This window comes from Armatimonadota bacterium (assembly GCA_031459855.1).
Lineage (GTDB): Bacteria > Sysuimicrobiota > Sysuimicrobiia > Sysuimicrobiales > Humicultoraceae > Fervidifonticultor > Fervidifonticultor primus.
In genome coordinates, this window is sequence record JAVKHP010000001.1 from 2315906 (window position 1) to 2431248 (window position 115343).

Sequence of the window (115343 nt, forward strand, 5' to 3'; positions counted from 1 at the left end):
CGCCGATTGTGATAAACATCACTGATGGAGAGGCAACGGACGGCGACCCGAGCGGGCCAGCCGACGCCATCAGAAAGCTCAGCAGCAATGACGGCGAGGTGCTGCTGTTCAACGTGCATCTGTCGTCCCAGCGCGCGACGCCCATAGAGTTTCCGGATACTGAGGCTGGCTTGCCCGATCAGTTCGCTCAACTATTGTTCCGTATGTCGAGTCCCCTGCCTGCCTATATGCGAAGCATCGCTCAGCAGGAGGGGTACAACGTCTCCGAAGGGGCCAGGGGCTTCGTCTTCAATGCAGACATCGTCGCCGTAATCCGCTTCCTCGACATCGGAACTCGGCCAAGTGACCTTCGATAGGCGGAGAGCAGGGTATGCACGTGTTCGCCCAGCCGTTTTGGGCAGCGAAACGGGGGAACGAAGACAGCGAATACGAGGATGCTTTCTGGCCGCGAAAGTCAATAGAACTCAGGGCGACTTGTTTTCGCTGCGCAGTAGCCGACGGTGCGACGGAGACTTCTTACTCCGGGATCTGGGCGAAGCAGCTTGTGCGCTATTGGTGCAAGAACTGTCCGGCTACGGCTTTCGATCCGAACGGGTTCCGCAATTTGCAAGAACGCTGGTCTACAATAGTCCGTAAGCGACCGTTGCCCTGGTATGCGGAGGAGAAAGTCCGGCTGGGCGCCTTTGCCGCCATTGTTGGCCTAGTGTTGGATGACGATGTGGACCGTGAAGGTCGCGGCGGCCACTGGCAGGCCGTAGCTGTGGGGGATAGCTGCTTGGTCCAAATGCGGGGTGAGGAAGTCCTCGTTCGGTTCCCGCTTGCTGATTCGGCGGCCTTTACCAATCGCCCCCGCCTGCTATCCAGTAGTCCTGCCTACACCCGCCCAGTCATTGACCATATTCGCATCATGGACGGGACTTGGCAGGCAGGGGATGCTTTTTATCTCATGACAGACGCCCTAGCCTGTTGGTTCATGCGCGAGACCGAACAGGGCCGAAGGCCTTGGTGTGTCCTCCGTGACCTCAACACTTCCGATGAGGTCAAGCCGTTCCGCGAATGGGTAGAGACCCTACGGACGGAAGGAGCGATGCGAAACGATGACGTGACCCTCTTGCGAGTCGACATAACGTGAGAGGGAGCGACCACGATGGCCTGGCCTACACCGCAGGATTACAACGAAGCTGTCCAGAACCCGAGGCTTGCGTTTGCCGATCCGGAGTTGCAGGTGGGCCGTCCCGAGCTCACACCACTGGGCCTGCCACGCGCTATCACCGGCGGCTTCGCCAGCGTTTACAAGTTGCAATGTCCCCAACGCACGTGGGCCGTAAGGTGCTTCCTGCGACAGTTCCACGATCATGAGCGAAGGTATGCTGCCATAAGCGAGCACCTAAACCGGTTTCGACTCCCCTATGCGGTCGGATTCACCTTTCTGCGCGATGGTATCAGAGTGCGTGGACAGTGGTACCCGATCTTAAAGATGGAATGGGTGCAAGGTGAGCCACTGAGCGCTTTCATTGAGAGGCATCTGGGGAACCGCAGCACCCTCCTCTTCCTTGCAAGGCGCTGGGTCGAGATGGTGAAGGCGCTCCAGCAAGCTTCTATCGCTCACGGAGATTTGCAACACGGTAATGTGCTCGTTGTTGACGGGCAGCTTCGACTTATCGACTATGACGGCATGTACGTCCCAGCCCTTCGGGGTGAGGGCAGCCACGAAGTAGGCCACCGCAATTACCAACATCCACTCAGGACGGAATCAGACTTCGGACCCTATCTGGACAATTTCTCAGCGTGGGTAGTCTATGTGTCTCTGATTGCACTCGCCGCCGACCCAGGACTTTGGAAGCAGTTCGGTGGTGGAGATGAAGCTCTGCTCTTCCGACGCAGAGACTTCGAGCAGCCTGAGGCATCCGATGTTCTTCGCGCCCTTGAGAGGCACCGCGAAGAACAGATACGGTCAGCTATCGCGCTCTTCAAGTCTCTTCTCTACCTCGGACCCCGGGATGTGCCGTCGCTGGATGGGCAGATAGCGCCGCCCAGCCTTTCGGGTAACCAAGTGTCTGGATCCAGCTCAAGCTGGATAGACGATCACGTCAAACCTGGCGGTGCCGTCGCGCCTGTGCAGGTCGCCCCCGAGCCTGCTGTCCCTCCCTCTCCCGATCCGTCATGGATTCTGGAATTTGTAGCACCGAGCCCCAGCGTAGCGGCAAGGGTACCGTTCAAGAACTCTCCGACCCCTGAACGGCTCGTGGTCACCGTTTCGGCCGCCATCATCGTTGCGTTCATCGTATGGATGCCCCCGTTGAGTCCTGTCGGCGCAGGCCCGTGGTTGCTGGGGATTCTCCCCCTCGTGCTGATCAATCTTGCCCTGTGGATCTACCGGTACCGTTCCGACGCCAGCGTGCGTGAGTTGGCACCGGTTAGCGCGAGATTGAGAGCCACCGACGATAAGATTTCGGCGACAGAGCACACCATTGCACTAGCGAACCGGGAGAAGACGAGGCTTCAGGAGCAAAAGGCAGCTGACGAGGCAAGACTCCGGAATGAACTGAAAGAAGCCGAGGCCAAGGAAAAGAAGGAAATCGATGCGTGCCAGGCGACTCTTCAATCCGCCTTGTCCTCCATAAAGGCGAGACGCCAAGCGTTGAACCAGCAAGAAGCGGACGCACTTCGGAAGATCCAAAACGACATCGGAGCCAAGGTGTCGACCTTAAACGGGCAGATCGCCGCGCTGGCCCAGGCCGAGTCTACTGAGCTCGCCAATACGCTTCGCGGTAGGCAGGAACAGCACATTGCTGCGTATCTCCGCCAGTTTAGTTTGCAGAGCGCCCCCATTTCCGGCGTTGGCCCCGCCCTCAGGGCTAGGCTGCTGGCTTCGGGCTTCCATACCGCCGCCGATGTTGATTTTTACGCCGTGCAACGCGTGCACGGGATCGGTCCAGTCCGTGCCAACGCTATAGTTGATTGGCGGAAGTCACTCGAGGCGCGCGCCCGTTCAACAATGCCATCGGCACTTTCCCAGAGCGAGGCAGCGGCGATACGGGCAAAGTATGAGGGGCAACGTCGGGCGCTGGAAGACCAGAGGGATCGGGAGCAAAGCCGTCAGAGAGACGAGGCGGAGAAGATTCGAGCCCAGTATCGGCCCTTGTCGGAGCGGCTAAACGAAGAGGAAAACGACGCCAACGCGAAGACTCAGGCGGCGATTAGCGAGATCCGGGCACGCTATGCCCAACAATACCGCGCTATTCGGGAAACTCTCTCGAAGCTTTCAGATGGCACTGCATCCAGACTCCGGGAGGTCGATGCGAGGATCGCCGAGGGTCGCAAGAAACTGTTCAGCTTGCACTGGGAGAAGGAGAAGCTAAAGCGGGAACTCAAGCCCTATGAGGGAATTCGGTTTTCGGAATACGTGAAGCAGGTGTTCTTTGGTTCGTAGGTGGCGTGAGGGGATTACTCGTGTGGCGATTTCGTAAGGTGTTCGGGCGCGGTCCATTGCGGTGGACACTGTCCAAACGCGGCATCGGGTGGAGCTGGGGAATCCTTGGCCTGCGATACGGAGTCTCGCCGAACGGGCAGCGGTACATTTCGTTCAGCATCCCAGGGACCGGTTTATACTGGATCAAGTACCTGAAGCAAAAGCCCGAATCACCACCTTCTGCTGGAGCTTCACCCACACCACCGTTTGCTGGTCCTACAAATCCGACATCACCGAGGGACGCGACCTCACGTAAGGCTCCGTGGTGGAAGCAGAAGGGGCTGTGACGCTATGGCGAGTGTGGCCAAGAAGACGGGTCGTGCAGGCGCGCTGGCAGCGCGCAGGCTTCTGCGGGGCGCAACAGATTCAGGATGACGCAAGGGGCGCCTAACAACAGCATCAGCGGACGGCGTTGGCGCGCCGCCGCTGAACCGGAGCGTTAGGCCACAACCCACAGGGTGATGAGTCAGGATGAGCATCTTCATTGATACCAATGTCTACTTGTCCTTTTACCACCTCTCCTGCGATGACTTGGAAGAGCTCAAGAAGCTAACTGTGCTTGTTCGCGAAAGTAAGGCCATCCTTCTCCTTACGGATCAAGTGATGGACGAATTTCACCGGAACAGACCGCCAAGATCGCTGACGCTCTGAAGCGCGTGCAAGAGCAACGTCGACCGCTTCAGTTGCCACAAATTGCCAAGCAGTATGATGAATATAAAAGGCTAAGAGATGCGCAGGCTGAACTTGACAAACAACTCGGCGCGTTAATAGAACGGGTAGAAGCAGACGTTGCTAACGGTAGCCTAGAAGCAGATGCTGTTATTGGAGAGCTATTCCAAGTGGCGCGCAGGATTTCGACGACAGACGAGGCACTCTCACGGGCCAAGCTAAGAGTAGAACTGGGAAGACCGCCTGGCAGGAAGGAGTCTCTGGGAGATGCTGTGAACTGGGAACTCATGCTGGCAACGGTTCCCCAAGGCGAAGATCTGTACTTTGTGAGCGACGATGCAGACTACACTTCTTCCCTCAACGAGGATCAGATTCACCCTTATCTTGAGGACGAATGGAATGAGGCAATAAAGTCCAACGTCCATTTCTACAGAAGGCTCTCTGCATTGTTCAGGGAGAAATTCCCGGATATTCGCCTAGCCTCTGAACTTGAGGAAGAGTTACTGATCCAGCAACTTGCAGAAAGGCCGAACTTTCTAACAACACATAGATCAGCTGCGGTTGCGTGCTCATGAACCTGCGCGTCGCCGCAGCCGCAGAAGGCTTGGATGTGCGGATCGAAGCCCTTCCCGACGCGGATGAGCCGGATCGGCTGGCCCGGATTTTCATTTTCTGTGACGCCGGGAGCGCCTGCCGAGGAGGCCTCACTCGTTTCATTCATCGAACAGCGGCGCACTTACCGCAAGCGCACTCTGCCCCGCAACGTGGAAGCCGCTGCCCTGAATCTGCTGATTGACGCAGCGGAACGCGAAGGCGCGTGGTTGCGGCCTCTCGCGACGGACAGCGCCCGGCACAGAGCCGCCGACCTGGTGGCCGAGGGGGACGCTGTGCAGTGGGCCAATCCGAGCTGGCGGCACGAGCTTGCCGTCTGGATGCATCCCCGACGCCGAGGGGACGGGTTGACCGTGCCTGCCCTTGCGGCGCCGCTTGCTCGGGTCGTTGTCCGCACGTTCGACATGGACGGTGGCGTGGGTGCCAAGGATCGGGATCTGGCCGAGGCCTCGCCGCTTCTCGCCGTGCTGGGCACGCACGGCGATCAGCCGCGTGACTGGCTGCTGGCAGGACAGGCATTGGAGCGCGTCCTGCTCGTTGCTTGTCAGAACGGACCTCAGGCGTCGTATCTCAATCAGCCCATCCAGGTAGCGTCGCTGCGGTCCAAGCTCCAGGTTCTGGTCGGCGCCGGCTTTCCGCAGATCCTGCTGCGCCTGGGTTATCCCGCCGAAGAGATTCCGGCCGCACCCCGACCCGCGGTCGAAGACGTGATCGCAGAGGGCGCCGTGCAACACGGCAGGCCGTGAGGTGATCGTGTTGAAGATCCTTATCATAGCCACCTCGGTAGTCATCGTTGCGGTGGCCGCTGCCGTGGCGTATGGCGCTCTCCGGTGGGAAGCCGGCACCCGGGAGTTGCGGGCGCGCCTTGAGGCGGCCCGAATACCCGTGAAGCCCGAGGTTGTCGATTTTCGCGAGCTCGAGGGGCTGCCGGCCCCGGTGCAGCGCTACTTCCGCGCCGTGCTCAAGGAAGGCCAGCCGATGGTGAGCGGCGTGCGCGTGCAGCACCGCGGCACCTTCAACATGAGTGAGACAAGCGAGCAGTGGAAGCCGTTTACCTCGGATCAACGGGTGATTGCCCGACGCCCGGGGTTTGATTGGGATGCTCGGGTTGCGATGATGCCCGGCCTGACGGTTCGGGTGCACGACGCTTACGTCGCCGGCGAAGGCATCCTGCATGCCGCCGTGCTTGGCTTGTTCTCCGTGGTCAACCTGCGTGGCACACGCGAGGTCACCGAAGGTGAGCTGATGCGCTTCTTTGCTGAAGCGGCCTGGTACCCGACCGCGTTGCTCCCCAGCCAGGGTGTTCGCTGGGAGGAAGGCGGTGCGCGATCCGCGCGGGCCACACTGGTCGATGGTTCAGTCTCCGTCACGATGCTATTCAGCTTCAATGAGGACGGTACGATTGAGACGGTAAGGGCCGAGGCGCGCGGCCGTACTGTCGGCGATCAAGTCATCCCAACGCCTTGGCGGGGACGTTTCTGGAACTACCAACGACGGGGAGGCATGCAGGTGCCACTCGACGGGGAAGTGGCTTGGCTGCTGCCCGAGGGCGCAAAGCCGTACTGGCGCGGTCGTATTACCGAAATCGTCTATGAGTTTGTCGAGTGACTGAGGAAATGACCAGACGGAGCACGGCTGTCTAACAACCTGTTGCAGCAGACGGTCCGCTGCGCGGCCCGCCGCGGCTGAGCGGGACCGTTACCACATCGCGTGCGGGGACGCTGACAATCGCCTGCGTGTTGTAGATGTCATACGGGAAGCCATCCCGAACACAGCCCGCGGCTCTGGAGTGCTCAGCCATGGCCGTTTTGGGGACCTTGGGAGTTTGGATGTGTTCCACGCGTGGCCCACGATTGGGAGATGGTGATGCCAGCGGCAACTGCCGGGCCTACGGCTCAGCGGCTTTCTGCCCCCTTGACTATCGAACATATGTTCGTATAATGGAGGCTGCCTGAACACCACGCGACAACGAGGTCCTGTGGCTTCGCTACCCCTGCATCTGGCAACCGCATGGCCGGAGGTCCGGCCAGCACGCGCGCATTGGGGACTCGCTGCGACCGCCGGCCGCCTGGTCGAGGTGACGGGCGCCGAGGACACCGCCGCGCTCACCATGGTCGTCCGGCTCCTCCTCGACGCGCAGCAGCAGGGCGAGCAGACGGCCTGGGTGGCCTGCACCGGCAGCCTGCCCTTTCCGCCCGACCTGCTCGAGAACGGTCTCGATCTGCAGGCGCTGGTCGTCGTGCGCGTGCCCGAGCTCCTGGCCGGTGCGCGGGCCGCCGACAGCCTGATCCGCTCCGGGGCGTTCGGCCTCGTGGTCGTAGATGCCGAGGGACCTCCGCGTCTTCCTACCCCGGTGCTGGCCCGGCTGGCATCGCTCGCGCAGCGCCATCACACCGCGCTGGTCTTCCTGACGCAGTACCGCGCGGCTTCCCACCTTGCGTCGGCTGGCGCCGACGGCACATCTCCCCTCGGGTCCCTGATCTCCCTGCGCGTGCGCGCCCGCCGGCAGCGCCTCGCCGCCGACCGGTTCCGCTGCTGGCTCGAGGTGCTCAAGGACAAGCGACGGGGGCCCACCTGGGGCGTCGACGAGGTGTGCCGTGGAGCGCCTGGCATGCGTTGACGTCCCGGCGCTGCCGCTGCAGCTGGCGCTGCGCGAACATCCCGACTGGCGACGGTCGCCGGTCGCCGTGGTCGAGGACGACCGGCCGCAGAGCCCGATCCTGTGGGTCAACGGGCGCGCCCGACGCGCCGGCGTCGCCCCGGGAATGAGCTATGCGTCGGCGCTGGCGCTCGCCCCGACCCTGCGCGCGGTCCCCCTGGCCTCCATGCCGATCGCTCACACGGTGGAGGCGATCGCCGCGCGGCTGCGGGCGTTCTCGCCCGAGGTCGAGCCCGCAGCCGAAGTCCCAGGGGTGTTCTGGGCAAGCCTGACCGGGCTCCACCGACTCTACGCTTCTCCCGCTGTCTGGGCCACGGCGGTGCGGGCCGACCTGGCCGACGCGGGGGTCGTGGCGGTCGTCGTCGTGGGGTTCACGCGCTTTGGCACCTATGCCACAGCGCACCTCACCCGTAGCGTGCGGATCTTCGTCGACCCGCGTGAGGAACGCGTGGCTGCCGGTCGAGTGCCGCTGTCGCGCCTGGGCGAGATCCCGCCGCGTGCGCTGGAGGCGCTGCACCAGCTCGGGGTCGCCTCGGTGGACGCTCTCGTGCGCCTGCCGGCGGCAGGAGTGCTGGAACGCTTCGGGCCCGAGGTGTACCGGCTGCACCGGCGAGCTACCGGCGACCTGTGGGACCCGTTGCACCCCCAGGTGCCGGCCGATCCGATCCGGCGCACGGTGCTCCTCGATGCGCCCGAGCGCGACGTCGAGGGGCTCCTCTTCCTGCTCAAGCGGCTGCTGCATCCGATGCTGGCCGCGCTCGCCACCCGGGGACAGGCGCTGGCCGTACTCGAGGTCCGCCTGCGGCCGGAGGGACACCCCTGGCAGGTCGAGCGGCTCCGCCCCGCGGCGCCCACGCTGGACGTGGTGCAGATCCTCGACCTCGTGCGCCTGCGGCTGGAGACCCTGGCGATGCCCGGCGGGGTCGTCGAGGTCCACCTGGAGGCCGAGGGCCAGCCTGCGCCGCCTGCTCAGCTCCACCTGTTTGCCGAACACCAGCAGCGCGACCTGGCCGCCGGCGCCCGGGCGCTGGCGCGGCTGCGCGCCCTGTTCGGCGACGACGCGGTGGTCCGGCCCGTAGTACGCCAGGGGCACCTGCCCGAAGCCCGCGTCGGCTGGGAGCCGGTCGATCGGTTGCAGCCCCCGCAGCCGCGCCCGCCCCGCGAACCTGCCCTCGTCCGGCGAGTGTGGGCACGCCCCCAGGCGCTGCCGGCCCCGCCGCGGCCAAGCCACGACGACGGCTGGCTCCTCTCGGGCGTAGGACGCGGGCCCGTAGTCGATCAGGCAGGGCCCTACGTCGTCTCGGGGGGCTGGTGGGTGCGCGAGGTCTGGCGCGACTACTACTTCGTCCAGACGCAGCGGGGCGAGGTGCTGTGGGTGTACTATGACCGCCGGCGGCGGCAGTGGTTTCTGCATGGGCGGGTGGAGTGAGTGTCGCGGGCGGGTGCCCTTGTCGCAGTCCCAGCATACCGCGTTCACCCGGTCCGGGCGGAGCCGCCCATGCCGTTCCGGCCCGTGGGAGCTGGCTTCCGCTTCGGACTGCCGGCGCCGTTGTGCTGCGAGGGGGCATGGTCGTCCGCCGGCGCGCACGCTCCGGGTACGCGGCCGGCGCCGTAGGCTGGTGAGGAGTCGTGACCTACGTTCCCCTGTGGTGCAAGTCTGCCTTTTCGTTCCACGAGGGGGCTTCGCACCCCGAGGAACTCGTCGAGGAAGCCCACCGGCTGGGCCTGCCCGCCCTCGCCCTCACCGACCGTGACGGGGTCTACGGGGTCGTCGAAGCGTACCTGAAGGCCCGCGAGCTGGGCGTGCATCTGATCGTCGGTGCGCAGGTCACGGTGACCGATGGCACCGAGATCGTCCTGCTGGCCCGCGACCGCGCCGGGTACGCCAACCTCTGTCGGTTGCTCACCGTCGGCCGGCTGCGCGCGCCCAAGGGGCACGGCGTTGTCACCTGGGACGAGGTCTGCGCCCATGCCCCGGGACTGCTCGCGCTGTGGGGCGGGGAGCGCAGCCGCCTGGTGGCGGAGGCCGACCCACCGGCCGGCCCAGACCTCGATACCGTCGCGGGGGCCCTGCGCGAGACCTTCGGGGACGCGCTCTACGCCATGGCCGCGCGGCACCGCTGCGACGCCGAGGTGCGCCAGGAGGCCCGGCTGCGCGCACGAGCAGCGCGCTACGGCCTGCCCGTCGTGGGCGCCATCGAAGTGCTCTACCACACCCCGGCCCGCCGGCCGGTGCAGGACGTGCTCACCTGCATCCGCCACGGCACGACCCTGGCCGCCGCCGGGCGGCTCCTGCGGCCCAACGCCGAGCACGCGTTGAAGACGCCCGCGGCGTTTGCGGCCCTCTTCGACGACGATGCGCGGGCCGTGGGGTTGACGCGCGAGATCGCCGCGCGCTGCGCGTTCTCCCTGGGCGAGTTGCGGTACCGCTACCCGGCCGAGCGCCTGCCGGAGGGCACGACCTCGTCGCAGTGGCTGCGCGAGCTGACCCTGGCCGGGGCGCGGGAGCGCTACGGCGGCCGGGTGCCGCCTGCGGTGGCCGCGCAGCTCGAGCGGGAACTGGCGCTCATCGAGGAGCTCGACTACGGCGGCTACTTCCTGACGATGCACGAGATCGTGCAGTTCTGCCGGTCGCAGGGCATCCTCTGCCAGGGCCGCGGCTCGGCCGCCAACTCGGCGGTGTGCTACTGCCTGGGCATCACCGCAGTCGACCCCGTGCGCATGGACCTGCTCTTCGAGCGGTTCCTCTCCCGCGAGCGCGCCGAGCCGCCCGACATCGACCTCGACATCGAGCACACCCGGCGAGAGGAGGTCATCCAGTGGGTCTACCGGCGCTACGGCCGTGACCGCGCCGCGATGGTCGCCAACGTCATCCGCTACCGGCCCCGCTCTGCCCTGCGCGACGTCGGCAAGGCCCTGGGGCTGTCGCCCACGGCGCTGGATCGTCTGGCCAAGTTGCACGGGTATACGGGCGACGTCTCTCCGGACGTGCTGCGCGAGGCCGGGCTCGATCCCGGCGTGCCCCTGCACCAGCACCTGGTCCGGGTGGCCAACGAGCTCCTCGACCTCCCCCGGCACCTGTCGATCCACCCCGGCGGCTTCCTCCTCGGCCACGAGCCCGTCTCGACCCTGGTGCCCATCGAGAACGCCACCATGCCCGACCGCACGGTCATCCAGTGGGACAAGGACAGCACCGAGGGGGTGGGGCTGTTCAAGGTGGACCTGTTGGGACTGGGGGCGCTCACCCAGCTGCACTTGGCCTTCGACCTCCTGCGGGCGCACCGCGGCCTCGACCTCTCCATGGCGACGCTTCCCCCCGACGACCCCGAGACGTTCGACGCCATCGGCCGCGCCGACACCGTGGGGGTCTTCCAGATCGAGAGCCGCGCGCAGATGGCGATGCTGCCGCGGCTACGGCCGCGGTCATACTACGACCTGGTGATCGAGATCAGCATCGTGCGCCCCGGGCCCATCGTGGGCGGCATGGTGCACCCCTACCTGCGCCGGCGGGCCGGCGAGGAGCCGGTCGTCTACCCGCACCCGTCGCTGGAGCCGGTGCTGGCCAAGACCCTGGGCGTGCCGCTGTTCCAGGAGCAGGTGATCCGCCTGGCCATGGTGGCGGCCGACTACACTCCTGGCGAGGCCGACCAGCTGCGCCGCGACATGGCGGCCTGGCGGCGGTCGGGGCGCATCGAGCGGCACCGCGAGCGCTTGCTGGCGCGCATGCAGGCCAAGGGCATCGCGCCGGAGTTCGCGGCGCGCATCTTCGACCAGATCCGCGGCTTTGGCGAGTACGGTTTCCCGGAATCCCACGCGGCCAGCTTCGCCCTGATCGCCTACGCGGCCGCCTACCTCAAGTGCCACTACCACGCCGAATTCACCTGTGCGCTGCTCAACGCCCAGCCCATGGGGTTCTACGCGCCCTCGACGCTCGTCGAGGACGCGAAGCGGCACGGGGTGGAGATCCGACCGGTGGACGTGCAGTGGAGCGCGTGGGACTGCACGCTGGAGGAGGCGCCTGCCAGCCGGTGGCGGTTCGCGGTGCGCATGGGCCTGCGCTACGTCAAGGGGCTGGGCGATGCCGACGGCCGGCGCATCACGGCAGCCCGCGCGCAGGCGCCGTTTGCGTCGCTGGAGGACTTCGTGCGCCGTACCGGGCTGGATGCGGGCGCGCTCGTGGCCCTGGCGCGGGCCGGCGCCTTCGCGGGGCTGGGTGCCGACCGGCGCCAGGCCCTGTGGGCGGTGCGCGCGCTGGTCGGCCGCCGCACCCTGACGCTGCCCGTGGAGATCACCGAGACCGTCCCGCCCTTCAAGGATCTCGACCGGCTCGAGACCATCGCCTGGGACTACGAGACGACGTGGCACAGCCCCCGGGGCCATCCTCTGGAGCCGCTGCGGCCGGTGCTGGCCGCGGCTGGCCTGCCCGATGCGCAGGCGGTCGCCAGCCTGCCCGACGGTGCCACGGTGCGCTACGCGGGCCTGGTGATCTGCCGGCAGACGCCCGGCACCGCGTCAGGGGTGACGTTCATGACCCTGGAGGACGAGACGGGGTTCGTCAACCTGGTGGTCTGGCCGCGGGTGTTCGCGCGTTACGCCCGTCTGGCGAAGACGGCGCCGCTGCTGGGGGTCACGGGCCGGCTGCAGAAGCAACAGGGGGTGGTGCACATCGTCGCGCGGGCGCTGTGGGTGCCCGCGCTCCCTGCCCGTCCGCCGGCGCTGGCCAGCCGCGACTTCCACTGACCTCACCGCGCCGGGCTCATGCCCCCAGCGCGCATGGTCCCGTGGTTCCACCGCAGGCGTCCGCACCGAGTCGTCCACCGCACGTCCCAGCGCGTGTGGCGCGGCGGCGCTGGCCCGCGCACCCCTCGCCCACTCGTCAGCCGCCGCCCCGCCAGCGCGCGTGGCGGCGTGTTCCACGGACGCACCATGGGCAATCTCTCGGCTCGCCCGCCCCAGCGCGCGTGGCAGCGTGGGCGATGCATGGAGGAGGGAGCCCCCTGCCGCTGCGAGAAACAGCGTGGCGGACGCGCCATCCCACGGGCGGTCCTGGCCGCGGGCGCGAGCGCCACGGGACAGCGTCCGGCCGACCGAGGCGTCCGCAACGAGCACGTCGGCCCGCGGCGGGCAGGTTGGCCTGTGATAAGCACGTTGGCCCGCGGTGGGCGCGCTGGCGCCGACAGGAAACGGAGGTGGGCTCCATGGGATCTGACCCCTCGCGCCGCGAGGTCGCCACGCTGGCAGGAGGATGTTTCTGGTGCCTGGAGGCTGTCTTCAGCGAGCTGCGCGGGGTCGAGCGTGTGGTCTCCGGCTACTCGGGGGGCCACGTGCCGCATCCGACCTACGAGCAGGTGTGCTCGGACACGACGGGCCACGCCGAGGCCGTGCAGATCACCTACGACCCCAGCGTCATCTCCTACCGCGACCTCCTCGACGTCTTCTTTGCCATCCACGACCCAACGACGCCAAACCGCCAGGGCCCGGACGTAGGATCGCAGTACCGGTCGGCCATCTTCTATCACACGCCGGAGCAGCAGGCGATCGCCCAGCAGGTGATCGCCGAACTGGAGGCCGCACGGCGCTACGCCGACCCCATCGTCACCCAGGTGGTGCCGTTCGAGGCCTTCTACCCGGCCGAAGACTACCACCAGAACTACTTCGCCACCCACCCAGACCAGCCGTACTGCGCGGCCGTCGTCGCGCCCAAGGTCGCCAAGTTCCGCAAGCAGTTCCTGGCGAAGCTCAAGCGGCCCGAAGGCGCGCGCGCGCACCCGTGACCGGCGCCGGCGATGCCAGCCGGCCGCGGGCGATCCAGGATACCTACCCCGACCAGGTCGCCCACTGCTACGGGTGCGGCCGGCTGAACCCGGACGGGCTGCACCTCAAGAGCTACTGGCAGGGGAGCGAAGCGACGGCGGTGTTCCGGCCGCGGCCCTACCACACCGCACTCCCGGGCTACGTCTACGGCGGCCTGCTGGCGTCCCTGGTGGACTGCCACGGCACCGGGACCGCGGCAGCCGCGGCAGCGCGCGCTGCCGGGCTGGACCCCGAGCGCGACCCACCCCCGCGCTTCGTGACGGCCGCCCTGCGGGTGGAGTACCTCAAGCCCACCCCGCTCGACGCCGAGTTGCACCTGCGCGGGCGCGTGCGGGAACACGCGGGTCGCAAGGTGGTCGTCGAGGTGACGGTGGAGGCACGAGGCGAGGTCACCGTCCGGGGCGAGGTGGTGGCCGTGCAGATGCCCGAGGCCATGGCACCGCCGGCCCCGTAGCAGTCTCGATGTCGTGGCACGGCCAGCGGGCTGGCACCGGATCGCCCGGGAGGCGCGCACGGGCCCATCACGGTCTCGACCGCGGTGGCTCGACCCCTGGAGGGTGAGAGGGGGCCTGACTGCTGCGGCGAATGCTGCCTGGCGGTGCGCCTGCGCATCCCGGTTCCCTCTCTCGTCGTCCTCTGCGGCCCTGCCGGCAGCGGCAAGAGCACGTTCGCGGCCCGTCACTTTCCGCCCACCGCCATCGTGTCGTCCGACCGCTGTCGCGCCATGCTGGGCGACGACGAGCGCAACCTGGCCGTCTCCCGCGACGCCTTCGAGCTGTTCCACTTCATCATCGCCCGGCGCCTAGCCCTGGGCCGGCTGGCCGTGGCGGACAGCACCGCGCTCAGGAAAGAGGCGCGTCGCGCCCTGCTGGAGATCGGCCGGCGGGCGGGTGTGCCGGTGTACCTCATCGTCTTCGATGTGGACGAGGACCGGTGCTACTACCACGACACGTTGCGCGACCGGCGGGTGGGACGTCCCGTCATTGGGCGTCAGGTGCAGGCGCTGCGGGAGGCGCTGAAGACCATTCCCCACGAGGGCTTCGATCACGTCATCATCCTGGACGACGCCCTGGCGCGCACGGTGTCAGTGGAGCTCGTCCCGATGCCTGTGGAGCACGGGGTGCGTCGCGAGGCTCCTGAGGCCGAGGCCGCCTACGATCAGCAGGAGAGTGCGCATTCAAGCTGAACTGAGCATTCCGGGAACTGGTGCAGGGGGCTGGTGGACGGGGGTCGGGATGCCACGCGAGCCGATCCGGCGGACGATCGACGGGCATGTCCTGACGCTGGTGCAGGGCGACATCACGCACCAGCGGGTGGACGCCATCGTCAACGCCGCCAACAGCCGGCTGGTCGGTGGCGGCGGCGTGGACGGTGCGATCCGTCGCGCCGGCGGCCCCGCCATCGAGGAGGAGTGCGCGCGGATCCGTGCGGCGCAGGGCGGGTGCCCGACGGGCTCGGCGGTGATCACCGGAGCCGGCCGGCTCCCCGCCCGGTACGTGATCCACGCAGTCGGTCCGGTCTGGTCTGGCGGTCGCCAGGGTGAAGCTGCGCTGCTGGCGTCGGCCTACCGCTCGAGTCTGGAGCTGGCGACCGCCCATGGCGTCCGGACGATCGCCTTCCCGTCCATCAGCACCGGCGTGTACGGGTACCCGGTGGCGCTGGCGGCCCAGGTGGCGCTTCGGACCGTGGTCGAGGTCGTGCAGGGCACGTCGATCGAGGAAGTACGGTTCGTGCTGTTTTCCGAGCAGGATTTCGACGCATACGCCGCAGCCCTGGAGGAGGTGTTGGGTGCCATGAAGCAGGAGCCATCGCTGCACGATCGGTCGGATCGGACGTCGCAGGGCGCCCTGGGCGAGGATCTGGTGCACGGCGCCGCGGGGACCGCGCCCGCGGAGCCGGCGGGGGCCACCGGCGGCGCAGGCCAGGATGGTGCCCCGGGGGGAGTGTCCGGCATAGGGGGCCCGGGGGCGCAGCCTCAGCAACCGCTGTGGCAGACGACGCCGCCGGGCGGTACGGAGGAGGCAGCAGAGGCCCCGGCGGCGCCGGCTGCTAAGGCTCGCCGCGCGCGGCCACAGGCGCGGCCCGCGCGCAAGCCGTCTCGGGCGGCGAGACGGCGCGGTGTGGCCAGGCGGCGAAGGGGCGCTGCAGCGGCCGGGCGTCGCGGGGGCGCCCGCCGACCCGCTGGCGCCGGGGCTCGCGGCGGTCCCAGACGGCGCCGGACGGCCGGGCGTCCGACGCGAACAGTGCGCCGGGGCGGCGGTCGGGCGGCGGGCGGTCGCCGTCAGGCGCGTACGGCCGCGGGAGCGCGACGCGGGCGGGCACGGAGAGGCGTGCGGCGTCGCCGGGCCTGACGGCGGAGGGGGCTCCAACCCCGGGAGGTGAGCGACAGTGGTCTCCGCGGTCGTGCTCTTGAAGGCCCATCCCGGTCAGGCGCGCAAGGCGGCCATCGCCCTGCGGAAGATCAAGGGCGTGCGCGAGGTGCACGTGGTGACCGGGCCCTACGACATCGTCTGCTTCACCGAGGCCGGTGACATGGCCGCGCTGGGCGACACGGTCATCTCACGCATTCAACGGACGCCCGGGGTCGCCGACACGCTGACCTGTCTCGTCGTGTGACGGGGTGACCTTGTAGGAGCCCTGTGGGCCCTGTGAGCCCAGGGTTGACAAGCCCTGGGTGCCTTCTATAATGAGTTGTGGCTCTGACACAGGGAGGGAGCGCTGCTGCAGAGGGTAACGGTGGTGACCGGGTAACCTCATAGGCGGTTGCACGATGAGCAGTCCCCGAGGGGATTTCGCTCATCCCCTCTTTTTTGTGCCATAGCCAGCAGCCTCAATGTTCCCCCGGCGTACCCGGTGGGATCCGCCGCGCGGCGGCGGGGCGCACCTTGACAAGTGCAAACGGAAGACGTCACTGCCCGCGGATCGAGCCGATCGGCGGGATGGTGATGTGTTGTCAGGCTCTGAACAGCTGCTCCTAGGGCGGGTCTCAAGCTACTACGGGCACACGGCGGATGCCTTGGCGCCAAGGGCTGATGAAGGACGCTGCCGGCGGCGAAAGGGTCGGGGAGGTGCCAAGCAACCTTCGATCCGGCCGTCTCCGAATGGGGCAACCCGGCGCGGGTCATGCCGCGTCATCCCGTGCTGAATCCATAGGCACGGGAGAGCCAGTCGGGGAACTGAAACATCTCAGTACCCGGAGGAACAGAAATCAACCGAGATTCCCTGAGTAGTGGCGAGCGAAAGGGGAGGAGCCCAAACCTCGGGCGTGCCAAGCTCGCGGGCGTTGCGCTCGAGGGGTTGCAGGACATCGTCGGACGGGACCGCGATCCCGTCGGGAAGTGACCAATCCGCACGCTAGCCGAACGGTCCTGGAACGGCCGGCCACAGCGGGTGACAGCCCCGTAGGCGAAAGCGTGTGGACTTCCTGGGCGGTGTTCCTGAGTACCACGGGACACGTGGAACCCCGTGGGAAGCCGGGAGGACCACCTTCCAAGGCTAAATACCCTTGGCGACCGATAGTGCACGAGTACCGTGAGGGAAAGGTGAAAAGAACCCCGGGAGGGGAGTGAAATAGAACCTGAAACCGTGTGCCTACAAACAGTCGGAGGGCTATGCCGGTCTTCGGACCGGAACGCCTGACGGCATGCCTATTGAAGAATGAGCCGGTGAGTTGCAACGTGTGGCGAGCTTAAGGGAGCGTATCCCGGAGGCGGAGGGAAACCGAGTCTGAACAGGGCGCCGTTCCCGGATGGGAAGCCGCACGCGCGGCAGTCGCACGTTGCAGACCCGAAACCGGGTGAGCTACCCATGGCCAGGGTGAAACGCGGCTAACCCCGCGTGGAGGCCCGAACCCGTTGGTGTTGAAAAACCATGGGATGAGCTGTGGGTAGGGGTGATATGCCAATCGAACCCGGAGATAGCTGGTTCTCCCCGAAATGCATTGAGGTGCAGCCCCGAGCGCAGCACGGCGGTGGTAGAGCACTGGATGGGCTAGGGCGGGAGGACCCGTGCCGAACCCAACCAAACTCCGAATGCCGTCGTGTGGTCGTCGGGAGTGAGACGGTGGGGGATAAGCTTCATCGTCAAGAGGGGAACAACCCAGACCGCCAGCTAAGGTCCCCAAGTGATGGCTAAGTGGGAAAGGAAGTGGCATCGCTAAGACAGCCAGGAGGTTGGCTTAGAAGCAGCCATCCTTTAAAGAGTGCGTAATAGCTCACTGGTCGAGTGGTGCTGCGCCGAAAATCCAACGGGGCTCAAGCCATCCACCGAAGCTGCGGATCCCGCGCGTGGTGTCGTCCTGCGCGGGGTGGTAGGGGAGCGTTCCGCAGTAGGCTGAAGGCGGACCGTGAGGACCGCTGGACGATGCGGAAGTGCGAATGCCGGCATGAGTAGCGAAAAGGCAGGTGAGAATCCTGCCCGCCGTAAGGCCAAGGGTTCTTACGGAAGGTTCGTCCGCGTAAGGTTAGGCGGGCCCTAAGGCGAGGCCGAAAGGCGTAGCCGATGGACAGCCGGTCGACATTCCGGCCCCGCGGCGCATCCGTGACGAGCCAAGGGGGGACGCAGAAGGGTAGGCCTACCGGGTGATGGTCGTCCCGGGCTAAGCAGGTAGGCGGAGGCGCCAGGCAAATCCGGTGCCTCGTACAACGCCGAGATGCGAACGCGAGCTCAAGGGCAACCGCGAGCGAAGTGGCTGAGCCCACGCTGCCAAGAAAAGCCTCGTGGCCAGGATGCCCGCGCCCGTACCGGAAACCGACACAGGTGGCCGGGCACGTAGAGTGCCAAGGCGCGCGAGAGAACCCTCGTCAAGGAACTCGGCAAGTTGACCCCGTAACCTCGGGAGAAGGGGTGCCTTCGAGCGTTGCCGGCCTGCGCCGGCTGCGCGAGGAGGCCGCAGTGAATCGGCTCAGCCGACTGTTTAACAAAAACACAGGTCTCTGCGAAGCCGCAAGGCGACGTATAGGGGCTGACGCCTGCCCAGTGCCGGAAGGTTAAGGGGACGGGTTAGCTGGGGTTCGCCCCGGCGACGCCCTGAACCGAAGCCCCGGTGAACGGCGGCCGTAACTATAACGGTCCTAAGGTAGCGAAATTCCTTGTCGGGTAAGTTCCGACCTGCACGAATGGCGTAACGAGCTGAGCGCTGTCTCGACGAGGGACTCGGCGAAGTTGTGAGACCCGTGAAGACACGGGTTACCCGCAGCTGGACGGAAAGACCCCGTGGAGCTTTACTGCAGCTTGCCATTGGATTTGGTCTTACCATGTAGAGGATAGGTGGGAGGCAGAGAAGCGGGGGCGCCAGCTCCCGTGGAGCCGCCCTTGGAATACCACCCTTGGCAAGATTAAGTCCTAACCGGCATCCTCAGCGGGTGTCGAGACAGTGGCAGGTGGGCAGTTTGACTGGGGCGGTCGCCTCCTAAACGGTAACGGAGGCGCCCAAAGGTCCCCTCAGCACGGTTGGAAACCGTGCGGCGAGTGCAAGGGCATAAGGGGGCTTGACTGTGAGGCCTACAAGCCGAGCAGGGGCGAAAGCCGGGCCTAGTGATCCTACGGCGGCAAGTGGAAGCGCCGTGGCTTAACGGATAAAAGCTACCCCGGGGATAACAGGCTGATCTCCCCCAAGAGTCCACATCGACGGGGAGGTTTGGCACCTCGATGTCGGCTCATCGCATCCTGGGGCTGTAGTAGGTCCCAAGGGTTGGGCTGTTCGCCCATTAAAGCGGTACGTGAGCTGGGTTCAGAACGTAGGACACACTGCGTCCCCTGGGAGCGATCCCAGGGTGCTCTCCGGCTGATATCGGTGGAACCCTCGCGTGGCCTCCGAACACCACGCAGGGCAATACCGAGGGAAGAGTCGGGAGCCAGATGAAGGACGCGTTGATCGGGATCGTCCTTGGTGATGGCCATTTGGAGGTGCACGGGCGCGGTGTGCGTCTCCAGGTAAACCACTCGGTACGCCTGCGAGCGTATGTGGAGTGGAAACACCGGGAGCTGAGAGCACTTCGGCCGTCGCCAGTGCATGGTCACGACAACGCGGGCTACCCGTTCTGGCGGTTTGTGACGCGGTGCCATCCATACCTAGCGGAGTTGCGGCGGTTGTTCTATCGACATGGCCGCAAGATCGTTCCGGCGACTATCGGGGAGCTGTTGGTCCACCCCAAGGCGCTGGCCGTCTGGTTCATGGACGATGGCACGTGCGATCGGCGGCAGGGCTCCATGCTGTTCGAGACACAATGCTTCGGCGCGGCTGATCTCGTGCGACTGGTGGCAACGCTAGCGCAGAATTTCGACCTGCGCGTGCGCATTCACCGCAGCGGGATCGGACGCGGGCTGCGCCTGTACGTGCCCGTGGCTGAGGCGACAAAGCTCGTCCGACTCATTGAGCCCTACGTGCTGCCGGAACTGCGGTACAAGCTCCCGATTCCCCGTAACGACTGAAGGCTACAAGGCCTGAGATGGGTGTCGTGCCGTGTGGCGAAACTGTGACACTCATCAGACGCCGGCTCCTTCGATCCTTCCGAAGGATGGAGCTATAGTCTGTGCCTCTGGAAACAGAGGGTGAACACGCGTGAGACAGTTCGGTCCCTATCCACTGTGGGCGCAGGTGACTTGAGGGGAGCTGCTCCTAGTACGAGAGGACCGGAGTGGACGGACCTCTGGTGTACCGGTTGTCCTGCCAAGGGCACGTGCCGGGTAGCCATGTCCGGACGGGATAAGCGCTGAAAGCATCTAAGCGCGAAGCCCACCCCAAGATGAGGTCACCCACCGGGTTAACCGGGTAAGTCCCCTGGGAGACTACCAGGTCGATAGGCCGCAGGTGTAAAGCCGTAAGGCGTAGCCTAGCGGTACTAATAGGACGAGGGCTTGTCCTGCTCTAGGGGCAGCTGTGCGGAGCCTGCAACGCGCCGGTATGGTGGATGTGTGGCCGGTCTGGGGGCTCGTCGATCGAGAGCCTACCCTGTGAGGGTGCAGTAGTCCGACTCTCAGACCGGTGCACAGCCAGCGGGCGGCCCACGGGGGTCGCCGTGCATTCCCGGTGGCTATGCCGGAGGGGCCACACCCGTTCCCATTCCGAACACGGTCGTTAAGCCCTCCAGGGCCGATGGTACTGCGCTGGCAACGGCGCGGGAGAGTAGGTCGCTGCCGGGAGTCAACGTCGAGGGGAGGCGCACGCCTCCCCTCGACGTCTTTCTGGCCGGGGACGCTGCCGCGTACGCAGGTAGCGGTCGCCCGAACACCGCCGGCGTCCTCGCGCTGCGGCCGACCGGGGACCCGTGCGGACGGCCCGGGGAGCGTGGGCTTCGGGCATCTCGTGAGGGATGAACCGGGCGTGCCGCCCTGGGGACCGTCGCAGCGTGCATGGCGTGCGGGGGGAGCGATTTGGCCGCCCGTCGGTTGCGGTGTCGGGTGCAGGCGTGCAGAGCGGCTGTCGTCGGATACGGCTGATCACAGCGGAGGGACGTCCCGATGCGGTACGCGGCGGTGGGCGACGCGCTGATCACCCGGCGGGTGACGCGCTGGGCCGGGGCAGGGTACGACGCCCTCCTGGCCGTGCTGCGTTCCGCCGATGCGCGCCTCGCCAACCTGGAGGTCTCGTTCGCCAACGGCGTGGGGGCGCCGGCCGCGGGCTGGAGCGGCACCTATCTCACGGCGCCCGCAGGCTGCCTGGACGACCTGGTGGCCATGGGCTTCAACCTGTTCGCCCGGGCCAACAACCACGCGGGCGACTGGGGACCGGACGGGGTGCTGGAGACCACCCGGGTGTGCGATGCCGCGGGCGTCTGCCACGCGGGCGCTGGCCGTGACCTGGCCGAGGCGCGCCTGCCCGCCTACCTCGACCTGCCGGCGGGCAAGGTGGCGCTGCTGGCGGTGGCGACGGCCACGCAGGGCGCCGGCTACCGGGCTGGCCTGCGACGCCATGACAGTCCCGGACGTCCCGGCGCCAACTGTCTGCGGTACGAGGAGTACACCGTGGTCCCACCCCGGACGATGGCGCAGCTGCGGGCCCTGGTGGCGCGCACCAAGGTCGACCAGGTCCGCCGCTACGAAGTCGCCCTGGGCTTTCGGGCGCCCGACCCCGAGGGCGTGCTCTCGATCGGGCCGGTGAAGTTCCGCGAGGGGCGCCGCGCCGGCGAGGCCTGGGAGGTCAACCAGCGGGACGTCGACGAGATCCTGCGGCACGTGCGCGACGCCCGCCGCCAGGCGGATGCCGTGCTGCTGTCGTTCCACGCGCACGAGATGGGCGGCGGCGATCCCGATGCGGTGCCGGCGTTCCACCGTGAGTTTTGTCGGCTGTGCATCGAGGCCGGCTGCGACGCGGTGATCGGGCACGGGCCACACCGGCTGCGCGGGATCGAGGTGTACCGGGGACGCCCGATCTTCTACAGTCTGGGCAACTTCATTTTTCAGAACGAGGAAGCTCAGGGGTTGCCCGCCGATTTCTACGAGCGTCTCGGCCTCGACCCGCTGCTGGCCACGCCGGCCGATGGCTTCGACCGGCGGAACAGTCGCGGGAAGGGCGGGTTCGCCGCCGACCGCGCGTACTGGGAGACCGTGATCGCCTGGTGGGAGGCGGAGGCCGGACGGCTGCGGGAGATTCGGCTCTACCCGGTTACGCTGGGGTTCGGGCAGCCGCGTCCACGCCGCGGCCGCCCCGTGCTCGCCCGCGGTCCGGCGGCGCGCGCCATCCTCGCGCGCATGGACCGTCTGTGTCGGCCCTTCGGGACGCGCGTGGTCTGGCACCGGGGCGGGTACGGTCTCGTGCGCTGGTCGGGCGATGCCTGATAGCACGAGGGCAGCGCACAGGACGGACGAGGGCTCCATCCCGGAGCGTCGTTGTCGCTCGTCGAGCCGGCTGAGGCCAGCGATCGTGCGTCCCGGGGCGGCCCCGTCAGCGGGAGAGCACCCGTGAGACCATCACGGTGCCAAACGGCTGTGAGGTCTGCCGCCGTGCCACTTCCTGTCCGTCCACCACAAGGCGCACGATCAACTCCCCCTCGGCGGTCGCCTTGGTGAACGTGGCCACCACCGCAACCGCCGACCGCATGTGGAACTGCGCGGGCACGTGGCCGCGAGCCGCTTGGGTGACCGCCGGCGTGCCGTACGAGCCTTCGAAGGGTAGCCCCGGCGTGCCGTCGACCACGATCACGATGGTGCGTTCCCGAAACCGCTCCGGCGGGACGTCAGGGCGCACGGGTGCCAGACCCAAGCAGCCGGTGGCGGTGGTTGCGGCGACGACCAGCACGCCGATGCGCAACACACGACGGCACGCGCCGGCGAGGGGAAGCCTGGCAGACCGGTGCAGGATCGCGCGTAAGGTCACGGGCGCCCTCCGGGCGGTACGTTGGAGGGGTCGTTCCGCGGTCCCCGCCAGCCTTCCTGTCGCGCCCGTCCTGGTGACGGTGCGCCTGGGCCGGGTAGTCCCGGACGTCGGGCCCCTGGCTGCCCGCAAGCCTTCTTATCGCGTCCGTCGTCGTGGCGAGCGTCCGCCCCGCTTTTCGGGTGGGCGCGTGCCACGGGTGGGCGTGGGCCATCGGCTCCTCGAGGCGCTGCAGCTGCTTGCTGTCTTCGCGCTGCCTTGAGCGCGGGGCGGTGGCCCGTGGGCGCAGCGTCGAAGACGGGCTGCGGGCGATATCGGCACCCCGTGTAACCTGCTAACATAGAACACGACCTGCTCACGGAGGCTGTGCGATGGCAATGGCGCGCTGTGTGGTACTGGGCGGCGGCTTTGGCGGACTGGCGGCGGTGCACCGGTTGCGTACGCGGCTCGGCGACGACGCCGAGGTCACGCTGATCGACCGCCGGAACACCTTCATGATGGGATTGCGTATCCTGACGGTGCTCGCCGGCAAGGGCACCCGGGCCGAGGGCACGCGGCCGCTGACACGGTTGGCCGCCAGAGGCATCCGGTACGTCCAGGACGAGGTGACCGCGATCGACCTCGAGCGCCGGACGGTCCGCACCCGCACGTCGGGAGCGTGGTCCTACGACGCCCTGGTGGTGGCGCTGGGTGCCGAGCTGCGGCCCGATCTGGTTCCCGGCTACGATCCGGCGGGCTCGAACCTGTACGACCCCGAGCAGGCCGAGGCGATCGCCGCGCGGATCGCCTCGCTGGAGGCGGGGCGCATTGGCATCGGCATCCTCGGGGTGCCGTACAAGTGCCCGCCCGCGCCCTACGAGGCGGCGTTCCTCATCGAAGAGGTGTTGCGGCGCCACGGGGTCCGCGGCCGCGTGGACCTCGAGGTCTTCACCCCGCAGCCCTCCTCGTTGCCGGTGGCAGGACCGGCAGCCTGCGCCGCGGTGGAAGGGCAGCTGGCGGCCAAGGGGATTGCCTTCCTGCCCGGGCGCCGTACGGCCGGCGTGGAGGGGCAGACGGTCGTCTTCGAGGGTGGCGAACGCCGGCAGTACGACGTGTTCATCGGCGTGCCCCCGCACCGCGGGCCGGCTGTGGTCAAGGCGGCGGGCCTCACCGCCGGCGACTGGATCCGTCCCGACCCGCGCACCTGCCGGCTGCCGGCCGATCGCGTCTTCGCCGTCGGTGACGTGGCCGAGTTCCCCCTGGCCAACGGCATGATGCTGCCCAAAGCCGGTGTTTTCGCCGAGGCGCAGGGCATCGTCGCCGCGGATGCGATCGCCGACGAGCTCGCCGGCGGCAGGCCCCAGGCTGCTTTCGACGGGCGGGGCTACTGCTTCATCGAGATGGGCGACGGGCTGGCCACGGCCGTGCGCGGCGACTTCTACGCCGCGCCCGAGCCGCGCATCGAGATCGCCGAGCCCAGTCCCCACACGGTGGACGAGAAGCGCGCGTTCGAGACCAGCCGGCTCGAGGCCTGGTTCTAGCCCGTGATCGGCGATGTCACCATCGACGCCGTGCGCGCTGCTGCCGCACGGATCGCTGACCGTGTGCACCGCACGCCGCTGTGGCGCTCTGAGACCCTGTCGCGGCTCGTGGGCGCGCCGGTCTGGCTGAAGGCGGAGAACCTCCAGAAAACGGGCTCGTTCAAGGCACGGGGCGCGACCAACGCGGTGCGTCGGCTGCCGCCCGACGCCCGGACGCGGGGCATCGTGACCATCTCCGCGGGTAACCACGCGCAGGCGGTGGCCTACGCCGCGCAGCCAGAGGGCCTGCGGTGCGTGGTGGTCATGCCTGCCGCCGCGGCCCAGAGCAAGGTGGCGGCGTGTCGGGAGTATGGCGCCGAGGTGGTCCTGCACGGGACGGTCGCCGACGCCTTCGCACGCTACGAGGCCCTCGTGCGGGACGAGGGCCTCGTCCCCGTGCACCCCTTCGATCATCCGGACGTGATCGCGGGCCAGGGCACCGTGGGGTTGGAGATCGTCGAGGATCTCCCGGACGCCCGCCTGGTGCTGGTGCCGGTGGGAGGCGGTGGGCTGATCAGCGGCATCGCCGTGGCCCTGCGCGGTGCCGGGGTGCGTGCGCGCCTCGTGGGCGTCGAGCCAGAGACGTCCAACGCCATGCGACTGGCCCTGGCCGCAGGTCGGCCTGTGGCGGTGACGCCCGCCTCCATCGCCGACGGGCTGGGCGCGCCTGCCGTGAGTGCCCGCACCCTGGAGATCGTGCGCCGCCTGGTCGACGAGGTGGTGGAGGTCCGCGACGACGAGATCGTGGCCGCGATGCGCCTGCTGCTGGAGCGCGCCAAGCTGCTCGTCGAGCCCGCGGGCGCCGCGGGGCTGGCGGCGTTGCTCACCGGACGGGTACGGATCGACGGCGGGCCCATCGTGGTCGTTCTCTCGGGCGGGAACGTGGACCTGGAGCGGGTGCGGGCCTGGCTCTGAGCTGCGCCCCGCGCCCGCGGCCGCCACGTGACGAGGGCAGCGCACGCGCAGCTGCGGCGTGCGGGAACGCGGTGGCAGCCTGCCCCCCTCGGCCGCAGCGAGACGGGCGCAGCCGCGCCAGCGGTGGGCCGCACGATCGAGCGCAGCCGCGATCCCTCGGGGGAGAGATCCGTGCCGCGCGGGGGCCGCGAGCGGTGATTGACGGTCGAATCGGGCCTGCTACAATCAGGGAGTGTTCGCCGGAGGTGAGTGGGAGTGATCAAGCCCTCGCTGGAGGAACTGCTGGAGCAGGTCGAGAGCAAGTACGCCCTGGTCATCGTCGCGGCGAAGCGTGCGATGCAGCTCCGGGAGGGCGCCCTGCCCCTCGTCGACATCGACTCCACCAACCCGGTCTCGATCGCCCTGGAGGAGATCGCCACCGGGAAGATCCGCTGCGATCTCTCGCAGCTCCAGACGGCCGGCCGCTAGGAGCTGGCCGGAGCCTGCGGGAAGACCTGCGCGTGGACGCTGAATCCCGGAAGCTGAACAGCGCACGCCTGGTGTGCAGGGCCAGGTAGCCCGGGATCCACGACGTCGTTCGGAATCCCGCCCCGTGAAGGCGGGATTCCGTGCTTCCATCTCATGAGGCGGGATTCGCGCTTCCACGGCGTGCGCGCTGTCGGGGAACGGTCACGCGGGAACCTGGAGGCGGTTGGCTGTCGTAGGAGGGGACAGGGGGGAGAGGAGAAGGGGAAGGCATGCCAGGGGCCGTGGTAGCGGTTGTCCTGACCATCCTGCTGGCGGCTACCCCCCCGGTGGCGGAGCGTGCCGTGGGGGATCTGCGCCTCCAGGTGACCGTGGGGAAGGAGATGTTCGTGCGGGGCGAGCCTGTGGGCATCGTCCTGCGCGTCGTCAACAGCGCCCCCACGCCGGTGACGCTGGTCTTCCCGAGCAGCCAGCAGTTCGATCTCGTCGTGCGCCAGCGAGGCGCGCTGATCTGGCAGTGGTCGCACGACAAAGCCTTCCTGCAGGTGATCCGCGAGGTCTCGTGGGCGCCCGGTGAGGTCCGAACGTTCGCGGGGCAGTGGGACCAGCGCGACCTGCAGGGGCGGCAGGTAGATCCCGGGGCCTACGACGTCTACGCCGCCTTCCTGGGCAGAGCGCGTGGTGAGACGCGGGGGACCGAGGTCGGACCGGTGCGCATCACCATTCGGAACTGACTCCGCTTTCCCGACGCGCACAGGTGAGGTGCCTTAGGGGACGGGCCCGATCGCTAGCCAGCCGGTACTGACGGTGGCGCCCGGCGGCGCGTCGTGTCCGTAGCGCCGCCGCCGGCCGCGTGGGCGCCGGGGGTGGTGCCGGCGGGGCACGTGGACGCCGCGCCGGCCCCGCGGCTATAATGGATCCGCTGTGGCGGCGTAGCTCAGCTGGTCAGAGCACGCGGCTCATACCCGCGGAGTCGGGAGTTCGAGTCTCCCCGCCGCCACCACGGAGGGCCAGCACTCCACGAGGAGCCGGTCCGCCCGCCCGACCGGGGATGCCTGACCGCGCGGTGGTGCATCGTGTCGCCCAGCGTGTGCGCGCCGCGCTGCGCGCCGGGCTGGTGGCTGGCCGTGAGACCGTGGTCGTCGGCGTCTCCGGCGGCCCGGACTCGATGGCGCTCCTCCACGTGCTCCGCCGCCTGGCACCGGAGTTCCACTTGCGGCTGCACGTCGCGCACGTCCACCACGGGCTGCACCGGCGCGCGGACGCCCATGCGGCGTTCGTGCGGCGGATGGCCCGCGTATGGGGTGTGCCGGTGTCGGTGGTGCGTGTCGACGTGCGGGGCCTGGCCCGCCGCCAGCGCCTGACCCTGGAGGAAGCGGCACGGACACTGCGGTACGCTGCCCTGGCGCGCATCGCCCGCCGGGTCGGCGCGCGCCGCCTGGCGGTGGCCCACACGGCGGACGACCAGGTCGAGACGGCGCTGTTGCGTCTCCTGCGCGGGGCCGCGGATCCGCTGGCGGGCATGCCCGTCCGGCGCCCGCACGACGGCCTCTGGGTGGTGCGGCCGTTGCTGGGCGTCTGGCGGGACGAGGTGCTGGCCTACCTGCAGGCCGAAGGGGTGCCCTGGCGGCGCGATCCGACCAATCGGTCGCGGATCGCGCTGCGCAACCGGATCCGGCACGACTTGCTACCCGTCCTCGCAGGGTATAACCCCGGCGTGAAAGCCGTGCTGTGGCGCCTGGCACAGCAGGCCGCCGACGACGCGCAGGTGCTCGACGCGCTGGCCGCCGGTGCCGCGCGCACGGCGGTGCGGCGACGGCGGGGGCGCGTGGCGATCGCGGCCGAGGCGTTGCGCGCGCTGCCCGCGGCGCTGCAGCGCCGGGTCGTCTACCAGGCGCTACGCGATGCGCGCGGGAACATCCGCGGCCTGGCGTTCGTCCATATCGAACGGGTGCGGGAGATGACGCTGGACGGCCGCCCGGGGGAGCGTGCCGATCTGCCGGGGCTCGTGGCTCTCCGCACCGCCCAGGCTGTGGTGCTCCAGCCCGTGCGGCGCCGACGCCGGACGGGAGCGGGGTAGATGCTATAATCGAAGTACAGCGCGCGACGGCGCGCGGGGGATCGGGGGCCTGTGACCAACCGGTATCTGCGCAACCTCATCGTGTGGGCCGTGATCCTGGCGGTGGCCTTTCCGTTTGCGCTGCAGCTGTGGCGGCGGGCCCCGCGGGAGGTGATGGACTACAGTGCCTTCGTCGAGCAGGTCCAGGCGGGGCAGGTGGTGCAGGTCGAGATCGGCGACGGCACCGTCAACGGGCGTCTGAGGAACGGCCAGCAGTTCACGACTTACATCCCCCCGGGGGACGCCTCGTACCTCGAGCTGCTCAAGGCCAAGGGCGTGGCCATCAAGGTCGAGCCCCGGTCCCGGACGAGCCTGTGGCCCAGCCTGCTCTCGACCCTGCTGCCCATCATGCTGCTGGTCGGCCTGTGGATGCTCATGCTCCGCCAGGCGCAGTCGGGGAGCAACCAGGCCATGGCGTTCGGCAAGAGCCGCGCCCGCCTCCACACCGACAGCAAGCCCAAGGTGACGTTCGCCGACGTGGCGGGCGTCGACGAGGCCAAAGAGGAGCTCCAGGAGGTCATCGAGTTCCTCAAGTACCCGAAGAAGTTCCAGGCGCTGGGCGCCAAGATCCCCCGGGGCGTGCTGCTGGTGGGACCGCCCGGCTCGGGCAAGACCCTCCTGGCCAAGGCCGTGGCGGGCGAAGCCGGGGTGCCGTTCTTCTCGATCTCGGGCTCCGAGTTCGTGGAGATGTTCGTCGGGGTGGGCGCGTCGCGCGTGCGGGACCTGTTCGACCAGGCCAAGAAGAGCGCGCCGTGCCTGGTCTTCATCGACGAGATCGATGCCGTCGGGCGGCAGCGCGGCGCCGGGCTGGGCGGCGGACACGACGAGCGCGAGCAGACCCTCAACCAGCTGCTGGTCGAGATGGACGGGTTCGACCCCAATGCGGGGATCATCGTGATCGCCGCCACCAACCGGCCGGACATCCTCGACCCGGCGCTGCTGCGGCCCGGGCGGTTCGACCGGCGCATCGTGGTGGACAACCCGGACACCAAGGGCCGCCGGGCGATCCTCGACGTGCACGTCCGCGGCAAGCCCCTGGCCGGCGACGTCGACCTCGACGCGCTGGCCAAGCGCACGCCGGGGTTCTCGGGGGCCGATCTGGCCAACATGGTCAACGAGGCCGCACTGCTGGCCGCGCGGCGCAACAAGAAGAAGATCACGGCCGCCGAGTTCGACGAGGCCATCGACCGGGTGATCGCCGGCCCGCAGCGGCGCAGCCGTATCCTCACGCCCAAGGAGCGGGAGCTCACCGCGTACCACGAGGCCGGCCACGCGCTGCTGGCCAAGGTCGTGCCCGGTGCCGACCCGCCCCACAAGGTGACGATCCTCCCGCGGGGACTGTCGCTGGGGTACGTGATGTTCGCGCCGCCCGAGGACAAGTACACCTACACGAAGCAGGAGATCCTGGCGCGGATCACCGTGGGGCTGGGCGGCCGGGTCGCCGAGGAGGTCGTCTTCGGCGAGGTGACCACCGGCGCCCAGAACGACTTCGAACAGGCGACGGAGCTGGCCCGCAAGATGGTCACCGAGTACGGCATGTCGACCAAGCTGGGCCCCCTGTCGCTGGGCAAGCGCCACGGGCCGGTGTTCCTGGGCCGCGACCTCGTCGAGAGCCGCAACTACAGCGAGGAGATCGCCTACGAGATCGACAAGGAGATTCGCCGGATCATCGACGAGTGCTACGAGCAGGCCCGCCAGCTCATCGTCAGGCACCGCGACGCGCTGGAGCGCATCGCCCGGGCGCTCGTCGAGCGCGAGAGCCTGGAAGCGGACGAGCTGGCCCGCCTGTTCGAGGGCAGGCCCCTGGAGCCGCCGGCCGCCGGGCCGCCGGCGGCGGAGCCCGCCCCCGAGCCTGCGGTCGAGCCGCGGGTCCGCCCCGAGGCGCCGCTGCCGCGGCTGCGGCCCAAGCCCGAAGCGTCGACCTAACCACAGCAGCAGGTGAGCGCGACCATGCCGCGGACCGTGGAGGTGCCCGAGTACGTCGTCCAGGACACCGTGACCGTATCCGCCGGGACGGCGGCGTTGGTCGTGGTGGACATGCAGAACGACTTCGTGTCGACGGGCGGGGCCCTGGTGGTGCCCGACGCCGCCCGCACCGTGCCGGTCATCGCCGGGCTGTTGGCCCGGGCCCGGAGCGCCGGTGCCCGGGTGTTCTACACGCAGGACACCCACGCGGAGGGGGATCCCGAGTTCCCCATCTGGGGCCCGCACTGCCTGGAAGGCAGCTGGGGCTGGCAGATCGTGGACGCCCTGGCCCCGCAGCCGGGGGACCGGGTGATTCGCAAACTGCGCTACGACGGGTTCTTCGGCACCCCGCTGGACCACGAGTTGCGGCTGGCCGGCGTCCAGACCGTGGTCGTGTGCGGCACCGTGGCCAACATCTGCGTGCTGCACACCGCCGGCAGCGCCGCGCTGCGCGGCTACCGGGTCGTCGTGCCGGTGGACGCCGTGTCGGCCCTCACCCCGTTCGACCTCGAGGCGGCCCTGCGGCAGGTGCACTTCCTCTACCGGGGGACGCTGGTGCGCGCCCCCGGACTGACGTTCGCCCCCTGAGGTCTCCGGGCGCCCCGCACGCCAGGGCCATGGCGCGGTCTGCCGGGCCAGCCCGGAGCACCGACGCGTGCGCCACGCGCACCGGCACGACGGGCAGGGGTGCTCCCCGGGCGGTGGAATAGTCTCTTGTCGACACGGGAGGTGGCAGGTGACGGGCGTGCGATCCAAGAGCCTGGCGCGCAAGACCGGGATCAACATCGTGCCCATCGCCGTGTACGTGGCGGTGGCGGTGCTGGTGACCGGCGGGATGTACGTGTGGGACTTGAGCTACCGCCGCCAGCAGGAGGCGCGGCGGCGGCCGCCCGAACCCGAGGTGCTGGCCAGGAACCTGGTGGAGAACATCGTCGGTGCCAATACGGTCCGTGCGGTGACCGTCGACCGGGAGAAGAAGACCGTGGCGGTGACGTTCACGTCGGTGCTCTTCAAGCCCGAGAAGCCCAAGAAGGAGCTGCGGGACCTGCTCGAGGCGGAAGCGACGCTGGCCACCCAGGCGATCTTGAGCCAGATGCGCGACTACGGGACGGTGACGGCGACCCTGGTCCACGACGGCACCACGCTGGCCACGGCGACGGCCACCCGGGGCGCCGCCACGGTGCGCATGACGTACGTGGACGCGCGCCTGAAAGACTGACCGCCGACCACGCGGAGGAGCCGATGTTCGCGTTGAACTTCTACTCGTCGCTGTTCGCCGAGGCGTTGCGCACGGGCCGCAAGACCGTGACCATCCGCCTGGGCAACAAGACGGACAAGTACCAGGACGGGCAGGTGGTGTGGGTCACGGTGGGCCGCCGGTTCGGCACGCGGCGCAAGATCTTCCCCGCCATCATCGACCGCGTGGAGGTGAAGCGCCTGGCGGAGGTCACGCCGCGGGAGATCGAGCGCGACAACCCCGAGCTCCGGCGGCACGAAGAGCTCATGGAGTTCCTCTCGAAGATCTACGGCCGCCCCGTGTCGCTGGACGACGAGGTGTCGGTGATCCACTTCTCCCGGATCGAAGAGGGGTCGGGCGTCGCCGGCGACGCTTGAGGCACGGCCGGCTGCCAACCGGTTCCGTCGGGCACCAGCAGGACGGTGGCGGGCAGCGCGCGGGTGAGGTAGAGCCCGGGGCCGGCGCGCCAGAAGACAGCACCGGCCTCGTGGGCCCGGCGCGCCCGCACGGCCACCACGACGACGGCCTCCGCGTGCCGGCGCGCCACGGCGGCCGCCTCGCCGGGGGTCGTCGCCAGGTGCACGTAGCGGCGCGTCCCCGGCCGCAGCCCTTCGCTGCGGATCGCCGGGAGGGCGTCCTGCGGCGCGCCGTAGTAGAGCCACTCGGGCGGGACCACCGGCTCGCCGGGGGCCTCGACCTGCACCGTGTGGCCGTAGCGCGCCCGGATGCGCCCGTCGCGCAGTTCGTACCGGCGGGGATCCGCAGCGGCCACCGCGGCCACGTCGGCCGCGGTGAGCGTCTCCCAGCCCGGTTGCGCCGCCAGTGCCCGAGCCAGTGCCTCGAGGCTGGTGAAGCCCTCGGGATCGAGCGTCAGCCCAACGTCCTCGGGCTTGTGGCGGAGCACCCGCGCGAGCAGCCGGCTCAGACGGAGCCGGCGCGATGCCGACCGGTCGGGACGTGCGCCGCGCGTCGCTGGCATGAGCGTTCCGGGAGGAGAGGTTGGCTGTGGCGTCATGGAGAACCTGCCACCGGCGATCCGCACGGCAGACTGGGGGAGCGTGAGCGCGTGCCCGGACGTGTGGTGGAGTGCGTGCCGAACGTCAGCGAGGGCCGGCGGCAGGACGTCGTCGACGCCATCGTGCGGGCCGTGCGCGCGGTGGAGGGAGTGCGGGTGCTTCACGTGCACTCCGACCCCAGCCACAACCGCAGCGTGGTCACCATGGTGGGGTCTGCCGACGCCGTCGGACAGGCGGCGCTGGCCCTGGCCCGGGCTGCGGTCGAGCACATCGACCTGCGTGTCCACCGCGGCGAGCACCCGCGGATCGGCGCCGTGGACGTCATCCCGTTCGTCCCGATCGGCGAGACGACCATGGAGGAGTGCGTGGCGCTGGCCCGCCGGGTGGGTCAGGAGATCTGGCAGGCGCTGCGCGTGCCCGTGTACTTCTACGCCGAGGCGGCGACCGCGCCGCACCGGGTCCGCCTGCCAGACATTCGCCGGGGCGAGTTCGAGGGGCTGGCCGAGAAGATGGCGCAGCCCGCCTGGCGCCCTGACGTCGGCGATCCCCGACCACACCCGACGGCCGGCGCGGTGGCCGTCGGCGCCCGGCGGCCGCTGGTGGCCTACAACATCACCCTGCACACGGCCGACGTGGGGATTGCCCGCGCCATCGCCCGCGCCGTGCGCGAGTCGAGCGGCGGGTTGGTGCACGTGCAGGCGATGGGCGTGCGGGCGGCGTCGGGGCAGGCCCAGGTGTCCATCAACGTGCTGGATGCGACCCGGACACCGCTGCACCGGGTGTTCGACCTGGTGCGTCTCGAGGCCGACCGGCGCGGGGTGGCTGTGGCGGAGAGCGAGATCGTCGGGCTGGTGCCGCTGGACGTCCTCGTCGACGTCGCGCGCGCCTACCTGCGCCTGTGGACGTTCGAGCGCACCCAGGTGCTCGAGCTCCGGCTGACGGAGTGAGGCGATGCACGCGGGGCTGCCGGATCCCGTGACGGGGCACGCACAGCGCCCTGCGCGCGGGCAGGAGGCCCACGGCGCGCCCGGCGGGGCGCGGACTGCTCGCGTGGTGTTGGGGCGCCCCCTGGTGCGCATCTGGGAGGTGACCTCCACCAACGACGTGGCCTGGGGACTGGCGCGCGCCGGCCTTCCTGAGGGCGCCGTCGTCGTGGCTTCACGGCAGACGCACGGGCGGGGGCGCCTGGGCCGCGCATGGGCCTCGCCGGACGGCGGCCTGTGGTGCTCGGTCCTGCTGCGTCCTCCGTCGCAGTCGCGCTGGCCGTTACTGAGCCTGGCCGCAGCCCTCGCCGTGGCAGAGGCCGTGGAGACGGTCGCCGGGGTGGCGGCGGGCGTGCGCTGGCCAAACGACGTGCTGGTAGCAGGGCGCAAGGTGGCAGGTATCCTGCTGGAGGCCAGCGGCGACGCGCTGGTGATCGGGGTCGGGATCAACGCCAACGTTGCGCTGGAGGCACTGCCCCTCGAGGTCCGCGCCACGGCCACGTCGCTGGCCGTCGCAGCGAGCCGTCCGGTGGACCTGGAGGTCCTGCGGCTGGCCCTCCTGGAGCGCCTGGCCGCCTGGTACGAGGCGTGGCAGAGGGGGACGGACCTGACCGGCGCATGGGCCCGGCGCGACGCCCTGGCGGGCCGACGGGTCACCGTCCGCACGCCGGAGACGATCGTCGAGGGCACCGGCGACGGCGTGGCGGCCGATGGCGCCCTGCGGGTGCGTCTCGCCGGGGGCGAGGTCCGCCACGTGCTGGTCGGCGACCTGGTGACCCTCAGCGCGGAGCGCGAGCCCAGCGCATGATCCCCGAGGCGGCCGGAACGCCCGCCTGCCAGACGCCCGCGACGCCACCTCCGGCAGCAGGCCCCGCCGACCGCCCGCGGCACGTGGTCAGCGCCAGCCTCGGCTCTCGCCGGGGCGATCATCGCGTCGAGACGACCCTGCTCGGCCAGCGCTTCATCATCGAACGCATCGGCACCGACGGCGACTACCGGGCCTGGTGTCGGTTGCTGCGCGCGCTCGACGGGCGGGTGGACGCGATCGGGCTCGGGGGGATCGACCTGGCCCTCGTGGCCGGCGCCCGGCGCTATCCCGTGCGGGACGCGGTCCGGGCGGTGGCTGGTCTGCGCACGCCCGTGGTCGACGGCTGGGGCATCAAGAACAGCTGGGAGCGGCACGTCGTCCAGGAGGTGCTGCCCCAGGCCCTGGGCACCCCGCTGCGCGGGCGACGCGTGCTGCTGGTCTCGTCAGTGGATCGGTACGGCATGGCCGAGGCGTTCACCGACGCCGGCGCCGACGTGATCTTCGGCGACTTCATGTTCGGGCTGGGCCTGCCGATCCCGCTGCGCGGGCTGCGCACGGTGCAGGTGCTGGCCGCCGTCCTCCTGCCGGTGCTCACGCGGGGGCCGTTCACGTGGCTCTACCCCACGGGGGCTCGCCAGCACCGCAGCACGCCCCGGTTCGGCGGCATATACCGGTGGGCCGAGATCATCGCCGGCGACTTCCACCTCATCAGGCGGTACATGCCCCCGTCGCTGCCGGGCAAGGTCGTCCTGACCAACACGGTGACCACAGCCGACGTGGAGGACCTGCGGCGGCGCGGGGTGGCGCTGCTGGTGACGACCACGCCGGAGATGGGCGGCCGGTCGTTTGGCACCAACGTGATCGAAGCCGTGCTGGTCGCGGCTGCGGGCCGCCGGCCGGAGGACCTGCGCCCGGAGGACTACCTGGCGTGGATGCGGCGCGTGGGCTTCCAGGCGCGCGTCGAGCGGCTGGCGCCGCTGCCCGGGGCTGGCGGCGCGTAGGCCGCGGGGGTGGACGAGGAGGCCGTGGCGCACCGGTCCGGGTTCGTGGCCCTGGTGGGTCGTCCCAACGTGGGGAAGTCCACCCTGCTCAACCGGGTGGTCGGCGCGCGGGTGGCCATCACCTCGCCGGTGCCGCAGACGACCCGCACGGTGCTGCGCGGCATCCTCACGCGTCCCGACGCCCAGGTGGTGTTCGTCGACACGCCGGGGATCCACGCGCCGCGCCACCGCCTGGGCGCCTGGATGGTCGAGCAGGCCCGCCGCGTCCTGACCGAGGTCGACCTGATCGCCTGGGTCGTCGACGCTGCGGCCGGCCTGCGCGACGACGATCGCGTCGTGGCCGCCCGGCTGCAGGGCGTCACGAGGCCGGTGGTGCTGGTGGTGAACAAGATCGACGCCGCAGCTCCGACGGCCGTCGACGCCGTGGCCGCCGAGGCCGGGGCCCTGGTGCCGGCGGTCGCGGTCTGCCCGCTGTCCGCGGAACAGGGGCTGGGCGTCGCGGAGTTCGTGGACACGATCGTGGCGCGCCTGCCCGAAGGCCCGCCCTACTATCCTGATGCCATGCTCACCGACCAGCCGGAGCAGTTCCTGGTCCGCGAGCTCATCCGCGAGCAGGTCATCCGGCACACCCGCGAGGAGGTGCCCCACGCGGTGGCCGTGGAGATCGAGGAGTTCGCCGAACGCGACCGCGAGACGGTCTACGTGCGGGCCACGGTCCACGTCGAGAAGCCGTCGCAGAAGAAGATCGTCGTGGGCCGCGGTGGCCAGATGCTCAAGGCGATCGGCACCGCGGCGCGACGCGAGATCGAAGCCCTGCTGGGCCGCAGGGTCTACCTGGACCTGTGGGTGACGGTCACGCCCGACTGGCGCGAGAAGCTGGCGGTGATCCGTCAGTTCTACCCCGAGTGAGGGTGGACGGATGCGGTGGGAGCTGCGGCATCGGCGCCCGGTACGTCACCCGCTGGCAAACCCAGCAGCGACAGCAGGAAAGTGTTTCGGAGCTACTGAGCCAGGACACCGGCTTGACGCCCCCTCACCCCGCTGGTATGCTGAGGCCAGCCGTCACCCGACCGCCGGGCGTGCGTCCGGCGGTCGAGTCCATTGTATCGGCGGGTTGCGGTGATGAAGAACCCGAAGCACGCCAGGGCCAACGACGCCGAGAAGGAGACGATCCTGACCCGCGAGGGGCTGCGCAAACTCGAGGAGGAACTCGAACGCCTCAAGGGCATCCGGCGCAAGGAAGTGGCCGAACGCATCAAGCAGGCCAAGGAGTTCGGCGACCTGGCGGAAAACGCCGAGTACGACGACGCCAAGAACGAGCAGGCGTTCATCGAAGGGCGCATCCTGCAGATCGAGCAGATGCTGCGCAGCGCCCGCGTCATCGACGACGCCGCCGTGGCGAGCGACGTGGTCTCGGTGGGGTCCACCGTGCGGCTCAAGGACGTGACCGCCGGCGGCGAGCTGACCTACACGATCGTGGGGTCCGCCGAGGCCGACCCGCTGGCGGACCGCATCAGCAACGAGTCGCCCGTAGGGCAGGCACTGCTGGGGCGGAAGAAGGGCGAGACCGTCACCATTCGGGTACCGGCTGGCACGCTGACGTACACGATCCTCGACATCGTGCGCTAGCGCCCGTCCCGACGGGACGGCCACACCCCACCCGGTCCCGCCGGCGGGCCGGTTGGGTACATTCACCAGTAGACGTCGCCCTCCGTGCCGGGCGCGCCCGGGAATGCCGCTGGAACGGGGCGCGTAGAGATGAAGTGAGGGAGGGACGGACGTCCCTGCCCGCATGGCGTGGAACCAAACAGGCAGGAGTGCCGTTGGAGCAGACAGAATCCGTGACAGGCGACAGGCGGGGTTCCTCTCACCCTCCCAAGAGAGGAGCGTGCAGTGCCGATGTTTGAACGGTTCACCGAACGCGCGCGCCGCGTGATCATCCTCGCGCAGGAAGAAGCCAAGCGCCTCAACCACAGCGCGGTGGGGACCGAGCACATCCTGCTGGGGATCATCCGGGAGGGTGAGGGGGTCGCCAGCAAGGTCCTCGAGAGCCTGAACATCAGCCCCGAGCGGGTGCGCGCCGAGATCGAGGGGGCCATCGGCCGCGGCGAGCGCTCGCCCCACGAGGAAGTGGCATTCACACCCCGGGCCAAGAAGGTGCTGGAGCTGGCCCTCGACGAGGCCCGGCGGCTCGGGCACAACTACATCGGTACCGAACACCTGCTGCTGGGCCTGATCCGGGAAGGTGAGGGCGTCGCGGCCCGGGTCCTGGAGGCCATGGGGGCGGACCTGGACCGCGTCCGCGCCCAGGTGGTCTACCTGCTGGGCGAGGAGGGGACCACGTCCTACGCCAAGCAGGCCAGCAAGACCCCCACCCTGGACGAGTTCGGCCGCGACCTGACCAAGCTGGCCCGCGAGGGGAAGCTCGACCCGGTGATCGGGCGGGAGCGCGAGATCGAGCGGGTCATCCAGGTGCTGTCGCGACGCACCAAGAACAACCCGGCCCTGATCGGCGAGCCCGGGGTGGGCAAGACCGCCATCACCGAGGGCCTGGCGCAGCGGATCGTCCGCGGCGACGTGCCGGAGGTCCTCCGCCACAAGCGCGTCGTCCAGCTGGACCTGGCGGCGCTGGTCGCCGGCACCAAGTACCGCGGCGAGTTCGAAGAGCGCATGAAGAAGGTCATGGAGGAGATCCGCAAGGCCCAGGGTGAGGTCATCCTCTTCGTCGACGAGCTCCACACGCTGGTGGGGGCGGGCGCCGCCGAAGGTGCCATCGACGCCAGCAACATCCTCAAGCCGGCGCTGGCCCGGGGCGAACTGCAGTGCATCGGCGCGACCACCCTGGACGAGTACCGCAAGTACGTCGAGCGCGATGCGGCCCTGGAGCGTCGCTTCCAGCCGATCCTGGTGGCCGAGCCCACCGTGGAACAGACCATCGAGATCCTCCGCGGCCTGCGCGACCGGTACGAGGCCCACCACGGCGTCACCATCAGCGACGAGGCCCTGGTGGCGGCGGCCACCCTGGCCGACAAGTACATCTCCGACCGGTTCCTGCCCGACAAGGCCATCGACCTGATGGACGAGGCGGCCAGCAAGATCCGGCTGCAGGCGTCGTTCCTGCCCCAGGAGGTGCGCCAGGCCATGGAGCGGGTGGAGCGCACCCGCCGCGAGAAGGAGGAGGCCAGCAAGGCCCAGGACTTCGAGCGCGCGGCGCAGCTCCGGGACCGCGAGCGCGTGCTGCGGCAGAAACTGGAAGAGCTGCAGGGCTCCCTCAAGCGCGAGAAGGGCCGTGAGCCCACCGTGGTGACGGCGGAGGACATCGCCGACATCGTCTCGTCGTGGACCGGGATTCCCGTGACGCGGCTGGTGGAGGAGGAGACGCAGAAGCTGCTGCGGATGGAGGAAGCCCTCCACGAGCGCATCGTGGGCCAGGACGAGGCGGTGCGGGCCGTGGCCAAGGCCGTGCGGCGCGCGCGGGCGGGGCTCAAGGATCCGCGGCGGCCCATCGGGTCGTTCATCTTCCTGGGCCCCACCGGCGTGGGCAAGACCGAGCTGGCCCGTGCCCTGGCGGAGTTCCTCTTCGGCGACGAAGGGGCCCTGGTCCGCATCGACATGTCCGAGTACAGCGAGCGGCACACGGTCTCGCGGCTCGTGGGCTCGCCGCCCGGCTACGTGGGCTACGAGGAGGGCGGGCAGCTCACCGAGGCCGTACGCCGCCGGCCGTTCTCGGTGGTGCTCTTCGACGAGATCGAGAAAGCGCACCCCGAGATCTTCAACGTGCTGCTCCAGATCCTGGACGATGGGCGGTTGACCGACGCCCAGGGCCGGACGGTGGACTTCAAGAACTGCGTCATCATCATGACGAGCAACGTCGGTGCCCCGCAGCTCGACAAGGAGGTCGGCATCGGCTTCCGGGCCGCCGGCTACGACGAGACCGTCGACCGCGAGCGACAGTACGAGCGGATGCGGGAGCAGGTCATGGAGGAGCTGCGTCGGACGTTCCGGCCCGAGTTCCTCAACCGGCTGGACGAGATCATCGTCTTCCGGCCGCTCACCCACGAGCAGATCAAGGCCATCGTGGGGATCCTGATGGAACGCGTGCGGCGCGAACTGCGGGGCCAGAACATGGACCTGGAGCTGACGCCGGCCGCGCAGGAAGTGCTGGCGCGCGAAGGCTACGATCCGAAGTTCGGCGCGCGGCCGCTGCGCCGGGCCATTCAGCGGCTCATCGAGGATCCCCTGTCCGACGAGTTGCTGCGCGGGCAGTTCCGGCGCGGCGACGTCGTGGTCGTCGACGCCCGCGACGAGACCATCGTCTTCGAGCGGAAGCGCGAGCCGGCCCTGGCCGAATAGCCGCCGGCCGGCCCCGACGCCGGTGGACCCGGGCCCGCGGGCCCGGGTTCGTGTTTCTGGTCGGGGCATACGACCGGCCACCGGCCGATGACCGGAGAGGGGGCCCACAGTGGAGCGCAGTCGCTACGTCTGCCAGGCGTGCGGGCACACCTCCGCCAAGTGGCTGGGGCGGTGTCCGGGGTGCGGGGAATGGAACACGCTCACCGAGGAGGTGGTGCGGGCCGCGCCCCGGGCGGGCCGATCGCCGGTCGCCGCCGCGGAGCCGGTGTCGGTGGCCGCGGGCGATCTTGCGCAGGAGACGCGCACGAGCACCGGCCTGGCCGAGGTCGACCGGGTGCTGGGCGGAGGGCTCGTGGCGGGCTCCGTGGTGCTGGTGGGCGGCGACCCCGGCGTCGGGAAGTCGACCCTGCTGACGCTCATCGCGCACCGGCTGGCCCAGACGGGCCGGCCGGTCCTCTACGTGACTGCCGAGGAGTCGGTGCGCCAGACCCGCCTGCGGGCCGAGCGGCTGGGCGCCCTGGCCCCGACGCTGCTGCTGCTGGCCGAGACCGACCTCGACGCCATCGCCGAGACGGTGCGGCGGGTACGGCCGGCGGCGCTCGTCGTGGATTCGATCCAGACCGTGTACCGCGGCGATGTGGCCTCGGCGCCGGGCAGCGTCGCCCAGGTCCGCGAGTGCGCGGCCCTCCTGGTGCGCCTCGCGAAGGACGAGGGCGTGGCGACCTTCCTCGTCGGGCACGTCACCAAGGAAGGTGCGCTGGCCGGCCCCCGGGTGCTGGAGCACCTGGTGGACACCGTGCTGTACGTGGAGGGCGACCGCCACCACACCTACCGGGTGCTGCGGGCCACGAAGAACCGGTTCGGTCCCACCAACGAGATCGGGGTCTTCGAGATGACCCCCGCGGGGCTCGTCGAGGTCCTCAACCCCTCTGCGGCGTTCCTGTCGGAGCGTCCGGCGGGCACGCCGGGCTCCGCCGTGGTGTGCGCCATGGAGGGCACACGACCCATCCTGGTGGAGGTGCAGGCCCTGGTGACCCCAACGCACTTCGGCATGCCCCGGCGGACGGCGTCGGGCGTCGACTACAACCGGGTGGTGCTGCTCCTGGCGGTGCTGGAGCGGCGCGCGGGGCTGCGGCTGGCGGACCAGGACGTCTACGTCAGCGCCGCCGCCGGCCTGACCGTCGAAGAACCGGCGGCCGACCTCGGCATTGCGCTGGCGGTCGCCAGCAGCCTGCGCGACCGCGCGGTGGACCCACGGACGGTGCTCGTCGGCGAGGTGGGCCTGGCGGGCGAGGTGCGCACCGTCCCGCAGCTCGCCCGGCGGGTCGCCGAGGCCGCCCGGCTGGGGTTTGCGCGCGTCGTCGTGCCCGCGCGGGCGGCGGCCGACCTCGCCGTCGGCCTCGAGGTGGTCGGCGTTCGCGACCTTGGCGAGGCGCTTGGGGTCCTGCTCTAGCTCAGGTCAGGTGGAAGATGCCCAGCGTGGCGACCCGTTCGTGCTCCTTGCGCAGGATGGCGTCGAGGTCGAGGTCGAGCAGGCTGGCGGTGGCCGCCAGGTAGAACAGCGTCGTGCCGATCTCGGTCTCCACGATCTCGCGGCAGCGCTCGCACAGGGCACCGTCGACGTGCGTCTGCACCACGGATCGGACTTCCGCCAGGCTCATCTCGGCGGGGAAGCGCTGCTTGCCGGCCTTGATGGAGATGCACCCGCAGGTGGTGACACACTTGGCGATGGCGCGGTTCACGCGGGCGACCGACTCGGTGAGCTTGCTCTGGACGTCGAGGATGCTGCGGTGGCGGATCAGGTATTCTGAGACGGTGTGCTGGAAGGAGCCTTGACCGATCTCAGCCATCGTTGCCGCTCCTCGCAAGACGATCGCGCATATCGAGATGATAGCGGCCCCATTATAGAGACGGCGTTGCGTCGCTGTCAAACACTTGCCGTCGGGAACGTACGCAGGACTGCGACGCTCTCGGCGCGTCCGGACGGCGAGCTATGCGCGCATAACGCATATTGCCATCCCGGCGTGCGCTTCTCGCGCGGCGAAACGGTGTGCTATACTCTGGGCCACGAGCGGGTGCCACGGGAGGGGCCAGCGCGGCGCGTGCACGACGGCCCGAGGGGTGGCTCATGCGGGACAGCGTGATGCGGGCGGTCGGTGCCCTGCTGGGGGGCGTGGTGGGCTACCAGATCGCCGTGGTGGCGGGCGAGTACTGGCCATCGGTGGCTGCTGCGGGGTTCCGCCCGCAGGCCCTGGGGGTGATCGTCGGCGGGCTGGTCGGCCTGCTGGCGGTGCCGCCGCTCTCGCGGGCGTTCGTCGCGGCCATGGCGTGGGTGTTGCGCCCGCTGGAAGGCCTCTCGCTGCACGACCTGCTCCTGGGCGGGCTGGGCCTGGGGGTGGGCCTGATGCTGGCGCTGTTCGTGGGCTACCTGCTGGAGGGCATGCCCCTCATCGGGCCGTACGTACGGCTGGTCGCCGGCCTCGTGCTGGGCTACGTGGGGCTGCACGTCGCTCTGCAGCGGCGCGACGAGCTGGCGGGCATCCTACGGCGGCAGGGTGAGCGACCCGCCGGGGAGCGTCGCCCGGCGCGTCCCAAGCTCCTGGACACCAGCGTCATCATCGACGGGCGCATCGCCGACATCTGTCGCGCAGGATTTCTGGAAGGTCCGCTGCTGGTGCCGCGCTCGGTGCTGACGGAGTTGCAGCGGATCGCGGACTCCGCCGACAGCGTGCGGCGCAACCGGGGCCGGCGGGGTCTGGACATCCTCAACCGCCTGCGGCGGGAGCTGGAGTCGGTGCAGGTGATCGAGGACGTGGGGGACGCGCTGGACGTCGACGCACAGCTGATCGCCCTGGCCCGGGCCCACGACGCCTGGCTGGTCACCAACGACTTCAACCTGAGCAAGGTGGCGGAGCTGCAGGGCGTGCGCGCCCTCAACGTCAACGAGCTGGCCCAGGCCGTGCGACCGGCGGTCCTGCCCGGTGAGGAACTGACGGTGCAGGTCATCCGCGACGGGAAGGAAGCGGGCCAGGGGGTGGCGTTCCTGGACGACGGCACGATGATCGTCGTGGAAGGCGGCAAGCGCCTCATCGGCGAGACCTCCGAGGTCGTGGTCACCAGCGTGCTGCAGACGTCGGCGGGGCGCATGATCTTCGCGCGCCCCAAGTCGAGCGAACCCACAGGGTCCTCGTCGCTGCCCCGGCGGTGAGGCTGGCCTCGTCGCGCGCCCGTGCGTGAAGAGACCGCCGGCGCGGTCGTCGTGGCTGCCGGCGAGGGGGTGCGGCTGGGGGGATCCGTCCCCAAGCCGTTCCTGCCTCTGGATGGCGCCAGCGTGCTGGACCACGCGCTGGCGGCGTTCGTGGCGTGCCCGCGGATCGGCCCGATCGTCGTGGTGGTGGCGGCGGGGGTCGTCGACGAGGTGCGCGCCCGTCTCGCCGGTCGTGTCGCGGCCGTCGTCGCCGGCGGTCCCACGCGCCGTGCATCGGTCGCCGCGGGACTCGCCGCCCTGGAGGACGTCGCGTGGGTCGTGGTCCACGACGGCGTGCGTCCCTTCGTGACGACGGACCTGATCGAGCGCGTCCTGGCCGCGGCTGCCGCGACCGGTGCGGCGACGCCCGGGCTGGCCCTGACCGACACGGTGAAAGCCGTGGCGGGCGAGTGGGTGCGCCAGACCGTCGATCGTAGTGGGCTCGTGGCGGTGCAGACGCCCCAGGCGTTCCGCACGGCGCTGCTGCGCCGGGCGCATGCGGAGGTGCCGCTGGACGCGCCCGTCACCGACGACGCCGGCCTGGTCGAGCGGCTGGGCGTGCCGGTGCGCGTCGTGCCCGGTGATCCCGCGAACCTCAAGATCACCACCCAGGCGGACTACGAGCTGGCCCGGCGCTACGCAGCACGCGATCCCGGGGGGATGCGCGTCGGGGTGGGGACGGACGTGCATCGTCTGGTGCCCGACCGGCCGCTCGTGCTGGGCGGCGTGCGTATTCCCCACCCGCGCGGGCTCGATGGCCACTCTGACGCCGACGTGCTGACCCACGCCATCATCGACGCGCTGCTGGGTGCTGCGGCGCTCCCGGACATCGGCCGGCAGTTTCCTCCCGACGATCCGCAGTTCCGGGGCGCCGATAGCCTCGGCTTGCTGGCCCGGGTGGTCGACCAGCTGGGGGCCGCCGGATGGACCGTCATCAACGTCGACGCGGTGGTCTGCGCGCAGGCGCCCAGGCTGGCGCCCTACGTGGAGGCCATGCGCGACCGGCTGGCCGAAACGCTAGGGATCGCCCCCGCCCGCGTGGGCATCAAGGCCACGACCTGGGAGGGCCTGGACGCCGCCGGGCGGGGCGACGGCATCACGGCCCAGGCCGTGGCCCTCCTGCAACGACGCGGATGAGTCGCCAGCCGCCGCGGGGAGCGTCTCTCACCAGACGCCGTCCAGGCGCCGGTGCTCCCTCGCGCCGCGACGGGCCGGCGGTAGACGTGATCTTCGTCGAGCGGACGGCGCTGGCCGAGCCGGTCGTGGTGGAGCTGGCGCCGGGCGCGGGGATGCGCCCCGCGGGGTTCTGGCGCGACCGCGAGTTCTACACCGTGGTGCGCACCATGGCCGTCCGCCGCGAGCACGAGGCCGTCTACTATCGGGTGGTCACCGATCGCGGGGCGTTCGAGCTGCGGCGGGTGCGCCGCATGCATCCCCTCACGCTCCGGACCCACCGGGCGTGGGAGCTGTGTGCCGAGCTGGAGATGGTGCCCGTTGCCCGCCTGCCCTGACGCCGGCGAGGACGCCGACGGCCTGTGAGGGTGCGTCACGCGGCCGGCCAGGAGGGTTCCGCGCCGCCGGCCGCCCGTGCGTCCCCTTGTGGGCGGCGCCGGACGCCGGGTAGACTGATCACGCGAGGTGGGCCATGCCGCTGTACGTCTACAACTCGCTGACCCGCCGCAAGGAACTGTTCACCACCCTCGAGCCCGGCCGCGTCCGCATGTACGTGTGCGGTCCCAACCTCTACGGCCCGGCCCACGTGGGGCATGCGCTGTCCTACACGGTCTTCGACGTCATCCGGCGGTACCTGGAGTATCGGGGCTATCAGGTGCGCCACGTCCAGAACTTCACCGACATCGAGGACCGGATCGTCGAACGCGCGCGGCAGGAGGGGCGGACCATCTTCGAGATCAGCCAGGAGTACCTGGAGCGCTTCCTGGCCGAGATGGACGCGCTCAACATCCAGCGCGCGCACCACTACCCCCGAGCCACGGCGGTCATTCCCACGATGATCGAGATCATCCAAGGGTTGATCGCCCGCGGCCATGCCTACACCGTCGATGGGGACGTGTACTTCCGGGTCACGTCGTTGCCGCAGTACGGGCAGCTGTCGGGCCGGACGCTGGAGCAGATGCAGGCCGGTGCCCGGGTGGACGTCGACGAGCGCAAGGAGCACCCCATGGACTTTGCGCTGTGGAAGGCCGCCAAGCCCGGCGAGCCGGCCTGGGACAGCCCGTGGGGGCCCGGGCGGCCGGGGTGGCACATCGAGTGCTCGGCCATGGCGATGCAGTTCCTGGGCGAGCAGCTCGACATCCACGGCGGCGGGGAGGATCTGCGCTTTCCGCACCACGAGAACGAGATCGCCCAGTCGGAGGCGTACACCGGGCGACGGCCGTTCGTCCGCTACTGGATCCACAACGCCCTGATGAAGCCGCCGGTGGGCGAGGAGATGCACCGGCACCTGGGCAACTTCGTGTCGATCCGCGACGCGCTGGCCCGGTACGACCCCAACGTGATCCGGCTGTTCATCCTGTCGGCGCACTACCGCACGCCGCTCCGCTGGCTCGACGAGGCCCTGGCCGCGGCGGGGCGCGGGCTGGAGCGCCTGCAGACGGCGCTGGCCAACGCGGCCACCGCGCTGGAGCGCACCCCCGGGGTGCCCTCCGCAGGCCCCCTGGCGGAGCGCGCCGAGGCGGCACGGGCGGCCTTCGAGGCGGCCATGGACGACGACTTCAACACGCCGCAGGCACTCGCGGCGCTGTTCGACCTGGCCGCCGACGTCAACCGCGGTGCCGCCGCCGCGCTCCAGGGCGATCCTGCCCTCGCGGGTGGACTGGCGGCGGCCGCGGAGACGTTGCGGCGGCTGGCCGGCGTGCTGGGGTTGCGTCTGGAGCCTGACCGCGTGCCGGAGGCGACCGCGGCCGCGCTGGCGCGACTGCTGGACGACCTGCGTGCGCGGGAGCCCGCGCTGTTCGGCGACGGGGCGCCGCCGGAGCGTCCGGAGGCGGTGGTGGCCGCGCTCCTGGCCGGGAGAGATCGCGCCCGTCAGGCGCGGCGCTACGACCTGGCCGACGACATCCGGCGGCGGATGCATGAGCTGGGGATCGTTGTCGAGGACCTCCCCGGAGGAGCACGGTGGCGGATCGCCGCGCGCCGGGAGCCGGCGTAGCCGCCCCGGCCCGTCGCGACGCCTCCGCCGGGCGGCCGGGGCGCCTGGCCGGTGCGGGAGGGCCGGATCCCGGGACCACGCAGCTCGAGGGGCGCCATCCGGTGCTCGAGGCGTTGCGCGCAGGACGGCCACTGCGCAAGCTCGTGGTCTCGCGCGCCGCGGCGGGGAGCGCCGCCCTGCGAGAGGTGATCGCCGAGGCGCGGCGCCGCGGGGTGCCGGTGCACGAAGTCTCCCCCGACGTGCTGGCCCGTCTGGCGAGGACCCGCACCCCACAAGGGGTGATCGCGTACGCCGCCGTGCGGGAAACCGTGGACGTGGACGCGCTCCTGGAGATCGCCCGCAGCCGCGGCGAGGCGCCGTTCGTCGTGGTCCTCGACGGCGTCGAGGACCCGGGCAATCTCGGAGCGATCCTCCGTGCGGCCGACGCCACCGGCGTACACGGGGTGGTGATCCCACGCTGGCGTGCGGTGGGGCTCACGCCAGCGGTCGCGGCGGCCTCGGCCGGCGCCGTCGAGTACGTGGCCGTGGCGGCGGCGGCCAGCCCGGCCCAGGTCGTCGAGCGGCTCAAGCGTGCCGGGCTGTGGGTGGTCGGGGCAGACCCGGCCGCCGCGCAGGTACTCTACGAGGCCCCGCTGCGGCCGCCCATCGCGGTGGTGATCGGAGGCGAGGGGCGGGGGCTGTCGCGCCTGGTGCGCGAGCGCTGTGACCTGCTGGTCCGGATCCCCATGTACGGGCGGGTGGCGTCGCTCAACGCCGCGGTCGCCGCGGCCCTGGTGCTCTACGAGGTCCGGCGGCAGATGCGGCAGGCGGCGCCGGCGCCCGCGGGAGGGTCGCTACCGGTGGGAGCGGGCGCGGGCACCACCGCGAGCGCCGCGGCACCGCGCGCTTGACGCACCAGGACGCGGTTTCTATAATGAGGGCCAGCGTGATGCGCGGTCGCAGCGGTTCGTCGGTACTCACGAAGCCCACGTCACCTGCTGGGTTCCACCGGAGGGGGTAGCCGGTGGCCCTCGCGCGACGGGAAAGCCCCAGCTACCAGGACCTCGCGGACGAAGATCTCGTAGACTACGCCAAGAGCGGCGACGACCGCGCCGCGGAGTTCCTGATCGGCAAGTACCGCAACTTCGTCCGCGTCAAGGCCAAGGCCTACTTCCTCATCGGCGCCGACCGCGAGGACATCATCCAGGAGGGGATGATCGGCCTCTACAAGGCGATCCGCGACTTCCGGCGCGACAAGCTGTCGTCGTTCCGGGCGTTCGCCGAGCTGTGCATCACCCGGCAGATCATCACGGCCATCAAGACCGCCACCCGGCAGAAGCACATCCCCCTGAACTCGTACATCTCGCTCAACAAGCCCATCTACGACGAGGACTCGGACCGCACGCTCCTGGACGTCATCAGCAGCATCAAGGTCTCGGATCCCGAGGAGCTGGTCATCAACCAGGAAGCCTCGGCCACCATGCGCGAGCGCATTCGCAAGAACCTCAGCGAGCTGGAGTGCAAGGTGCTGACGGCCTACCTGGAGGGGAAGTCCTACCAGGAGATGGCCAACGAGCTCAACCGGCACGTGAAGTCCATCGACAACGCCCTCCAGCGCGTCAAGCGCAAGCTCGAGCGCAACCTCGAGGGCGAGGAACCCTGACGTCTACCGCGTCGTCTGTCCCCGCTGCGCGCACGTCTTCCTGCTAGTCGTCCCGGACACAGACGACCAGGTGACCTGTCCGCGCTGCCACGCGCAGGTCGAGCCTGACGACATCGAGCTGCTGGATCCCGAAGACGACTAGGACCGGGGCGGCCGCCGCCTCCTCGGAGGTCAGCCGCCGATCTGGATCATGACGCGCTCCCGCGGGTACAGCCGCTCGGCCAGCGCGTGGCCGAACGGCCGCCGGTAGGCCGCCGCGGCGAAGAGCGCCTTCATCTCGTCCCGGGAGGCCCCCGCGCGCAGCGGCGTGAGCAGGTCAACCTCGGCGTCACGGAGCAGGCACAACCGCAACCGGCCGTCGGCGGTGAGGCGGATGCGGCCGCAGCTGGCGCAGAAGGGCTGGGTGACGGGGCTGATGAAGCCCAGGTCGCCCAGCGCCCCGCGCAGGCGGTAGGTCCGGGCAGGGCTCGTCCCCGACAGGTCCACCGGGTCCAGCGGCCCCAACGCCGCCTCGATGCGCGCCATCGTCTCCTCGGAGGTCACGATGCCGGCGTTGGCCACGTCGGCGACCTCCCCGAAGGGCATCACTTCGATGAAGCGCACCTCCCAGGCATGCTCCAGCGTCAGCGCCGCCAGCGCGACCACGTCGTCGTCGTTGAAGCCGCGCACCACCACGGCGTTGAGCTTGATCGGCCGCAGGCCGGCCGCCTCCGCCGCCGCGATGCCGGCCAGCACCCGGTCGACGTGTCCGCCCCGCGTGATGCGCCGGAACTTCTCGGGGTGCAAGGTGTCGAGGCTCACGTTGACCCGCGTCAACCCGGCCGCCGCCAGCGGGCGGGCCAGCGTCTCCAGCAGCACGCCGTTGGTGGTCATGGCGATGTCGACAAGGCCGGGGATGCGCGCGATGCGGGCCACCAGCGGCACGATCCCTGCGCGGACGGTCGGCTCGCCGCCGGTGAGCCGGACCTTGGAGACGCCCAGCTCCGCGGCCAGTTCGATCAGCAGGACCGCCTCGTCGTCCTGGAGGAGGTCGGCCGGCGGGCGGAAGACGATGCCCTCCTCCGGCATGCAGTAGACGCACCGCAGGTTGCAGCGGTCCGTCAGCGACACGCGGAGATCGGTCAGGGGCCGACCGTACTGGTCGCGCATGGTCGCTCCTATGGTACCACACAGGGCAGGCGCGGGGGACGGCGGTGCCGTCCCCCGCGCCTGTGCGGCCCGGCGTGCGCGCCTACCAGACGCACCGGCGTGCCCACGCCGTGCCTGCCGCCGGGCTCGCCGACGACGGTGCCGTCTCCGCACGCAGGGGCGGCCCGGTCTGCGCGCCTACCAGAGCGCGACCACTCGCGCCGGCCCACCCGACCCATCGGCGACCTTTGGGGCGCCCACGAAGACCGTGGCACCGGCCGGCGGGATCCTGGCCAGGTTGGCCAGGTTCTCCAGCCCCCAGCGGTTCGCCGGCAGCCAGGTGGTGTGGACCTTGAAGTCCTTCGAGGGGCCGTGGTCCAGGCTAAGCGTGTCCACGCCGATGCCCACCACGTCGCGCTCCGCCAGCAGAAACTCCACGGCGTCGGGGTGGAACCCCGGGAAGTGCATCACGCCCGAGGCGTCAGGGTTCCGGAAGGCCTGCGCGCTACCCACCCGGCTCTCCCAGCCGCTGTGCATGAACACCGCGGCGCCGCGGGGCAGCCGGCCGTAGCGGCGTTCCCAGCGCCGGATGTCGTCGGCCGTCACGCGCGTGTCGTGGTCCCGGGCCGCCCGCTCGTGGATGTGGATGACCGCCACGGGAGCGATCAGCGTGGCGGCGGGGAGCTCGTGCACCTTGAGGGCACGCTCGCCGAAGTGCGCCGGCGCGTCCATGTGGGTGCCGATGTGCTCGAAGTACGACACGTTGAGGGCGTAGTAGCCGTCCTTCTTCCACGAGACCGCCACGTCGGACTTGAAGACGGGCTGGCCGGAGAACGACGGGAACGTGGGCTTGAGCGTGTGCGTGAGGTCCTGCACGCGCGAGGCCCGCCGCATCGGCGCGGCGAGGACCTCGGGAGCGCCGACCAGGCGGGTGGCGGCGGCGGTGACGGCGGCAGTACCGGCCAGGCGGAGGAGATCACGGCGGCGGATCTCGCGGCGCACGGCCTCCATGACCACGGGCGCACACATCTTCCCTCACCTCCCAGGCGTGGGATGGACTTGCCGTGCTATTGGCAGGTGAGAACGGAAACCCTGCTGGGGTGGGGCCTGCGCCAGCGCCGGCGGCTGGCGATGTTGCCTTCGATCTGGGGTGCTGGGAGTTGGGACGATGCCGCGCCTCCGGGGTTCGCCCGGGACGGGGCGAGCATTTTCGTTGGCGAACGAGGGTTCTACTAGACATTCAACACACAGCATGCTAGCGTGTGTACATTTCTTGCCTGGCGTCACCGATCACCGGGGGGTGAGCAATGGTTCGCGAGCCTAGTGGAGCGCAGGGACGAACAGTATTCACGAGATCCACAGCGGTCTCTATCTGCGTGGGCATCATGCTGGCGGTGCTCTTGACCATGGTCGGCAGCCTGTCGTCAGCAGGAGCGCAGAGCACCCTGGCACCCGATGTCGTCACCAAACTCTCACAGGCTCGGGTGGCGACGGCCAAGTACGCCACCGATCTCGAGCGGGCCAAAGCCGACGGGTACATGATCATCACGCCGATGATCCCCAACATGGGATACCACTTCCTGAATCCGAAGATCGACGGGTTCGAGATCACGAAGCCCCCCATCCTGGTGTACGTGCGCAAGGGCGATGCCTGGCAGCTCGTCGCCATTGAATGGGCTTGGCCCAAGCGGCCCGCGACGCCGCCCCTCAAGGGCGCCCGATACGGATCCTTCGGCGCGGCCTGTCACTACAGAGACGGATCGTTCGTGGAAGCCAACGCCGAGGCCAAGTGCGCCAAGAGCCATCCCAAGACCGGTGCGGTGTTCACCCTGTGGCATCCAGCGCTTGTCACGCTCCACCTGTGGATCTGGTATCCGAACCCCAATGGCGTCTTCGGTGAGTTCAATCCGATGCTGACGCCCTTCAACAAGGATTGACCGGGCAACGGCGGGAGGACCGGAGCCGGTTCTCCTCTCTCCCCGCCGTGTCCCGGCTCAAGAAGCGCTCCACCCTACTGCTCGCCGTGGCTGCCGCGCTGGCGCTGCCCGTGCTCGCCGGCGCTCAGATCCCACGGCCGGCAGCCGTTGAGGTGGACATGGGCGAGTTCACCTTCCGCCCCAGCGTGATCCGCCTCCAGGCCGGCCGACCGGCTGCGCTGATCCTGCGCAACCGCGGCCAGATCGCCCACCAACTCGAGACGGACTACCTGCGCACGGTGGCCATCCGGCTCGTGAGCGCCGTGTTGGACGTAGAGATGCCCGGAGTCGACGTGGTCAGGCTGGAGCCGGGCGGATCAGCGCGCCTGGAGTTCCTCCCGCGCCAAAAGGGGCGCTTCGCTTTCGCGTGTACGATCGAGGGACACCGTGAGGCCGGGATGCACGGCGTGCTGGAGGTCCGGTAGCGGCCCGGGAGGCGTCACATCGACGAGGCTCGCCTGACGCCCCCGGCGCGGACCCAGTCGTCCGGCCGGGCCTTCCAGTCCGGCGTCTTTCGGACGGACTCAAGCCGGACGGGCACCGATGGCGGAAACCCGCGTCAGATCTGGGCTTGTGCCTGGAGCCGCCGACCGGAGTCGAACCGGTAACCCCCGCATTACAAGTGCGGTGCTCTGCCGGGTTGAGCTACGGCGGCCCGCCACCCGAGGAATTATACCACGCTGGCCTCAGTAGACGTTGTGGCGCGCGACGCGGAACTCGAGCAGGTCCTCGTTGGCCTTGAAGCCGCAGTAGAGCCACACGATGGGCGCCAGCAGGCCGCCGCTGACGAAGGCGATGGTCAGCAGGATCGTTGCATGGACCCACAGGCCCACCAGCAGGTACCAGACGGGGCCCAGGATCAGGGCCAGGACGTTCAGCTGCAGGCGCCGGGGGTAGGGACGGTAGTAGAGGTCGGCAGGGGACGTGCGCTGGGGGAGGGGAAGGCCGACCTCGATGTCGAGAATGCGATTGACCACGGCCATGACGCGATTCCACGTCGGCCGCGCGAAGTGACGGAAGGCGGCCAGGACCACCGCCACCGCGACGACGGTCACCAGCAGTGTCGTTGCAGGTGTCACACCCTCACCTCGTTCGGACGGACGCCAGCTCGCGCGTCCGTGGAGATCTTCGGCGCGCCGGCCCGGGCCCCTGCCGACCGCGGTCGGTGCCGTGAGGCCAGCCCACCTGGCGCCGTTGACGCTTGGAACGCGCCGTTCCTATAATCCTCATGGATGCTGTGGGCGGGTACCCAAGTGGACAAAGGGGGCTGACTGTAGATCAGCTGCGCGACGCGCTTCGGAGGTTCGAATCCTTCCCCGCCCACCAGCCTCGCGTTTCCTGCTCTGCGGGAGTAGCTCAATGGTAGAGCTCCAGCCTTCCAAGCTGGCGGTGCGGGTTCGATTCCCGTCTCCCGCTCCACGGTCCAGTTCGTGCACCAACCCCTCGCCCTGTCCGCGGGCCTGACGCGCTCTGGTCGCCGCACCCGAGGGCGGCGGACAGCACGCCACCCGGGGTGGGTGGGAGTGATAGGTGTCCCGGCGACGCAGCGCGCGTGGCGTGGGTGTGCGGGTGCGATGCTGGCCCGGCGTGGCCTCGCTCTCGCGCTGGCGTGCAATCTGTACGCCCTGGTGGTGTTTTCGGCCGCGCACGTGCACGGCCTGTCGGATTCCCACGACGGGCACCACGCGGGACACTATCTGCTCGAGCGGCAGGCGCACGCCGGATTTCTGGCGGCGCCGCTCATCTTCCTGGCGGTCACCGTTCTGGTGTACCGGCGGTGGCGGCCGACGCGTCGGATGTCGGCCCCTCCGTGCGCGCGTCACCCGTACGCGTGCCGCGCGCCACCGGTCGGAGAGACCCCTCCCAGGCAGCCAGGGTGGGCGATGCCGCCGGGCACGTAGGCGGCACGCAGTTCCACGCGCGCTGGCACCCATGCGCGACCGGCCGCGATCTGCCGGCTACAAGCCGCGGTCTGCCCAAGAGCCGGTTTGTCCGGCGGCGGCGGCCGGCCTCCAGGCTTGCGAGGGCCCTGACGGCCGCCACGTCTGCAGCGGCGGTCTGTGCGCCGGCGCAGGCCGGGCCAGCGGGCGCGGTATGGCACGAGATCTGCGGAAATTGCCAAGGAGGACGACGTGATGCGCAACGACAGGAGAGTTTGGAGCGTGCTGGCCGCAGCCGTGGCGGTGCTCCTCTGGCCCGGCCACGCTGCCGGCCATGCGAAGCTGCTGCGCGCCGACCCGCAGCCGGGCAGCACCGTGACGGCACCGCCCGCACACGTGCGCCTGGTGTTCGCGCTGAGCCCCGGCGAGGAGCTGGACGTGCAACGCAGCCGGATCAGCGTGTGGAGTAGCGCGGGGCGGCGTGTCGACGACGGGAAGGGCGGCGTGGACCTCGACGACCTGGACCGCCGGACCCTGGTGGCACGGTTGCTGGCCATCGGTCCGGGCACCTACACCGTGCGGTGGCAAGCGGTGTCGGCGCCCGACCTGGGCGTCGCCCAGGGCACCTACACGTTCACCGTGGCGGCGGCGGGCGCCAGGGCGCTGCCGCCGTTGCGGATCGTGTATCCCAGGAACGGCGCGGTCGTGGCCAACCCGGTGACCGTGGTCTTCGAGACGCCCGCGGACCTCTCGAAAATGACCGTGCGGCACGGGACGGATATGCACGGGTCCACGACCGCTATGCCGCACCTGCACATCGAGCTCGACCGTCGGCAGGACATGCCGATGCTCAAGCACCTGGTGCGGGTCGGCCCCCAGCGCTACCGGTACGTGCTGGGGACGGTGGCGCCCGGACGACACGTGCTTAGGATCTCCTGGGCGGACGCCCAGCACCGCACGATCAAGGAGACCGTCCGCACCGTGACGTTCACGGTGCGGTAGCGGGCTGCGCGATTGGGGCAGCGCGGGCGGGGCCGGGCCGCCGGCCCGGCCCCGCCCGTCTGTCGCGCCCGGGACACGCGCCCGGCGGAGCCCGTGCGGTCGTTGACGCCGGGACGGGGGGCCGTGCGCCGCGAGGGCGGTCAGCTGCCGGTGGCGATACGCGGCATGGCCCGGGCCGACGACGCCTAACGCGCCTTGAGCGTGGTGGCCACCACCTGCGCGGGCACAGGACGGGGCAGGCGCGCTGATGTGCGCGGTGCGTACACGCCGATCGTGGCGGCCACGAGCCCGGACGGCGAGGGTTGGATGTCGACCGAGAGCCCGTGCGGGTCCCACAGTAGCTCGGTCTGCATGCCCGCCGAGTAGAGCCCGAAGGTCCGCAGGATGCCCAGCAGCAGCCCGCCGACCTTGTGCCCGCCCGGCTCCGTAGTGAAGCGTTCGTCGTCGGTCAGCGCGAACACCACGACACCCGGGGAGTGCAGGTTCAGCCTGGTCCACCGGTCGAAGACGCACACGCCCACGCCGCGCTCGGGGTTGCAGAACCCGCGGCCCAGCGCGCCCTCGTAGGCCTCGACCGTGCCGAAGCCGGTCATGATCTCCCGGGCGCGTTCCAGGGGCATGCCCAGCTCGATGGGCCCGATGGCCTTGCCCGGAAGGATGCTGGAGGGCTGCGCGGCCGCCGGCGCGAGGAGGACTGCCAGGAGCAGGAGCGGGACCGTGAGGCGAACGCGATGCATGGTGCACCCCTCCTTGCAGGGCGGTTGCCCCGGTGTTCTCCACCGGGCGTGGCGATGCCTGCAGGAGTCGGCGAAGCCGTGGAGAACCGAACCGGCCGTCGGGCCGTACGCGGGAGCCGGATGCGTGGGGGGGTGGGGCATGAACAAGGAGGAACTGGTCGAGCGGGTCGCCGAGCAGACCGGCGCCACCAAGAAGGACGTCGCGACCATCCTCAACGCTGCCCTCGACCTGATGGCGGCCGAGCTGCGGCGGGGCGCGAAGGTCACGCTGGTCGGCTTCGGCACGTTCACGGTCCGCACGCGCAGGGCGCGCGAGGGCCGCAACCCCCAGACCGGCGCCCGCATCCACATCCCTGCCAGGAACGTGCCGGCGTTCACGCCGGGGAAGGACCTCAAGGCCAGGGTCAACGGGTAGGGGCGCCCCATCCCCTCGGCGAGCGCGTGGCGCCCCATCGGGGCGCGCGACACCTGTTCAGGCCGAGGCGGGGACGACCCCGGCCCGCGGCCTGAAGGAACCGCCTCCGCACGGCACGAACACCGTACCCGGCGTCCGGCGTTTCTCCGGTATCCACCCTCCCCTGATCAGGTCGTGGAGTGCGACCGGGCCCGGCTGCCCGCCGGGGAGGAAGAGGCGCGCGGTGTGGGTTGACCTGCTGGCCGACGAGATCCTGAAGGCGCGCCCCGAGGCGGCGCACGTCGTCAACGACGCCAAGAGCCCGTCGGGGCGTGTCCACGTTGGGTCGCTGCGCGGCGTGATCCTGCACGACTGCCTGGCCAGGGCGTTGCGCGAGCGCGGCCGCGCCGTCGAGTTCCTCTACGGCTACGACGACTACGATCCGCTCGATACCGTGCCCGCGGGGCAGGAGGCGCTGGCGCCCCACCTGGGCCGGCCGCTGTGCGACGTGCCCTCGCCCGACCCGACGGCAGCGCCCAACTTTGCCCGGTACTACGCCGACGAGTTCACGGCGGCGTTCACGCGGCTGGGGGCGACTCCCCGGGTGTACTGGACCAGCGAGCTGTACCGCAGCGGCGCGTTCGACGACGCGATCCGCACGGCCCTGGACCGCGCCCAGGAGATCATCGAGCTCGACCGGGCCATCAGCGGCAGCCGCAAGGCCGAGCGCCACCCCGTCCAGGTGATCTGCGACGCCTGTGGCCGCATCGGCACCACGGTGGTCGCGGCGTGGGACGGGCGCGAGGTGGCGTACGAGTGTCGCCTCGACAAGGTCACGTGGGCCACCGGGTGCGGCCACCGCGGTCGCCGCTCGCCGTTTGGTGGGGGCAGCAAGCTGCAGTACGTCACGGAGTGGGCGGCCAAGTGGGTCGTGCTGGGCGTCACCGTCGAGGCCGCCGGGAAGGACCACATGACGCGCGGGGGCAGCTACGACCGTGCCGCCGCCATCGTGCAGGCCATCTACGGCGGCCGGCCGCCCTTCTCGTTCGGGTACGAGTTCTTCCTGGTCGGCGGCCGGAAGATGCGGTCGAGCGCGGGGGTCGGGACCCCGGCGGCCGAGTTCGCGGCACTGCTGCGCCCCGACCTGGCGCGCTTTGCCATCGTGCGGCCCCACTACCGGCAGCACGTGGACTTCGATCCCGGCGGCGAGACCATCCCGGCCCTGTACGACGAGTTCGACCGGGCGGCGGCGGCCTACGTCGGCCGGCTCGACGACCCGGACCTGGCGCGGTCGTTCCACTACGCGCGGGTGGACGGCGCGCCGCCCGCCGACGCCTACCGCCCGCGGTTCCTGCGCGTGGCCCATCTGTGCCAGATGCCCGGCGTCGACGTCGCGGCGGCGGTCGCGCGGGAGAAGGGCAGCGCGCTCACGGAGGCCGATCGCCACGAGCTGGAGCTCCGGGTGGCGGACGCGCGCCGGTGGCTGCGCACGTACGCGCCCGAGGCCCACCGCTTCGAGGTGCAGCCCACCCTGCCGCCGGCGGCGCGCACGCTCACCGAGGACCAGCGGCGGTTCCTGGCAGCGCTGATTCCCGCGGTGGAGCAGGCGCAAGACGGGCAGGCCCTCCACGCGGCCATCCACGCCCTCAAGGCGCAGCTGGGGCTGACGCCCAAGGCCGCGTTCGGTGCCATCTACCTGGCGTTCCTGGGCAGGGACTCGGGGCCCCAGGCCGGCTGGTTCCTGGCCGCCCTGGACCGAGCGTTCGTCGTCCAGCGGCTCCGCGAGGCCGCGGGCGGGGTGGAGGCCGAGCAGCGGCATGGATGAGCCCCGGGCGACCGGCGGGTCGCGCGACGAGGTGGTGGTCCTGGTGCTGGTCCCCGTGGCCGAGCGCCATGTGGAGATGATCCGGGCCGTGGACCCCCGCGTGCGCGTGCTGTGCACCACCGACCGGGCGCGGGCGCAGCAGCTCGCGCCCCAGGCCGAGGTCATCGTGGGCTGGCAGATCCCCGAGCCGGTGCGGACCGCGGCCCGGCGGTTGCGCTGGGTGCACGCCGCGGCCGCAGGCGTGGACGGGCTCCTGTTTCCGGAGGTGCTGGCCGGCCAGGTGGTGCTCACCAGCAGCGTCGGCGCTCACACGGTGGCGCTGCCCGAGCACGTCATGGCCGTGATCCTGCTGTTCAGCCGGCGGCTGCACGTGGCGCTGCGCAACCAGCAGGCGCGGCGCTGGGACCGCCAGGCGGTGGTGGGCGAGGAGCTGGCGGGCAAGGTGCTGGGCATCCTGGGCCTGGGCGCCATCGGCTCGGCGCTGGCGGCCCGTGCGGCGGCGTTCGAGATGCGGGTGATCGGGACCAAGCGCACGCCGGCTCCGGTGCCCCACGTGGCGGAGGTCTACGGGCCCGAGGGGACCGACGACGTGCTGCGGGCGGCCGACTACGCGGTGATCCTGCTGCCGCTGACGGCCGAGACGCGGGGGCTCATCGACGCCCGGCGTCTGCGCCTGATGAAACGCACCGCAGTGCTGGTCAACGTCGGGCGCGGGCCGATCGTGCAGGAGGCCGCGTTGATCGAAGCGTTGCGGGAGGGCTGGATCGCCGGCGCCGCGCTGGACGTGTTCGAGCGCGAGCCGCTGCCGGCGGACAGCCCACTGTGGGGGCTGGAGAACGTGGTGATCACGCCCCACGTCTCCGGCGCCTCTCCCAGCTACTTCGACCGCGTGATACCGTTGTTCTGCGAGAACCTTCGCCGCTATCTGGCCGGCGCGCCGCTGGTCAACCGCGTGGACCCGGCGCGCGGGTATTGAGCCAAGCGGCGTGCGGAGGGTCCGAGAGCCAGAGTGAGGAGGAGCGAGCGTTGAAGCGCTACAGTGCGGACCGCATTCGGACCGTGGCGGTCGTCGGCCACGGCGGCACCGGGAAGACCACGCTCGTCGAGGCGATGCTCTTCCAGGCCGGCGCCATCGACCGGATGGGCCGGGTGGACGACGGCACGACCACGACGGACTTCGACCCGGAGGAGATCCGCCGCAAGCACACCATCTACGCCGCCATTGCGCCGCTGGAGTGGGCCGACAGCAAGCTGAACCTGCTGGACGCCCCAGGCTATCCCGACTTCATCGGTGAGGTCGTCGGCGCGTTGCGCGTGGCGGACGCAGCGCTGGTGGTCGTCGACGCCTCCGCCGGGGTCCAGGTGCAGACCGAGGCGTGCTGGGCGCTGGCGGAGAGGCGCGGCCTACCCCGCCTGGTGGTGGTGAACCGGCTGGACCGCGAGAACGCCAGCTTCGCGCGCGCCCTGGAGTCGCTGCGGGCGCGCTTCGGCGCGCGGGTGGTGCCGGTCCAGCTGCCGGTGGGTGCCGAGGCCGGCGTGCGCGGTGTGGTGGACCTGGCGACGATGACGGCCCACGTGATGGTCGACGGGCAGGAGCGCGTCGACGAGGTACCGGCCGACCTGCGCGAGGCCGCCGCCGCCGCCCGCGATGCGCTGGTGGAAGCCGCGGCCGAGAGCGAGGACGCGCTGGTCGAGCGCTACCTGGAGGCCGGGACCCTGACCGACGAGGAGCTGACCCGGGGCCTGCTGGCGGGCGTGCGGACGGGCAGGATCGTGCCGGTGCTGGCCGCGGCGGGCGCGCGCAGGGTGGGGGTCGCGCAGCTGCTGAGCGCGATGGTGCGCCTGCTGCCGTCCGCGGCCGCCACCCGCGTCGTCGGGCGGCATCCCCGCAGCGACGACGAGGTGGTGTTGGAGGGCAACGAGCAGGGGCCGCTGGCGGCCCTGGTGTTCAAGACCATGGCCGACCCCTACGTCGGCCGGCTGTCGTACTTCCGGGTCTACAGCGGCGTGCTGGCGTCCGACTCGCAGGTGCTGAACGCCACCCGCGACAAGCTCGAGCGGATCGGGCAGCTCTACCAGGTCCGGGGCAAGCACCAGGAGGCGACGGCCCAGGTTCCTGCCGGCGACCTCGGCGCCGTGGCCAAGCTCGCCGAGACCATGACCGGCGACACGCTGTGCGCGCGCGACCACCCCGTGCGCCTGGCGCCCATCGAGTTCCCCGCGCCGGCCATCGCCATGGCGATCGAGCCCAAGAGCAAGGCCGACGAGGACAAGATGGGGGCAGCGCTGCACCGCCTCGCCGAGGAGGACCCGACGTTCCACGTGCACCGCGACGCCGAGCTGAAGCAGACCGTGATTTCCGGGATGGGCGAGTCGCACCTGGAGATCATGGCCGACCGCCTGCGCCGCAAGTTCGGCGTGGACGTGACGCTGCGGCCGCCCCGTGTGCCGTACCGGGAGACGGTCCGCGGGAAGGCACAGGCCCAGGGGCGCTACGTCAAGCAGACCGGCGGGCGCGGGCAGTACGGTGTGTGCTTTATCGAGATCGAGCCGCTGCCGCGCGGGGCCGGGTTCGAGTTCGTGGACAAGATCTTCGGCGGGGCGATCCCCAACCAGTTCATCCCCAGCGTGGAGAAGGGCGTGCGCAAGGCGCTGGAGGAGGGAATCCTGGCGGGCTATCCGGTGGTGGACGTGCGCGTCACGCTGTTCGACGGGAAGTACCACGAGGTCGACTCGTCCGACATCGCCTTCCAGCTGGCAGGCGCCCTGGCCGTGAAGGAGGCGGCCACGCAGGCAGGGCTGATCCTGCTGGAGCCGATTCTCGACCTGGCCGTGCGGGTGCCCGAGGAGCTCATGGGCGACATCATCGGCGACCTCAACGCCAAGCGCGCGCGCATCCAGGGCATGGAGCCCCAGGGGGACGGGACGACCGTGATCAAGGCGCAGGTCCCGCAGGCCGAGGTGCTGCGGTACGCGTCCGACCTGCGCTCGATCACCGGCGGCCGCGGCTCGTTCACGGCGACGTTCTCCCACTACGAACCGGTGCCGGCCCACATCGCCGAGCGGGTGGCGGCCGAGGCCAGGCGGCAGAAGGAAGAGGCGGAGAGCCACCGGGCATAGAAAGGCCCGGTGGGGCATGGGGAGGCCATGGGGCGGGGTCTGCTGACGCCAGAGGTCAAAGAGGAGATCCGCCGGCGGGTGGACCTCGTCGCGCTCGTCGCCCAGCACGCCGCGCTGAAGCGCGCCGGGCGGTACTACAAGGGCCTGTGTCCGTTCCACCAGGAGAAGACCCCGTCCTTCTACGTCGACCCGGACCGCGGCCTGTTCCACTGCTTCGGGTGCGGCGCCGGCGGCGACCTGTTCGACTTCGTGATGCGCACGGGCAACCTCTCGTTCCTGGAAGCCGCCGAGGAGCTGGCCCGGCGCGCCGGGGTACCCCTGGAGACCTCGCCGGACGCCGCGCGTCAGGCGTCCGAGCGCGAGCGGCTCTACCGTGCCCTGGACGCGGCGCGGGAGTACTACGAGACGCAGCTGCGGGGCAAGGATGGAGAGCGGGCACGGGCCTACCTGCGGCGGCGGGGGGTGGCGCCCGAGGTTGCCAGGCGGTTCCACCTGGGGTATGCCCCGCCGGGATGGGAACGCCTGCTGGCCGCGTTAGTACACAAGGGGTACGAGGCCGGGGTGCTGGAGCGCGCAGGCCTGGTGGCGGCCCGGCAGGGCGGCGGGCACTTCGACGTCTTTCGGGACCGGCTGATCTTCCCCATTGCCGACCTCCAGGAGCGCACCGTGGCCTTCGGCGGGCGTGCGCTCGACGACGCGCAGCCCGTCTACCTGAACTCGCGGGAGAGCCCGGTCTTCACCAAAGGCCGGGTGCTCTACGCCCTACCGGCGGCCCGTGACGCCATCCGTGACGCCGGGGAGGCGCTGGTGGTGGAGGGGTACATGGACGCCCTGGCCTGTCACCAGTACGGGTTCCGGCAGGCGGTCGCCTCGCTGGGGACGGCCCTGACCGCTGACCAGGTGGCGCTGCTGCGGCGGTTTGCGTCGCGGGTCGTCCTGGTCTACGACTCCGACCAGGCGGGCGAGGCCGCGGCCGAGCGGGGCCTGGCGATCTTCGAGGACGCCGACATAGCCGCCCGGGTCGTCGTGCTGCCCGAGGGCGAGGATCCTGACTCCTTCCTCCGGCGCGCGGGGCCTGAGGCGTTCGCGCGTCTGCTGGATGCCGCGCTGCCCATGTTCGACTACCGGGTGGAGCGGGCGCAGCGCCGCCACGACGTCAAGACCCGGGAAGGGAAGGTAGCCCTGGCCGACGAAGTGTTGACTGTTATTCAGGCCGTCAGGAACCCCGTCCGCCAGGCGGAGTACCTCCGCGCGCTGGCCGAGCGGTTCGACATTCCGGAGGACGCTCTGCGCCAGCGGTTGCGCGCGCGCGCGCGCCCCGGGCGGGCGGCCGCGGGCGGGGGCGGACACGAGGTGCTCCCGGGGCGGGACCGGGCACGGGAGCAAGCCGAGCGGCTGCTCCTGCACGTGATGGTGCAGGAGCCGGACCGGCGGCGCGCCGTGGCGCGCGCGCTCACCGCCGAGGCGTTCGCCACGCCGGCCCACCGCGCGCTGGCCGCTGCGCTGTTTGGGGCGCCCGAGGCGGATGCGGTCGCCCTCCGGGAGGCGCTGGACGACGAGGCCGCGGCGCTGCTGGCCCACCTGGCCCTGGCGCCGCCTCCGGTCACCGAACGGGACAAGGAGCGGGCCATCGCGGACGCGCTCCGCTACCTGACGCACGTCGAGCCGACGGCGGCCGAACGCCGGCGGCTGTGGGAGGCGCTGCAGGCCGCGCAGCGCAGCGGGAACGAGGAGGAGCTGCGCCGCCTCCAGGCGGCGTACGCACAGCTGATCGCGGCGTCGAAGCGTGGTTCGTAGCATGGCGACGCCCACCGGGACGAGTCGACGGATGCCGAAGAAGAAGGTCCAGGCCGCTCCGCAGCCTTCCGACGACCTCACGCCCGAACTGCGGGCGCTGGTGGAGGTCGGGCGCAAGCGCGGCTTCGTGACCCACGACGACATCCTGGAGCAGTTCCCCGACATCGAGCAGAACGTCGACCAGGTCGACCGGCTCTACACGGTGCTCGCCGAGCAGGGGATCGAGGTCGTCGAGGACGCCAAGGACGTCGAGGCCAAGCCCAAGGACGAGGACGAGGAGGCCGTGGCCGAGGCGGAAGGGGTGGCCATCGACGACCCCGTCCGCATGTACCTCAAGGAGATCGGCAAGGTGCCGCTGCTGACCCAGGCGCAGGAGGTGGCGCTGGCGCAGCGGATGGAGAAGGGCGACGAGGAGGCCAAGCGCAAGCTCATCGAGGCCAACCTGCGCCTGGTGGTTTCCATCGCCAAGAAGTACGTCGGCCGCGGCATGCTCTTCCTCGACCTGATCCAGGAGGGCAACCTGGGGCTGATTCGCGCCGTCGAGAAGTTCGACTGGCGCAAGGGGTACAAGTTCAGCACCTACGCCACCTGGTGGATCCGGCAGGCGATCACGCGGGCGCTCGCCGACCAGGCCCGGACCATTCGCATTCCGGTGCACATGGTCGAGACCATCAACAAGCTCGTGCGGGTCTCGCGCCAGCTGCTGCAGGAGCTGGGCCGGGAGCCCACCGCCGAGGAGATCGCCGAGGCCATGGGCCTGCCCGTGGAGCGCGTGCGCGAGATCAACAAGATCGCCCAGGAGCCCATCTCGCTGGAGACGCCCATCGGCGAGGAGGAGGACAGCCACCTGGGGGACTTCATCGAGGACCACGACGCGCTGGCCCCGGCGGAGGCCGCGTCCTTCACCATGCTCAAGGAGCAGCTGGAGAGCGTGCTGGAGACGCTGTCGCCCCGCGAGCGCAAGGTGCTCAAGCTGCGCTTTGGGCTCGACGACGGCCGGCCGCGCACCCTGGAGGAAGTGGGGCGCGAGTTCGGCGTCACCCGCGAGCGCATCCGGCAGATCGAGGCCAAGGCCCTGCGCAAGCTGCGCCACCCCACGCGCAGCAAGCGGCTCAAGGACTTCATCGAGTAGCCCGAGCCGCCCCCGCCCGATGCCGGGATCCCGCCACGGCGCGTCCTTGCCGTGGGCGCAGGGGTGCGGTACCGTGAACCGGGTCGACGCTCCACACCCGACGAGGAGCCTATGGCAGACCGTCCGTACGATGTGGCAGACCTGAACCTGGCCCCCGCGGGCCTGCGGCGCATCGCGTGGGCCGAGCGCGAGATGCCGGTGCTGCGGTTGCTGCGCGAGCGCTTCGCCCGTGAGCAGCCCCTGCGGGGCGTGCGCATCGCGGCCTGCCTCCACGTGACCACCGAGACCGCCAACCTCGTGCTCACGCTGCGGGCCGGGGGCGCCGACGTCCGGCTGTGTGCCAGCAACCCGCTGTCGACCCAGGACGACGTCGCCGCGGCCCTGGTGGCCGAGTACGGCGTTGCCGTCTACGCCGTCCGCGGGGAGGATCGCGACACCTACTACCGGCACATCCACGACGCCCTGGCCGGCGGCCCCCACCTGACGATGGACGACGGCGCCGACCTGGTCTCGACGCTCCACAGCCAGCGCACCGACCTGCTGCCAGGGGTCCGGGGCGGGACCGAGGAGACCACGACGGGCGTGATCCGCCTGCGGGCCATGGCCCGCGACGGCGCCCTGCGCTACCCGATCATTGCCGTCAACGACGCCAAGACCAAGCACCTCTTCGACAACCGGTACGGCACCGGCCAGTCCACCATCGACGGCCTGCTGCGCGCCACCAACGTGCTGCTGGCCGGCAAGACGTTTGTCGTCTGCGGCTACGGCGCGTGCGGCCGGGGGCTGGCGATGCGGGCGCGGGGCATGGGGGCCCGCGTGATCGTCACCGAGGTGTCGCCGCTGCACGCCCTGGAGGCCGTGATGGACGGCTACCAGGTGCTGCCCGCCGCCGAGGCCGCCCGGGTCGGCGAGATCTTCGTGACGGTCACCGGCAACCGCGGCGTGCTGCGGGGCGAGCACTTCGACGCGATGCGCGACGGGGCGATCCTGGCCAACAGCGGCCACTTCGACGTGGAGATCGACCTGCCGGCCCTGGCGGCACGGGCCACCAGCCGCCGGCGGGTGCGCGAGCACGTCGAGGAGTTCACCCTGCGCGACGGGCGGCGCCTGTACCTGCTGGCCGAGGGCCGGCTGCTGAACCTGGCCGCGGCCGAGGGGCACCCGGCTGCGGTCATGGACATGTCGTTCGCCAACCAGGCGCTGTCGGCCGCCTACCTGGCGGCGCAGGCCGCGCACCTCGAGCGGACCGTCTACCCGGTACCGGCCGAGATCGACGAGACGGTGGCACGGCTGAAGCTGCAGGCTCTGGGCGTGACGATCGACAGCCTCACCGACGAGCAGCGCGCGTACCTGGAGTCCTGGAAGGAAGGTACGTAGCGGTCTTTCCGTGATAGGGGGCGTGGTCCGGGCACCCCCGCACGGTCGCCCCCGCCCGGCCGATGCATGGGGTGTGGGCCGGGGTATGGGACCTCCTGTTTCCCCCGCGGTGCGCGGCCTGCGGCAGCCGCGAGGGAGTCTTCTGCGGCCGCTGCCAGGCCGAGCTGTGCCGGATTGCCCCGCCGGTATGCGTCCGCTGTGGCGACCCGCTGGCACCGGCCTCCGGGCGGCTGGTTGTGGACACGGCTGTTCGGGCGGTGCGCGCGGTCTCCCCTCACTGCGCGGCCTGCGCGGCTGCGCCGCCCGCCTACGCCGTGGCCCGCTCGCTGGCCGCCTACGCGGGCCCTCTGCGCGAGGCGATCCACGCGTTCAAGTACCAGGGCGCGCGTCGTGTGGCCGACGCGCTGGGCGCTCTGCTGGCCGACGCGATCCCGCCCGAGGTGGCCGATGGGGTCAAGGCGGTGGTGCCCGTCCCCCTCCATGCCAGCCGGCTGCGACAGCGCGGCTACAACCAGGCCGAGGCGCTGGCGCATCCCGTGGCCAGCCGGCTGGGCGTGCCGTGTCTCCCGGCCGCCCTGCGCCGCTGTCGGCAGGAGGCCCCGCAGGTGCGGTCTGGGGCTGCGGCCCGGCGGACCAACGTCGCAGGCGCATTCGCACCGGGCGCGCAGGCTGTGTGGGCCACGGTGCTCCTCGTCGACGACGTGTTCTCCACCGGCGCGACCGCCGACGCCTGCGCGCAGGCGCTCCGGGCTGGCGGTGCGCGGCGCGTGCACGTGCTGACGCTCGCCCGCGCGGTGCTCCGAGTGCAGGTGAGAGATCTGCGAGAGACGCACTTGGCGCACTGGACCACGGTGGCGATCACGCCTGGAGGAACGTGACGTCGTGGCAGGTGCTGGGTCGCACGCCGGTAGCCCCGGTCCCCTCCGGGCCGGGCTGTGCGCGGCGCTGCTCTGGCTGACGGTCGAAGCCGCCATCCGATGGACGGACGTGGCGATTGTGCGCTGGTGGGACGCCGTCAGCGCCCGGGCCACGCCGGGCACCGTCCTGTGGGTCAACGTCGTGCTCCTGATCCCGACCATGCTGGTGCTGGCGTGGCTGTTCGCACGCCGCGTCCGGCGCGAGGGTCTCACCCGGGCGGCGTTGGACTACCGTCCCTGGCGCGTTGGCATCTGGCCGGCGCTGGGCGCGGTGGTCGTCATCTTTGGCATGATCGAGGCCTTTGGTCCCTGGGAGGACGCGCTGTTTCGCGACGAGCGCCGGGAGCGCGCCTGGGAGGAAGCGCGCCGCGCCGCCGGGTGGCTCGTGGGGCTGGTGGCCGTTCCCGCCAACGGGCTCCTCGTGCCGGTGGTCGAAGAGTTCGCCTGGCGCGGGTACATCCAGACACGGATCCTCCTGGCGCTGGGCCGGCCGGCTGGCATCCTGACCACGGCCCTGCTGTTCGCGGCCAAGCACGTCGTCGTGGACCTTTCCCTCGATAGGGTCTTCACCCTGATGGGCGGTGCGCTGGTCCTCGGCGGCGTGGGCGCGCGGTGGGGCACGCAGGCGTCCACCGTCACCCACGTGGTCCTGAACGTCGTCGCCACGGCCGCCGAAACAGTGCTGGGCCCCCTGCTCGTGCAGCGTTCGACCGACGCCCCCTGACCATGCAGGGCTGCCAGCTGCGAACCCACGCCGCCGACCGCAACATCGCCGCACCTGCCGCAGGGAATTCACTGGATTGAGCCTGCCAAATGCGGGTCCACGCCGCTGACCGCCACACGGCGCAATTTTTCGACCGACGCCCCCTCACCACTCGGGCCGTCCGCTCCGATGGACTGAATGGGCGCGCACGGCAGTCGACACGGTGCCGCCCGGAGGAGGAGCAGGGATGCGGACGGTCAGCACGCTGCTCGTGCTGGTAGTGCTGGTGGCGGGGGTCGCGATCCGGGGCTCGATGGCCCGTCCGATCGCCGATCCCGGCGCCATGGTTCTGCGGTGTCAGGCGGAAGCGCGCGGGTCGGTCGAGTGCCGCCCGCTGGAGGGACCGCTCTCCGTCATGGTCGAGGAGGGGCCGGGGCTCGACGTCGGTGGGGACTACGGGGCGTTGGCGGCCGTCGACGGCGCAACCGCGGGGGACGCCTACGGCGATCCCGATCGCATTAGCGCCCGCGCCGTGTTGGCGTTTGCCAGAGACGTCTTCGACTTCGCGTTGCGCGCCTACGACTTCGCCACGCACTTTGGCATCATCGGAGGGATGCTGTTCGCGCCGCCGCTGGCTGTCGATCGGCTCTTCGACCCGCAATAGCTGGATGAGGCAGCCGGGGAGGGCGCACCCCTCCCCGGCGAGCTGACGACGGAGGAGCCGACAGTGCAGCGGGCGGTGGTGTGGGTCGCAATCCTGACCGCGGTCGCGCTGGTTGCGGGGTATCTGGTGAACACCGTGCTGTACCTGGCACCACCAAACCCCCTGAGTCTCCGGGCGCTCCCTGTGGTCCTGGCGCTGCAGCAGCCGTGGTTCTCCCAGAACTGGCACCTCTTCGCTCCCAGCCCGATCCGGTCCAACTTCCTCCTCACCGTGCGGTGCCGCGCCGGGGCGCAGATCACGCCCTGGCACGCGCCCGCGACGCCCTGGCTGGCCGTGCACCACCGCAGCCGGTTCACCCCGATGGGCAAGCTGCTGCGCCTGCCCATGAACGCCATGCTGCTGGTCCTGGGCCGGACCACCGACGACTGGCGCCAGCTGCTGTGCCGCAAGTCGCCGGATGCGGCCGCCTGCCGGGGCGCCGACCCGGGCATGCAGCGGCAGCGGGAGATCGGCCTGCTGGTGCTGCGCCGGCTCGCGTCGGCCGCCTGCGACCGCCTGGTGGGTCCGGGGCGGGTCGATGCGGTGCAGGCGCGCATCCTCATCCACGACCCGCCGCCCTGGTCGCGCAGGCATCTGCCGGCGGACGCCGGCACGACGCGCTACCTGCTGCTCCCGTGGATGCCCTACGCGGCCGTCGGCCGGTGAGGGGATGGGCGTCCTGCGCGCTGTCGAACGCTACGTCACCCGCGAGCACGGGCTGATCGGCGCCAGCCTGGCCCGGATCAGCCTGGGCGTCTGGGCCGTGTACTTCTACCTGCTCCACTGGCCCGTGCGGCGCCTGCTGTGGGGCCCCGAGGGGTTCTTCCCCCACGACGCGTTCCGCGAGCTCGAGCCGGTCCTCAACGTCTTTGCGGTCAGCCGCGCCCCGCTCTATGTCGACGCGGTGCTGGCGGGAGGGCTCCTCCTCGCCCTCGGGGTGGTGCTCGGCGTGGCGCCGCGCGTCGTCCTGCCGCTCCACTGGCTGGTGCTCTGGTCGCTGCAGGAGCGCAATCCGTTGCTGACCGATGGCGGCGACAACATCATGCGCATCGCGCTGCTCTTCCTCTGCCTGACCAACACCGCCGCCTACGGCGCCGTCGGCGCAATGCCCCTGGTGGCACACGGTGTGGGGGCGGACCGCCGCGCACGGCAGCACCCGGCGGGCGGATCGCCCGGAGCGTGCCGCAGCCTCCTAGCCGCCGTCGGTCGGGCGGTGGCGGTCTGGCGCGCGCGGCTCGCCCCCGTCGGCCGGACCGCCGCCGCGTGGAGTGCCCGCTGGGCGGCCACCGGCCGCGCCGTCCGCGCCGTGGCGCACAACGCCGGCGTGGCCCTGATCGTCGCCCAGCTGAGCCTCGTCTACCTGAGCACCGGGTTCTACAAGACCATGGGCGAGTTGTGGCAACAGGGGACGGCGCTCTACTATATCCTGCGGGTGGACGAGTTCTCGCTGCCGGGCCGGGCGGAGGTCGTCTACCGCAGCACGCCCCTGGTGGTGCTGGGCACGTACGGGACCGTGGTGTTCGAGTTGATGTTCCTGCCGTGCCTGGCCAACCGCTGGACACGCTACGCGGTGCTCGCGACGGGCGTGGCGTTCCACGCCGCGATCGCCTACCTCATGGGTCTGGTGACGTTCGCCTGGAGCATGCTGAGCCTCTACCCGTTGCTGGTGACCGACGACGAGTACCGGGGGCTGGCGGCCTGGGTCCGGCGCCGGTGGGGCCTGCGTGTCTTCTACGACGGCTGGTGTCCGCTGTGCACGCGCAGCGCGCGCTGGCTGGCGCGGCTGGACCTGGCGGGCCTGGTGCGCTGGATCTCGTTCCGCGACCCCGGTGTGGCGGAGCGCTACGGGCTCGATCCCGACCGTGCCGCGCGGCGCATCCAGAGCCTGGATGGTCGAGGCCGGCGGCGGGAAGGCATCGATGCGCTGCTGGCCGTGGCCGTCCGCATCCCCCTGCTGTGGCCCCTGGTGCCCGTGCTGGGGGTGGGCCGGCTCGTCGCGGGGCAGCGCCTCTACGACGCCCTGGCGACGCGCCGTCTGATCGTGGTGCCGGGCGCGTGCGCGGCCCACTGTGCGGTCACGCCGCCGCGTGAGGCGGAGGGATAGGCGCAAGCGCGCAGAAGCCTCCGTGCATGCGTGGCCTGGCCGTCGTGGCCATCGGAGGCAACTCCCTGGTCCGCGACAACGATGCGTCGGTCGACGCCGCCCGGGCGGCGCTGGCCGAGACGTGCGCGCCGCTGGCGGCCATGGCGGCCGATGGCTGGATGCTGGCGGTCACCCACGGCAACGGGCCGCAGGTGGGGTTTGGGCTGCTGCGGGCCGAGGCCGCCGCGCAGGTTGCACCCCGGCAGCCGCTCGACGTGGTGGGGGCCGAGACCCAGGGCTCGATCGGGTACCTGCTCCAGCAGACGCTGGGTGCGGCGCTGGCCGCCCGGGGCATCCCCCGCACCGTGGCCACCGTGGTCACCCAGGTGGTGGTCGATCCCCAGGACCCGGCCTTTGCGCACCCGACCAAGCCCATCGGGCCGTTCTACCACCCGGTGGAGGCTGAGGTGCGCCGGCGCATGGGTTGGGTGATGGTGGAAGACGCCGGGCGGGGGTGGCGGCGCGTCGTGCCCTCTCCCGAGCCGCTGGAGATCGTGGAAGGCGAGGCGATCCGCGCCCTGGTAGAGCGCGGCGTCACCGTGATCGCCGCGGGCGGGGGAGGCATTCCGGTGGTGCGGGGCGAACGAGGCTACGTCGGCGTGGAGGCCGTTGTCGACAAGGACCTCGCGGCCGCCGTGCTGGCGCGTGTGCTCGGCGCCCGGCTGCTGGTGATCTCCACGGCGGTCGAGCACGTGGCGCTGCACTACGGCACGCCGCGGGCGCGGCCGCTGGGCCGGGTGTCGCTGGCCGACGTCCGGCACTACCTGGCCGAGGGGCACTTTCCGCCCGGCAGCATGGGCCCCAAGATCACGGCGGCAGTGCGGTTTCTCGAGAGCGGTGGCGAGGCCGTGGTCATCACGGCGCCCTGGGCGCTCGAGCGAGCGCTGGCCGGCGCGGCCGGCACGCACATCGTGCCCGACGGGGCGCCCTGAACGCAGTGTCGACAGGCGACCATAAGGAGGGATGTGGCGTGGACCTGGAGTGGGCGGCGCGCATGAGCACGCTGGGGACGGAGACCGCCTTCGAGGTGCTGGCCCGCGCCCGGCGCCTGGAGGCCCAGGGGCGGCGCATCATCCACCTCGAGATCGGTGAACCTGACTTCGCCACGCCGCCGCACATCGTCGAGGCGGCGATCCGGGCGATGCGCGACGGGTACACGCACTACACGCCCGCGGCCGGCATCTGGGAGGTGCGGGCAGCGGTCGCCGACTACGTGGCGCGCACGCGGAACATCCCCGTGCAGCCCGAGCAGGTGATCATCACGCCCGGCTCCAAGAACGTGCTGCTGTTCGCCATGCTGGCGCTGGTGAACCCCGGCGACGAGGTGATCTACCCCGACCCCGGCTACCCCATCTATGAGTCGGTGGCGCGGTTCGTGGGCGCCGCGCTGCGGCCGATCCGCCTGCGGGAAGAGCAGGACTTCGCGTTCGACCTCGACGAGTTCCGGGCCCTGCTGTCGCCCCGCACCCGCATGGTGATCCTGAACTCACCGCACAACCCGTGCGGCTCGGTGCTCGACCGCCGGACCATCGAGGCGGTCGCCGCCGCGGTGCTGCCCACCCGGGCGGTGGTGCTCTCCGACGAGATCTACGGGCGTATCACCTACGAGGGAACGCCGTTCAGCATCGCCAGCGTGCCGGGGATGCAGGAGCGCACCATCATCCTGGACGGGCTCTCCAAAACCTACGCCATGACCGGGTGGCGCGTGGGCTTCGGGGTGATGCGGCCCGAGCTGGTCGAGCGCATGGCCCAGCTCCTCATCAACTCCAGTTCGTGCGCGGCGGCGTTCTGCCAGATGGCGGCGATCGCGGCCCTGCAGGGCCCCCAGGACGCCGTGGACGCCATGGTGGCCGAGTTCCGGGCCCGCCGCCAGATCATCGTGGAGGAGCTCAACAGCATCGACGGCGTCCGCTGCCGTACCCCGGGCGGGGCCTTCTACGCGTTCCCCAACGTCTCGGCCATCGACGCCGACGCCAAGCGGCTGGCGGACTTCCTGCTGGAAGAGGCGGGCGTGGCCTGTCTGGCGGGCACGTCGTTCGGCGCGGGCGGGCAGGGCTTCCTGCGGTTCTCCTACGCCACGAGCCGGGAGAACATCCGCGAGGGGATGCGCCGGCTACGGGAAGCGCTGCCGCGCTATCAGCCGGCGGTGCGGGCGTAACGACGCCGCCCTCGCCCAGGCCGCGCGCCGCGCGGAGGGCGTGGGGCGTCCCGGTACCGTCGCACGGACGCGGCCTGCGGGCGAACGCCGGCACCCGGTTCCGGTCGCGGCTTGCGCCCTGTCCCGGTCGTGGCGCAGGCGTTGTCCCGGTGGCGGCTCAGGGATGGCCGCCGCGCGGCGCGTCCTCGCCGCCGGCGAAGACGATCCCGCGCCGGATCCCCACGGTGACCGTGGCGCCCTCGTCGTAGGGCGCCGACGGCGGCGCCTGGACCCGCACCGGCGCACCGTTGGCCAGCCGCACCTTGAACTCCACCAGGTTCCCCAGGAAGTTGCGTACCTCGACGCGTCCGGCCAGCCCCTCGTCCGCCGCGAGGTCGAGGTCCTCCGGGCGCACGGCCAGGGTGACGGCGCCGGACAGCCCGGCGGGGTTCTCCGCCTCGCACTCGTAGCCGTCGACTCGCACGCGGGCGGCGCCGGCCGCGCTGGCGCGCACCTGCGCTGGCAGGAAGTTCATCTGGCCGATGAAGTCGGCCACGAAGCGGGTGGCCGGCCGCCGGTAGATGTCGGCGGGCCGGCCGACCTGCACGATGCGCCCCTCGGCCATCACGGCCACCCGGTCGGACAGCGCCATGGCCTCGGCCTGGTCGTGGGTCACGTACAGCACGGGGATCTTCATCCGGCGCTGCAGTTCCTTGAGCTCGAAGCGCATCTGCTCGCGCAGCTTGGCGTCGAGGTTGGAGAGGGGCTCGTCCAGCAGCAGCAGGTCGGGCCGGCCGGCCAGCGCGCGCCCCAGCGCCACACGCTGCTGCTGCCCGCCCGAGAGCTGGTGCGGGTAGCGCCGCTCCAGCCCGCGCAGCGCCACCAGCTCCACGATCTCGGCCACGCGCGCGGCAATGGCGCTGCGCGACTGTCCGGCGACCCGCAGCGGGTAGGCGATGTTGTCGAAGACGGTCATGTGGGGCCAGACGGCGTAGTTCTGGAACACCATGCCCAGGCGCCGTCGCTCCGGCGGCACGAAGACCCCGGGACCGCTCACCAGCCGGCCGTTGATGGTGATCTCCCCCCGCGTGGGGTGCTCCAGGCCGGCGATGCAGCGCAGGGTCGTGGTCTTGCCGCAGCCGGAGGGGCCCAGCAAGGTGAAGAACTCCTCCGGGCCGATGGCAAACGACACGGCGTGCACCGCCACGACCCCGTCGAACCGCTTCCACAGATCGGACACCCTGACCGCTTCCATGCCACCGCTCCCGCACGTGCTGCGGCAGCCGCAGGGGCCTGGACGACCCGAGGCAGGCCCCACGGCCGCGGGATCCTCTGTTCCCGCGCCATCCGGGCTTCCCGTACGCCGGAGGCTCCGCAGGCAGCCTGGAGGACGTCCTTCCCCGCGCCATGCGGGCTTCCCTCCAGGCGACGGCACCGCCTGTAGGACGTGACGTTTGGTAGGCGTGGCGTGAACAGTTGTCGCGCCAATCTGTCCGCGGTAGGATGGCGGCGGCCCGCGGGCGTGCTGTCGCGGGGACGGAGGGGCGCGATGCCGCACGACCGGCGTTCTGGCGTCGACCTGCGCCAGAGCTACGAGATGGTGCGCAGGCTGTGGTGGATCCAGTGGGGCATCGTGCTGGCGCTCTGGGGGTTGGCCCCGCTGGTGCTGCTACCGGGGCGGGGACGGCCGGTGCCCGGCCTGGCGCTGATCTTCTACGCCGTCGGCGTGGTCGACCTCGCCGTGGCCTGGGGGATGCGCCTGCGGGCGGCCGCGACGCCGGGCACCCAAGAGGATCCCGCGGCGCGGTTGCGGCGGCTCCTGGGGCCGACGCTGGCGAGCGTCACGGTCTCGGTGACGCCGGCGGTGCTGGGCCTGGTGCTCTACCTGGTGTTCGGTGACCGCTCCGCGCAGCACGTGTTGACGGCGTTGAGCGTCGTGGCGCTCGGTATCGCACGGCCGCGGGCGGCCGACTGGGTCTCGTGAGGCGGAACGTGCAGAGGAGATGACGTCGGTGCGGATCGTCGTGCTCGAGGGCGATCAGACGGGGCAGGAGCTCCTGCTCGAGGCGCTGCGGGTCCTCGACCCTGCGGTCACCGGCCTGCCCCTGGAGTTCGAGCGGTACGACCTCAGCCTGGCCCACCGGCGGCGCACGCGCAACGCCGTGGTCCGCGACGCAGCCGAGGCGCTGCGGCGTCATCGGTTCGGCCTGAAAGCCGCCACCATCACGCCCGAAGGGCCCGACGACGTGGGCAGTCCCAACGCGCTGCTGCGCGAGTGGATCGACGCCACGGTCATCCTCCGCACCGGCCGGCGCATCCCCGGCACACGGCCGGTAACCGGTGTGGTGGCGCCCGTGGCCGTGGTGCGCATGGCGGTGGGCGACGCGTACAACGCCAGAGAGTGGCGCGCGGTGGAGGACGGCGAGGAGGTCGCCTACCGGACGACGCGCATCACCCGGCGGCACTGCCGGGCGGTGGCGGAGTTCGCCTTCCGGCACGCGCGCGCGCTGTCCGCCAAGGTCTTCGGCGGGCCCAAGTACACCGTCAGCCCGACCTACGAGGGGATGCTCAAGGAAGAGATGGACGCGGCGGCGCAACGGTACCCCGACGTGCCCTACGACCCCCAGCTCATCGATGCGGTGTTCGCGTTGTTGCTGCAGGCCTCGGGGGAGGGGTTGGTGATCCCCGCCCTCAACCGGGACGGCGACGTGCTCAGCGACTTCGTCCTGCAGCTGTTCGGCAGCATCGCCAGCGCCGAGTCGCTGGTGCTCAGCGTCGACGAGCAGCTCCGGCCCCAGGTGGTTCTGGCCGAGGCGCCCCACGGAACGGCGCCGCGCCTGGCCGGCCGCAACATCGCCAACCCCATGGCCATGATCCTGGCAGGCGCCGCCCTCCTGGCCTACCTGCCCGAGGCCCGGGCGGCGGCGGTCTCGCGCGCGATCTACGAGGCCACCTTCGAGGCCGTGCAGGCAGGCGTGCGGACGCTGGATCTGGGCGGCGATGCCACCACGACGGAGTTCACCGACGAGGTGATCCGCCGGCTCCGTCTGAAGCTGGACGTGTGGCGCAGCCTGGGGCGGGTGTAGAAGGGCGTCCCCCCGGGCCCGGTGCGGCGAGGCACCTCAGGGTCGACGGTACAGAAGGTAGCGCGCCAGGTGCAGGAGGATGTACCGGTCGGGCGGTGCCAGCCGGCGCGCGATCACGCCGAGCTCGGCTGCAGCCAGTGCGCTCCGCTCGAGCGCGGGCTGGGACCGTCCGCCGGCGGGCGCAGGCGCCTCGGGTTCGAACAAGGGCAGGCTGCGGCCGCGCCGCAGCGGGAGCTGGACGGCCACGGGTCGGTCTTCGTCGCCCGGCGGCGCGGAGATCTCCTCCACGTAGGCCATGAACGCCGCCGTACTGAGCCCCAGGGCCCGGGCGAGACGGGCGACGACGTCCGCCGACGGACGCTTGCGCCCCCGCTCGACGTCCTGCACGTACGAGCGGGAGAGGCGCGCCAGGCGCGCCAGGTCCTCGCGGGAGAGCGCGCGCGAGGTGCGCAACGTCTCGACCGCCCGGCCGAAGTCGAGCCGGGATCGGGGCTTGCGCGCACGTGCCGCGGGATCGGACATGGACGCCATCCGGCGAGCCCGCAGGCCCGCCGAGGCTCAATTGGCCGGCCGCCCCCTGGCTCCTGCCGCGACGGCAGCGGTGCGTCGGCGTCCGGGCGCGCAGATGCTGCCCGCCAGCCGGGCGCTCGGGCAGCTCTCAGTGCCGTGCCACGACCCCGCCGGCCGGGCGCTCCTGCGGCGCTCAGCGTCGCGCGGCCACGACCCCGCCGTCGCGGGCGGATGCCACGACGGGCCGGGCGACGTCCGCCAATGGACGGGCATCCAGCGCGGCCCATGCGTCGGCGGCGCGCTGCAGGGCCTGGCGGATCCACTCCTTGTCGCCCTCATTCAGGGGCACCCCGGCGCCCAGCTTGGCCCAGACCACCGTGTGGTAGAAGCGCAGCGCGGTGGCGGCCACCCACACCTCGCTGCGCACGCTGCCGTCGCCATTGGGGAGGAAGATGTCCCCGATGTTGTCGGTCCCGATGCGCACCGTCACGCCCGCGGCCAGCATCTCGAGGACGCGGGCGATGGAGTTGTGCACGGGCGCCACTAGCGGCCGCAGCTGGAACATGGAGAGCGCGGCCGTGGGGCAGCAGATCACGCCCACGTTGTAGCGCACCAGGTTCTCGACCAGGCGCTGGAAGCGCGCTTCCTCGTAGCAGGACGGCGAGATGGCGTGGACCGCCCACACCGTGGGGCCCACCTCGTCGGGCACCTCCGGCGCGCCCAGCCACCGCACCGCCTGGACGAGCTGCTCGGTCTCGTCCTCCCGCGGATCGTTGTCCTGGTCGACCTGGAAGTGCACGGGCTTGCGCAGCCGGTGGGCGAGCTCCAGCACCATGCGCACGTGCCCGTCGAACCCGACGCGGCCGTCGGCGCGGTCCTTCACCGGCAGGCCGCCCAGGACGTCGGCGATCTCGGCCGCCTCGCGGTAGGTCTCCCAGCGGTCCGGGTTGCTGGCGGGGTTCTTGAAGCCGAAGATGGGCGAGACGGCGATCTTGAAGGTCAACCGGCCCCGAAACTCGTCGCGCAGGCGCGCGGCCTGGTGGATGGCCACCAGGCCGATGTCCGGCGTCGCGTCGATGAACGAGATCACCTCGCGGACCCCGGCGGCCTCCATGCGCTCGAGCTCGGCGCGCATGCGGGCGTAGAGGTTGTCGGGCTGGTAAGCCGGTCCCTTGTGCAGCTCGCCGACCAGGATCTGCTTGACTCGCAGCGACAGCCCCGCCGCGCCCATGGGGTCGATGTTGGCGTGCTGGAGGAACTCGGGCGCGAAGGTGTTGGCACGGTCGAGGTGCGTGTGGGCGTTGCACCACCCGCCCATCGCCCGCACCAGCTGGTCCACGGCCTGGGCCCAGGCGCCGGCCCCCACGGCGTCCCGGGGGATCATGGCCGGCCTCCGCTCGCCGGCTCGCGGCGTGCACGGTGACGATGCGTGAGGGCGGGAACGTGCGGAAAACGCCACGCCCGCCGTAGCGGCGGGCGTTCCAGGTGCCGGTACGTCATCAGACCCTCCTTGTCCGCCTCACAGGGCGGCCCTTAAAGGAGTGATGTCGGTCAGACCATAGCACGTAGGGCGGACGCCGGTCAAGGGATGGCGTCGGGAGAGTCGGACCCGTCGGGAGAGCCGGCGGACGGGAGTGACAGTACGAAGGCCAGAGCGTCGCCGGCAACGACGCGAGGGAGCGTCCGCAGGAACAACACCCGTCCGGCGCGCACGGCCGGTACCGTGGCCAGCACGGTGCCGTCGGGGTGCCGCACCTCGCCGAGCAGCTGCCCTGCCTCTACGGGGTCCCACAGGTCGACGTGGGGCACGAAGAGGCCGCTCGTGGGACTCCGGTGGTCGGCCTGCAGGTGGCCGGAGGCGGGCTGCGGGTCCTCGACGACGTACGGTGCCGCGGTGGGGTAGGAGCCGTCGAGCATGCCCAGGTACGCCATCACCTGGCGCAGGCCCCCGACCGCCCGCGCCCGGTCCGTCGGCCGACACCGACCTTCGCCGCGCATCTCCACGTAGATGGCGGGGATCCCGAGATCGCCGGCTGCAGACAGCGTGCGTCCGGGCAGCACCGCGGTGCCCCAGACCAGCGGAGCCCCAAAGGCGATGGCGGCCTCGCGCTGCACCCGGCCGAGCTCCCCCTCGCGGAGCTGGTAGCCGGCCAGGTGGAAGATCGCGTAGGCGTTGCCGCCGCTGTGCATGTCGAGCAGGAAGTCGGCCTGCGGGAGCAGGTACGTGCGAAATGCGTGGGCGATGCGCTGGGTGGGGCTCCCAGCCGGATCGCCGGGAAAGGCGCGGGCGAGGTCCAGTCCATCCCACGGGCTCTCGCGCCGTGCGGCCGCGAACGCGGCGCCGTGCACCACGGGGATGCCCACGAAGATCCCTCGCAGTGCCTCCGGCTCCAGCGCGTCGAAGACATCCTGGATCGCCACGGTGCCCTCGTACTCGTCACCGTGGACCGCACCGCAGACCAGCAGCGTCGGGCCGGGCCGCGCGCCCGCGACGACGACGGCGGGGAAGGCCAGGTCCTGTCCATCGGGCGCAGCGGCGACGACCAGTGCGTAGCGGCGCTTGCCGGGTGCGGCGAGGGCGCGGACGTCGAACGCGCCGACGGGCAGGCGCTCTGGGGTGTGGAGCGCCATGTGGTGGGCCATCTCAGGACGCGCCTCCGTGTCGTGTGCGAGGCACCCCCGACCCGGGCACTACCCGGGCGCGGCGCGGGGCGCCCCCCTGGCGTGGTGGGCCGTCGTCGTCGCTCTCCGCGGGCCGATGCCCCAGGCGGCGGGACACCTCGGCGCAGGCCGCGCGCAGCGCCGGTGCCAGCCGGGCGATGCGCGCGCTGTCCATCCGCGACGCCGGGGCCGAGATGCTGATGGCCCCGACCACGCCCTCAGCGTCGAAGACGGGCGCGGCGATGCAGGCGGCATCGGGATCGGTCTCGCGCCGGTCGACGGCGTACCCTCGGGCCCGAACGTGCCGGAGTTCCTCCAGCAAGCGCGGAAGACTCGTGATGGTCCGTGGGGTCAGCTGCGGCAAGCCCACCTCTCGCAAGCGTGCGACGACCAGGGTTTCCGGGAGGTATGCGGCCACTGCCTTGCCCAGCGCGGTGGCGTGCAGGGGCGCCACGCTGCCCGGCGACTCGACGAACCGCAGGGGTCGGGGGCTCGGCAAGACCTCCACGTAGACGACATTGCCGTCGTGCCACTGGCCCAGGTTCACGGTGTCTCGCGAGAGGAGGTGCAACCGGTACAGCGCCGGTTGGGCCGCACGCCGCAGCGTCAGGCTGTCCCTGGCCGCAGCGGCCAGCTGGAGCGCGCGCAGGCCGAGGCGGTAGGCGCCCATGGGCCCGCGCTCCACGAATCCCCGGCTCTCCAGGGTGGCGAGCAGCCGGAACGCTGTCGCCTTGGGTAGCCGTGTGCGTGTGGCCACGTCACCCAGCGCCAGCGGGCGCTCGCTGGTCGCCAGGGTCTGGAGGATCGCCAGCCCGCGCTCGAGCGCCACAACGGCGTAGCGTCGCGCCTGGCTCACCACACGACCTCCGGATCGAGGGGCACGATGGGACGTCGCACCTTCCGGTAGGGGAGGCTCCGGAGGCCCGCGGTGCACACCCCCGGCGTCTCCACCTGGATCACCTCCCGGGCAAGCGCGCCGTAGGCGGCACGCCAGGCCACGGCCGACTTCACCACGATGATGTGGTAGGCTGCGGGGTCCACCCCCAGCGAGCGCAGTTCCTCGGCGTCGAACGGCAGGACCTTGCGTTCCCGCACCACGACGTGGATCCCGTCGGCGTCGAGGACCGCGGTCCCGCCCGCGCTGACCCGGCGGGCCGGTCATGTAGGAGCCGCGGTAGGTGAACGCGGCGCGCGCCAGCCGAAGGACCCGCGCGCGCAGGGGCACCGGCGCGCCGTGCCGGTCGTCGGTCTTGCCCCCGACGGTGACCTCCACCCAGGCGCCTTCCCCCGCGCGCTGCGCGGCTGCAACCGCATCGGCGTCGACGATGCTGACCACCGCGCGGCGCGCGGCTGCCCGCAGCAGCGCGTCGAGCACCACGGTGCCGTCGCCCGGTGCACCCCCGCCGACGTTGTCCGCGGCATCGACCAGGACCACGGGCCCGTCGCGCCGGGCCAGCGCCCGCGCGACGGCGTCGTCGGGCGGCACGGCGTGCACGCGGAAGCGATCGCGAGCCTCCCACAGCGTGCGCGCGAGATCGTCGGCGACCGCTTGCGCCAGCGTGGCGTCACCGTCGGCCGTGACCACCACGCTTGGGCCGGCGTGGGGAACGTCGGCGTGGGGAAACCCGGCAGCCACGGTGACGTTCAGGACGCCCGCGCCACGGCGGGCGATCCGCGCCCGGTCGAGGATCTCTCGCATCGGCGGGTCGTCGGTCGCCTGCCCCTGGGGTGGGATCAGCAGCGGTGGCTGCGCGTGCGCCCGTACCGGGCGGATCTCGCCCGCGAGCAGACGCTCCAACAGGTGGTAGACCTCCCGGCCCCGGTCGTAGGGATCGGCGTGGGGGTAGGTTGCGTAGCCCGCACAGACGTCCACCTGCGCCGCGCGCGCCGCCGTGGCGTTGGCGTGGTAGTCGAAGACGGCGCCGACGGGGATGGCCCCCAGGGCCGCCCGCACCGTCGCCAGGACCGTCCCCTCGACGTCGTCGCACCCCTCGGCTGCCATGGCCCCGTGGAGATCCAGGAAGACCGCATCAGGGCGCGCGGCGACGACGCGCTCCACCAGGCGCCCGACCAACGCGTCCTGCGCCGACGCACCCACCAGGCCCGACGGGAGCGCCCATGCGAAGAGCGTGGGTACGATCTCGACCCCGCGACCGGCGGCAGCGTCGAGGAACCCGCCAAGCGGCGTCCGGGTGCCGCCGAGTTCGGCGAGCATCGCGGCTCCCTCGACGAGGTGGAAGTCGTCCAGGGCGGTGAAACCCGCAGCGAACGTATTGGTCTCGTGCCAGAGGCCGCCGGCGGCGATGCGCATGGTGCTCACCGACCTCCGCCGGCGATCCGGGCTCCTGGGCCTGTCGGCACGGCCACGTCGCAGCCGGGGGGTGCGCCGTGGATCAGCCCCCGCGCTCGCGCCCTGCAAACTGCGGTACGGGCCAGGATCACCAGGGCCACACCCGCGGACACCGAGTCCTGCACGCTAGCCGGTGAGCGCCACAGCCGCTTCGGCGAACGCGTCGCGCGCCGCCTGGATGGTCTGCGCAACGTGCGCGTCGGTGTGTGCCGCGCAGAGGTACCACCTGCCCCCGGGCATGAGCCGGATCCCCCGGCGCACCATCGCCAGCGCGAAGCGGGCGTAGGCCCGCGTGCCGACGGTCCGCGCGTGTCGAGCGTCGGTGATCTCCGGGAGGTCGGTGATCCACAGGTGGAACACCGGGCCGGGCCCCTGGAGCAGTACCGGCACGCCCGCCGCGCGCGCCGCCTCGCGCAGGCCCTGCATGAGCGCACGCCCCCGGGCCGTGAGGTCCCGGCAGAGAGCGCCGTCGTCGGCAACCAGCACGTCGAGGGTGGCCCGGGCGGCGGCCAGGGCGGTCACGTGGCCGTTGAAGGTCCCGGCATGGACCACGGGGTTGTCCGCCACGGCGTCCAGCAGATCGCGGCGGCCGCCGACGACGCTGAGCGGGAAGCCGTTGGCGATGGCCTTGCCGAACACGCTGAGGTCGGGCCGCACGCCCAGCAGCTCCTGCGCGCCGCCGAGCCCGACCCGAAACCCCGTGATCACCTCGTCGAAGATGAGCAGCGCACCGTCCCGATCACACCACGCCCGCACAGCTTCGAGAAAGCCGGGGCGCGGCGGGATGACGCCCGTGTTGCACAGGATCGGTTCGAGGATCACCGCCGCCACCCTGCCGCGCAGCCGCCGTGCCGCAGCGTCCAGCGCCGCCATGTCGTTCCACGGGAGCACGGTGACGTGCCGGAGCGCCTCCGGGGGCTGCCCGAGGCTCGCCGGCCGGGCGGGGCCGCCAGCGTCGCCCGGCTCGAGCGCCGCGGCGTGGATGGTGTCCAGCCAGCCGTGGTAGTGCCCGTCGAAGCGGACCACCCCCCAGCGGCCGGTGGCTGCCCGGGCGATCCGAATCGCGGCGTGCACGGCCTCTGATCCCGAGGAGGAGAACCGCATCGTCTCCATGGACGGCACCGCGGTCCGCACGCGTTCGGCCACTTCGATCTCCAGCAGGTGCTGGCCGCCGAACGTCTGACCGCGCGCGAGCGACGCCACCACCGGCGCGGTGACCCGCGCATCAGCGGCGCGCGCGGTCCCACAGCTGTCTGGACGAGGGGAACGGGGGGAATCCTTGTTTCATTCCACGAAATCTTGAACCAGACCCGTGAAGCACCACCACCGCCCATCCGGTGCGTAAGCGCAGCAGGCGGGCCGGCGCCAGTCCATCACCGGGGTTGCACGGGCCGGGGCGTGCCGGGGGGCGTCCACCGGTCGTCGAGCGGGTCGCCGGGTGCACGCGGCGACGGCCGCGGAGGCCCGGGTGATGGCGAGGGCGGTGGGGGCGGGCGCCGGTTGCGCAACAGCACGTCGGTTTCGACCACCAGCGGCGGCGCGGCCGGACGCGTCGCGACGAGCGCCACGCGGACGCGGGCCACGGCGGCGGCCTCGGCCGCCGGATGCCCGTCGGCGTCGAAGTAGGCCACCGTGAAGCGTGCGATGGCTCCTGCGAGGTTGTTGGTGCCGCCGCCCACCCGCCGTTCGACCTGCTGCTGGCGCGCGTTGTGCTGGAAGCGCACGTCGTAGGACTCGGGGCCGCGGTAGGGATTGCCCGCCGGCACGCGAAGCGTCATGCGGTCGGTGCACAGCCCCGCGGGCGGACAGCCGGCGTCGGGGACCACCGCCTCGGCCCATCGGGCTTCTTCCGCGATGCGTTCGAGCGCGCGCCGGGCGTGGTACTGCGCGTCGAGCCCCTGTTCGAGGGCCGCGCCGGATCGCAACATGGCCACGAGGAACCCGGTCCAGGCGGCCGCGGCCAGGGCGGCCAGCCCCATGGCCAGCACGACTTCCAGGACCGTCAGGCCAGCGGGTCGCGCCCCGACGGACGCCCGAGCGGCTCGCGCGCCCCAAGGACGAACCATGACACTCCTTCCCTCCATCCCCACCGTCTGCCACGTGCCAGACGCGCGCACGCGAGCCGCGACCAGGAGGTGCTGCGCCTGCGTGCACGTGGCACCAGTGACATCGGCTGCAGACACGGCTCCGTGCGGGAGCAGCGCGACCCTCGCGCGATCGCACCCGCAGCCGCGGGGCCGCCCGGCGGCAAAGGTGCGACGATGATCGGCGAAGCTGCCGGCCTGGGGGCGGCCCTGGCGTTTGGCCTGAGCACGGTGCTCGCGCGGCGCTTCATGGTCGCGGTCCCGCCCGAGGCCGGCGCGCTGGTCAGCATCGTCATGAACGTGGTGGTCTTCACGGCGCTGGCGGCGGCGGTCGCGTGGCGGGGCGCCCTCCCGCCGGTGCACCCGGGGTCCGTTGCGCTCTTCGTCGCCGGAGGACTGGCCGGGACGCTGGTAGGCCGCAACCTCTCCTACATGAGCGTGGCACGTCTGGGGCCGTCGCTCTCCAGTACGGTGCGGTTGACCAACAGCGTCTTTACCCTGGCGTTCGGGCTGCTCATCCTGGGGGAGCTGCCCCGCCCGTGGCAGATCGCCGGCATCCTGGTGGTGACGGCGGGGCTGTGGCTGACGCTATGGCCGGCGCAGCCAGCGGCGAGGCGGGGTAGCGCTGCCGTCCGCTTCGCGGCCCGCGGGGGTCCGCGAGGGCTCGCGCCCATGCACACCACGACGCCGGACGGGTCTGCCATCAGCCTCCAGGGGCTGGCGCTCGCGGTCGTCAGCGCAGCGGCGTTCGCGCTTGGCGACACCATGCGCCGCCTGGCGCTGGTCCTGACGCCCGCGCCGGTGCTGGGTGCCGCGATCGGCGCATCGTCGGCGCTGGTCGCCCACCTGCTGTGGGCGGTGCGGCGGCATTCGGCCCGCTGGCCTGCCGCGTCCCTGGGCCGGGTGGACCTGCTGGGCAGCGCGGCCGCCAACACCGCGGCGCTGTTGTTGCTCTACGTAGGTCTCAGCCGCGCGCCGGCCGCAACCGTCGCCGCGCTGTACAACCTCCAGGTCCTGGTCGTGATCGTGGCCAGCCCGCTGGTGCTGCCCGGTCAGGAACGGATCACCCCCGGCCTGGTGGCGGGGACGCTGCTCGCCCTGGTCGGGACCGTCATGATCCTCTGGGGATAGTCACGACACGAAGGGCGAAACCCGGGGCGTGTGCAGGAACGCCTCGCGGGCCGGATCGGGCAGGGTGGCCGCCAGTCGCAGGAGGAGGTCGCGCAGCGCGATCCGATCGTCCGCGACGGGATGGAGGGCGAGGCGCAGCTCGTGCACCCGTCGGGCGGTGATGACGTCGCTGGCCTGCTGGCCGTACGCCTGGGCGCGGTCCAGGTGGGCAAGCGCCTCCGCCGGGCGCCGTGCATGGGCGGCCACGCGGGCGTCGAGGATGGCCAGCCCCGCCAGGTGCGTGGGCGCCGCAAACGTCTCCACGGCGGGCCGCCGGCGCTCCAGGTACCGCTGCAGGTCGTCGAGCCGGTCCGCCTCGAGAAGCCCCTCGCCGACGGGGAGTACCGCCTCGGCGTCGTCGGGCACGAAGATGCCGGTGGGGAGCGCGAGCAGCTCGTCGAGCACACGGTCGAGGGCCGAGCGGTCGTGCTCGAGCCGCGCGACGTACAGGTCGTAGAGCAGCGCGGCCTCGCGCCATGAGGGATGTTGGGTAGCGGGCACGGGTGCGACGTCGAGCGCACGCCGGGCCCGCGGGGCGTCGTCGAGCTCGAAGCAGACCATGCCGAGCCCGCAGAGGGCGAACGGCACGTGGATTGGCGCGACCTGGTGCAGGCGCGGGAGCCACTCTTCCAGCAGGTGCAGGGCCTCTCCCCACGCGCCCAGCCCCACCAGGCCGCGGGCGATGAAGGTGGTCGCGAAGGCCGCGCGCCGGGGGTCCTTGATCTCCTCGGCCAGGGCGTTAGCGGCGCGGCCGGCGCCGATGCCCTCTTCGTACCGCCCCCAGAACACGTTGATGACGCTGTGGTAGCTCAAGCTGGTGGCTTCGCGCTGCCGGTCCCTGGCCTGCCGCGCGACGGCCAGCGCTTCGTCGGCGGCGGCCAGTGCGCCCGGGGCGTCGCCCGCCGAGAAGCGGACCATGGCCAGCAGGTTGAGGGCCCGGGCCAGGCCGGACGGGCTGGCGGTCGCGCGGAGCGTCGCGATCGCTGTCACCAGCGACTCCGGCACTCCCCGGACCTCGCCGCGGTCCCAGGCGATGTTGACGAGGTCCACCGTCGCGTGGGCCAGCGTGGCGTCGTCGCCCGCGGCACGGGCCAGCACGGCCGCGCGCGTGTAGTGGGCTTCGGCGTCGTCCACCCGGGCGCGGCGGTGGTCGGCGAGCCCCAGCCGGGTTTCGAGGACGGCCTCCAGTCCCGTCGCACCGGCAGCCCGCGCGGCCTCCAGCCCGCGGGCGTAGTCGTCTGCGGCCGCGTCGTAGCGGCCGTCGAGCTCGTGCGCATCGCCGCGACCGAGGTAGAGCGGGGCCACGTCCGCGGGCCCGGCCCCGGCGCGCGCCGCGGCGTCGAGGGCCTGGGAATACAGGGCAACCGCCCGGTCCTTTTCGTAGAGCCGCAGGGCCTTGGCGCCGGCCCGCTGGAGGTAGCCGACGGCCCTGCTGTCGTCACCCGACTCGGTGAGGTGCTCGGCGAGGAGTTGCACGACCTCTTCGACACGCTCGCCCACGCGGGCCTCGATCCAGCGCGCGGCTTCGGCGTGCGCGCGCTGGCGCTGCGCCCGGGGCAGCATGCCGTAGGCCACGTCGCGAATGAGGATGTGGCGAAAACTGTACTCGGGCTCGCCGGCCATGGCGGAGGCGGTCCGACGCCCGACGAGGTCCTTGCGCGCCAGCGCGTCCAGGACGGTGACCACCTCCCCGGCGGCCAGGCCGGTGAGCTGGGCGACCGCCGAGGGCCAGAACGCGCGGCCTACGACGGCCGCCGCCTGCAGGACGCGGCGTTCGTCCGGCGGCAGGCGATCGATCCGCGCCGTCAGCACCGCCTGCACCGTGTCGGGAATGGCCGCGCCCGGCGCGCTGCCCTCCAGCAGCATCCGCACCAGCTCCTCGACGAACAGGGGGTTGCCCTCGGCGCGCTCGGCCACGGCCCGGCGCATCTCGGACGACAGGGCCTGGCTGCTGAGGGCTGCGGCCAGGTCCTCGGTCTCCCGCGGGCGTAGCGGCGGCAGGTGCATGCGGGTGCCGTTGCGGGCGGTACTCCCCCAGGCCGTGCGCCGTTCCAGCAGTTCCGGCCGGGCAAGGCAGATCAGGACGAGCGCGGCGCTCTCGGCGCGGCCCGCCAGGCGCTCCACCAGTTCGAGCGTCCCATCGTCGGCCCAGTGCAGATCCTCGAAGACGACGATCAGGGGGCGCGTCCCGGCCAGCGTCAGCAGCAGGGACGTCCAGGCTTCGAACACCCGCTCGCGCTGCGTCGCGGGGTCCGTCGCTACCCCGTCGTCTGCGCCGAAGGTGAGCAGCAGGCCGGGTAGAAGGTCGGCCCGCGTTGGCGCCTGCTCGTGGAGCCAGAGATCGAGCTTCGTCCGCACCGCCGTCGGCGCGTCGGTGTCGAGGATGCCGGCCTGGCCCTTGAGGATCTCGAGCAGCGCATGGTAACCCACCTGTCCGCCAAACGGCGTGCCGCGCCCACGCAGCACCAGCGGCCGTGGCGCAGCGTCCCGCACCTCTGCCAGGAACTCGCGGAGCAGGCGGCTCTTCCCCACGCCGGGCTGGCCAAGGACGGTGACGAGCTGGATCGCGTCCTCGTCCCGGGCGCGCGCGTACACGTGGCGCAGCAGGCCCAGTTCGGCGTGCCGGCCGACCAGCGGTGCCACGATGTGGCGGACCTCAGCGGGCTCGGGCCGTGGGGCGACAGCCTCCCATACCACGAGCGGTGCGGCCTTGCCTTTGACCGACAGTGGGGGGACCGGTCGGAACTCGATGCCGCCCGCCGCCAGGCGGTAAGTGCGGTCGGCCACCAGCACCGTGCCCGGCGCTGCCGTCTGCTGGAGGCGCGCTGCGGTCGTGACTGCGTCGGAGATGAGCACGTCGCGTTCGAACGTGGAGCCCGACGCCGCCACCACCTCGCCGGTGGTGATGCCGACCCGGAGCTCCAGGCGCAACCCGTGCGCGGCCTGCAGATGGTCGTTCAGGGCGGGCATGGCATCCCGCATGGCCAGGCCCGCGCGCACTGCGCGCTCGGGGTCGTCGTCGTGCGCCGCCGGCAACCCGAACACGGCGAGCACGGCGTCGCCCAGCAGGTTGGCCACGCGTCCCCCGAAGCGCTCGACGGCGTGCTCCGCGACCCGGTAGAACTTGCCGATGACCTCCCGCGCCTCCTCGGGGTCCAACGCCTCGGTCAGGCCCGTGGATCCCACCAGGTCGGCGAAGAGGACGGTGACGATCTTGCGTGCTTCTCCCAGCACGACGGCAGGGCCGGTGCCGGCTGCGGGCTGGAGGGGGATCCCGCAGGTCGGGCAAAACCGCGCGTGCTCGTCCACCCGTGTGCCGCACTCCGGGCAGCCCCGGCCCTGGGGGGTGCCGCACCGGGCGCAGAACCGGGCGTCGGGCGCGTTGGGCGCGCCGCAGGCGCGGCAGGCGACGGTCTCCGAGGACACTGTCCGTGGGATTCGGGGCCACGGCCCGATTTCCTGGGCGCCGTCTGCTCCAGGCCCGAAGGTGGTACCGCTGGGGGAGCGCGGGACGCGGTGTCGCCCTGCGACCGTGCGCTGCGGCAGGGCGTGCGGCGCTCGGCCGCCTCGGTAGACGTCGCGCCCACGCCCCTGCCGTTGCGGCCGGGGGCGGGATGGCCTGCAGACGCTTGCAGGCTGTCCGCCCAGTGCAAGCGCGCCCTGTGGTCGACACGGTAGACGCGGCACTGCCTCCGGAGCTTACAGGCTGTCCGCCAGGGGACGGTGCAGTGCGCAGGGCGCGGCGCCGGTGTGGAAAGCGGGGCATTGCAGGATATTCGCCAGGCGATGGCGCAGTAGCGGTAGCACGGCGTGCCCATCGAGGTGCCGGCCTGCCCGCGTGGCTCTATTTCGTCCTCGCACACCTCATCGCTGACTTCGTCCTGCAGCCATACGAGCTGGTAGAGGCGAAGCGACGGCCGCCGGGGTTGGTGATCCACACGGTGATCCACGCGGCGGTCACCGCGGTGCTCGTCGCGCCGTTCGTGCGGATCTGGCCGGTGCTGCTCGCGCCGCTGGCCGTCGCGCACTATCTCATCGACCGGTGGAAGGTGGCCGCCAGCCCCGCACGCGGTCCGGCGTCGCTGGGCCTCTTCCTTGCGGATCAGGCGTTGCACCTGGCCGTGTTGGGCCTGGCGGTGACCGCCGCGGGCCTGCCCCTGGGCGCGGAGATCATCTACCGGTCGCCGGCGACGACGGGCGTGCTCTACTACGCCGTGCCCTACGTCGCCGCCACGTTCGCAGGCGCCATCATGACGTTCCAGGTGGCCGCCGCGTTCGCCACCCGTGCCGAGCCCGTGCAGTGGCTGCTGCCGCGGCTGCGCGTCGAAGGGATCGCCGCGCGCGGGCTCGCGCTGTCGCTCGTGCTGTTCGCCGCGCCGGTGCTGTGGCCGCTGGGCGCGCTGCCCTTCGTGCTGCGTGCGGTCGCCGATCGGCACGAGCCCGGCCCCTGGCTCGAGGCGGCGACCGGCTACGGCCTCGCCCTGGGCTTGGGCGTGGTGTTCCGCTAGCCGCCATGACGACGCCGCGTCCCGAGGCGGGCAGCCAGCGCCGGATCGTCACGGTGCTGTTCGCCGACGTCGTCGGCTTCACGGCCATCGCCGAGCGGCTGGACCCTGAGATCGTCACCGATGCCATGAACGAGGTGTTCGCGCTGCTCGGCGCCGAGGTGACGGCGGTCGGCGGCCACGTCGACAAGGTCATCGGCGACAGCCTGATGGCGCTCTTCGGGGCGCCCGTGGCCCACGAGGACGATGCGCGCCGCGCCGTGCGCGCCGCCCTGGCCATGCAGCGCGCCATCGCCGCCCACGGGGCGGCGGTCGCCGGGCGGCTGGGCCAGCCGGTGCGGCTCCGTATCGGTCTCCACACCGGGCCGGTCGTGTGGGGACAGGTGGGGCCGGCGGGCGGTGCGCAGTGGACGGTGATGGGCGACGCGGTGAACCTGGCGTCCCGCCTGCAGCGCGCGGCGCCGGCAGGCGGGGTGCTCGTCTCCGACGCCGTCTACCGCCAGGTGCGCGACGCGTTCCAGTGTCGCTCGCTGGGCACCCTTGAGGTGCGGGGCAAGGCCGAGCCGGTGCCGGTCTACGAGGTGGTCGCTGAACGGCTCGAGGTCGAGCCCATCGCGCGCCCGCCCTTTGTCGACCGTGAACCCGACCTGGCCGTGTTGCGCGACCTGTGCGCCCGGGCCATGCGCGGGCGGGCCCAGGTGGCCGTGGTCGTCGGCGATCCCGGCGTCGGCAAGACGCGGCTCGTCGAGGAGTTCGTCGCGCACCTGCCCGAGGGCACGGCGGTGCTCCGCGCCTCCTGCCCGCCCTACGGCGGACAGAGCCTGGCGCCACTGGCCGAGCTGTTCCGGCAGCTGGCCGGCTTGCCGCCGCAGGTCACGGTGGCGGACGTGGCCGCGCGCATTCCGCTGGGCGACCGCGCGCACGACGCGGCGGGCGTCCTCAGCCGGCTGTTCGGGCTAGCCGACGTGCCGCCCGACGAGGCGGCAAGCCGGGAGACCGCGCTGGTGCTGGCCGCGGAGGCGATCCGGCGCATGCTGGTGCGGCCGACGGTGGTCTGGATCGAGGACCTCCAGTGGGCCGACGCGGGAACCCGCGAGGTGCTGCCCTTCTTCGTCGAGCGCCTGGCCGCGACGCCCATGCTGCTGGTCGGGACGCTGCGCGCCGGCGACGCGCCCCCGGGCTGGGGCCTTCGCACCGCCGCGCACACGCTGCAGCTCGAGCCGCTGGAGGACGCCGACGCGCTGCGCCTGCTGGACGCGCTGGTGGGGGGCGCGCTACGGCCGGCGGTGGCGCGCACCATCGTCGGCCGCGCCGGCGGCAACCCGTTCTACCTGAACGAGCTGGTGGCCACGTTGCGGCATGCCGGCGTCATCGTCATCGACGCCCAGGGCCAGGTGCAGGTGCGTGGCGCAGTGGAGGGTGTGCTGCCCGACAGCATCCAGGCAGCGGTGCTGGCGCGCCTGGACCGACTGCCCGGACCGGTACGGGACCTCGTCCAGGTCGCGGCCGTCGCCGGCACCGCGATCACGCGCTCGCTGGCGGAGGCACTGGCCGCCGGTGCGGACGCAGCCGGCGCGCTGGCGGCGCTCGAGGCGGCCGACCTGCTGACGTGCCCGGATCCCCTGGCGCCCGACCCCGTCTACCAGTTCACCCATCCGCTGGTGCGCGACGTGGCGTACGCGAGCCTGCTCACCCGGCACCAGGCGGCGCTCCACCTGCAGGTGGCCGAGGCCATGGAGCGTCTGGCGGGCGCCGAGGCCGAGGCGATGGCCAAGCCCATCGGCATTCACTTCCTGCGGGGCGGCGCGCCAGCCCGCGCGCTGCCCTACCTGCACCGCGCGGGCATGCAGGCCGCTGAGCGGTATGCCGTGGGCGAGGCCGTGGGGCTGCTCGAACAGGCGTGCGCCGTGGCCGCCGACGTCGGCGACGGGGCGCGGCGCGCGGCGATCTGTGAGGTGCTGGGCGAGCTCTACCCGCACGTGCAGGGCAGGAGTGCCCAGGAGCGCCTGGCGGTGTGGCAGGCCGTGATCGACCACGTCGATCCCGTCCGGGAGCCCGTGCGTGCGGCCCGGGCGTTCATCGAGGCGGCCAACGCCAAGGTCCTGCTGAACGCGCCCGACGAGGCCCAGGCACTGCTGGGACGCGCCGAGGCGTTGCTGCCGGCGGAGGATCCGCTGTGGAGCGAGCTGCACCGCGTCCAGTCGCGGATCCTGCTGCTGCCGCCGCCCCGCTACGAGGCGGCGCTGGTCGCGGCGCGGCGCGCGGTGGCGATCGCGGATCGGGTGGGCGGCCGGCGAGCGCGCGCCCTGGCCTATGGCCAGCTGTCGCATCCGGCGTTGCTGCCGCTCTTGGGCGACGAGGGGCCAGCCCTGATCCGCGCGTGGGTGCGGCAGGTCGAGGAGGCACGTGACGACCGTCTGCTGGGCGAGGCCACGCTGGCGCTGCTCAGCGACGCGTGGACCCGCAGCCAGGTGGACGAGGAGATGATCCGGCTGGGATACCGCGCGCTGCGGCACGCCGAGCAGGTGGAGGCGACCAGTGACGAGGCCCGCGTGCGCACGTTGTTGGGGTGGATCGAGTTCCTGCGCGGGAACTGGGAGCAGGCGGACGCCCACCTGGAGGGTGCCCGGGCGCTGGTGGAGGAGGCGGGCGGACAGGTGCACGAGTTCGGCACGCTGATCGTGCTGCCGTACTTCCGCGGCAACCTGGCCATGGCCCGCGGCCGGCTGGAGGATGCCCGTACGATCTTCGAGCAGGCCCTGGCGCGACCTCGCTTTCACGCACCGATCTGGCTGAACCACGATCTGGCGCGCGTGTACCTGCGGTTGGGCGACCGTGATGCGGCGCGGACGGCCATGGCCCGCGCGCTGGAGGCCCGCGACCGCCTGGCGTGCATCGTGTGTGGCTGTCAGGCGAACGGCGTCGCGGCCGAGTTCTTCGCCACGCTGGGCGAGGTCGAGGCCGCCGCCCAGGCGGCGCAGGTGGCCGACGAGGTGGCGGGGCGGGTGGGCCACGTCGTCACCCAGGTGCGGGTGGATCGCGCCCGCGCCCGTCTGGCGTTGCTGGCGGGGCAGGCCGGGCTGGCTTGCGCGGCCACCGACGCCGCGCTGGCCAGGCTGGCCGCGCTGCCGATCGCCCGGCCCTACGAGGTGGGACAGGTACAGGTGGTGGGCGGCGAGGCCCTGCTGGCCGCCGGGGATCGCGACGGCGCTCTGGGCGCCTGGGAAGCCGCCCGGGCGGCGTTCGACCGGCTGGGCGCGGCCTGGGACAGCGGGCGGGTCGCCGAGCGGCTCGCCGCTGTCGGGGGTGAGTGAGACGAGGACCGGAGGGGTCCCATGGTGGATCGCGACGAGATCGTCGACGTCCTGGCCGGGTTGGCGCTGTTCGCCGACCTGTCACGACCGGAACTGGAGGCGGTCGCCCACACCTTCGAGGAAGAGTGGTTCACCGAAGGCCAGCGCATCCTCCGGCAAGGGTTCTCGGGCGCCAACTTCTACGTGATCCTCGACGGTGACGCGGCCGTGCGGATCGACGGCGTGGAGCGCGCCACGCTGCGGCGCGGGGACTTCTTCGGTGAGGTCTCGGTGCTGCTGGGCGAGCCGCCCACGGCCGACGTGGTGGCGCTCCGGCCGCTACGATGCATCGTCCTGGGCGGCCCGGAGGTCGAGGGGTTCCTGCTGGCCCATCCGCGGGTGATGTTTCGCATGCTGCAGGCGCAGGCCCGGCGGCTGCGCGCCGCCAACCGGTGGCGGAGTTGACCGCGCGCCCCTACCCGCCCGGACGGTACCCTCTGATCATCGTGGGCACCGGCCCGGGCGGCCTGCAGCTGTCGTACGCGTTGCGGCGGCTTGGCATCGGCCACGCCGTCCTGTCGGCCGACGACCAGCCGGGCGGGATGTTCCTGCGCTACCCGCTGTTCCAGCGCCTCAACACCTGGTCGAAGCCCCACGCCCCGGCCGATCCGCGCACCCATCCCTACGCGTGGTTCGATTGGAACAGCCTGGTGGCCGACGAGCCGGCCCATCGCTCGCTGGTCCTGGAGTTCATGGACGGCGCCTCCTACTTCCCCGCCCGCACCGAGATGGCCGCGGGCCTGGGGGCGTTCGCCGCACGCGTGGGCGTCGATGCCCGCTACGGCGTCCGGTGGGAGCGCACGCGGCGGGAGGACGATGGCTTCGTGCTGGAGACCTCGGACGGCGAGTACCGCACCCCCGTGGTGGTGTTCGCCGTGGGCATGGCCGAGCCGTGGAAGCCCCCGATCCCGGGGCTCGAGCGCGTGCCGCACTACGTCGAGGTGGGACCCGCCCACACGCACGCGGGGCAGCGCGTCTTCATCGTGGGCAAGCGCAACTCCGGCTTCGAGGTCGCCGACGCCCTCCTGCCGTGGGCGCGCCAGATCATCTTGGGTTCGCCGCGGCCGCCGGTGCTCTCCGTGTTCGCGGGCGGCGCCGGCGTGCGGGCCAAGTACATCGTGCCCTACGAGGACTACGTCCTGGGCGGCGGCGTCTGGATCCTGGATGTTGCGATCGCGCGCGTGGAGCGGTTCGCCGATGGCTGGCGGGTGCACACCGAGGGCCGCAGGACCGGCGTGCGCACGTTCGAGGTCGATCGGGTCATCGCGGCCACGGGTTTCGCGGTGCCGCTGGGCGACCTGCCGCAGCTGGGGGTGGCCACGTTCACCCAGGGACGCCTCCCGCGCATGACCCATTTCTGGGAGAGCCCCACGGTGCCCGGTATCTACTTCGCGGGCACGATCACGCAGGGCGCGCCCGGCATGCGCAAGTACGGGTATCCGGGCAACTCGGCCGCCGTCGGCGGCTTTCGCCACAACGCGCGCGTGCTGGCCGAGCACCTGGCCAGGCAGCGCTTCGGGCTGCGCCTGCCGCAACCGCGCCTCGCCCCCGCCGACGTCGTGCCCTACCTGCTCGCCCAGGCCACCCACGCGCCGGAGCTCCTCAACCAGCGGGGCTACCTGGCGCGGGTGGTGACGTTCGACCCGGCGTCGGGCATCACCGACGCGGGCATCGTCCCGCTGGCGTGGTTCGTCGACGCCGACGGCCCGCCCGCAGTGGCCATGGCCGTGGAGGTGGACAGCAGCAACGAACACCACCCGGTGGCCTACCTGCGGCACGGCGGCAGCGTCTCCGAGCACGTGCTGCCGGGCGGTCCGCTCCCCGAGTTCGAGGGGCGCGAGCACCGCGCGGCGCTTGCTGCGGTCCTGGCGGGCGTGCTGTAGCACGTCCGCCCGACACCGGAACGCCGCGACCTGCTGCGGGACGCCGCGGCCTGCTGGTGGACGGTGTTACTGATGCACTGACGGGGTTGCGGTCGCGGTCCGCAGGCGCTGGGCCATCCCGCGCAGCAGAGCCAACGCGATCTTGGGATGGCGCTCGAGGACCTTCGCGAAGTCCCAGGAGGCCAGCGCCAGGCAGGTGGTCGGCTCCTCGGCCACCACGTGCGCCACCCGCGGCTGCTGGTCCAGGATGGAGAGCTCTCCGAAGAAGTCGCCCGGACCCAGACGCGCCAGCGTCTGGTGGCCGCGCACGACGCGGGCGTGGCCGTCGACGATCAGGTACACGCCCGTCCCGACCTGTCCCTGGCGCACGATGTACTGCCCCGGCGCGTACGCGATGTCGACGGTCTTGGCGGCCACGGTCGCCAGGGCCCGTTCGGAGAGGTCCGCGAACAGCGTGACGCCCCGCAGCAGCTCGATCTTGCGCTTCCTGGTCAGCGGCACGCAGCACAGTTCGACAGCGCACGGCGGCGGGTCCTGCCACCGGGCGGCTCCGTCCGTCGACCTCTCCCGGCAACGTCGCCCCGTCGGCCTCGCCACGCCTTGGGACGCCGGCGCACGCACCAGCCAGCGCCCACCCGCACTCCTGGGCGTCGACGAGCGCCGTCTCTCGATCCGCGACACCGGCGTACGCATCTGCCGGGCGTCCACGGTGCGCCCGGCAGGTCCTCGAGGCTCCTATCGCGTCAGCGCTCCCGGAACGAACCCGCGCAGCACCTCGTCGCAAACCTTCTGCTCCGTGCGCCACCGTTCCAGGGCGCCGGCGCAGACGACGTAGTGCAGCCGCTTCGGGCCCGTGACCAGCAGGCCCACCGACGCCCACTCGCGGCCGCCCGTGGCGCCGGTCAGCTCGAACCGGTACCAGGCGATCTCCTCGTTGCCGCGCGGCGCGCGCTGGAAGCCCGACACGCCGTGCATGGGCAACAGCGACATCGCCAGCCGGCGCACGTCGATCTCGTGCAGGGGGCCCGGGTCGTCGCGCGTCATGACGACCAGGAAGTCGACGGCGGTCTGCTCTGGAGGCTGCCCTTCCGGGGGCGCCTGAGGGAGGAACCACACTCGTCGCCCGCCGTCGGTCTCCACGCGATGCCAGGTCGCGGGATAGGGGACGGTGTAGCCGAACTGCGGGGAGGTATAGGACGCCAGGCGCGGCCCGCCGCCGCATCCCGCGGTCAGGACCGCTGCGGCCAGCGCCGCCAGGCCGCACGTCACGGTCGAGGGAGACCGCCAACCACCCACGCCCACGGAGGTGTCCTACGCCGCGCACGCCGCGATCCCTTGTGGCCTACCACCGCGCCCGATCGCAGCTTGCCACGTCGTGACACGGGCGGCATGATGGCAAGGGAGGCTTCGCGATGATCACCGTGCGCATCGATCCATCGGTGGCCCCGCACCTGCAGCTGGCGGTGATCGAGGCCGATGGCGTGTCGGTCACCGAGCACGACGCCACCCTCGGGCCGGAGATCGAGGCGGTCACCGGGCGGCTGCGCGCGGCGCTGGCAGGGCGGCCGCCCGCGGCGATCCCTGGCCTGCGGCCCGCCCGCGAGCTCTACCATCGCATCGGGATAGACCCGACCAAGGTTCGCCCGTCGTCCGAAGCCCTGCTGCGGCGGGTGCTGCGGGGCGAGGGCCTGCCCCGGATCAACTCCCTGGTCGACCTGAGCAACCTGTGTTCCCTGGAGTTCCTGTTGCCCATCGGCCTCCACGACGTCGACCGCCTGGCCGGCGACGAGGTGACGGTGCGTCGCGGCCATCCCGGCGAAGGCTACGAGGCCATCGGGAAGGGCTGGTACAGCGTGGATGGGCGCCTGGTGGTCGCCGACGCCCAGGGGCCGTGCGGCAGCCCGACCAGCGACTCCCGGCGCACGATGATCACGCCACAGACGCGCCGCTGCCTGATGCTCGTCTACGCGCCGTCGGACTACGCCACCGACCGGCTGGACGCGCACGCCGCTGTCGCAGCCGACCGACTGCGGCGCGTCGCCGGCGGGACCATCGTGCAGGTCCGCGTCCTCTGACGCTGGCGGCGATGCGGGCGGCGTTGCTCTGGCAGCCTGCACCGATCGAGACCGCGCCGCTGGTAGTCGGTGACCGGCCCACGCCCGACCCGGGCCCCGGGCAGGTCCGCCTGCGGGTGGCCGTGTGTGGCATCTGCCACACCGATCTGCACGTGGCCGAGGGCGACCTGCCGCCGCGCCGCGCGCCCACCGTTCCCGGGCACCAGATCGTGGGCGTGGTGGACGCCATGGGGCCGGGCGCGGCCGCCGCGGGCCGCCGGATCGGCGAGCGCGTCGGGGTCACGTGGCTGGCGTGGGCGTGTGGGGCCTGCGATGCCTGCCGGCGCGGCGACGAGAACCTCTGCGCGCGCGCCCGATTCACGGGCTACGACGTGGACGGCGGCTTCGCGCAGTACGCGCTGGCGGACGCGGCGTTCGTGGTGCCCCTGCCCGGGGTCTTCGACGACCGCCATGCCGCGCCGCTGCTGTGCGCGGGCGTGATCGGCTACCGGGCGCTACGCGTGGCCGGGGTGCGGCCGGGCGAGCGGCTGGGGCTGTTCGGCTTTGGTGCCTCCGCGCACCTGGCGATCCAGGTCGCCGTGAGGTGGGGCTGCGAGGTGGCCGTCGTCTCCCGCGGTGCCCACCACCGTGACCTGGCCGCCGCGCTCGGCGCGCGGTGGACCGCAGCGCCCGGCGAGGCGCTCCCGCAGCCGCTGGACCGCGCGGTGGTGTTCGCCCCGTCCGGCCAGGTGGTGGTGGAGGCGCTGCGCGCCGTGCGGCCGGGCGGTGTCGTGGCGATCAACGCCGTGACGCTCGACCGGATCCCCGAGATGCCCTACACCCTGCTGTACGGCGAGCGGGTGCTGCGCACCGTGGCCAACCTGACCCGTCGGGACGCGGTGGAGTTCCTGCGGCTGGCCGCCGAGATCCCGGTGCGGGTCGAGGTGGAGCCCTTCCCGTTGGACGCCGTCAACGAGGCGCTGGCCCGTCTCAAGCGCGGCGCGCTACGCGCGGCCGGTGTCCTCCAGCTCGACGGTTGAGGCTAGGCCGCCCGCCACTTGATGGTGCAGCCACGCGGCGGGGTCGTCGCCGGCTCGGGATCCCGGCCGGCCAGCAGGGCCTCGATGGCGTCCCGCAGGTAGTGCGCCCGCACGGCCGCCGGATCCTCGACGTTGTCGTCGGGCGCCCCGTGGTAGCGGAGCTCGCGGTTGCGGTCGAACAAGAAGACCTCCGGGGTGCGGGTGGCGCCGTAGCGGCGCGCCACCTCCTGCGTCTCGTCCACCAGGTAGGGGAAGGGATACTGCTTCTCCCGCGCGCGCCGCTGCATCGCCTCGAAGGAGTCGTCGGGGTACGCGACCGGGTCGTTGCTGTTGATGAGCACGAACTGGACGCCGCGGTCGGCGTACGCACGCTGCAGGGCGATGATCCGGTCTTCCCAGGCCTTGACGTACGGGCAGTGGTTGCACCAGAAGATCACGCCCAGCACCACCGCCCCGGCGAACTGCTCGGGCGTGACGATGCTCCCGTCGGTTGCGCGCAGCGCAAACGGCTGGAGTCGCTCACGCAGTGCCAGTGCCATGCGCACCCTCCTGTGCAGGCAGCCGCCGTCGGCGCAGCGCGGCGCGGAGCATGACCACGGTGGGGAGCGGCGAGAGCCGGCCGGCCTCGGTGCGGTACGTCCGGCACGTCAGGACGCCCCGGGCCTGGGCGCTCTCGGGTTGCACGTCCTCGCCGTCGAGGCGAATCGTGGGCGACCCCGGGAACGCCAGGCGCACGGCGTCCTCGGGGGTCTCGACCCGCACGACCTCGATGGGGACGTCCACCCCCTCTTCCCGCAGCGCCTGGCGCAGGCGCGCCAGCGCCTCCTCGTGCGAGGGGCACTCCTCCCAGTACAGGAACTCCACCTTCACGTCCGCGGTAGGCTCCTCCGCGGCAGGCTCCGTTCGTCCTGGCCCGCGGGTCCGCCGCTCGGGCGACGGCGCTGCCAGTTTAACCAATACAACGCCCGGTGCGCACGGCCTGTTCCCGGATGCGTGCCCCTCGCGACCACCTCCGAGCCTCCTGGCCGTCCGCCGCGGGCCCGGTCACGCGGTCGGCGGTGCCGGCGCGTCCGCTGCTGGCGCGGGGAGGCGGATGCCGCCCGGTCCTCCTCCCGCCGGCACGGCGCGTGGCCCGCTCCTGCAAAGTGGCCTGAGCCCTTCCCCCGGGCGTCTTCGGCTGCGGTGCTACCGGGTCGTGCAGTTGAGGCAGTGGCGGGACAGCACCAGCACCAGGTGTCCGTCGACCCGGCCCAGCCCCGCCACTTCCGTGGAGCTCTCGCTCTGCACCTCGCGCCAGAACGGCCGGCCGTCGACCAGGACGAAGGCGATGCGGCTCCCGACCTGGCCCCAGTCATAGTAGAGGACCAGCTGGTGGACGAGGCCGGCGTCGTCGACCGTGGCGGTGAGCGCGTAGGGCGGTCCGGGCCGGACGATCGTGGCGCGACGTGCTGGCGTGTGCAACCAGCGCGCCAGCGCCCGCCGGGTCGCGGGATCGTTCACGGAGGCCCCCTGGCCGTAGCGCTGCATCGCCTCGGTCACGATGTCGCGCCGGACGCCGCCCAGCACGTAGCGACCCGCGCGCTCTTCGAGCACGAAGATGTCCTGGGTAGGGAGGAAGTCGGCCAGGCGCTGTTCGGTCTCGATCAGGTCCACGACCGCTTTCCGGATGGCCGGGGTGAACGGCCGCAGGAGGAACGGCACGTCCAGCTGGTGGACGGTTGCCCGCCGCTCGCGGGGTGCGCCGCTCGCCGGGCGCGCCTCCAGGTAGGTCCCCTGTGCCCGAACCGTCACGCGCCCTGTGGACAGGAAGAGCACGACGGTGGCCGTGAAGTCGGCCGTCAGCGTGTACGGCTGGGGGTGGGGGTCGACAGCGACGCGCGCGAGGAGAACGTCGACTGTCAGGGGCTGCGCGAGCGCGGGACCGGCCAGCACCAGCACCGCCACGACCGCTCTCCGGCACGCGCCCGTGGTCATGACGGAGCCGATTATACCCTCGCCGCCACGCGCTGTGGAAGGTCGGGGCGCTGCGCGTGGCCCCGCCTGGCATGAGGGGCCCGGGGTGCGGGTATAATGGGGACTGAGGCTGCGCGACCTGCGTCTGCGCGGCCGTGAGGGAGTGCATGCGGTACACCGACGCCGACCTGCGATTCCTGGCCCAGGTCCTCAGTGGGGGCGACCCCCGGGAACGCGAGGCGTACCTGCGCCGGTGGCGGCAGGATCCGGAGCGCGTGGAGGAGCACCTCGACGACGACCGGATCATCCGCCGGCTGCGGGCCGACGACCAGGCGGTGCTCGAGCTCTCGCCCCGGCTGCTGTTCACCATCCTCCTGCGGCGGATCCGCCGCGACCTGGCGGAGATTCCCTACACCGTGGAGCGGGTGGAGCCCGATGGGCGGTTGGTGGTCTTCGACGCGGGCGTCGTGCGCGACTGGCTGGCGGCCGAGGAGATGTTCCGGTACCTCGTGGAACTCCTGGTCTCCTTCGAGCGCGTCGAGACCGTCACCGTGCACCGGACGCAGCCCGTGCGCGAGGTCCGGCGCCTGAACACCCTGAACATCGACGACATGGTGGAGCTGGCCGGCCTGGTGGAGCCGCCGCTGCAGCCGCTGGTCTTCCGGCGCATCGGCGATCTCGCCCTGTTCACCAGCGGGCTGTTCGGCGACGCCATCGTGGGCGCACGACGGTTCCCGCTGGCGCTCGCCGTGAGCGCGCGGGGGATCCGCCGCCACCGCCTGGAGGACTACGAGGAGGCCGGCCGGCGGTTCTACCGGCTCGCGGCCGACCGGTTCGACGAGAGCCGCCCCGACCTGGCCCGCATCCTGGCCCGCCTGGCCGACGAGTTCACCATCGCCCGCAAGCCCCTGGCGGTGCTGTCAGAGCGCTACATCAGCTGGGCACGTCCGGGGTGGGCGGCTGGCGGCCTGCACCCCGGCGGACAGCTGGCGTAGGGCGCCGGACGCCGAACCGGTTCCAGTGCACCAGCGCCTCCAGGGGTTTGCGGCCGCGCCCGGCCACGACCGTCAGGATCAGGCGTTCGACGCGGCTGCGGTCGCGCGGCGCGGGGTAGCCCAGGGCGATCGCCGGCGCGAGCACCCGGTCTGCGGGGATCGCCAGCACGGTTCGGGCCTGGGCGTCGCGGTGGAGCGTCGCCGGGCAGGACGCCACGCCCAGGCTCCAGGCCGCCAGCATCATGTTCTGGGCGGCCCGGCCCGCATCGAAGAGGGCGCGGCGGTCGTCCAGCACGATGACGACCGCCGCGCCAGCGCGAGCCAGGTGGCCGGCGAACCTGCCGCACCGACTCAACCGACGCAGCAGGTCGCGGTCGGTCACGGCGACGAACTCCCATGGCTGTCGGTTGCGCGCGCTGCCCGCGCGGCGGCCGGCGTCCAGGACACGCAGCAGCACGGCCTCCTCCAGCGGCCGGTCGAGGTAGGTGCGCAGATCGCGTTTGCTCGTCACGCAGCGATAAGCGTCCATCTGGCGGGATGATACCATGACCGTGCACCGTGCCGCCCTGGCGCGCGACGAGGAGCTGACGCTGCGCGTCGACCGCCTCGCCTACGGTGGCCGCGGCGTGGCGCGGGTCGACGGGCTGGTGGTGTTCGTCGAGGGCGCCGCGCCGGGCGACGTGGTCCGCGCGCGCGTGCGCAGAGTCCGGCGCACCTTCGCCGAGGCCGCGACGGTCGAGGTGCTCGAGCCGTCGCCCGCGCGCACCGTGCCCCGCTGTCCCCACTTCGGCCCCTGCGGGGGGTGCGCGTGGCAGCACATCGACTACGCGGCTCAGGCGCAGGCCAAAGAGGCCATCGTGCGGGAGAGCCTGACGCACCTGGGCGGGATCGCGACGCCGCCCGTGCGTCCCATCGTGGCGGCGGCCGACCCGTGGTACTACCGCAACAAGATGGAGTTCTCGTTCCACCCGGTGGGCACCCTGGGACTGCACCGGCGCGGCGACTGGAACGCCATCGTCCCCATCGAGACGTGCTACCTGCAGTCGCAGGTGTCGGCGGCGCTGGTGCGGGCGGTGCGCGCCTTTGCCCAGGAGGCCGGGGTGCCGCCCTACGATCCGCGCACCCACCGCGGGCTGCTGCGCGCGCTCGTGGTGCGGGAAGGACGCGGTACGGGCGACCGGCTGGTGGGCCTGCTCACCGCCCCAGGGCCCTTCCCGCAGGCCACGGCCTTCGCGCGGGTGGTGCGCCAGGTCGCACCGGACGTCACCGGCATCGTCCGCGGGGTGGTGCCCGGGGTGGCAGACGGGGCGCCGGTGGAGGCCGTCGAGCCGATCGACGGCCGACCCTTCCTGGAGGAGGTCCTGGCCGGCCTGCGCTTCCGGATCGGGCTGGAGACGTTCTTCCAGACTAACACCGCGCAGGCGGCCCGCATGGTCGAGTACGTCGTCGCCCGCGCGGCGCCGCGGCCGGGGCACCGGGTCTTCGACCTCTACTGCGGCGTGGGCACGTTCGCGCTGGCGCTGGCACGGGCGGGCGCGACGGTCGCCGGGGTGGAGGCCGTGCCCGCGGCCGTCGAGGCCGCGCGGGCCAACGCCGCGCTGAACGGGCTGGCAGGGCTTGACGTCCGTACGGGCGACGTGCGGCTGGTGCTGCCCGACCTCACCGCGGCCTACGGCCCGCCCGACGTCGTGGTCCTCGACCCGCCGCGCTCGGGGGCCGGCGGCAAGGTGATGCGCAAGATCGGGCGCACCCGCGCCCGGCGGGTCATCTACGTCTCGTGCAACCCCACGACGCTGGCGCCCGACCTTCGGGAATTGCTCCCCTTCGGCTACCGGTTGATCGAAGTGCAGCCGTTCGACCTGTTCCCGCACACGTATCACGTCGAGGCCATCGCGGTCCTCGACAGGCACGAAGGAGGGTAGCGTGAGCGTCGTCGATCTGATCAAGCGCCGTCGCAGCATTCCCAAGATGCGTCCCGACCCGGTGCCGCGCGACGTGCTGGAGCGCATGCTGGACGCCGCCGTCTGGGCGCCCAACCACCGGCTCACCGAGCCGTGGCGGTTCTACGTGCTCCAGGGCGACGGCAAGCGGCGCTTCGCGGAGATCCGGCGCGCCGTGCGCGCGGCGGCGCTGCCCGACCCCGAGGCGCCCGAGGCGCAGAAGGCCCTCGAGCGCGTCTATCAGGACACCCTGGCCACGCCGGCCGTGATCGTCGTCACGGCCCACCAGGCACCCGACGAGGAGACGCGCCGTGAGGACGAGTACGCGACGTTCATGGCCATCCAGAACATGTTGCTGGTGGCCGCCGAGGCCGGTGTCGGCACCTACATGCGCACCGGCGCGGCACTGATGGACCACCCCGACCTGCGGGCGCTGCTCCAGCTCGAGGACGACCGGCGGGTGGTGGCAGTGGTCTACGTGGGCTACCCGCAGGAGGTCCCCCAGAAGCGGCGGACCCCGGCGATGGAGCGCACGGTGTGGCTGTAGGGCTCGCCGGCGCCCGCGCAGCGCGGCCCGTAGCACGTTACCGCGAGGGGGTCTGCACGGTCCAGGTGCGGTAGAACGCGGCGTCGTCCAGCTGGCCGCGCAACCAGCTGTCGAGGTGCGGCACGGCGATGGTCACGGCAAGCGCGATGCGGCCGCTCGGCCGCGCCGCACGCACGGTGATCTGGTCGAGGGCCAGGCGCGGGTTCGCCCCCGGTGCTGCGACGCGCGCGATCTCCCGCCGGAGCGCCGCCGGCGTGGCGTCCGTGCGCGTGAGGTAGACGACATCGGCGCGGCGCGCCCCACCGGTGGCCCGCCGGTCGGTGATCGCCAGCGCCAGCACCCGGAAGCCCTGGGCTTCGAGCGCGCGCCGGTAGTCGCGCGCCAGCACGGCGTCCAGCGCCGCGTCCGGACCGGTGGCAGCTACCCCCTGTGCCCACGCGGTGGCGACCAGCACCGCGGCGGCCACCAGCATCCCTCGCGCGCGCATGCTCGGGGAGTTCGCCGCCGCCGCGCCGCCTCCCGCTACTGCGCGCTCGCGGCCAGCGCGCGGATGCCCCGGGGCGCGCCGTGCGCACCCGCAGCCGCCCGCGTCCGCGGCCGTACCAGCGCGCCTGCACACGCGCGGGACATGCAGGAGGCTCTTGCGGTGGCGCGAAGGGTACCTTCACGATTCACCGGGAGAGGCGGTGGATGGCGCGTCCACGAGTCTACGTCACACGGCGCCTGCCGGCGCCGGCGATGGAACGGCTGGCAGCGGCGGTGGAGGTGGCGACGTGGCCCGACGACGACTACCCGCCGCCGCGCGACGTGTTGGTCCGGGAGGCCGCGGCGTCCGACGGGCTGATCGTTCTCGTCACCGACCGCATCGATGGCGCGCTGCTCGATGCCGCGCCCCGGGTGCGCGTGGTGAGCAACGTCGCCGTCGGCTACGACAACATCGACGTGCCGGCGGCCACGGCGCGGGGCGTGGTGGTGACCAACACGCCCGGCGTGCTCACCGAGACCACGGCCGACTTCGCGTTCGCCCTGCTGCTGGCCGCGGCCCGACGGGTGGCCGAGGCCGATCGCTTCACCCGGGCCGGCCGCTGGACGAGCTGGGGCCCGCTGTTCTTCGCCGGGCTGGACGTCCACGGGCGGACCCTGGGGCTCGTGGGGCTCGGCCGCATCGGGACCGCGGTGGCGCGGCGCGCGCGCGGGTTCGACATGCCCGTGCTCTACTACAGCCGCACCCGCAAGCCCGACGTGGAGCGCGCGCTGGGGCTGGAGTACGCATCGCTGGACGACCTGCTGCAGCGTGCCGATTTCGTCAGCATCCACGTGCCGCTGTCGGCGCAGACCCGTCACCTGATCGGGGCGGCGCAGCTGCGCCTGATGAAGCCCACGGCCATCCTGGTCAACACGTCACGGGGCGCGGTGGTCGACCAGCGCGCCCTCTACGACGCGCTGGTCCGCCGCCAGATCTGGGCCGCCGGCCTGGACGTCTTCGAGGAGGAGCCCATCGCGCCCGACGACCCGCTGCTGACCCTGGAGAACGTCGTGGTCGCGCCGCACATCGGCAGCGCCACGGTGGCGACCCGCACACAGATGGCCCTGATGGCCGTGGAGAACTGCCTGGCGGTACTCGACGACCGGCCACCGCCCCATCCGGTGAACCCCGAGGTGTGGGCGCGGCGCCGGGAGAGGAGGACGGAGCCATGAAAGGACGCGTCGGTCCCTACCTGGTGGTGCTGGCCGTGGTGGTGGTGCTGGGGTTGTACTATCGCGCCCGACAGCAGCCGGCGCCCCCGGCCGCGCCGGTGCAGCAGCAGCCGCAGCCCGCCGCGTCGCCGGCCGCGGCGTTGCCCGACCTGGGCGGCCGCGAGCTCAAGATCGGCAGCGACACGACCTATCCGCCCTTCGAGTTCGTCGACGAGAACAAGAACATCGTCGGCTTCGACCCGGACCTGCTGGCGGAGATCTGCCGGCGGGTCAACTGCAAGGCCACCTTCGTGACCACGGCCTGGGACGGCATCTTCGTCGCCCTCAGCCAGGGGCAGTTCGACGCCGTCGCCTCGGGCGTGACCATCACCGAGGAACGCCAGCAGACCGTGGACTTCTCCCAGCCCTACCTCACCTACGGCCAGGTCGTCCTGGTGCGCCAGGACGAGGCGTTCATCAAGGGCGTCGACTCGCTGGTGGGCAAGACCGTGGCCGTGCAGACCGGCACCACCAACGACGAGAAGGCCTCGGCCCTGCAGAAGGAGGGCAAGGTCGGCACCGTGCGGCGGTACGAGACGTTCGCGCTGGCCGTCCAGGCCCTCGTCAACCGCGACGTGGACGCGGTGATCATCGACTCGTACGCGGCCGATGGGTTCATCGCGTTGCACGCCGGCCAGCTCAAGAAGGTCGGGGAGCCGTTCACCAGCGAGGCGCTGGGGATCGCCATCAAGAAGGGCGACACCGCGCTGAAGGACGCCTTCGACGCCGCGCTGGCGCAGATGAAGGCCGACGGCACGCTCGAGCGTCTGTACCAGAAGTGGTTCGTCGAGCGGGCGCCGGGGAAGCAGTAGCCCGCGGCCGGCTGGCCCCGATTCCGTGGGAGCGGGTGCCGTGGTGGGTGCTCGTCCTGCTGGTCGCGGGGCTGGGGGTCGCGCTCCAGGTGGCCACGTCCGCCGTCTACCGCGAGACGCTGCGGTTCCTCTGGGACGGCGTCCTGCTCACGCTCCACCTGTCGGTGGCCGCGTTCGCGCTGGCGCTGGTGGTGGGGCTCATCGCCGGCCTGGCACGCCTGTCGGCGCACCCGGTGCTGTACACCGCGGCCACCCTCTACGTCGAGGTCGTGCGGGGCGTCCCGCTGCTGGTCCTGCTGATCTACATCGCGTTCGTGGCGGCGCCGGTGGCTTCCGACGTCCTGGCGGGTCTGGCGCAGGCCCTCGGCCTGCCGGGGCTGGCGCGCTGGCTCGCCGCGGTCATCCGGAGTGACGTCAACCGCGCCGTGCTCGGGCTGGGCATCGGGTACGGCGCGTACCTGGCGGAAGTCTACCGGGCCGGCATCCAGGCGATCCCGCGGGGCCAGGTGGAGGCAGCACGGTCGCTGGGGATGACCTCCGGGCAGGCGATGCGCCTGGTGGTGTTGCCCCAGGCCGTGCGGATCGTCCTCCCGCCGCTGGGCAACGACTTCATCGCCCTGCTGAAGGACTCGGCGCTGGCGTCGGCCATCGCGGTGCCAGAGCTGACGCAGGCGGGGCGCCTGCTGTCGGCCCGCACGTTCCGGGCGTTCGAGACCTACAACATGGTGGCGTTACTCTACCTGCTGATGACGCTGGCGGGGTCGGCGGGCGTCCGGCTGCTGGAGCGATGGGCGAAGACCGGCCGGTAACCCGCCCCAGCGGGCCGGATGTCACGCAGGGGGCCGCGTCACCCACCCACGGTGGCCGGGCCACGTCGCCGCAGCCCGGGCGCGCGCTGGCGCCCCGCAGCCGGGCCCACGCAGGCGGGCAGCGCCCAAAGGGGACGGGCCTGGTCCTGCGCGACCTGTTGCCGCCGGCGGGGCCACGCGAGCTGCTGCCCGTGCGGACGCTGGTCGACCTCGCTGTCCTCGCCGACCGGCTGGGGTACGACAGCCTGTGGGTGCCGGAAGGCCGCGGGCGCGAGCTGTGCAGCCTGCTGGGCGCCATGGCCCGCGCGACGCGCCGCGTGCGTCTGGCCACCGGCATCATGCCGATCTTCTCGCGCCCGCCGGCGCTGGCGGCCATGGCCGCCGCGACGCTTGCCGACCTCACGGCCGGGCGGTTCGTGTTGGGGCTGGGCACCGGTCACCCGAGCATCGTCGAGGACGGGTACGACCAGGCCTACCGCCGGCCGCTGGACGCGATGCGCGAGTACGTGGAGATCGTGCGCCGCGCCCTGCGCGGGGACCGCGTGGCCACCAGCGGCCAGGTCTTCCGCGTGCGCGACTTCCAGCTGGAAGCGCCACCGTCCCACCCGGTGCCGATCTACGTCGCCGCGCTCGGCGAGCAGATGCTGCAGCTGGCGGGGCAGGTCGCCGACGGGGTGATCTTGAACTGGATGGGCCCTGCCCGCGCCGCCTGGGCGGCCGAGCGTGCACGCCGCGCCGCCCGGGATGCCGGCCGGGATCCGAATGTCGTCACGGTCGTCTGCTTCGTGCGCGCGGCGGTCACGCAGACACCGGAGGTGGCGTGGCGGGTGCTGCGCCGTCTGGTGGCCACCTACGCCGTCATGCCCGCCTACAGCCAGATGTTCGCCGCCGCGGGCTACGCCGGCGAGATGGCCGCGGTGGAAGGGGCGTGGGCCCGTGGCGGGGTGGACGCCGCGGCCGCAGCGCTGTCGGCGGAGTTGGTGGCCGAGCTGGGCGCGGTCGGAGACGCCGCCGCCTGTCGGGCGCGCTTCGATGCGTACCGCGCGGCCGGTGTGGACGTCGTCGCGGCGTACCCGTTTCCGTTCGGGGCCGACGCCGCGGCGTCGCTGCGCGAGACGGTGGACGCGCTGGCACCCCGGCAGGCCCCGCGGTCGTGAGGCGCTGCGCGGTGGCGCGCCACGCGACAGGCAGCCATGCGGGCCGCGAGGGCTGCATGCGCGGCAGGTGCTCAGGCGCGTGGCGAGGGCGCTCTCCGCGGCAGGAGGGGAGGTGCGGGCGGTGGTACTGACGTCTGGCAGCGACACAAGCCGCAGGAGGTCGCAGGGCGATGGACGGTAGGGAGGGTATGACGCCGCGGGGCACCCCGCGCGTCGTCGCGAGCCTGGCACTCGCGCTGCTCGTCGCCGCGGTCGTGCCGCAGTCGGCGCCGGCCCAGGCCAACCGGGTGCTGGTCTACGCCATCGTGCAGCAGGAGGAGGCTGCCAGGCTGGTGAGTCTGTTCCGCGAGCGGACCGGGCTGGCGGCCGAGTTCGTCCGCGGCTCGGGCGGTACCATCGTGACGCGGGTCATCGCCGAGCGGCCGAACCCGCGGGCCGACGTCGTGCTGGGCGGCGCCAGCAACCTGCACCTGGCGATGAAGGCCGCGGGCGCGCTGCTCCCCTACGTGTCCCCGATCACCGCCGCCGTGCCGCGCACCGCCCGCGACCCCGTGGGGTACTGGACCGGGTTCTACTACACCGCCCTGGGGTTCGGCGTCAACGTCGACCGGTTCAAGCGCAAGTTCGGCGCGCGGCCGCTGCCGACCTCATGGGAGGAGCTCGCCGACCGCGCGTTCCGCGGCGAGATCGTCATGACCGATCCGGTGGCCTCGTCCACTGCCTACCTGTTCCTGTCGGGCATGCTGCAGCTGCTGGGGCCGGAGAAGGGTTGGCAGTACTTCGACCGTCTGGTGCCCAACGTGGCGCAGTTCCCCTCCAGCGGCTCGGCGCCGCCCCGCATGCTGGGGGCGGGCGAGTACGCCATCGGGATCTCGTTCGTGCACTCGTTCGGCCGCGTGATCGAGCAGGGCTTCCCGGTCAAGCTGGTGATCCCCGAGCCGACGCCGGGTGAGGTGGGCGCCGTGTCCATCATCGCCGGCGGGCCCAACCCCGAGGGCGCCCGCCGGTTCGTGGAGTTCATGATGAGCCGCGAGGCCCAGCAGGCCTACACCGATCTCTCGTACACGACGCCCGTGCGCACCGACGTGAAACTGCCACCCGGCGCGGTGCCCCGCCACCAGATCAAGCTCATGAAGTACGATCCGGAGGCCGCGGCCCGCGACCGCGACGCCATCCTCAGGGAGTGGACTCGCCGTTTCGGCGCGCGATAGGTTGGGCGTGCGGTAGGGACGTGTCCGTCAGGCGTCGGCGGCGGGGCGCCCCGGGACTGCCGGTGGCTCCCGGAGACCGGTGGTCGTGGTCGCGGCCGCGACGCGCCAGGGGCCGATGACCGTCCGTGCGCGCGGCGATCCGGCGGTGTGGGTGACCTATGGGCTCGCCGCCGCGTTCCTGGGCCTCTTCGTGGTCTACCCCCTGGTCCGGGTGGCCGCCACCCCGGGATGGGCGCAGTGGCACGACCTTCTGACCAACCCCCGGTGGCGCGTGGTGCTGGGCAACACTGCCCTCATGGTCGTCCTCTCCACGACGACGGCCACGGCGCTGGGATTCGCGTTCGCCTACGGGGTGCTGCGCGCGCAGATCCCCGGGGCGGGCCTCTTCCGCCTGCTGGCGCTGGCCCCGCTGGTGACGCCGCCGTTCGTGGGCGGGTTGAGCTTCATCTTCCTGTTCGGGCGCCAGGGCCTGGTCACGTACCGGTTGCTCGGGCAGGAGGTCAACATCTACGGCTGGCCCGGGGTCTGGCTCGCCCAGACCATGGCCTTCTTTCCCGTCGCCTACCTGGCGATCGGCACCGTGCTCCGGCGCATCAGCCCCACGCTGGAACAGGCCGCGCGGGCGCTCGGCGCCGGGCCCTGGCACGTCTTTCGCACGGTCGTGGTACCCCTGGCCGCACCGGGCATCGGCGCCGGCGCCCTGCTGGTGGCGATCCACGTGCTGGCCGACTTCGGCAACCCGGCGCTGATCGGCGGGCGGTTCCGCGTGCTGGCCACGGAGGCCTACGCGCAGGTGGCGGGGTGGGCCGACTACCGCATGGCCGCGGTCCTGGGCATCGTGCTGTTCCTGCCCACGCTGGCCCTGTTTCTGGTGCAGCGCCGGCTGGAGCGGGTGCCGGTGGTGACCGTCGTGGGGCGGGGCGCGACGCTGCCCGGGGTGCGGCCGGCGGGGTGGGTGCGCGCGGGCCTGTGCGGGATCTGCGGCCTGACCTCGCTGCTGATGGTGGCGAAGTATGCGGTGATCTTCCTGGGGGCGTTCAGCCGCGTGTGGGGGTACGATCACGCCCTGACCGTCCGCAACTTCGCCTACGTGGTGCTCGCCACCCGCGAGTTCGGCAACAGCGTGCGCTTCGCGGCCGTGGCGGCGGTCGGGGCCGCGGTGCTGGCCACGGTACTGGCCTACTTGGTGCACCGGCGGGCGCTGCCACTGGCGCGCGTCCTCGACGCGGTGACCCTGCTGCCCGCGGCGGTGCCCGGCACGCTGCTGGGGGTCGCCTACGTGCTGGCGTTCAACGCGCCGCCACTGGCGCTGGCCGGCGGCGGGGCCATCATCGTGCTCAGCATGATCGTGCGGTTCCTGCCCGTCGGGTACCGCTCGGCCGTGGCCGCGTTGCGGCAGATCGATCGCTCCATCGAGGAGAGCGCGGCCGACCTGGGGGCGACCGGCCTGCGCGTCTTCTGGGACGTCGTCCTGCCGCTGATCCGCGCCGCGTTCTCCGCGGCCCTGGTGTACGTCTTCGTGCGCAGCATCAACACCCTGAGCGCCGTGGTCTTCCTGGTGTCGCACGGCACGGGCGTTGCCTCGGCGTCGATCCTCAACTTCGCCGAGCAGGGGTACTGGGGGCAGGCCGCCGCCATGGCCAGCAGCCTGATCGTGCTGGCCCTGGCCGCGCTGGGCGCGTTGCGCCTGCTCCTGGGCGGGCGCGTGCGGCTGTTCGAACTGTGATCGTGGCGCTGACCGTCGCGGTGGTGTGAGGTGGGACAGGCGCAACCGGCGAGCGCGGAGCACGTGCGGCTCGACCGCGTGACCAAGGCGTTCGGCGCTACACCGGCGGTCGTCGACGTGACGCTGTCGGTGGTCGAGGGGACGTTCACGACGCTGCTGGGCCCGTCGGGCTGCGGCAAGACCACGACGCTGCGGATGATCGCCGGGTTCTACGACCCCGACCGCGGCGAGATCTACGTCCGCGGCCGGCCCCAGCGCGGGGTGCCGCCCCACCGGCGGCCCGTCTCCATCGTCTTCCAGGACTACGCGCTGTTCCCGCACATGACCGTCTTCGACAACGTGGCCTACGGGCTGCGCGTGCGACGGGTGGCGCCCGCCGCGGTGCGGGAGCGGGTCGGCGCCATGCTGGAGCTGCTGGACCTGGGCGGGCTGGCCGGACGGTACCCGCACGAGCTGTCGGGCGGCCAGCAGCAGCGCGTGGCGCTGGCGCGGTCGCTCGTGATCGAGCCCGAGGTCCTGCTCATGGACGAACCGCTGTCCAACCTCGACGCCGCCCTGCGGGTGCGCGTGCGCGGGGAGATTCGCGCGCTGCAGCGCCGGCTGGGCATCACCACCATCTACGTGACCCACGACCGCGAGGAGGCCCTGGGCATCTCCGACCAGGTGGCGGTCATGCACCAGGGCCGGGTGCTGCAGGTGGGCACCCCCGAGGACCTGTACTTCCGTCCGGGTAGCCGGCACGTGGCAGCCCTGGTGGGCGACGCCAACTTCCTGCCGGGCGAGGTCGCGGGCCAGCGGGGGACCCAGCTGGTCGTGCGGGTCGCCGGCGTCGAGATGCCGGCCGCCGGCTCGCCCCCTGCGGGCGGCACGGCCGTGACCGTACTGGTCCGGCCCGACTGGTGGACGCTGGTTACCCCGTCGGGGCACGACGGCGGGCTGTACGGGACGGTGCACGCGCGGGAGTTTCGCGGGCAGGTCACCCGCTACTGGGTGGACGTGCCGGCGCTGGACCGCACGGTGATCGCCGACGACGCCACGGGCGTCTTCCGCCCGGAGGGCAGCCCGGTGGCGCTCGTCGTGCGGGAGCGGCTTCCCTATCTTGTACCCGACGTGCCGTGAGCAGCGTGTGGTGACGGCGACTGCGTGGTGCCGTGCCGTCCCAACCCTGTGCAGTGACGTCTCCACTGGTGCGGCGACCTTGAAGCCGGGTGCGGTGCGTCCGTCTGGCCAAAGCCTCAGCCCACCCTGCGGCCCGGTGCTTGTCGTCGTTCTGTGCTGCCCCGTATAATGAGCGTGTCGCGGGCGCTTAGCTCAGAGGTAGAGCGCCTCTCTGACGCAGAGGAGGTCGGAGGTTCAAGTCCTCCAGCGCCCACCAGCCCCGGCCCGGTGCATCCCATACGCCGCGCTGCGTGCCGCAGGGCGTCTGGCGTGCGCCAGCAGCCCCGGCGTCACAGGCAGCGACAGCTCCTCTGTCGCCCAGCAGCCGGTGTCCCGTCGTCCAGAGGCGTCCGGTGATGAGCCCCGACCCCATCGTCGACGCGATCGCCCAATGCGCCGCGCGCGCCCCCTGGCGGCCGGCCGTCACGGATGGCACCGTCACCCTCACGTACGGCGAGCTGTGGGCGGAGAGCGACGTCTGCGCCGAGGTCCTGGCCCGAGGCGGGGTGCGGGCGGGCGAGGCCGTGGGCATCCTGCTGCCGAACTGCGCGCGGTTCGTGACCGCGCTGCTGGCCATCGCGCGGCTGCGCGCCGTGGCCCTGCTCTTGCCCACCACGCTGACACCGGCCGAACTGCACCGGTATGCGGTGCTCGCGGGCGCGCACGTGGTCCTAACCGGCCCGTCGCATCGCGCCGTGGTGCTGGAGGCAGGGGGCCAGCCCGTCGCCGCGGCTGCGGATCTCCTCCTGTATACGTATACGGTCGATGCGCCCGCGGCCCGCGGGGTGGGCCCGGACGACTTCATCGTGCAACTCACGTCGGGCGCCGACCGGCCCTCGAAGCTGGCGGTCCGGACACGCGCGGCGGTGTGGGACGAAATCGACGCGTTCGCCGACGCGATCGGGCTCACCGCGCGCGAGACGACGCTGGTGCTGCCATCGATCTTCCACTCCTACGGGCTGATCGGCGGCACGCTGGCCCCGCTGTGCCGGGGCGGGCGCGTCGTCCTGCACGACAACTTCGACCCGCAGGTTGTGCTCCAGGCGATCCGGCGCGAGCGCCCGACGATCGTGTTCGCCGTCCCCGTCATGTACCGACACCTTGTCCGGGCCCCCCAGGCGCAGGGGGCAGACCTGTCCTCTGTGCGCCTGTGCTTCAGCGCGGGCGCGCCGCTGCCTGGCGACGTCGACGCGGCATTCGCCCGACGCTTCGGTTGCAGGATCTCCCAGAACTACGGGTCCACCGAGGCAGGCGTGATCGCGCTCCGGCAGACCTGGGCCCCCCACCTGCAGCACTCCGTCGGCCGACCGGTCCGCGGCCGCACCGTCACCGTGGTCGACGACCGTGGCCGCGCGCTGCCGCCGGGGCAGCGGGGCGAGGTCGTCGTCTGCTCGGCGGCGGTGGCGCGTGGGTACCTCGGCGACGCCCCGGGCGCTCCGGTACTCCTCCCGGGGCGCTTCCACACCGGTGACCTCGGGTGGGTGGACGACGACGGGTACCTCTTCCTGGCCGGCCGCAAGAGCAGCCTGATCCATCTGACCGAGGGCACGGTCGACCCGGCCGCCATCGAGGCCGTCATCGCCAGTCTGCCTGCGGTGCGGGACGTGGCGGTGGTGGGCGTCCCGGGCCCGGGCGGCAGCGAACAGATCAAGGCTGTCGTGGTGGCGGATGACGTGGGCCCCGAGCAGATTCTCCGGTACTGCCGTCACCGGCTGCCCACAACGCAGCTGCCGGCGATCGTGGAACTGCGCGATGCTATTCCGCGCACGCCGGCGGGCAAGGTCGTGCGGCGGCTTCTGCGGTAAGTCTGCGTCTCCCGGTGAGGCGGCGCCGCAAGACGCCCCCTGGAGGTGGAGGCATGCAGCGGTGTCCGTGTCCATCCCGGCCCGGCGCCGCGACACTGTGACGTTTCCTATGCGGAGCGGGCGCCGCAGCACTCCGACGCCTCCCGTGCCAAGGCGACCCTGCAGGCGCCAGGGGGCGAGGGTGCAGAGCGCGCCTGGGCGCGACCGCGGCCCTATAATAACGGACGGTCCACAACCGCACGAATTCGGCGCTTCATGCAGGCGCTGGGCGCGGCCGCCGGGGCGGAGGCGTGCGTCTACGTCCCTGGCGGTGGGAGCGGTCCTGTGGGGTGGTGCGAGAGCGCATCGATGTCGCGTAGCGCTCATCCAATGACGCCGGCCGCCCGTGCGCCGTCGAGGATCATCTGCACCGCCAGGGCCGACAGCAGAGTCCCCATTACCCGGCTGGAGACGTGCACGCCCGTGACCCCCAGCCCGCGCAGGAGCGGCTCGGCGCCCAGCAGGACCAGCCACTGGACGAGCATGGTGAGGACGATGGCCACTGCCACGAGCCCCAGCCGCTGCAGGTCGGCGCTGGCCTGCCCGACCAGGATCACCACCGCAGTGATGGTTCCCGGGCCGCTGATCAGGGGGATGGCCAGGGGGAAGATGCTGACGTCCTGGCGGCGAGCCAGAATATCGGCTTCTTCCTCGGCGGTCTCGCGGGCTCCGGAACGTCGGGCGAAGAGCATGTCCACGGCGATGAGGAAGAGCAGCACGCCGCCCGCGATCTGGAACGCCGGAATCGAGATCCGCAGCAACCGCAGCAGTGGCTGGCCTACGATCGCGAAGAAGAACATGATGCCCGCCGCGGCCAGGCACGCGCGTCTTGCCACGGTTCGCCGGCCGTCAGGCGTCGCCGGGGCCAGGCTCAGGAAGAACGGCACCGTACCCACCGGATCCACCATCGCCAACAGCGTGGCCAGAGCGGAGAGGCCGAAGCGCAGGTCGTCACCGGCCATGGGATCGCTGTTAGACAAGCCGGGACCGATTCCTGGCGGGTCCGGAGGAAGCGGCGAACGTGTTCGCTGCATGCCGGACGCCGGGGCGTGGATTGGTCGAGCAGGTGTCATCGTGCCGTCGACCATGCAACCACGTGTGGACCGCACCACCACCTGCCGTCATGTGCGGCGCTCTGCCGGTGCGACCCTGAGGGCCAGGCTGCAGGCCACGGCAACGCTCATGGCCACGACGCCGGGCAGGAAGAACGCCTCGAACCCCCAGCGGTCCACGACCCACCCGTAGAGCGGCGGCGCCAGCAACCCGCCCAGGGCGCTCGTCGCGCCCCACAGCCCCGAGAACAGGCCCACGTGTGCCGCCGGGATCACCTGCAGCAGCACGGGGTAGGCGTTCACGAGGAACAGGGCCCATGCCAGCCCGCCCAGGAGCAGCACCGCCGCGAACAGCGCAGGCGTCCGGACGCCCTGGGCCAGGAGGAACGCCACCAGCGTCCCGGCCAGGCCCAACCGCATCACGGGCAGGCGGCCGATCCGGTCGCCGGCCAGGCCCGCCGGCACGGCACCCGCGATGAACGTCAGGACGAAGAAGCCAAGCAGCGTCGTGGCCCCGGCGGGGTCCAGCCCCAGGTGGTGCACGCCGAAGCGCGTGAACATGTTCTGCACGCCGTTCACCGCCGCCACGGCGCACAGCCCGAGTACACCCAGGAGCACCACCGGTCGGGTGCAGGCGCTGACCGCTTCGCGCGCCATGGCGGCTGGCAGCCACCGCGTGCGCTGCCGGGCAGTCGGGTCCGCCCGAGCGTGCACAGCGTCGCGCGGCTCCCGGATCGTCACGAGGATCACCGCCAGCGCCCCCACCCCCACCAGCGCGCCAGCGTCGAACGGGAGCAGGGGCCGCCCGCGGGACGCCGGCGCCAGCACGAAGAAGGCGATGAGGGCCCCGCACCCGGCCAGGGCCGTGATGAGCCCGTTGGCCCGCGCGCGCCGCTCCTCGGGGGTGATGTCCGGCATCAGGGCCAGCAGCGGTCCCGCCGACAGGGCGAGGCCCAGGTTCATGGCCACGGTCACGGCCAGCAGCGCGCCAAACGTCGCCGTGCGCGCCACCAGGGCCAGCCCCAGCGCCGTCAGCGGCATGCCGGCCACCAGGAACGGCGTGCGCCGGCCCCACCGCGTGCAGGTCCGGTCGCTCAGCGCGGCGACGTACGGCACCAGCGCGATGGCAAAGATGTTGTCGAGCACCATGACCAGACCGATGAGGGTGTTGCTCGTCGTGAACCGGCCGTACAGCAGCGGCAGGTAGGCGTTGTAGTTGGCCCACACGAGCTGTGTAGCCAGGGCGCCAAGTCCCAGGGCGAGGGTGCGGTACATCGGTTCATGGGGCTTCGCTGGTGGGAGGGTGACTCCTGGCCGCCGGTCAGTGCGCGCAGCGGCCGGCACTGTCCGCACCGTGGCGCGCCGCCCGGCGTGCGGTTGGGGCGCGGCCCTGGGGACGCAGCCGGAGGCGCAGCGGGAGGAGCGATCGATCGCAGGCCGCCTAGCGCGGGTTGTGGCGGTCCGCGCGCGGCGGGGATTCGCAATCCGGGCGCCGAACGACACATGCGATGGCCCTCGGGGGGCCGATGGGAGCCCGATGAGCCGGTCAGACTCCCCGGACGAGCAGATGCGGGCGGTTGTCCAGGCACTCGCAGCGCTGTCCGCAGAGATCTTGGAGCGCACCTACGACGCCCGAGCCTTCGGCTCCTGGTACCTGGTGTTTCGGGTTGGAGCGCAGGTCTTCCGCGTGGTCTTCGACGGGAAGGATCGCACCTGCGAGCTCCAGCGGTCGATCACAGAGGTCCCTCCGTACCGCTGGGTGGCGACGGGATGGTCGCGTACGCCGGCGCCCGCTGCGTCGGCGCTCGTGGGCGCGCTGGTCGCTGCCATCCGGGGCGCGAGCCGCTGCGTGGAGCGGTCGTGATGCGAGCGTACATGGCCGATCATCACGTCCACCCGCACCCTGAAGCGCCCCGCCCGCCCGCCGCCGACCGGCACGCGGGGCACACCCCCGAGATGTTCCGCAACCGGTTGTGGGTGTGCGTGGTCCTCACCGTGCCCATCCTGGCGGTGTCCGACCACGTCCGCAGCTGGCTGGGGCTGCCGCCCGTGCGGTTCCCGGGCCTCGTCTGGCTGGAGCCTGTGCTGGCGACGGCCGTCTACCTCTACGGCGCGGGGCCCTTCGTCGCCGGCGCGGTGCGGGAAGCCCGCGGGCGCGCGCCGGGCATGATGACGCTGGTGGCGCTGGCGACCACGGTGGCCTACGGCTACAGCCTCGCGACGACCCTTGGGCTGCCGGGCGAACCGTTCTACTGGGAGCTCGCCACGCTGGTGGTGGTGATGCTGCTGGGGCACTGGATCGAGATGCGCGCCGTGCATGGCGCCAGCCGCGCGCTGGAGCACCTGGCCTCCTTGCTCCCCCCGGTGGCGCACCGCGTGCGGGATGACGAGGTCGAGGACGTGCCGGTGGAGGCCCTCCGGGTCGGGGACGTGGTCCTCGTGCGGCCTGGAGAACAGATTCCGGCAGACGGCGTGGTTGTGGAAGGATCGAGCACCGTGAACGAGGCGTTCCTCACCGGTGAATCCCGTCCGGTGCCCAAAGCGCCCGATGTCGAGGTGGTGGCGGGCGCCGTCAACGGCGAGGGAGCGCTCCGCGTGCGTGTGCTGCGGACCGGCGACGACACGGCCCTGAACCAGATCACGCGCCTCGTGCGCGAGGCTCAGGGGGCCCGCAGCCGCTACCAGGTGCTGGCCGATCGCACCGCGGCATGGCTGACCTACGCCGCGGTCGGTGCAGGGAGCGCCACCTTCGGCCTGTGGCTCGCCAGCCGGGCTGCACCAGCGTTCGCCGTCGAGCGGGCCGTGACGGTGCTCGTCATCGCCTGCCCGCACGCGCTGGGGCTTGCCATCCCCCTGGTGGTCGTGAACGCGACGGCGCTGGCGGCACGCAACGGGATCCTGGTCCGCAACCGCGAGAGCTTCGAGCGGGCGCGGGAGATCCGGACCGTGGCGTTCGACAAGACCGGGACGCTGACCGAGGGGCAGTTCGGCGTGCGGGCGGTCTACGCCGACGGGCTCGACGAGGCCGAGGCGCTGCGCATCGCCGCAGCCCTGGAGGCGGCCTCCGCGCACCCCCTGGCACGGGCGATCGTGGACGCCGCCCGCCGTCGTGGCCTGGCGGTCCACGCCGCCTCCGACGTGCAGGCCATTCCCGGCAAGGGCCTGGAGGGCACATGGGACGGTCGCCGCTACCGGGTGGGCCGCCCGGAGTGGGCCGAGGAGCTTGGCGTGCCGGGGGCTGGCGCGCGGCTGCGAGACGGGCTCCGGGAGGCGGAGGCCCGCGGCGAGAGCGTGGTCGCCCTCATGGACGCGCAGCGCGTCTATGCGGTGATCGCGCTGGCCGATCGGGTGCGGGAGCGCGCCAGAGAAGCCGTGCGGGCGCTGCATGCCACCGGGCGCCGCGTCGTCATGGTTACGGGGGATGCGGACGCCGTGGCCCGCACGGTGGCCCGAGAGCTCGGCATCGATCGCTACGTCGCGCGCGTGCTCCCCCAGGACAAAGCCCGGATCGTCCGTGAGCTCCGCGCACAGGGACCGGTGGCGTTCGTGGGCGACGGGATCAACGACGCGCCGGCGTTGGTGGAGGCCGACCTGGGGATGGCCATCGGGGCCGGAACGAACGTGGCGATCGAATCGGCGGACGTCGTGCTGGTGGAGAACGACCCGCTGGACGCCGTGCGGGTGCTCCGCCTCGCCGCCGCCACCTACCGGAAGATG

At 71.7% G+C, this 115343-nt stretch carries 98 protein-coding genes, 5 tRNA genes, 2 rRNA genes and 1 pseudogene (2 of these 106 running past the window's edge); 81 read left to right on the forward strand and 25 right to left on the reverse strand.

Features of this window, described 5'->3' with window-relative positions; translation table 11 throughout:
* From QN157_10610 to QN157_10685, 16 genes and pseudogenes are all read left to right on the forward strand, one after another.
* Positions 1–356: the final stretch of a VWA domain-containing protein gene (locus tag QN157_10610; protein MDR7556048.1), read on the forward strand. The gene continues 484 nt to the left of window position 1, outside the view; only the last 356 of its 840 coding nucleotides appear in the window; its start codon lies beyond the left edge, outside the window; the stop codon is at positions 354–356.
* A 1217-nt stretch (positions 357–1573) separates the two neighbouring features.
* The gene (locus QN157_10615; GenBank protein ID MDR7556049.1) at positions 1574–3433 is read left to right on the forward strand and encodes a hypothetical protein; all 1860 of its coding nucleotides are present in this window, start codon (positions 1574–1576) and stop codon (positions 3431–3433) included.
* Positions 3434–4128: 695 nt separating this feature from the next.
* On the forward strand, positions 4129–4716 hold the full coding sequence (locus QN157_10620) for a hypothetical protein (protein ID MDR7556050.1): 588 nt from the start codon (positions 4129–4131) through the stop codon (positions 4714–4716).
* Positions 4717–4779: 63 nt separating this feature from the next.
* Positions 4780–5499 carry a hypothetical protein gene (locus tag QN157_10625; protein MDR7556051.1) on the forward strand — a complete coding sequence of 240 codons (720 nt, stop codon included), beginning with the start codon at positions 4780–4782 and terminating at the stop codon, positions 5497–5499.
* A gap of 4 nt (positions 5500–5503) precedes the next feature.
* Entirely contained in the window at positions 5504–6361 is an 858-nt protein-coding gene (locus QN157_10630; protein ID MDR7556052.1) for a hypothetical protein, read from the forward strand.
* Positions 6362–6731: 370 nt separating this feature from the next.
* Positions 6732–7373, forward strand: coding sequence for a recombinase A (locus tag QN157_10635; protein ID MDR7556053.1), 642 nt, complete (start codon positions 6732–6734; stop codon positions 7371–7373).
* Positions 7351–8841, forward strand: a complete 1491-nt coding sequence (locus QN157_10640) for a DNA polymerase Y family protein (protein MDR7556054.1) — start codon at positions 7351–7353, stop codon at positions 8839–8841. The genes QN157_10635 and QN157_10640 overlap by 23 nt, the downstream gene beginning before the upstream one ends.
* A gap of 200 nt (positions 8842–9041) precedes the next feature.
* On the forward strand, positions 9042–12152 hold the full coding sequence (locus tag QN157_10645) for an error-prone DNA polymerase (GenBank protein ID MDR7556055.1): 3111 nt from the start codon (positions 9042–9044) through the stop codon (positions 12150–12152).
* Between the two features lie 458 nt (positions 12153–12610).
* Entirely contained in the window at positions 12611–13186 is a 576-nt protein-coding gene (gene msrA, locus QN157_10650; GenBank protein MDR7556056.1) for a peptide-methionine (S)-S-oxide reductase MsrA, read from the forward strand.
* Positions 13183–13680, forward strand: coding sequence for a PaaI family thioesterase (locus QN157_10655; GenBank protein ID MDR7556057.1), 498 nt, complete (start codon positions 13183–13185; stop codon positions 13678–13680). Before msrA ends, QN157_10655 begins: the two co-directional genes overlap by 4 nt.
* A 144-nt stretch (positions 13681–13824) precedes the next feature.
* Positions 13825–14412 carry an AAA family ATPase gene (locus tag QN157_10660; GenBank protein MDR7556058.1) on the forward strand — a complete coding sequence of 196 codons (588 nt, stop codon included), beginning with the start codon at positions 13825–13827 and terminating at the stop codon, positions 14410–14412.
* Positions 14413–14461: 49 nt separating this feature from the next.
* Positions 14462–15010: pseudogene (locus QN157_10665) on the forward strand (O-acetyl-ADP-ribose deacetylase).
* Positions 15011–15614: 604 nt separating this feature from the next.
* Positions 15615–15842: an Lrp/AsnC ligand binding domain-containing protein gene (locus QN157_10670; protein ID MDR7556059.1), complete on the forward strand. Its 228-nt coding sequence runs from the start codon at positions 15615–15617 to the stop codon at positions 15840–15842.
* A gap of 368 nt (positions 15843–16210) precedes the next feature.
* A 23S ribosomal RNA gene (locus tag QN157_10675) occupies positions 16211–20092 on the forward strand.
* 160 nt (positions 20093–20252) lie between these two features.
* A 5S ribosomal RNA gene (gene rrf, locus QN157_10680) occupies positions 20253–20369 on the forward strand.
* A gap of 318 nt (positions 20370–20687) precedes the next feature.
* The gene (locus QN157_10685) at positions 20688–22004 is read left to right on the forward strand and encodes a CapA family protein (protein MDR7556060.1); all 1317 of its coding nucleotides are present in this window, start codon (positions 20688–20690) and stop codon (positions 22002–22004) included.
* Positions 22005–22110: 106 nt separating this feature from the next.
* Here the strand turns inward: QN157_10685 and QN157_10690 are convergent, their stop codons facing one another.
* On the reverse strand, positions 22111–22542 hold the full coding sequence (locus QN157_10690) for a hypothetical protein (GenBank protein ID MDR7556061.1): 432 nt from the start codon (positions 22540–22542) through the stop codon (positions 22111–22113).
* 368 nt (positions 22543–22910) lie between these two features.
* On the opposite strand from QN157_10690, the gene QN157_10695 reads away from it, so the two are divergent.
* The 10 genes from QN157_10695 to QN157_10740 all read left to right on the forward strand — a co-directional run bounded on the left by QN157_10695 (position 22911) and on the right by QN157_10740 (position 31176).
* A complete protein-coding gene (locus tag QN157_10695; protein ID MDR7556062.1) occupies positions 22911–24059 on the forward strand; it encodes an FAD/NAD(P)-binding oxidoreductase in 1149 nt (382 codons plus the stop codon).
* Positions 24060–24062: 3 nt separating this feature from the next.
* The gene (locus QN157_10700) at positions 24063–25013 is read left to right on the forward strand and encodes a threonine/serine dehydratase (GenBank protein MDR7556063.1); all 951 of its coding nucleotides are present in this window, start codon (positions 24063–24065) and stop codon (positions 25011–25013) included.
* A 255-nt stretch (positions 25014–25268) separates the two neighbouring features.
* A complete protein-coding gene (rpoZ, locus tag QN157_10705; GenBank protein ID MDR7556064.1) occupies positions 25269–25481 on the forward strand; it encodes a DNA-directed RNA polymerase subunit omega in 213 nt (70 codons plus the stop codon).
* Positions 25482–25750: 269 nt separating this feature from the next.
* Positions 25751–26212 (forward strand): BsuPI-related putative proteinase inhibitor, encoded by a 462-nt coding sequence (locus tag QN157_10710; protein MDR7556065.1) that lies wholly within the window; start codon positions 25751–25753, stop codon positions 26210–26212.
* Positions 26213–26404: 192 nt separating this feature from the next.
* Positions 26405–26481 (forward strand) — tRNA-Met (locus QN157_10715).
* 48 nt (positions 26482–26529) lie between these two features.
* Positions 26530–27558: a tRNA lysidine(34) synthetase TilS gene (gene tilS, locus QN157_10720; GenBank protein MDR7556066.1), complete on the forward strand. Its 1029-nt coding sequence runs from the start codon at positions 26530–26532 to the stop codon at positions 27556–27558.
* 51 nt (positions 27559–27609) lie between these two features.
* Positions 27610–29523 (forward strand): ATP-dependent zinc metalloprotease FtsH, encoded by a 1914-nt coding sequence (gene ftsH / locus QN157_10725; protein MDR7556067.1) that lies wholly within the window; start codon positions 27610–27612, stop codon positions 29521–29523.
* Positions 29524–29547: 24 nt separating this feature from the next.
* On the forward strand, positions 29548–30150 hold the full coding sequence (locus QN157_10730; protein MDR7556068.1) for an isochorismatase family cysteine hydrolase: 603 nt from the start codon (positions 29548–29550) through the stop codon (positions 30148–30150).
* 148 nt (positions 30151–30298) lie between these two features.
* Positions 30299–30781: a hypothetical protein gene (locus tag QN157_10735; protein ID MDR7556069.1), complete on the forward strand. Its 483-nt coding sequence runs from the start codon at positions 30299–30301 to the stop codon at positions 30779–30781.
* Positions 30782–30804: 23 nt separating this feature from the next.
* Complete coding sequence (locus QN157_10740; protein ID MDR7556070.1) at positions 30805–31176, forward strand: ASCH domain-containing protein; 372 nt, start codon at positions 30805–30807, stop codon at positions 31174–31176.
* On the opposite strand, the gene QN157_10745 is transcribed toward QN157_10740, so the two are convergent.
* Positions 31086–31778, reverse strand: coding sequence for an RNA 2'-phosphotransferase (locus QN157_10745; GenBank protein ID MDR7556071.1), 693 nt, complete (start codon positions 31776–31778; stop codon positions 31086–31088). The genes QN157_10740 and QN157_10745 overlap by 91 nt on opposite strands.
* Before the next feature lie 87 nt (positions 31779–31865).
* Between QN157_10745 and ftcD the strand changes: the two genes are divergently transcribed.
* The 7 genes from ftcD to radA all read left to right on the forward strand — a co-directional run bounded on the left by ftcD (position 31866) and on the right by radA (position 40413).
* Entirely contained in the window at positions 31866–32762 is an 897-nt protein-coding gene (gene ftcD / locus QN157_10750; protein ID MDR7556072.1) for a glutamate formimidoyltransferase, read from the forward strand.
* Positions 32763–32766: 4 nt separating this feature from the next.
* Positions 32767–33606: a biotin--[acetyl-CoA-carboxylase] ligase gene (locus QN157_10755; protein MDR7556073.1), complete on the forward strand. Its 840-nt coding sequence runs from the start codon at positions 32767–32769 to the stop codon at positions 33604–33606.
* The gene (locus QN157_10760; GenBank protein MDR7556074.1) at positions 33603–34607 is read left to right on the forward strand and encodes a quinate 5-dehydrogenase; all 1005 of its coding nucleotides are present in this window, start codon (positions 33603–33605) and stop codon (positions 34605–34607) included. Before QN157_10755 ends, QN157_10760 begins: the two co-directional genes overlap by 4 nt.
* Before the next feature lie 24 nt (positions 34608–34631).
* Positions 34632–35516, forward strand: a complete 885-nt coding sequence (era, locus tag QN157_10765) for a GTPase Era (GenBank protein ID MDR7556075.1) — start codon at positions 34632–34634, stop codon at positions 35514–35516.
* Between the two features lie 213 nt (positions 35517–35729).
* Entirely contained in the window at positions 35730–36236 is a 507-nt protein-coding gene (greA, locus tag QN157_10770; GenBank protein ID MDR7556076.1) for a transcription elongation factor GreA, read from the forward strand.
* A gap of 270 nt (positions 36237–36506) precedes the next feature.
* On the forward strand, positions 36507–38960 hold the full coding sequence (locus QN157_10775; protein MDR7556077.1) for an ATP-dependent Clp protease ATP-binding subunit: 2454 nt from the start codon (positions 36507–36509) through the stop codon (positions 38958–38960).
* Positions 38961–39069: 109 nt separating this feature from the next.
* Positions 39070–40413, forward strand: a complete 1344-nt coding sequence (radA, locus tag QN157_10780) for a DNA repair protein RadA (protein MDR7556078.1) — start codon at positions 39070–39072, stop codon at positions 40411–40413.
* A gap of 1 nt (position 40414) precedes the next feature.
* On the opposite strand, the gene QN157_10785 is transcribed toward radA, so the two are convergent.
* On the reverse strand, positions 40415–40810 hold the full coding sequence (locus QN157_10785) for a DUF1573 domain-containing protein (GenBank protein ID MDR7556079.1): 396 nt from the start codon (positions 40808–40810) through the stop codon (positions 40415–40417).
* A gap of 278 nt (positions 40811–41088) precedes the next feature.
* Here QN157_10785 and QN157_10790 point away from each other — a divergent pair, with 278 nt between their 5' ends.
* From QN157_10790 to sigH, 6 genes are all read left to right on the forward strand, one after another.
* Positions 41089–42168: a TRAM domain-containing protein gene (locus tag QN157_10790; GenBank protein MDR7556080.1), complete on the forward strand. Its 1080-nt coding sequence runs from the start codon at positions 41089–41091 to the stop codon at positions 42166–42168.
* A 21-nt stretch (positions 42169–42189) separates the two neighbouring features.
* Complete coding sequence (ispD, locus tag QN157_10795) at positions 42190–43344, forward strand: 2-C-methyl-D-erythritol 4-phosphate cytidylyltransferase (protein MDR7556081.1); 1155 nt, start codon at positions 42190–42192, stop codon at positions 43342–43344.
* 86 nt (positions 43345–43430) lie between these two features.
* Entirely contained in the window at positions 43431–43718 is a 288-nt protein-coding gene (locus QN157_10800; GenBank protein ID MDR7556082.1) for a hypothetical protein, read from the forward strand.
* A gap of 134 nt (positions 43719–43852) precedes the next feature.
* A complete protein-coding gene (gene cysS, locus QN157_10805; GenBank protein ID MDR7556083.1) occupies positions 43853–45376 on the forward strand; it encodes a cysteine--tRNA ligase in 1524 nt (507 codons plus the stop codon).
* Positions 45343–46266, forward strand: a complete 924-nt coding sequence (gene rlmB, locus QN157_10810) for a 23S rRNA (guanosine(2251)-2'-O)-methyltransferase RlmB (GenBank protein MDR7556084.1) — start codon at positions 45343–45345, stop codon at positions 46264–46266. Before cysS ends, rlmB begins: the two co-directional genes overlap by 34 nt.
* A 113-nt stretch (positions 46267–46379) precedes the next feature.
* Positions 46380–47018: an RNA polymerase sporulation sigma factor SigH gene (gene sigH, locus QN157_10815; protein ID MDR7556085.1), complete on the forward strand. Its 639-nt coding sequence runs from the start codon at positions 46380–46382 to the stop codon at positions 47016–47018.
* A gap of 171 nt (positions 47019–47189) precedes the next feature.
* Here the strand turns inward: sigH and moaA are convergent, their stop codons facing one another.
* Both moaA and QN157_10825 read right to left on the reverse strand, forming a co-directional pair.
* Positions 47190–48167, reverse strand: coding sequence for a GTP 3',8-cyclase MoaA (moaA, locus tag QN157_10820; GenBank protein MDR7556086.1), 978 nt, complete (start codon positions 48165–48167; stop codon positions 47190–47192).
* A gap of 177 nt (positions 48168–48344) precedes the next feature.
* Complete coding sequence (locus tag QN157_10825) at positions 48345–49175, reverse strand: cyclase family protein (GenBank protein ID MDR7556087.1); 831 nt, start codon at positions 49173–49175, stop codon at positions 48345–48347.
* Positions 49176–49522: 347 nt separating this feature from the next.
* Here QN157_10825 and QN157_10830 point away from each other — a divergent pair, with 347 nt between their 5' ends.
* Together QN157_10830 and QN157_10835 are read left to right on the forward strand one after the other, a co-directional pair.
* A complete protein-coding gene (locus tag QN157_10830; protein MDR7556088.1) occupies positions 49523–50083 on the forward strand; it encodes a hypothetical protein in 561 nt (186 codons plus the stop codon).
* Positions 50084–50130: 47 nt separating this feature from the next.
* A complete protein-coding gene (locus tag QN157_10835; protein ID MDR7556089.1) occupies positions 50131–50547 on the forward strand; it encodes a cupredoxin domain-containing protein in 417 nt (138 codons plus the stop codon).
* Positions 50548–50700: 153 nt separating this feature from the next.
* Here the strand turns inward: QN157_10835 and QN157_10840 are convergent.
* Both QN157_10840 and QN157_10845 read right to left on the reverse strand, forming a co-directional pair.
* Positions 50701–50777 (reverse strand) — tRNA-Thr (locus QN157_10840).
* Between the two features lie 31 nt (positions 50778–50808).
* The gene (locus QN157_10845) at positions 50809–51201 is read right to left on the reverse strand and encodes a hypothetical protein (protein ID MDR7556090.1); all 393 of its coding nucleotides are present in this window, start codon (positions 51199–51201) and stop codon (positions 50809–50811) included.
* Between the two features lie 160 nt (positions 51202–51361).
* On the opposite strand from QN157_10845, the gene QN157_10850 reads away from it, so the two are divergent.
* The 3 genes from QN157_10850 to QN157_10860 all read left to right on the forward strand — a co-directional run bounded on the left by QN157_10850 (position 51362) and on the right by QN157_10860 (position 53004).
* A tRNA-Tyr gene (locus tag QN157_10850) sits at positions 51362–51448 on the forward strand.
* Positions 51449–51467: 19 nt separating this feature from the next.
* Positions 51468–51541 (forward strand) — tRNA-Gly (locus QN157_10855).
* Positions 51542–52257: 716 nt separating this feature from the next.
* Positions 52258–53004 (forward strand): copper resistance protein CopC, encoded by a 747-nt coding sequence (locus QN157_10860; GenBank protein ID MDR7556091.1) that lies wholly within the window; start codon positions 52258–52260, stop codon positions 53002–53004.
* Between the two features lie 185 nt (positions 53005–53189).
* On the opposite strand, the gene QN157_10865 is transcribed toward QN157_10860, so the two are convergent.
* Complete coding sequence (locus QN157_10865; protein ID MDR7556092.1) at positions 53190–53741, reverse strand: hypothetical protein; 552 nt, start codon at positions 53739–53741, stop codon at positions 53190–53192.
* Between the two features lie 139 nt (positions 53742–53880).
* On the opposite strand from QN157_10865, the gene QN157_10870 reads away from it, so the two are divergent.
* The 14 genes from QN157_10870 to QN157_10935 all read left to right on the forward strand — a co-directional run bounded on the left by QN157_10870 (position 53881) and on the right by QN157_10935 (position 70010).
* A complete protein-coding gene (locus QN157_10870; GenBank protein ID MDR7556093.1) occupies positions 53881–54156 on the forward strand; it encodes an HU family DNA-binding protein in 276 nt (91 codons plus the stop codon).
* A gap of 223 nt (positions 54157–54379) precedes the next feature.
* Complete coding sequence (gene lysS, locus QN157_10875) at positions 54380–55960, forward strand: lysine--tRNA ligase (GenBank protein ID MDR7556094.1); 1581 nt, start codon at positions 54380–54382, stop codon at positions 55958–55960.
* A complete protein-coding gene (locus tag QN157_10880) occupies positions 55953–56936 on the forward strand; it encodes a D-2-hydroxyacid dehydrogenase (protein ID MDR7556095.1) in 984 nt (327 codons plus the stop codon). Before lysS ends, QN157_10880 begins: the two co-directional genes overlap by 8 nt.
* Before the next feature lie 50 nt (positions 56937–56986).
* Complete coding sequence (fusA, locus tag QN157_10885; GenBank protein MDR7556096.1) at positions 56987–59080, forward strand: elongation factor G; 2094 nt, start codon at positions 56987–56989, stop codon at positions 59078–59080.
* Between the two features lie 27 nt (positions 59081–59107).
* Positions 59108–60877 carry a DNA primase gene (gene dnaG / locus QN157_10890; GenBank protein MDR7556097.1) on the forward strand — a complete coding sequence of 590 codons (1770 nt, stop codon included), beginning with the start codon at positions 59108–59110 and terminating at the stop codon, positions 60875–60877.
* 31 nt (positions 60878–60908) lie between these two features.
* On the forward strand, positions 60909–62009 hold the full coding sequence (rpoD, locus tag QN157_10895) for an RNA polymerase sigma factor RpoD (GenBank protein ID MDR7556098.1): 1101 nt from the start codon (positions 60909–60911) through the stop codon (positions 62007–62009).
* Positions 62010–62120: 111 nt separating this feature from the next.
* On the forward strand, positions 62121–63386 hold the full coding sequence (gene ahcY / locus QN157_10900; GenBank protein ID MDR7556099.1) for an adenosylhomocysteinase: 1266 nt from the start codon (positions 62121–62123) through the stop codon (positions 63384–63386).
* A 62-nt stretch (positions 63387–63448) separates the two neighbouring features.
* Entirely contained in the window at positions 63449–64264 is an 816-nt protein-coding gene (locus QN157_10905) for a ComF family protein (GenBank protein MDR7556100.1), read from the forward strand.
* Between the two features lie 4 nt (positions 64265–64268).
* A complete protein-coding gene (locus tag QN157_10910) occupies positions 64269–65027 on the forward strand; it encodes a type II CAAX endopeptidase family protein (protein ID MDR7556101.1) in 759 nt (252 codons plus the stop codon).
* Positions 65028–65253: 226 nt separating this feature from the next.
* On the forward strand, positions 65254–65670 hold the full coding sequence (locus QN157_10915; GenBank protein MDR7556102.1) for a hypothetical protein: 417 nt from the start codon (positions 65254–65256) through the stop codon (positions 65668–65670).
* A gap of 75 nt (positions 65671–65745) precedes the next feature.
* Positions 65746–66375: a DUF5819 family protein gene (locus tag QN157_10920; GenBank protein ID MDR7556103.1), complete on the forward strand. Its 630-nt coding sequence runs from the start codon at positions 65746–65748 to the stop codon at positions 66373–66375.
* Between the two features lie 4 nt (positions 66376–66379).
* Entirely contained in the window at positions 66380–67813 is a 1434-nt protein-coding gene (locus QN157_10925; GenBank protein MDR7556104.1) for a DCC1-like thiol-disulfide oxidoreductase family protein, read from the forward strand.
* 26 nt (positions 67814–67839) lie between these two features.
* The gene (gene arcC, locus QN157_10930) at positions 67840–68784 is read left to right on the forward strand and encodes a carbamate kinase (protein ID MDR7556105.1); all 945 of its coding nucleotides are present in this window, start codon (positions 67840–67842) and stop codon (positions 68782–68784) included.
* Between the two features lie 38 nt (positions 68785–68822).
* Positions 68823–70010, forward strand: coding sequence for a pyridoxal phosphate-dependent aminotransferase (locus tag QN157_10935; protein MDR7556106.1), 1188 nt, complete (start codon positions 68823–68825; stop codon positions 70008–70010).
* Between the two features lie 157 nt (positions 70011–70167).
* On the opposite strand, the gene QN157_10940 is transcribed toward QN157_10935, so the two are convergent.
* Complete coding sequence (locus tag QN157_10940) at positions 70168–71244, reverse strand: ABC transporter ATP-binding protein (GenBank protein MDR7556107.1); 1077 nt, start codon at positions 71242–71244, stop codon at positions 70168–70170.
* Between the two features lie 294 nt (positions 71245–71538).
* On the opposite strand from QN157_10940, the gene QN157_10945 reads away from it, so the two are divergent.
* Together QN157_10945 and QN157_10950 are read left to right on the forward strand one after the other, a co-directional pair.
* A complete protein-coding gene (locus QN157_10945; protein MDR7556108.1) occupies positions 71539–71973 on the forward strand; it encodes a hypothetical protein in 435 nt (144 codons plus the stop codon).
* Positions 71974–71992: 19 nt separating this feature from the next.
* Positions 71993–73075, forward strand: coding sequence for an isocitrate/isopropylmalate family dehydrogenase (locus QN157_10950; GenBank protein MDR7556109.1), 1083 nt, complete (start codon positions 71993–71995; stop codon positions 73073–73075).
* 36 nt (positions 73076–73111) lie between these two features.
* Here QN157_10950 and QN157_10955 read toward each other — a convergent pair whose 3' ends face one another.
* The 6 genes from QN157_10955 to QN157_10980 form a co-directional block, all read right to left on the reverse strand.
* Complete coding sequence (locus QN157_10955; protein MDR7556110.1) at positions 73112–73597, reverse strand: helix-turn-helix domain-containing protein; 486 nt, start codon at positions 73595–73597, stop codon at positions 73112–73114.
* 181 nt (positions 73598–73778) lie between these two features.
* Positions 73779–74969, reverse strand: a complete 1191-nt coding sequence (locus tag QN157_10960) for a hypothetical protein (GenBank protein MDR7556111.1) — start codon at positions 74967–74969, stop codon at positions 73779–73781.
* Between the two features lie 197 nt (positions 74970–75166).
* A complete protein-coding gene (locus QN157_10965; protein ID MDR7556112.1) occupies positions 75167–76228 on the reverse strand; it encodes a M14 family metallopeptidase in 1062 nt (353 codons plus the stop codon).
* Position 76229: 1 nt separating this feature from the next.
* On the reverse strand, positions 76230–78557 hold the full coding sequence (locus tag QN157_10970; protein MDR7556113.1) for a M81 family metallopeptidase: 2328 nt from the start codon (positions 78555–78557) through the stop codon (positions 76230–76232).
* A 165-nt stretch (positions 78558–78722) separates the two neighbouring features.
* Positions 78723–79802 carry an aminotransferase class III-fold pyridoxal phosphate-dependent enzyme gene (locus tag QN157_10975; GenBank protein ID MDR7556114.1) on the reverse strand — a complete coding sequence of 360 codons (1080 nt, stop codon included), beginning with the start codon at positions 79800–79802 and terminating at the stop codon, positions 78723–78725.
* A 167-nt stretch (positions 79803–79969) separates the two neighbouring features.
* The gene (locus QN157_10980) at positions 79970–80662 is read right to left on the reverse strand and encodes a hypothetical protein (protein ID MDR7556115.1); all 693 of its coding nucleotides are present in this window, start codon (positions 80660–80662) and stop codon (positions 79970–79972) included.
* A gap of 195 nt (positions 80663–80857) precedes the next feature.
* On the opposite strand from QN157_10980, the gene QN157_10985 reads away from it, so the two are divergent.
* Complete coding sequence (locus QN157_10985; protein ID MDR7556116.1) at positions 80858–81811, forward strand: DMT family transporter; 954 nt, start codon at positions 80858–80860, stop codon at positions 81809–81811.
* On the opposite strand, the gene QN157_10990 is transcribed toward QN157_10985, so the two are convergent.
* Positions 81812–85537, reverse strand: a complete 3726-nt coding sequence (locus QN157_10990; GenBank protein ID MDR7556117.1) for an AAA family ATPase — start codon at positions 85535–85537, stop codon at positions 81812–81814.
* On the opposite strand from QN157_10990, the gene QN157_10995 reads away from it, so the two are divergent.
* Genes QN157_10995 through QN157_11010 form a run of 4 tightly spaced genes read left to right on the forward strand, consistent with a single transcriptional unit; the run spans position 85465 to position 91591 of the window.
* Positions 85465–86358: a DUF3307 domain-containing protein gene (locus QN157_10995; GenBank protein MDR7556118.1), complete on the forward strand. Its 894-nt coding sequence runs from the start codon at positions 85465–85467 to the stop codon at positions 86356–86358. The genes QN157_10990 and QN157_10995 overlap by 73 nt on opposite strands.
* Before the next feature lie 5 nt (positions 86359–86363).
* Positions 86364–89669 carry an adenylate/guanylate cyclase domain-containing protein gene (locus QN157_11000; GenBank protein ID MDR7556119.1) on the forward strand — a complete coding sequence of 1102 codons (3306 nt, stop codon included), beginning with the start codon at positions 86364–86366 and terminating at the stop codon, positions 89667–89669.
* Positions 89670–89690: 21 nt separating this feature from the next.
* Positions 89691–90113, forward strand: coding sequence for a cyclic nucleotide-binding domain-containing protein (locus QN157_11005; GenBank protein MDR7556120.1), 423 nt, complete (start codon positions 89691–89693; stop codon positions 90111–90113).
* Complete coding sequence (locus QN157_11010) at positions 90110–91591, forward strand: NAD(P)-binding domain-containing protein (protein MDR7556121.1); 1482 nt, start codon at positions 90110–90112, stop codon at positions 91589–91591. The genes QN157_11005 and QN157_11010 overlap by 4 nt, the downstream gene beginning before the upstream one ends.
* Positions 91592–91657: 66 nt before the next feature.
* Here the strand turns inward: QN157_11010 and QN157_11015 are convergent, their stop codons facing one another.
* On the reverse strand, positions 91658–92092 hold the full coding sequence (locus tag QN157_11015) for a cyclic nucleotide-binding domain-containing protein (GenBank protein MDR7556122.1): 435 nt from the start codon (positions 92090–92092) through the stop codon (positions 91658–91660).
* 234 nt (positions 92093–92326) lie between these two features.
* The gene (locus QN157_11020) at positions 92327–92860 is read right to left on the reverse strand and encodes a hypothetical protein (GenBank protein MDR7556123.1); all 534 of its coding nucleotides are present in this window, start codon (positions 92858–92860) and stop codon (positions 92327–92329) included.
* A 143-nt stretch (positions 92861–93003) separates the two neighbouring features.
* Here QN157_11020 and QN157_11025 point away from each other — a divergent pair, with 143 nt between their 5' ends.
* Positions 93004–93666, forward strand: a complete 663-nt coding sequence (locus tag QN157_11025; protein MDR7556124.1) for a phenylalanine--tRNA ligase beta subunit-related protein — start codon at positions 93004–93006, stop codon at positions 93664–93666.
* Between the two features lie 11 nt (positions 93667–93677).
* Positions 93678–94685, forward strand: a complete 1008-nt coding sequence (locus QN157_11030; protein MDR7556125.1) for a zinc-dependent alcohol dehydrogenase family protein — start codon at positions 93678–93680, stop codon at positions 94683–94685.
* Between the two features lie 2 nt (positions 94686–94687).
* On the opposite strand, the gene QN157_11035 is transcribed toward QN157_11030, so the two are convergent.
* The 3 genes from QN157_11035 to QN157_11045 all read right to left on the reverse strand — a co-directional run bounded on the left by QN157_11035 (position 94688) and on the right by QN157_11045 (position 96629).
* Positions 94688–95224: a thioredoxin family protein gene (locus tag QN157_11035; GenBank protein ID MDR7556126.1), complete on the reverse strand. Its 537-nt coding sequence runs from the start codon at positions 95222–95224 to the stop codon at positions 94688–94690.
* A complete protein-coding gene (locus tag QN157_11040; GenBank protein ID MDR7556127.1) occupies positions 95205–95555 on the reverse strand; it encodes a hypothetical protein in 351 nt (116 codons plus the stop codon). Before QN157_11040 ends, QN157_11035 begins: the two co-directional genes overlap by 20 nt.
* Positions 95556–95870: 315 nt before the next feature.
* Complete coding sequence (locus QN157_11045) at positions 95871–96629, reverse strand: hypothetical protein (GenBank protein ID MDR7556128.1); 759 nt, start codon at positions 96627–96629, stop codon at positions 95871–95873.
* Positions 96630–96805: 176 nt separating this feature from the next.
* On the opposite strand from QN157_11045, the gene QN157_11050 reads away from it, so the two are divergent.
* Positions 96806–97633, forward strand: coding sequence for a hypothetical protein (locus QN157_11050; protein MDR7556129.1), 828 nt, complete (start codon positions 96806–96808; stop codon positions 97631–97633).
* Here QN157_11050 and QN157_11055 read toward each other — a convergent pair.
* Positions 97572–98144 (reverse strand): nitroreductase family protein, encoded by a 573-nt coding sequence (locus QN157_11055; protein ID MDR7556130.1) that lies wholly within the window; start codon positions 98142–98144, stop codon positions 97572–97574. The two genes, QN157_11050 and QN157_11055, sit on opposite strands and share 62 nt — an antisense overlap.
* Positions 98145–98178: 34 nt before the next feature.
* On the opposite strand from QN157_11055, the gene rlmD reads away from it, so the two are divergent.
* Entirely contained in the window at positions 98179–99555 is a 1377-nt protein-coding gene (gene rlmD / locus QN157_11060; protein MDR7556131.1) for a 23S rRNA (uracil(1939)-C(5))-methyltransferase RlmD, read from the forward strand.
* Position 99556: 1 nt separating this feature from the next.
* The gene (locus QN157_11065) at positions 99557–100120 is read left to right on the forward strand and encodes a nitroreductase (protein MDR7556132.1); all 564 of its coding nucleotides are present in this window, start codon (positions 99557–99559) and stop codon (positions 100118–100120) included.
* A 37-nt stretch (positions 100121–100157) separates the two neighbouring features.
* Here the strand turns inward: QN157_11065 and QN157_11070 are convergent, their stop codons facing one another.
* Positions 100158–100607 carry a hypothetical protein gene (locus QN157_11070; GenBank protein ID MDR7556133.1) on the reverse strand — a complete coding sequence of 150 codons (450 nt, stop codon included), beginning with the start codon at positions 100605–100607 and terminating at the stop codon, positions 100158–100160.
* Positions 100608–100810: 203 nt separating this feature from the next.
* Here QN157_11070 and QN157_11075 point away from each other — a divergent pair, with 203 nt between their 5' ends.
* The 9 genes from QN157_11075 (at position 100811) to QN157_11115 (ending at position 110535) form a co-directional block, all read left to right on the forward strand.
* Complete coding sequence (locus QN157_11075) at positions 100811–101818, forward strand: D-glycerate dehydrogenase (protein ID MDR7556134.1); 1008 nt, start codon at positions 100811–100813, stop codon at positions 101816–101818.
* Positions 101815–102669 (forward strand): basic amino acid ABC transporter substrate-binding protein, encoded by an 855-nt coding sequence (locus tag QN157_11080; protein MDR7556135.1) that lies wholly within the window; start codon positions 101815–101817, stop codon positions 102667–102669. The genes QN157_11075 and QN157_11080 overlap by 4 nt, the downstream gene beginning before the upstream one ends.
* Positions 102670–102704: 35 nt before the next feature.
* A complete protein-coding gene (locus QN157_11085) occupies positions 102705–103478 on the forward strand; it encodes an amino acid ABC transporter permease (GenBank protein MDR7556136.1) in 774 nt (257 codons plus the stop codon).
* A complete protein-coding gene (locus QN157_11090; GenBank protein MDR7556137.1) occupies positions 103457–104635 on the forward strand; it encodes an LLM class flavin-dependent oxidoreductase in 1179 nt (392 codons plus the stop codon). The genes QN157_11085 and QN157_11090 overlap by 22 nt, the downstream gene beginning before the upstream one ends.
* A gap of 170 nt (positions 104636–104805) precedes the next feature.
* The gene (locus tag QN157_11095; GenBank protein MDR7556138.1) at positions 104806–105846 is read left to right on the forward strand and encodes an ABC transporter substrate-binding protein; all 1041 of its coding nucleotides are present in this window, start codon (positions 104806–104808) and stop codon (positions 105844–105846) included.
* Positions 105847–105925: 79 nt separating this feature from the next.
* Entirely contained in the window at positions 105926–107572 is a 1647-nt protein-coding gene (locus tag QN157_11100; protein ID MDR7556139.1) for an iron ABC transporter permease, read from the forward strand.
* Between the two features lie 30 nt (positions 107573–107602).
* Positions 107603–108691 (forward strand): ABC transporter ATP-binding protein, encoded by a 1089-nt coding sequence (locus QN157_11105; GenBank protein MDR7556140.1) that lies wholly within the window; start codon positions 107603–107605, stop codon positions 108689–108691.
* Positions 108692–108872: 181 nt separating this feature from the next.
* Positions 108873–108947: transfer RNA gene (locus QN157_11110), tRNA-Val, on the forward strand.
* 139 nt (positions 108948–109086) lie between these two features.
* On the forward strand, positions 109087–110535 hold the full coding sequence (locus QN157_11115) for a class I adenylate-forming enzyme family protein (GenBank protein ID MDR7556141.1): 1449 nt from the start codon (positions 109087–109089) through the stop codon (positions 110533–110535).
* A gap of 362 nt (positions 110536–110897) precedes the next feature.
* Here the strand turns inward: QN157_11115 and QN157_11120 are convergent, their stop codons facing one another.
* On the reverse strand, positions 110898–111554 hold the full coding sequence (locus QN157_11120; GenBank protein ID MDR7556142.1) for a MarC family protein: 657 nt from the start codon (positions 111552–111554) through the stop codon (positions 110898–110900).
* Positions 111555–111695: 141 nt separating this feature from the next.
* The gene (locus QN157_11125; protein ID MDR7556143.1) at positions 111696–112901 is read right to left on the reverse strand and encodes an MFS transporter; all 1206 of its coding nucleotides are present in this window, start codon (positions 112899–112901) and stop codon (positions 111696–111698) included.
* A 262-nt stretch (positions 112902–113163) separates the two neighbouring features.
* Between QN157_11125 and QN157_11130 the strand changes: the two genes are divergently transcribed.
* Both QN157_11130 and QN157_11135 read left to right on the forward strand, forming a co-directional pair.
* A complete protein-coding gene (locus tag QN157_11130) occupies positions 113164–113490 on the forward strand; it encodes a hypothetical protein (GenBank protein MDR7556144.1) in 327 nt (108 codons plus the stop codon).
* Positions 113491–113501: 11 nt separating this feature from the next.
* Positions 113502–115343: the 5' portion of a heavy metal translocating P-type ATPase gene (locus QN157_11135; GenBank protein MDR7556145.1), read on the forward strand. 177 nt of this gene lie beyond the right edge of the window; only the first 1842 of its 2019 coding nucleotides appear in the window; its start codon is at positions 113502–113504; the stop codon falls past the right edge of the window.

What these genes read in the sequence shown, in the direction of transcription:
- cysS (MDR7556083.1), top strand. Translation starts at nt 43,853, where the DNA reads ATGCCGCTGTACGTCTACAACTCGCTGACCCGCCGCAAGGAACTGTTC.
- QN157_10760 (MDR7556074.1), top strand. Translation starts at nt 33,603, where the DNA reads ATGATCCCCGAGGCGGCCGGAACGCCCGCCTGCCAGACGCCCGCGACG.
- QN157_10710 (MDR7556065.1), top strand. Translation starts at nt 25,751, where the DNA reads ATGCCAGGGGCCGTGGTAGCGGTTGTCCTGACCATCCTGCTGGCGGCT.
- QN157_10775 (MDR7556077.1), top strand. Translation starts at nt 36,507, where the DNA reads ATGTTTGAACGGTTCACCGAACGCGCGCGCCGCGTGATCATCCTCGCG.
- QN157_10730 (MDR7556068.1), top strand. Translation starts at nt 29,548, where the DNA reads ATGCCGCGGACCGTGGAGGTGCCCGAGTACGTCGTCCAGGACACCGTG.
- ahcY (MDR7556099.1), top strand. Translation starts at nt 62,121, where the DNA reads ATGGCAGACCGTCCGTACGATGTGGCAGACCTGAACCTGGCCCCCGCG.
- greA (MDR7556076.1), top strand. Translation starts at nt 35,730, where the DNA reads ATGAAGAACCCGAAGCACGCCAGGGCCAACGACGCCGAGAAGGAGACG.
- QN157_10925 (MDR7556104.1), top strand. Translation starts at nt 66,380, where the DNA reads ATGGGCGTCCTGCGCGCTGTCGAACGCTACGTCACCCGCGAGCACGGG.
- QN157_10880 (MDR7556095.1), top strand. Translation starts at nt 55,953, where the DNA reads ATGGATGAGCCCCGGGCGACCGGCGGGTCGCGCGACGAGGTGGTGGTC.
- QN157_11050 (MDR7556129.1), top strand. Translation starts at nt 96,806, where the DNA reads ATGCGGTACACCGACGCCGACCTGCGATTCCTGGCCCAGGTCCTCAGT.
- QN157_10955 (MDR7556110.1), bottom strand. Translation starts at nt 73,597, where the DNA reads ATGTCCGATCCCGCGGCACGTGCGCGCAAGCCCCGATCCCGGCTCGAC.
- QN157_10740 (MDR7556070.1), top strand. Translation starts at nt 30,805, where the DNA reads ATGTTCGCGTTGAACTTCTACTCGTCGCTGTTCGCCGAGGCGTTGCGC.
- QN157_10995 (MDR7556118.1), top strand. Translation starts at nt 85,465, where the DNA reads ATGGCCTGCAGACGCTTGCAGGCTGTCCGCCCAGTGCAAGCGCGCCCT.
- QN157_10940 (MDR7556107.1), bottom strand. Translation starts at nt 71,244, where the DNA reads ATGGAAGCGGTCAGGGTGTCCGATCTGTGGAAGCGGTTCGACGGGGTC.
- QN157_10685 (MDR7556060.1), top strand. Translation starts at nt 20,688, where the DNA reads ATGCGGTACGCGGCGGTGGGCGACGCGCTGATCACCCGGCGGGTGACG.
- QN157_10860 (MDR7556091.1), top strand. Translation starts at nt 52,258, where the DNA reads ATGCGCAACGACAGGAGAGTTTGGAGCGTGCTGGCCGCAGCCGTGGCG.
- QN157_10905 (MDR7556100.1), top strand. Translation starts at nt 63,449, where the DNA reads ATGCATGGGGTGTGGGCCGGGGTATGGGACCTCCTGTTTCCCCCGCGG.
- tilS (MDR7556066.1), top strand. Translation starts at nt 26,530, where the DNA reads ATGCCTGACCGCGCGGTGGTGCATCGTGTCGCCCAGCGTGTGCGCGCC.
- QN157_11030 (MDR7556125.1), top strand. Translation starts at nt 93,678, where the DNA reads ATGCGGGCGGCGTTGCTCTGGCAGCCTGCACCGATCGAGACCGCGCCG.
- QN157_11080 (MDR7556135.1), top strand. Translation starts at nt 101,815, where the DNA reads ATGAAAGGACGCGTCGGTCCCTACCTGGTGGTGCTGGCCGTGGTGGTG.
- QN157_10695 (MDR7556062.1), top strand. Translation starts at nt 22,911, where the DNA reads ATGGCAATGGCGCGCTGTGTGGTACTGGGCGGCGGCTTTGGCGGACTG.
- QN157_10865 (MDR7556092.1), bottom strand. Translation starts at nt 53,741, where the DNA reads ATGCATCGCGTTCGCCTCACGGTCCCGCTCCTGCTCCTGGCAGTCCTC.
- QN157_10825 (MDR7556087.1), bottom strand. Translation starts at nt 49,175, where the DNA reads ATGTGTGCGCCCGTGGTCATGGAGGCCGTGCGCCGCGAGATCCGCCGC.
- QN157_10615 (MDR7556049.1), top strand. Translation starts at nt 1,574, where the DNA reads ATGGTGAAGGCGCTCCAGCAAGCTTCTATCGCTCACGGAGATTTGCAA.
- QN157_11000 (MDR7556119.1), top strand. Translation starts at nt 86,364, where the DNA reads ATGACGACGCCGCGTCCCGAGGCGGGCAGCCAGCGCCGGATCGTCACG.
- QN157_11025 (MDR7556124.1), top strand. Translation starts at nt 93,004, where the DNA reads ATGATCACCGTGCGCATCGATCCATCGGTGGCCCCGCACCTGCAGCTG.
- moaA (MDR7556086.1), bottom strand. Translation starts at nt 48,167, where the DNA reads ATGCGCGACCAGTACGGTCGGCCCCTGACCGATCTCCGCGTGTCGCTG.
- QN157_11035 (MDR7556126.1), bottom strand. Translation starts at nt 95,224, where the DNA reads ATGGCACTGGCACTGCGTGAGCGACTCCAGCCGTTTGCGCTGCGCGCA.
- QN157_10950 (MDR7556109.1), top strand. Translation starts at nt 71,993, where the DNA reads ATGACGTCGGTGCGGATCGTCGTGCTCGAGGGCGATCAGACGGGGCAG.
- QN157_11005 (MDR7556120.1), top strand. Translation starts at nt 89,691, where the DNA reads ATGGTGGATCGCGACGAGATCGTCGACGTCCTGGCCGGGTTGGCGCTG.
- msrA (MDR7556056.1), top strand. Translation starts at nt 12,611, where the DNA reads ATGGGATCTGACCCCTCGCGCCGCGAGGTCGCCACGCTGGCAGGAGGA.
- dnaG (MDR7556097.1), top strand. Translation starts at nt 59,108, where the DNA reads ATGGGGCGGGGTCTGCTGACGCCAGAGGTCAAAGAGGAGATCCGCCGG.
- QN157_10625 (MDR7556051.1), top strand. Translation starts at nt 4,780, where the DNA reads ATGAGCCGGATCGGCTGGCCCGGATTTTCATTTTCTGTGACGCCGGGA.
- QN157_10870 (MDR7556093.1), top strand. Translation starts at nt 53,881, where the DNA reads ATGAACAAGGAGGAACTGGTCGAGCGGGTCGCCGAGCAGACCGGCGCC.
- QN157_11115 (MDR7556141.1), top strand. Translation starts at nt 109,087, where the DNA reads ATGAGCCCCGACCCCATCGTCGACGCGATCGCCCAATGCGCCGCGCGC.
- QN157_11075 (MDR7556134.1), top strand. Translation starts at nt 100,811, where the DNA reads ATGGCGCGTCCACGAGTCTACGTCACACGGCGCCTGCCGGCGCCGGCG.
- QN157_11130 (MDR7556144.1), top strand. Translation starts at nt 113,164, where the DNA reads ATGAGCCGGTCAGACTCCCCGGACGAGCAGATGCGGGCGGTTGTCCAG.
- QN157_10970 (MDR7556113.1), bottom strand. Translation starts at nt 78,557, where the DNA reads ATGCGCATCGCCGCCGGCGGCCTCTGGCACGAGACCAATACGTTCGCT.
- QN157_10790 (MDR7556080.1), top strand. Translation starts at nt 41,089, where the DNA reads ATGCGGGACAGCGTGATGCGGGCGGTCGGTGCCCTGCTGGGGGGCGTG.
- QN157_11070 (MDR7556133.1), bottom strand. Translation starts at nt 100,607, where the DNA reads ATGCGCGCGCGAGGGATGCTGGTGGCCGCCGCGGTGCTGGTCGCCACC.
- QN157_10960 (MDR7556111.1), bottom strand. Translation starts at nt 74,969, where the DNA reads ATGATCCCCCGGGACGCCGTGGGGGCCGGCGCCTGGGCCCAGGCCGTG.
- QN157_11090 (MDR7556137.1), top strand. Translation starts at nt 103,457, where the DNA reads ATGGGCGAAGACCGGCCGGTAACCCGCCCCAGCGGGCCGGATGTCACG.
- QN157_10745 (MDR7556071.1), bottom strand. Translation starts at nt 31,778, where the DNA reads ATGCCAGCGACGCGCGGCGCACGTCCCGACCGGTCGGCATCGCGCCGG.
- QN157_11095 (MDR7556138.1), top strand. Translation starts at nt 104,806, where the DNA reads ATGGACGGTAGGGAGGGTATGACGCCGCGGGGCACCCCGCGCGTCGTC.
- QN157_10945 (MDR7556108.1), top strand. Translation starts at nt 71,539, where the DNA reads ATGCCGCACGACCGGCGTTCTGGCGTCGACCTGCGCCAGAGCTACGAG.
- QN157_10980 (MDR7556115.1), bottom strand. Translation starts at nt 80,662, where the DNA reads ATGGTTCGTCCTTGGGGCGCGCGAGCCGCTCGGGCGTCCGTCGGGGCG.
- QN157_10915 (MDR7556102.1), top strand. Translation starts at nt 65,254, where the DNA reads ATGCGGACGGTCAGCACGCTGCTCGTGCTGGTAGTGCTGGTGGCGGGG.
- rpoD (MDR7556098.1), top strand. Translation starts at nt 60,909, where the DNA reads ATGCCGAAGAAGAAGGTCCAGGCCGCTCCGCAGCCTTCCGACGACCTC.
- arcC (MDR7556105.1), top strand. Translation starts at nt 67,840, where the DNA reads ATGCGTGGCCTGGCCGTCGTGGCCATCGGAGGCAACTCCCTGGTCCGC.
- QN157_10985 (MDR7556116.1), top strand. Translation starts at nt 80,858, where the DNA reads ATGATCGGCGAAGCTGCCGGCCTGGGGGCGGCCCTGGCGTTTGGCCTG.
- QN157_11125 (MDR7556143.1), bottom strand. Translation starts at nt 112,901, where the DNA reads ATGTACCGCACCCTCGCCCTGGGACTTGGCGCCCTGGCTACACAGCTC.
- QN157_10785 (MDR7556079.1), bottom strand. Translation starts at nt 40,810, where the DNA reads ATGGCTGAGATCGGTCAAGGCTCCTTCCAGCACACCGTCTCAGAATAC.
- QN157_10965 (MDR7556112.1), bottom strand. Translation starts at nt 76,228, where the DNA reads ATGGCCCACCACATGGCGCTCCACACCCCAGAGCGCCTGCCCGTCGGC.
- QN157_10755 (MDR7556073.1), top strand. Translation starts at nt 32,767, where the DNA reads ATGCACGCGGGGCTGCCGGATCCCGTGACGGGGCACGCACAGCGCCCT.
- rlmD (MDR7556131.1), top strand. Translation starts at nt 98,179, where the DNA reads ATGACCGTGCACCGTGCCGCCCTGGCGCGCGACGAGGAGCTGACGCTG.